This window comes from Enterobacter cloacae complex sp. SHL020 (assembly GCF_049236945.1).
Classification (GTDB): Bacteria; Pseudomonadota; Gammaproteobacteria; order Enterobacterales; family Enterobacteriaceae; genus Enterobacter; species Enterobacter dykesii.
On the sequence record NZ_JBMKJF010000006.1, the window covers coordinates 57,672 to 173,014 of the forward strand.

Sequence of the window (115,343 nt, forward strand, 5' to 3'; positions counted from 1 at the left end):
CGATCGGCCATCAATTCCCCGCGCCAGCCCGCCATCATCTCCGGCACGCCACTCTGCGGCTTCAGCTTCCAGTGCCAGTTCAGCAGCTGGTTAATCTGACGACGTGAGGCGAGCAGTTCCGCGCTCAGCTTGCTTTCGGTTGCAACTGCCTGCACCAGCGCTTTGATGTCCTTAAACGCTTTGCGATAGCCCGGCATATCCATCAGGTTCAGCAGCGGTTCCGGCAGCGCGTCTTCCGGCAGCTCCTGCGCTTTTGCGACCAGCGTCAGCAGGGTTTTGCCGTGGAAGCGTATCTCGCTGCCCGACAGCCCAATGCTGTCCAGCTCGCCCAGGCTGCCCGGCATATAGCGCGCGACCGCCCAGAGATGTTCTTCGCGAACCACAAAGTTAACGGCCAGATCGCGCTCTCGCGCTTTACGCAAGCGCCAGTCTGCCAGCAGCTGCAGGCATGCCAGCTGACGCGTGCGCAGCTGCCAGGCGTTGCTGATATCGCGCCAGGCCTCTTTCGGGTCAACCACTTCCTGGCGACGCTGCTGGGTCATACGGCACTCGTCCAGCGCAGCAGCGAGCCAGCCGGAGGCTTCTGCCTCTTTCATCAGCTGTCCGGCAATCGGCAGCAGGTAAAACACGTCTGCCGCCGCATACTCCAGCTGACGCTCGGTAAGCGGGCGCGCCAGCCAGTCGGTACGGGATTCGCTTTTATCCAGCGTCAGGCCCGTATACTCCTCCACCATGGCAGCAAAGCCCCATGAGAGCGGACGATTGCTGAATGCCGCGAGGATCTGCGTGTCAATCAGCGGCTGGGGCATGATGCCAAAGGTGTTCAGAAAGACTTCCAGATCTTCACTGCCTGCGTGCAGGTATTTCGTCACGGCGGTATCAAGCAGCAGGTCACGCATCGGCGTCCAGTCGGTAATGCCGAGAGGGTCAATCAGCGACACGTGTTTACCGTCGTACATCTGAATCAAACCCAGCTGCGGATAATAGGTCCGGGTACGGACAAACTCGGTATCCAGGGCAATGGCAGGAAAGTCGCGCGTCACTTCGCACAGCGAAGCCAGCTCGTCGTTGGTCGTGATCATCTGGTAATTCAAAACGGGTTCTCTTTTGTTTGCGCCCATAAAAAACGCCGGCTTAACCGGCGTCTGGGCGATTAGCGTGAAGCTCAGGCCTTATTGTCTACTTTGCCACGGGCTTCGTCACGTAATTCTCGTCGTAATATCTTTCCGACGTTGGATTTCGGCAGCTCATCGCGGAATTCAACCAGCTTCGGCACCTTGTAGCCCGTCAGCTGACGACGGCAGAACGTTACCAGCGCCTCCTCCGTCAGGGAAGGATCTTTCTTGACCACAAATATCTTCACCGCTTCACCGCTGCTGCCGGAAGGGACGCCGACCGCCGCCACTTCGAGTACGCCGCTGTGCTGCATAACCACGTCTTCGATCTCATTCGGATAGACGTTGAAGCCGGAGACCAGGATCATGTCTTTCTTGCGATCGACGATGCGCAGGAAGCCTTCTTCATCCATTACCGCAATATCACCCGTGTGCAGCCAGCCGTCTTTGATGATTTCGTCGGTCGCGTCGGGACGCTGCCAGTAGCCCAGCATCACCTGCGGACCTTTGACGCAAAGCTCACCCGGCTCGCCCGGCGCGACTTCGTTATCGTTATCATCGACCAGTTTGGCCTCTGTAGAAGGAACCGGCAGACCGATGCTTCCGCTGTGATAGTCGATGTCATGCGGGTTGACGCTGACCAGCGGCGCGCATTCCGTCAGCCCATAGCCCTCCAGCAGATACTGGCCGGTGAGCTTCACCCAGCGCTCGGCGACCGCCTGCTGAACCGGCATGCCGCCGCCCGCAGAGAGATGCAGCGTGGAGAAATCCAGCTGCTGGAACTCTTTGTTATTAAGCAGCGCGTTAAACAGGGTGTTCACCCCCGTCATGGCGGTGAACGGATATTTCGCCAGCTCTTTCACCAGGCCAGGGATATCGCGCGGGTTGGTGATGAGGATGTTCTGACCACCCAGTTCAATAAACAGCAGGCAGTTCATGGTCAGCGCAAAGATGTGATACAGCGGAAGCGCGGTGATCACCACCTCTTTGCCCGGATGCAGCAGCGGCCCGTAGGTGGCGTTCACCTGTTCAAGGTTTGCCAGCATATTGCGGTGGGTAAGCATGGCCCCTTTGGCGACGCCGGTAGTCCCGCCGGTGTATTGCAGAAACGCAAGATCTTCCGCGACCACTTCGGGTTTCACATACTGCATACGGTAGCCCGCATGCAGCGCGCGGCGGAAGGAGATGGCGTCCGGCAGGTGGTATTTTGGCACCAGGCGCTTGACGTATTTGACGACAAAGTTAACCAGCGTGCCTTTAGCGGTAGAGAGCTGATCCCCCATGCGCGTCAGGATGACGTGTTTAACCTGGGTTTTGTCGACCACTTTTTCCAGCGTATGGGCGAAGTTGGACACAATGACAATCGCGGCCGCACCGCTGTCGTTCAGCTGATGCTCCAGCTCGCGCGGGGTATACAAGGGGTTAACGTTGACGACAATCATCCCGGCTCGCAGGATACCGAACAACGCCACCGGGTATTGCAGCAGGTTCGGCATCATCAGCGCGACGCGGTCCCCTTTTTGCAGCCCCAGCCCTTCCTGCAGATACGCCGCAAACGCGCGGCTACGCTCCTCAAGCTTACGGAACGTCATCACCTCGCCCATATTCACGAATGCGGGCTGGTCCGCGTAGCGCCTTACCGAGTGTTCAAATAATTCCACCAGGGATTGATAACGGTCAGGATTGATCTCAGCAGGAACATCTGCGGGATAACGGTTAAGCCAAACCTTCTTCAATGCATCACCTCTGAAATGAGTGTTCGTCGTCATCACAACCCCGATAATAAACAGTTTGTTAACATTATATTAACTCAGCGTACCAGTTTATTAATTGTTCAGATTTAAGGTTGCGAAGCGCGTCACTCTTTTTTTTCGTTTTATCCGTAAAAAAACAGAGACAGCGGCTGAGGCGCTGTCTCTTTTCTAACAATAACAGTAAGTTACTCAGTAACGATCGTCTGAACCTGTGCTGGTCCCGGGTTATACCAGCCCCAGCCCGGGTAGCCGTAACGATAAGGATGTGGACCCCACATCCACGGATCCATCGGCTGAGGCGGCATGACTACCTGCTGTGCCAGCCGCCAGCGTTTATACCCGTTGACCTGCATGGTCATAAATTTATACGGCGTGCTGCCGATTTTGCCCTGCACGGCGCCGGTAATCGGCCCGACGACGGTCACCAGCTGTCCGCGAAAATCGACCGGATCGAGGAACCCGCTGACGTCCGCGTAGATACGTCCGCGAGAGGCCTCGCCCAGTACCGGCCGCGCGCCGCTGTCCAGCGGAACGGTGGCGATCTCAAGACGGGTTTTCCCCTGCTGGTTTTGTACGTCGATGACCTTACCGCCAAAGCGCGCTTCCTGACCGACGTACAGTTCAGGGGCATTCATCACCCGAACCAGATCCTGCTGTGGCGTCGGGCTGCTGCCCTTAATCGCATCAGGAACGGAAACGCATCCGCTCAGTGCTATGGCTACTGCGCCTGCCATAATAAGGCGTACTACTTTAGTCTGAACCGCCATGATGCGACTCCTTTTTCTCAGTTCCTGTTACTGAGATTCACTCGCGGCCCGGAAGTTTCTTCCACGCGACGGTGTTTCGCAAATAAACCGGCTCCGCCTGTTCCACGGCCACGGTTTTTCCTGCTGCGAGCAGCTGGCAGGCAATCGGAAGCATATCTTCCGCAGCCGGCAGCAGCATGTTGCCGTCCACCAGCGTCACGCCGGTGTCGTTCGCCATGTCAGGCCACGCCGGCCAGCCGGTGCCGACGGTTGCCCACTCGCCGGAGAGCTGTTGCAGCCGCTCAGTGACCGCTTCCGGCTTGAGCACGGCTTCCGTCTCTTCGCCGTGCCACACGCCCTGCTCGTCGCGGGTGTATTCGGCCCAGTAAACTTCCCCCATGCGGGCATCAATCGCGGCCAGCACGCGCGTTGCCCCGGTCATGCGCCATGCGCCCTGGGCCATGGTGGCGAGGGTAGAGACGCCGATCATCGGCAGTTCGGCGCCTAGCGCCAGCCCCTGCGCAATGCCAATCCCGATGCGTACGCCCGTAAAGCTGCCGGGGCCGCGGCCAAAGGCCAGCGCGTCGAGGTCGGTTAAGGAGGTGTTGCCCTGGGTTAAAATGGCTTTTACCAGGGGCAGAATGCGTTGGGTGTGTTCCCGGGGGCACTCTTCGAAATGGGCAGAAACAGCACCGTCGTTCAACAGAGCGACAGAGCAAGCCTCTGTCGCGGTATCAATAGCCAGAATTCGCATCAGTCGTCGCGCTCTCGCAAGGGTCAGTCACAAAATGGCGCGCATCTTAGCACACTCCGGGGTAAATTACTCCGCCGTTGGATTTGCCAGGAAACGCACCGCGCGTTTTATGTCCCGCGTCCGCGGCGCGGGCGGCAGGCTTGCAAGGAAGGTGGCGCCGTAAGGGCGCATCACTAGCCGGTTATCGCAAATGACCAGCACCCCGCGATCGGTAACGTCGCGGATCAATCGCCCTACCCCCTGCTTGAGGGTAATCACCGCGTCCGGCAGTTGTACCTCGTCAAATGGATCGCCCCCGCGCAGACGGCAGTCTTCCATGCGCGCCTTGAGCAGCGGATCGTCTGGAGAGGTAAACGGCAGCTTATCAATAATTACCAGCGAGAGCGTATCGCCGCGCACGTCCACCCCTTCCCAGAAGCTGCTGGTTGCGACCAGAAGGGCATTCCCGGCGCTGACAAACTGCTGTAACAGCTGGCCTTTGCTGGTTTCCCCCTGCAGGAGCACCGGCAGCGTCATGGTGGCGCGGAACTGCTCGGCGAGATCACGCATCATGGCGTGAGAGGTGCAGAGCATAAAGCAGCGGCCGTTGTTGGCCTCGATCATCGGTTTTAACATCGCGGCCAGGTGGCGCGCCGCACCCGGCTGGTTCGGCAGCGGCAGATTACGGGGAACGCAGAGCAGCGCCTGTTTTTCGTAATCGAACGGGCTCGGCAGGAGCAGGGATTCCGCCTCCTCAATGCCAAGACGTTCCGTGAAGTGATGCAGATCGTCATTCACCGACAGGGTTGCCGAGGTGAAGATCCAGCTTCCCGGTTTTTGCGCCATCACCTCTTTAAATTTATCCGCCACCGTCAGCGGCGTGAGCGCCAGCGTGAAATGCCGGGAGGTGCACTCATACCAGTAGCTGAACCCCGGCTGGTTAATCTCTTTCAGCCGTTTGAGCCGCCCGCGATAAAGCGTGGCGCGTTCGAAGGCCGCATCCAGCAGCGCGGAGCGGCCGAGGGACAGTTTTGCCACGTCGTAGCAGAGTTCGAGGGCATCATCGAGCAGCAGCAGCGCGCGCTGGATGTTTTTGTCCGCCAGCAGCTCGCGCAGGTTACCGCGATAGCCCGGCTCGCCGAGCTGTAAGCGGAAATCCTGCGCGCTTTGGGCCAGACGGTCGGCGCACTTCTGCAGCTGCTGGGTATCTTTGAGTTCGGTCCGGTAAGCAATGGTGAAATCTTTCGCCAGATCCTGAAGCTGGCGGCTGGAAAGCGACTGGCCGAAATACTGGCTGGCGATATCCGGCAGCTGGTGGGCTTCGTCGAAGATCATCACGTCCGCCTCCGGGATCAGCTCGCCGAAACCGCTGTCCTTGACGACCATATCCGCGAGGAAAAGATGGTGGTTCACCACCACCACATCCGCGTCCATCGCCGTTTTGCGCGCTTTCACCACAAAGCAGTCTTTATACAGCGGGCAGTCGCTGCCGAGGCAGTTATCGTTGGTGCTGGTCACCAGCGGCCAGGCCGGGGAATCTTCCGGCACGCTCGCGCAGGTGCTGATATCACCCTCTTCAGTCTGGTTCGCCCAGGCGCGAAGGATAATAACGTCGCTGAGGGTTTGCACCGGCAGGTCGCCGCCCGCCAGCGCCTGCTGCTCAAGACGTTCCAGGCAGAGATAGTTAGAGCGCCCCTTCAGCAGGGCCAGACGCCCCTTGTATTTCAGCGCTTTCGCCACCGTGGGCAAATCGCGGCTGTAGAGCTGATCCTGCAGCGCCTTCGATCCGGTGGAAATAATCACCTTCTTCTTCGCGCGCAGCGCCGGAGCAAGGTAAGCATACGTTTTACCCGTGCCGGTTCCGGCTTCGACCACCAGCGGCTGAGCCTTATCAATGGCGCGTGCAACGGCGTGCGCCATCTGGCGCTGAGGCTCACGGGGCTTGAAGCCGGGAATAGCCTGCGCTAATTGACCTTCAGGGGAAAAATCGTCTGCCACGGTGCTCTCTCACTGTATTTTTGCACAGGGATTATGTCAGCCCATCCTCTCCTGTGCCACCCCAAATAGTGACGACACGAGAACAATATGGCAGTCTTGCCGCCTGACGACGAAAAATAACGAGGAAACGTTTATGACAATTGTGCGCATTGATGCCGAAGCCCGCTGGTCTGATGTGGTGATCCATAACCAGACGCTCTATTACACCGGCGTACCGACTAACCTGGACGCGGATGCGTTCGAGCAGACGGCTAACACCCTGGCGCAGATTGACGCGGTGCTGGAAAAACAGGGCTGCGACAAATCCCGCATTCTGGATGCGACGATTTTCCTGGCAAACAAAGAGGATTTCGCGGCGATGAACAAAGCCTGGGATGCATGGGTAGTGGCGGGTCACGCGCCTGTACGCTGTACCGTACAGGCCACGCTGATGAAACCGGAATATAAGGTAGAGATTAAGATTATCGCGGCGGTTTAAGCCCGATTACTCTTCTGGATCTTCATCTTCGAAACGCGCCACGATCCGCTCGCCGGAATGACTGGCGCGAATCTCCTCTGCGACAACGGTAATCGCCTGTCCGCTGCTCATCCCCTGGGACATCAGTTCCTGAATTCGCTCAACCGCTTTCTGCTGCTGTTCATGGCTCAGAGAAGGTAAACCTGCAAACATCGTCAACTCCTGCTAAATTATTCGCGCTAATTATTTCACGCTGCCCGGTAGTATGCCACACATGAACATGCGCTTCCCCACTGTTATTACCTTGCCCTGGCGTGCAGACGCCGCTGAATTCTGGTTTGCCCGCCTGAGCCATCTTCCGTTTGCGATGCTGCTGCATTCCGGCCATGCGGACCACCCCTACAGCCGCTTCGACATTCTGGTGGCCGATCCGCTGAAGACGCTGACAACCGATGATCTGTCACTGACGGACGATCCGCTGTTGCAGCTGCAGCAGGCCATTAACGCGCTGGGCTTATCTGCCTCGCCGAACCCGGATCTCCCTTTTCAGGGGGGCGCGCTGGGCCTGTTTGGTTACGATTTGGGTCGCCGTTTCGAAACGCTGCCGGAGCATGCGCAGGCTGATATTTCCCTGCCAGACATGGCCGTGGGGCTGTATGACTGGGCGTTAATAGTCGATCACCACAAAAAAACGGTTTCCCTGCTGAGCCATCATGACGTACAGGCGCGTCGGGCCTGGCTGGAGGCGCAACAGCCTGCACCGGCACAGACGTTTACGTTGACCTCAGGCTGGCGTTCAAATATGAGCGCAGCGGAGTATGCCGAAAAATTCGCCCGCGTTCAGGCGTATCTGCAAAGCGGTGACTGCTATCAGGTTAACCTCGCCCAGCGTTTCCAGGCAACGTATCAGGGAGACGAGTGGCAGGCATTTACCCGCCTTAACGCCAGCAATAAGGCACCGTTCAGCGCATTTGTCCGTCTGGAACAGGGGGCCATACTCAGCCTGTCACCCGAGCGCTTTATTCATCTTGCCGAGGGCACGATTCAAACCCGACCGATTAAAGGCACGTTACCGCGTCTTGCGGATCCCGATGCCGATCGCCAGCAGGCGGAAAAGCTTGCCGCCTCGCCGAAAGACCGCGCCGAGAACCTGATGATTGTCGACCTGATGCGTAACGATATTGGCCGCGTCGCTGAACCGGGCAGCGTGCGCGTGCCGGAGCTGTTTGTCGTTGAGCCGTTCCCGGCGGTGCATCATCTGGTCAGCACCATTACCGCGCGGCTGCCTGATTCGCGCACCGCCTGCGATCTGCTCCGCGCCGCGTTTCCGGGGGGCTCCATCACCGGCGCGCCGAAGGTACGAGCGATGGAGATCATTGATGAGCTGGAGCCGCATCGCCGCAACGCCTGGTGCGGCAGCATCGGCTATATCAGCCTGTGCGGCACCATGGATACCAGCATTACCATTCGCACGCTGACGGCCTGCGACGGAAACCTTTACTGTTCGGCCGGGGGCGGCATTGTTGCCGACAGCCAGGTCGATGGGGAATATCAGGAAACCTTTGATAAAGTTGACCGTATCCTGAAACAACTGGAGTAATCACGGGTGGAAACAGAGAACCTGACGCTGGACGACTTTTTATCTCGTTTTCAGCTATTACGACCGCAGGTTAACCGCGAGGCGCTCAATCAGAGACAGGCGGCCGTGCTGATCCCGGTCGTGCGTCGCGCGCAGCCGGGCCTGCTGCTCACCCAGCGTTCTCCCCATTTACGTAAGCACGCGGGTCAGGTCGCCTTTCCGGGTGGCGCGGTAGACAGCTCCGACGCCTCGCTGATTGCCGCCGCGCTGCGGGAAGCGCAGGAAGAGGTTGCCATTCCACCGGAGGCGGTGGAAGTTATCGGCGTGCTGCCGCCCGTCGACAGCGTTACCGGTTTTCAGGTCACGCCGGTGGTGGGCATTATCCCGCCGGGCCTGCAGTATCACGCCAGCGTCGATGAAGTCTCTGCGGTGTTTGAAATGCCGCTTGATGAAGCCCTTCGACTGAGTCGTTACCACCCGCTGGATATTCAGCGTCGTGGGCATGACCATCGGGTCTGGTTGTCCTGGTATCAGCATTATTTTGTCTGGGGCATGACGGCGGGCATCATTCGTGAACTGGCGCTGCAAATCGGCCTGAAACCTTGACTATACTTTACATTCCATCCTTTTTCGCAGGTTTGCGATCCGCGTCGCGCTATTAGCAAAACCCATCGTTAACCATTAGTTTAATTCATGTGAATAGTTAAGCCGTGGTCGGTGTTCCCTCTTACACTATGCGCAGTTATAACATCGTTACTGGAACCCCGGTAACCCTGTCAGGAGTGTGAAAGTGATTAGTATATTCGACATGTTCAAAGTGGGAATTGGCCCTTCGTCTTCCCATACTGTTGGCCCAATGAAGGCCGGTAAACAGTTCGTCGATGATCTGGTCGAAAAAGGATTACTGGAAAGCGTTACCCGTGTCGCCGTGGATGTTTACGGCTCGCTGTCATTAACGGGTAAAGGCCACCACACCGATATCGCCATTATTATGGGTCTGGCAGGCAATATGCCGGATACCGTTGATATTGATGCCATCCCGGCATTCATCCGCGACGTGGAAGCACGCGGCCGCCTGCTGCTGGCAAACGGCCAGCAGGAAGTCGATTTCCCGCAGGATGACGGCATGCGTTTCCGTAGCGACAACCTGCCGCTGCATGAAAACGGCATGACCATTCACGCCTGGAGCGGTGAAAAAGAGATCTACAGCAAAACGTACTACTCCATCGGCGGTGGCTTCATCGTGGATGAAGAGCATTTTGGCAAAGACAGCGTCGGCGACGTCAGCGTCCCGTACCCGTTCAAATCGGCTACCGAAATGCTGGGCTACTGCAAAGAGACCGGTCTTTCACTGTCCGGCATGGTGATGCAGAACGAACTGGCCCTGCACAGCAAAAAAGAGATTGAAGACTATTTTGCGAACGTCTGGCAAACCATGCGCGCCTGTATCGACCGCGGGATGAACACCGAAGGCGTTCTGCCGGGTCCACTGCGCGTACCGCGTCGTGCCTCTGCCCTGCGCCGTATGCTGGTGACTACCGATAAATTCTCCAACGACCCGATGAACGTGGTCGACTGGGTAAACATGTTTGCCCTGGCGGTTAACGAAGAGAACGCCGCCGGTGGACGCGTCGTGACGGCGCCAACCAACGGTGCCTGCGGTATCGTTCCGGCCGTGCTGGCGTATTACGATCACTTTATTGAGCCCGTGACGCCGGACATCTACATCCGCTATTTCCTGGCGGCAGGTGCCATCGGTGCGCTGTACAAAATGAACGCCTCCATCTCCGGTGCGGAAGTGGGCTGTCAGGGTGAAGTCGGCGTTGCCTGCTCCATGGCGGCGGCCGGTCTGGCAGAGCTGCTGGGCGCAAGCCCTGAGCAGGTCTGCGTGGCGGCCGAAATCGGTATGGAACATAACCTCGGTCTGACCTGTGATCCGGTCGCGGGCCAGGTGCAGGTGCCGTGCATCGAGCGTAACGCGATTGCCTCCGTGAAAGCGATCAACGCCTCACGTATGGCGATGCGCCGCACCAGCGAACCTCGCGTATCGCTCGATAAGGTGATTGAAACCATGTACGAAACCGGCAAGGACATGAACGCGAAATACCGCGAGACGTCCCGCGGTGGCCTGGCCATTAAGGTGCAGTGCGACTAATACTGCCTTTCGCCCATCTGCAACGGATGGGCGAATTTCCCTCTTCTTTCTCGTCTCCTTCAGCTTTCCCCACTACACTTTGACTGTTGCGTCCGGCTTTTGTGGCTGGTGGCTTATCAGGCGACCGTTCATGCAAACTGCACAAACGATCATTAAAAACTATCGCCGAAAACGCGTTATCGTCTGTGTCACGGTTGCGTTCCTCACGCTCATCCTGACGTTAGGCATTCGCTTTATTTCACAGCGCAATGTTAACCAACAGCGGATCCTCGATTTTACCAGCCACACCGTCCGCGCCCTTGATAACATACTGCTTTCTCTGGAGAACCGCCGCAGCGTGCTGCAGCCCCTGGTGGGACAGCCCTGCCCCCAGGCGCACCTGGCGCTGCGAAAGCAGGCCGCCATTTTGCAGACGGTACGCTCCATCGCCCTGATTAACGAGGGTGTCCTGTACTGCTCGAGTATTTTCGGAAGCCGCGAAGTGCCCGTTCGCGACTTCCTGAAAGAATTACCCGCCAGCACGGCAAAGCTGATTTTATCGAGCGATCAGTGGCTGCTTAAGGGTAACCCGATATTGATCCAATGGTATCCCGTCTCTCAGGACGGTGAAGCAGGCATTATCGAGATCATCAATATCGATCTGATCGCCAAAATGATCCTCGAGCCCCAGCGCCCGCTCATCAATGACGTGGCGCTGACCGTAGGCGATCGCTTTCTGCGCTATGGACAACGCGTCAGCGACAGCCTGACGTTTGATGAGGAAGGCTCGCTTTTCCGGCAGTCATCAACCCGAAATCCTTTCACCATTACGGTCAGCGGGCCAGGCCCTGGAGAATTAGCCTTAAAAAGCCTGCCAGCCCAGCTGCCTCTCGGGCTGATGCTCAGCCTGCTGCTTGGCTATCTCGCGTGGCTGGCAACGGCAAACCGGATGAGCTTTACGCGGGAGATCGATATGGGCATTGCGGGGCGGGAATTCGAGCTTTTCTGCCAGCCGCTGGTGAATGCCCGTACCCAGGCGTGCACCGGTGTGGAGATCCTGCTGCGCTGGAATAACCCCCGTCAGGGTTGGATCACCCCGGAGGTGTTTATCCCTCTGGCAGAAGAACATAACCAGATTGTCCCCCTGACCCGCTATGTCATCGCCGAAACGGTGCGCCAGATAGGCTACTTCCCTTCCAGCGCCGGTTTTCACATCGGTATTAACGTCGCCGCCAGCCATTTCCGTCACGCGGCATTGATACAGGACCTGAACCGCCTCTGGTTCAGCGCCGGTCCGCGCCAGCAGCTGGTGATTGAACTCACGGAACGGGATGCGCTGCTGGATGCGGATTATCGCATCGTGCGCGAACTGCATCGCAAAGGGGTGAAGCTCGCCATCGACGATTTTGGTACCGGGAACAGCTCCCTCTCCTGGCTTGAAAAGCTTCACCCGGACGTGCTGAAAATCGACCAGTCGTTTACCACCGCCATCGGTACCGACGCCGTGAACTCGACGGTGACGGATATGATTATTGCGCTGGGACAGCGGCTGAATATCGAACTGGTTGCTGAAGGGGTCGAGACAGAGGAGCAGGCGCGCTATTTGCGCCGCCATGGCGTACCTGTTCTGCAGGGGTTTTTCTATGCGCGGCCCATGCCGCTACGGGATTTTCCGAAGTGGCTGGCGGGAAGCGCGTCCCCGCCAGCGCATCATAACGGGCACATCGTGCCCTTAATGCCGCTGCGCTAAGCCGGCTTACTCATCTTCGTCGTGGGCAGATTGTTCTTTAACAATGCGAACCATATCAACGCGATAGTCGTTGGCTTCAACGATCGTAATGTGCAACGGCGCCAGCTCGATCACATCTCCGACGCGTGGGATTTGCCCATTAACGGCGATAACCAGACCGGCAACGGTCGCGATGTCTTCTTCATCGTTGATCACGTTTTCCAGCCCCAGCGTGTGCGAGAGCGCGTGCAGGTCGGTGGTACCTTTAACCAGCCAGCCTTCACCGTCGGCAACGATCTCTGGCGTTTCGTCTTCATCCGGGAATTCACCGGCAATCGCTTCCAGCACGTCCAGCGGCGTGACCAGCCCCTGCACCACGCCAAACTCGTTGGTGACGATAACAAAGCTACCGCGCGCGCGGCGCAGCACCCCGAGCAGGTTGATCGGATCCAGCGTTTCCGGCACGACAATCGCAGGCGACGCCGCAGCAACGGCTTCCACGTTGACGCCCTCTTCCAGGGCCACCAGCATCTCTTTCGCCCGCACGACGCCTATGATCTCATCCAGCTCTCCGCGACACACCGGGAACAGGCTGTGCGGAGAAGAGAGCAGCTGCTGGCGAATTTCATCGACGCTCAGGTTTGCATCAACCCAGCTGATCTCCCCGCGCGGCGTCATGATACCGCGCAGCGAACGGGAGGCCAGGGAGAGCACGCCGTTAATCATGTAGCGCTCTTGTTCCACAAACGCCCCTTCCGGGACCGGAACCGGGTTATGGTTTTCGGAATCAGACTGGACGTTCACCTGACGACGACCACCCATCAGGCGCAGAATCGCGTCTGCGGTACGGGCGCGCAGCGGCTGATTCGACTGCTGCTTAATAAAGTTACGGCGCGCAATCTGGTTGAACAGCTCGATCAGAATCGAGAAGCCAATCGCGGCGTACAGGTAGCCTTTCGGAATATGGAAGCCAAAACCTTCCGCCACCAGGCTCAGACCAATCATCAGCAGGAAGCTCAGACACAGCACGACCACCGTTGGATGCTGGTTAACGAAGCGCGTCAGCGGCTTCGAGGCCAGCAGCATGACCGCCATCGCAATGACGACAGCCGCCATCATTACCGGCAGATGATTCACCATGCCGACCGCCGTGATCACCGCATCCAGCGAAAAGACCGCATCAAGCACCACAATCTGCAGCACCACCACCCAGAAGCTGGCATAGCCTTTACCATGTCCATCATCGTGCTGACGGTTTTCCAGCCGCTCGTGTAGCTCTGTCGTCGCTTTGAAAAGCAGGAATATCCCCCCGATCAGCATGATTAAATCACGCCCGGAGAAGGTGTAATCCATGACGGAGAACAGCGGTTTGGTCAGCGTGACCATCCAGGAGATGACGGAGAGCAGCCCCAGTCGCATAACCAGCGCCAGCGAGAGACCAATCAGACGCGCTTTATCACGCTGTTTTGGCGGCAGTTTGTCCGCAAGAATGGCGATAAACACCAGGTTATCAATGCCGAGAACAATCTCCAGCACCACCAGCGTGAGCAATCCCACCCAGATTGACGGGTCCATTAAGAATTCCATGACAAGCTCCTGCTAAAGGAATGACGAAACGGTGCCCCACTCAACGTGGGTAAAACAGAGGTAGATAGAGTCGATACGTGGCGAGGATCGCCGGTGAATAAGGCGCGAAATGGCCTGGCAGATGACTGACGTCGGTGACGGTCCATATAGTGGGCTGTAGCCCTATACTCCTGAACAATTAAACGGAGGCTAAACATATCAGAGACAATGTGTTTTTAGCAAAGATTTACGTTCCTTTGCAAAGTTCTGTAACACAGCGGCTTTACGCTACGGATAAATCTGTAACGCGTGGCTAAATTACGGATCTTCATCACATAAATTATTTTTTCACTATCTAAAATAATTCGCGGAAGTCTTAGTTTTTTTGAACTCTAACCCTTATCTGAATCGATTCGGTTCGCCAATACGATTCTCAGTACGACTGCCTGGCAGACGTATTAATGATAATAAAAGGAGGTAGCAAGTGACCATTGCTATTGTCATAGGCACACATGGTTGGGCTGCTGAGCAGCTACTCAAAACGGCAGAGATGCTGTTGGGCGAGCAGGAAAACGTCGGCTGGATCGATTTCGTTCCCGGTGAAAACGCCGAGACGCTGATAGAGAAGTACAACGCTCAACTCGCGAAGCTGGATACCAGCAAAGGCGTGCTGTTTCTCGTTGATACATGGGGCGGCAGCCCGTTCAATGCCGCCAGCCGCATTGTCGTCGATAAAGAGCACTATGAAGTTGTCGCCGGGGTTAATATTCCCATGCTGGTGGAAACCTTCATGGCGCGCGACGACAATCCGGCGTTCGATGAGCTGGTGGCGCTGGCCGTTGAAACCGGTCGCGAAGGGGTAAAAGCCCTGAAGGCGCAGCCGGTTGAAAAACCTGCCCCTGCGCCTGCAGCGGCACCAAAAGCGGCAGCACCGGCAAAACCGATGGGTCCGAACGATTACATGGTCATCGGCCTGGCGCGTATTGATGACCGCTTAATCCACGGCCAGGTCGCCACGCGCTGGACCAAAGAGACCAACGTTCGACGCATTATCGTGGTCAGCGACGAAGTTGCCGCCGATACCGTTCGTAAAACCCTTCTGACTCAGGTTGCTCCTCCTGGCGTTACCGCGCACGTGGTGGACGTCGCCAAGATGATCCGCGTTTACAACAACCCGAAATACGCGGGTGAACGCGTGATGCTCCTGTTCACTAACCCGACAGACGTTGAGCGCATTGTTGAAGGCGGCGTGAAAATCACCTCCGTGAACATTGGTGGTATGGCCTTCCGTCAGGGCAAAACGCAGGTCAACAACGCCATTTCAGTCGATGCGAAAGATATCGAAGCATTCAACAAGCTGAATGCACGCGGTATTGAGCTGGAAGCCCGTAAGGTTTCTACGGATCAAAAACTGAAAATGATGGATTTGATCGGCAAAGTTGGGAAATAAGCCCGCGCCGGTTCTCATATAAAGTTTATGTAATAGGAGAAGTGCAATGGAGATTACCACTCTTCAGATTGTGCTGGTGTTCGTCGTCGCATGTATTGCGGGTATGGAATCCGTACTTGATGAATTTCAGTTCCACCGCCCTCTGGTGGCCTGTACGCTGATTGGGGCCGTTCTGGGTGACATGAAAACCGGTATCATCATCGGTGGTACCTTGGAAATGATCGCCCTGGGCTGGATGAACATCGGCGCGGCGGTTGCGCCCGATGCGGCGCTGGCCTCTATCATTTCGACCGTTCTGGTTATTGCCGGCCACCAGAGTATTGGTGCCGGTATCGCCCTGGCGATCCCGCTGGCTGCAGCAGGCCAGGTTCTGACCATCATCGTTCGTACTATCACCGTTGCCTTCCAGCACGCGGCGGATAAGGCGGCCGAAAACGGCAACCTCACGGCACTGTCGTGGATCCACGTTTCATCCCTGTTCCTGCAGGCGATGCGTATAGCAATCCCGGCTGTTATCGTGGCGATCTCTGTTGGTACCAGTGAAGTGCAGAGCATGCTGAACGCCATTCCAGAAGTGGTCACCGGCGGTCTGAACATCGCGGGCGGCATGATCGTGGTCGTCGGTTATGCGATGGTCATCAACATGATGCGCGCAGGCTACCTGATGCCGTTCTTCTACCTCGGCTTCGTGACCGCGGCCTTCACCAACTTCAACCTGGTAGCACTGGGTGTGATTGGTGCGGTAATGGCGATTCTTTACATCCAGCTCAGCCCGAAATATAACCGCGTCGCGGGTGCCCCAGCGCAGGCTGCTGGTAACAACGATCTCGATAACGAACTGGACTAACAGGTGAGCGAAATGGTTGATATGACAAAAACTACCACCGAGAAAAAACTCACTCCGGGTGATATTCGTGGCGTGTTCATCCGTTCTAACCTGTTTCAGGGTTCATGGAACTTCGAACGTATGCAGGCCCTGGGCTTCTGCTTCTCCATGGTACCGGCAATCAAACGCCTGTACCCGGAAAACAATGAAGCGCGCCGTCAGGCGATCAAGCGTCACCTGGAATTCTTTAACACCCATCCTTACGTAGCGGCTCCGGTTCTGGGCGTAACGCTGGCGATGGAAGAACAGCGTGCGAACGGCGCAGAGATTGACGACGGTGCCATCAACGGTATCAAAGTCGGCCTGATGGGTCCGCTGGCCGGTGTCGGTGACCCTATCTTCTGGGGTACCGTTCGTCCGGTCTTCGCGGCGCTGGGTGCCGGTATCGCGATGAGCGGCAGCCTGCTTGGCCCGCTGCTGTTCTTCATCCTGTTCAACGCCGTGCGCCTGCTGACCCGTTACTACGGTGTGGCCTACGGCTACCGTAAAGGTGTGGACATCGTTAAGGATATGGGCGGCGGCTTCCTGCAGAAACTGACTGAGGGGGCGTCAATCCTCGGCCTGTTTGTCATGGGGGCGCTGGTTAACAAGTGGACGCACGTGAACATCCCGCTGGTGGTCTCGACCATCACCGGTCAGGATGGTCAGACCCGCGTCACCACCGTGCAGACGATTCTGGACCAGCTGATGCCGGGCCTGGTACCGCTGCTGTTGACTTTCGCCTGCATGTGGCTGCTGCGTAAGAAAGTGAACCCGCTGTGGATTATCGTTGGCTTCTTCGTCATCGGTATCGCGGGCTACGCTGTCGGCCTGCTGGGTCTGTAAGTTTCAATGCTATAGACCGGGGGCTTGCCCCCGGTTTTTTTATCTGGAGGATGAATGACTGTCACGGACATCGTACTGGTTTTATTTATTGCTGCCCTTCTGGCTTACGCGATCTATGACGAATTCATCATGCCCCGCCGTCACGGCGAGACGCAGCTCTCCCTTCCCCTTCTGCGACGCGGGCGCGTGGATGCGTTTATCTTCGCGGGTCTCATCGTTATTCTTATTTACAATAACGTCATCAGTCATGGTGCAATATTAACCACATGGTTATTATGTGCGCTGGCATTAATGGCGGTTTATCTGTTCTGGATCCGCACGCCGAAAATCATTTTTAAATCCCGCGGATTTTTCTTCGCCAATGTGTGGATAGAATATAACCGTATTAAAGAGATGAATTTATCCGAAGACGGTGTGCTGGTGATGCAATTAGAACAACGCCGCCTGCTTATTCGGGTGAAGAATATTGACGACCTGGAAAAGATCTACAATTTACTCGTTAAAACTCAATGAGTTAAATATATAGCAATGGCTATATTCTGTGTTTATCTTGCGCAAGAAATATAGCCAAAGCTATATCCATTTCGTTAATTTATTCTCTATTTGTTAACGATGCTTTCACGCTTAAAGACAAATGAAAATCGTTATCAATAAGCATTTTAAATAATGCCTCTTCGTTGTTGTTTTATATTCTCAAAATATGTTAAGGTTGCGCCCGTCGTTGGGGAGTAGCCGATTTCCTGTTCTCAGGAAATGTACGTGTCAACATACTCGTTGAAAAACGTGGCGCGTACGGTTCGCTGACAGCACATCTTATGTGCGGCGCGATCAGGCGAGACCATAGATACATCAACTGCTGTTTACTGGGGGCAGTGATGTGTCATATGGATATCCCCGGTCTGGACGCTGTTATGAATATCTCCGCTACGATCCTCCTCGCTTTTGGCATGTCCATGGACGCATTTGCTGCTTCCATCGGAAAAGGCGCCACGCTCCACAAACCTAAGTTCTCAGAAGCCCTGCGTACCGGCCTCATTTTTGGTGCTATCGAAACGCTTACGCCGCTTATCGGCTGGGGATTTGGCATGCTCGCCAGCCAGTTCGTACTGGAGTGGAACCACTGGATTGCCTTCGTACTGCTGGTGTTTCTCGGTAGCCGAATGGTGATTGAAGGTTTCCGCGGCGGTGATGATGAAGAAGAGGAGCCGCAGCACCGCCACGGATTCTGGCTGCTGGTCACCACGGCGATTGCCACCAGCCTTGATGCGATGGCCGTCGGTGTCGGTCTGGCATTCCTGCAGGTCAATATTATCGCCACCGCGCTGGCCATCGGCTGCGCAACGCTGATTATGTCCACGCTGGGCATGATGGTCGGACGGTTTATCGGCCCGCTGCTGGGTAAACGCGCCGAGATCCTGGGGGGAATTGTGCTGATTGGCATTGGCGCCCAGATCCTCTGGGCACATTTCGCCGGTTAATCTTCGCGCTGCCAGACGTGGATACTGAAATCCGTCTGGCAGTTAAATGTAGAGTGTGTAGCTAGCGCTTCCCATACTTCTGGTTTTGCCCGCCATGCGAACGGCGTCATCTGCAGCAGCGCGGTGGCCTCTTCGCCTTTCAGCGTCATATCATACGCCACGGTTTGCTCCTGCTTAAGGGTAAAACCGGGCAGCTGTTCAGAATGAGGTGCATGCAGACGCACTTCGTCGTAGATCAGCCCTTTCAGTTCCATCAGATGACGCGGGCCCGGCGTAACGGTGACTACCCATCCGCCCGGTTTCACCACGCGAGCCAGCTCTTCCGCCTTGCAGGGCGCGTAAATGCGGATAACCGCATCCATGCTGGCATCGTCAAACGGCAGCCGGTGGCTGGATGCCACACAGAACGTCACGTCAGCGTAACGCTTTGCCGCCGCGCGAATGGCCGCTTTCGACACGTCCAGACCGAATGTCTGTGCGCCCTTCCCACGAGCAACCTCTGCAAACCGTGCGGTGTAGTACCCTTCTCCGCAGCCGATATCGAGCATGGCGGTGGCTGAACCCGCCAGAATGTCATTCAGCAACTGCGCGACGGTCTCCCGCAGCGGCAAATAGTGCCCGGCATCCAGAAACGCACGACGCGCCTGCATCATCTCTGCACTGTCGCCTGGATCGCGGGAGCGCTTATGCTGCACGGGCAGAAGATTCACGTAGCCTTCTTTTGCCACATCAAACTGATGCCCCTTCGGACAGGTATAGCTTTTATCTGAATGCGTCAGGGGGGCGTGGCAAAGGGGACAGCTGAAGGACATGGTGACTCCGGAGCATAATCAAAGGGCGAAGTGTACCGCTATTCGCCCTGGTTATAAACGCCCGGTTAACGCATAACGATAAGGTGATCGGAGCCCGCCGGTAACCCGTCAGGTTTCACATTCTCCAGACGCAGCACGTTTCCCATAATCTCACTGAAGACAGGCGCGGAAACGGCCCCGCCGTAGTAGGCCCCATTTTGCGGATCGTTAATGACCACCACCAGGGCAAAGCGCGGATCGCTGGCGGGCGCAACGCCGGCCGTATAGGCAACGTATTTATCGACGTACTTCCCGCTGTCGTCAATTTTCTTCGCCGTACCGGTTTTCACCGCCACCCGGTAATCGCGAACGGCGGCCTTAACGCCCCCGCCGCCGGGTAGCGCAACGCTCTCCATCATGTGCTCCACCTCGTGCGCAATCTCTTCCGGCATGGCGCGGCGCCCGATAACGGGTGGATCGATACGCGTAATCGAGAGAGGTCGCTCAAGCCCGAAGCCGCCAATCGTGGCGTAGACGTGCGCCAGCTGGAGCGGCGTCACCATCAGCCCGTAGCCGAAGGCAAAGGTCGCACGATCGAGCTGGCTCCAGTATTTACGATTTGGTAACAGCCCCGCACTCTCGCCCGTTAAGCCAAGCCCCGTATTCGTGCCAAACCCAAAGTTTCGATAGGTATCAATAAGATGCTGGACAGGCATTGCCAGTGAGAGTCGGGACACGCCGGTGTCGCTCGATTTTTGCAGGATCCCGGTCATCGTCAGTTCAGGATAATAGCCCACGTCGCGGATACGATGCCCGTCAAGGGTATACGGGTGCGTGTCAATCACGCTGTCCGGCTGGACCAGCCCCTGCTGCAGTGCCGTCATCAGCACCAGCGGCTTGACCGTCGAACCGGGCTCGAACGTATCGCTGATGGCGCGATTGCGGAAGTCGTTTATCGTCGCGCCTTCCCGATTATTTGGATTGAAATCCGGATAGCTCGCCATGGCGAGTATTTCCCCGGTTGGGATATTAATTAATACCGATGCCCCAGACTCGGCCTTGTTCCAGACCACGGCGTTATCGAGCGCATCTTCGGTGATGGTTTGCAACCGCTCGTCAATACTTAACTGGATGTTATGCGCCGGTGCAGGCGCCACTTCCGTCAGGTTTTCAACCACGCGACCGTAGCGGTCTTCCCTTACCTGCCGCACGCCCGGCTTACCGGTCAGCTGAGCGTTAAAGCTTTTTTCCACGCCTTCAATGCCCTGCCCGTCAATATTGGTGAAGCCAATCAGGTTCGCTGCCACATGGCCAGCAGGATAAAAACGGCGGGATTCATCGCGTAAATTAATGCCGGGCAGATTCAGCTTATCGATCCACTTCGCCTGTGCGGGATCGACCTGACGGGCAAGATAAATAAAACGCCCATGCGGGTTGGCGTTGATTCGCGCCGAAAGTGAGCCCAGGGAAAGATGCAGCGCATTTGCCAGCGCCTGCCAGCGTTCGTCAATGCCAACGCCCCCTTTTGCAAGCACCGTTTTAGGATCGGCCCAGACGGCCCGGACGGGCACGCTCACCGCCAGGGGGCGACCTTCGCGATCCATTATCATGCCGCGCGGCGCATCAATCGCCAGCTGGCGGAGGGAGCGCATATCTTCCTGCTTCACGAGACTGTCAGGCTTGATGATTTGCAGCCAGGCAACGCGGCCCAGCAAAAAAGCCAGACTACAAAAAATAGCTAAACAGAGCAGCACAAAACGCGCCGGCGTGAAATTGCCAGCGGTCGTTATCAATTTCTTCTTCACCTGAACCCCAGGACTGTTAAACAACGCCCTGATTTAACGGGAAAATATGGGTTTAAGGTGGCAAAACAGTGCTACTAACCTCGCAGCTTTGCAACAAGTTACTAACAAGACCGCGAATGGTAATATTTTGAAAGATAAAGGACATAAAAAAGCCCCGCGTTATGCGAGGCTTTATGTCTGAGATTGAAGTGCCAGGCGCTTCAGTCAGCAGCGGTTCGATCAGATAGCAGTTACGTTAACTGCAGCTGGGCCTTTCTGGCCGTCCTGAATTTCGAACTCAACGTTCTGGCCTTCAGCCAGAGTTTTGAAGCCGTTACCCTGGATTGCAGAGAAGTGTACGAACACGTCTTTGCTGCCATCAGCAGGAGTAATGAAACCAAAACCTTTAGACTCGTTGAACCACTTAACTTGACCTTTAATCTTTGCCATTTTGCAAAATTCCTTAGAGTGTTTTCTTAGCCCGCAGGCATTAACTGAGATAAAACTGAGACATTACTGCATGAGGCACTAATATAAGGTTCGGCAGAGAAGCGGTATTCAACGACAACGTGTTTACTCAGGACTTCTTTACTGAAAATGCCACACATAAACAGAACTGTACCTCGTTTGACCCAAAACGTGTTATCACACACTATGTTTAATATGGCAAGCCATTTTTAAACATGTCTCGATCCGCCGCACAAATTCGAACAGTGCCTGTCAGGTTTTGCACAATTATGCGCATCACTTACAGACAGCTCTGCTGCGTAACAAAGACCCAGCGTTGCTTTCACAAGCGCTGTAATCTAAGACTTTTTTAACATAGCTCAATCATTACGAAGCGTCCAGCAACCGGGAAAAGAAATCTTACGTCCTGATTGGGTTAGAACAATTTGTGAAAACTTATGCTTAAATCATTGTAACGCGACCAAATTGTTTCAGAGAAAAAACACTGTTAATAACCCGCCGCGAACTGTATTAAAATGCACCAACTAATAAACAGTGTTATGCACCAAAATAATGAAATTTTTATGACTCTGCATCAAAAGAAGGCAAGCAAAACGTTTCGATAAAAATAAAACATTCCTTCACGGGTTTACAAACAGAATATATGCACTACTTTATCGCTTCGTTTATAAGGATAAATATTCACCAACTTTCAGTATCCTGAAAGAATGATTAACTGGTGCTAAATTATCTAGCGCTTCAGTTAACTCTCGCACAGGTTCATCGAGGGCTTCATCTGCCAGTTCAAACACGCCCCAGTGAATGGGAAACGCCAGAGGACAGCCCAGCTGCTGCCACAATGCCACCGCAGATTGCGGATCCATATGATGGACAGCCATGAACCATCGAGGGGCATAGGCACCAATCGGTAACGCGGCAGCATCGATATGGCCCAGGCGTTCAGGTATCAGCAGCAGCTCAGGCGAATACCCCGTATCTCCGCTGAACCAGAAACGATGATGTCGACCTTCCATAACCCAGCCGCACCATAATGAGCGATTGCGGTTCCATGGCGTGCGCATACTCCAGTGCTGTGCCGGTACGGCAGTCAGCGTCATCCCCTGCCAGGTAAAGCTCTGCCACCAGTCGAGCTCAACCACGCGTTTAGCCCCCCGGCGGCGAAACCAGTCGGCCAGGCCCAGCGGAACAAAAAAACTGACATCGGGAAAGCGTTTGAGAATACGGCGAATGGTCGCATCATCAAGATGATCGTAATGATTATGGGAGATGACGACCGCATCAAGCTGATTGAGTTGATCGACCGACAGCGCGGGAGGCGTTTTGCGCTGTGGTCCCAGGAAAGGAAGTGGAGAAGCGCGCCGTGAAAAAACCGGATCGGTAAGGATGATATTGCCGTCCAGCTGCAGCATTACGCTCGCGTGTCCCAGCCACCACACCCCATCTTCATGAGGTTGCGTAAGCTCAACCGGTTGCCACCACTGTTGGATAAAGTCTTCATAACCCAGCGCGGGTGGCTTCGGTAAACCGGCCTCTTTACGCGCTTTGCGCCAACGGTCAAGGTCGCCGGGTTGATGTCCGACAGGATCGGTATTACGAAAACCGTTCGGGGTGTGATGTTTCAGGGAGGGGTCATACCAGGGATTTTTCCAGACCACAGCCACCTCCCGGACAAAAGATTAACGCTCAGCCACCAGGCGGATAAAGTCGTCTTCGTCTTTGTTATCTTCAGCGACCGCGTCTTTCGGCGCGTCTTTCTCTTCCGGTTCGTTAGCCTCACACAGACGGCGTAGCAGCGCATTCTGACGTTTTTGCTGATCGAGCAGCGCTTCCAGTAGTTCAATCTGCTCGTTAGTACGGGAGCTGGCGCGGTTCACAAAAAACCAAATGACCAGGCCCACAAGCAGAACAACCAAAGAAATCATCAGGGATGCCATATTCAGCAGCCCTGAATTCAGTAACTCACCCATTTCACCACCTCAATAAAAACGTCTATTTTACCACTGGCGCGAAGGAAGGAAATCACCTTGAGAAAAAATGCGTATTACCACGGAATAAACTTATTGATTGCGCAAACGCCGCTAAAAAACTGTACATCCTGATCGCACATCACATTGATCGTCTGCGTCCATAACACCACGCATGCTATCAGCACGATAATCAGAATTACCCAGCGTATTTTTTTCACTCCAGACTCCGTCTAAAAACCTGATGTAACAAGGTTATCATGCTTATCTTAAACAGGGACTAACTGTACCGCCATCGCGCTTTTTTCAGAATCCTGCACTTGTTTCATGGTGTAAACCGTTTACGCTAGCATTATGATAACAACGACAAAAGAGGTTAATGATGCGCTTCATCATTCGAACAATTATTGCTCTGGCCATCGTCTGGATTGGCCTTCTGCTCACGGGTTACGGTGTGCTAGTGGGAAGCACCGAAAACGCAGCCGGGTTAGGGATTCAATGTAAATATTTAACGGCACAGGGCGTCAGCACTGCGCAATATCTGCATACTGACAGCGGGATCGTTGGCTTGACCAACTGTCCGGTTCTGCGAAAGACATCCGTCGTGATTGATAATGGCTAATCGGCCGGTGACATGGCTGATATAAAAAACGCCGCAAGAGATGCGGCGTTTTTTTATGCGAGCAGAGATTAAAACGGGTAGTCGTGATAGCCCATTTGTTCAGAAATCTTACGTGCGGCAGTGTGCAGAATAGCCACATACTCATGCAGGCGCTCTTCGGAGAAGCGTAAGGTTGGGAAGGAGATACTTAAGCCCGCGATCACCACCCCAAAACGGTCAAACACCGGAACGCCGATGCAACGCAGCCCCTCCTCCTGCTCTTCGTTATCTTCGCCATACCCCTGCTCGCGTACGCGATCGAGCACCGTTAACAGCGCGTCCGTGCTGGTAATGGTTCGTGAAGTACTTTGCTTGTATTCCACGCCTTCGAGGATCTGCTTCACTTCCTCACGATCGCGCCACGCCAGCAGAACTTTACCAATGGCGGTACTGTACAGCGGGTTGCGGCGACCAATGCGCGAATACATGCGCAGATTGTACATGGAGTCGATTTTATGGATGTAAACAATGCTGTCTTCATCGAGCGCACCGAGATGGATGGTCTCTTTAGTCAGGCGAGAAATTTCTCGCATCTGAATATCAGCGCTGCGGATCAGGTCAACATTCTGCAGCGCACGGGCACCCAGCTCGAACAGTTTCAGCGTCAGAGAATATTTTTCAGACTCGCCTTCCTGGGCAACGTAGCCCAGCGACTTCATGGTTTGCAAAAAGCGATATACGGTGCTTTTAGACATCATGACGCGCTGCGACAACTCTGTAATACCTATTTCACGCTCTTCCCCCAGCGCCTGTAAGATGCCAAACACCTTCAGCACGGAAGAAACAGAATCTGGCTGTTTATCCAAATCCGCAATAGCCATTTACCACCTCATAGAGAGTGTTTTATAAAAATCAGAACCGGTTTTTATTATAAGTTCCCGTCATGTCACCTGCAATCAATCCGCGTTTACTTCGTTACAAATCTGCGACATATCGCGGCTGTAACAATGCTAAAATAGTTATCCTGAGAATAATTTCACGCTGAGCTTTTTTAATCCTAATGGAAAAAACCCTTTCCGATGGCCTGCCATTACCCCAGCGGTACGGCGCTATAGCGACCATCATTATCGGTATCTCAATGGCCGTCCTTGACGGCGCAATCGCGAACGTTGCCCTGCCAACCATCGCCAGCGACCTGCATGCCTCTCCCGCCAGTTCGATATGGATCGTCAACGCCTATCAGATTGCGATTGTGGTTTCCCTGCTCTCGTTCTCTTTCCTGGGCGATATGTTCGGTTACCGTCGGGTCTATCAGTGCGGTCTGGTGGTTTTCACCTTCACGTCGTTGTTATGCGCCCTTTCAGATTCACTGCATACCCTGACGCTTGCCCGCATTGCGCAGGGGTTTGGCGGCGCGGCGCTGATGAGCGTAAACACGGCGTTGATCCGCTTAATTTATCCGCAGCGTCATCTGGGGCGCGGAATGGGGATAAACTCGTTTATTGTCGCCGTCTCTTCCGCCGCCGGGCCTACCATTGCGGCGGCGATCCTTTCCGTTGCGTCATGGCAATGGCTGTTCGCCATCAACGTGCCGCTGGGTATCGTCGCTATATTCTTTGCCCTGCGCTTTCTTCCTGCTAACGGTCCCAAAAGCACCATGCCGCGCTTCGATGTGGCGAGTGCGGTGATGAATGCCCTGACCTTTGGCCTGCTGATTACGGCGCTGAGCGGCTTTGCGCAGGGACAGTCTCTGATGCTTACCGGCGCGGAGCTCATCGCCCTGCTGGCGATCGGCTTCTTCTTTGTTCGCCGCCAGCTCACTCTCCCCGTGCCTTTACTGCCAGTCGATCTGCTGCGTATTCCCCTCTTTTCCCTCTCCATTTGCACGTCTGTCTGCTCGTTTTGCGCCCAGATGCTGGCCCTGGTTTCTCTGCCCTTCTTTCTGCAGAGCGTGGTAGGCCGTTCAGAAGTGGAAACCGGCCTGCTGTTAACCCCCTGGCCGCTGGCGACAATGGTGATGGCTCCGCTGGCAGGTTACTTAATTGAACGCGTCCATGCAGGTTTACTGGGAGCATTGGGGCTGGCGGTGATGGCGACAGGCCTTTTCGCGCTTGCTCTGCTACCGTCATCGCCAACGGATCTGGACATCATCTGGCGCATGATCCTGTGCGGCGCGGGGTTTGGCCTGTTCCAGTCTCCTAACAATCACACCATTATCACCTCCGCCCCGCGCCATCGCAGCGGAGGTGCCAGCGGCATGCTGGGGACCGCACGCCTTCTGGGACAAAGCAGCGGCGCAGCGCTGGTCGCCCTGATGTTTAACCTTGCCGGACAAAACGGCAACCATGTTGCGCTTCTCACCGCAGGTGCCCTTGCTTCCCTCGCGGCGGTCATCAGCGGCCTGCGGGTGACCCAGCCCAGGGTTCAGGCATAAAAAAAGCCGGGCGGAGTATTCTCCTGCCCGGCTTATTAGGGTTCTTAGCGTTACTTCAGGTATTCCCCACTGCGCAGCGCTTCGATACGTTTATCCAGCGGCGGGTGAGACATAAACAGCTCGCTCAACGATTTGGATTTACCGTTAATGCAGAAGGCCATCATGCTGTTCGCTTCCTGCGGCTCGTAGCTGGTTTTCAGACGCTGCAGCGCGGCAATCATCTTCTCACGACCAACCAGCTTCGCCGAGCCGGCATCCGCGTGGAATTCACGGTGACGGGAGAACCACATGGTGATGATGCTGGCCAGAATACCGAATACCAGCTCCAGAACCATCGACACGGCAAAGTAAATCAGCGGGTTGCCATTGCTCTCTTCGCCTTCGTCACGGTTGCCACCCATAAAGCCTGCCGCGATCTGCGCCAAAATACGGGAGATGAAGATCACGAAGGTGTTCACCACGCCCTGAATCAAGGTCATGGTCACCATGTCACCGTTTGCGATATGGCTGATTTCGTGGGCAATAACCGCTTCGGCCTCGTCACGGCTCATGTTCTGCAGCAAACCTGTACTGACGGCAACCAGTGACGCATCGCGACGGGCGCCCGTGGCGAAAGCGTTGATGTCCGGGGCATGATAAATCGCCACCTGCGGCATGGCGATCCCGGCCTGTCGGGATTGCTGAGCCACCGTATTCATCAGCCACTGTTCCATATCGTTACGCGGTTGTTCAATAACCTCACCACCCACCGATTTCAGTGCCATCCACTTCGACATCAGCAGGGAGATGAACGAGCCACCAAAACCAAACAGCAGCGCCATAATCAACAGACCCTGAACGCTGCTCGACTGAATTCCTGTCAGGCTTAGCACGAGCCCGAAAACCACCATAACCGCCAGGTTGGTGAGCAGGAAGAGCGCGATTCGCATCATAATTTTCTTTTTACCTCAGTTTAACAAAACGCACTATGCGATTACCCACATCGTATGGGTATTGCGGCTATTTTCAAGCATCCGGCGGGCGTAAGTCACCAGAAAGACACAACTTTACACAATTGGAAATCTGGCTGACGGAAGGATGCAGAACAAAAAGAAACAGGCACAATTTCTTGTGCCTGTTGGGAGGTTATTTTGCCGGAGCGGGCTGTACGGCAGGTTTCTCTTTTTCCTGATTCGCCAGGTCGAGAGCGATATGCACCGTCTCGTCCAGATACGGATCCGGCTCCTGGTAATCTTTTGGCAGATCGTCCAGTTTCTTAAGCAGAGGCTTACCTTCGCGCTTGAAGCGATCGTTGATACGCGCCAGGCGGGTTGCATCGTCTTCGTTGTTCTCTTTCTCACGCTGAGCGTAGTTAAGAGAAACGATATTCCGCTTATCTTTCAGGGCATTGAACCGTGCAATGTCCTTCATGATGTACTGGAACTCCGGATCTTTCGCGATACGGTCGTTATGCGCTTTCAGCAGTTCAGGGCCAAATTGCGTCATATCACCCGCTTTCACGTAGGTCGCGGCATTGATGCTGTCCCACGGCAAGGCGTTATCTTCAAACTTCTCGCCGGTTTCGGTCTCTTCCGTGCCTGTCGGCATCATGATGTCCGGCGTTACGCCCTTACGCTGCGTACTGCCGCCGTTCACGCGGTAGAATTTCTGAATGGTGTACTGAACCGAGCCCAGCGCAGGCCATTCCGGACGCAGCATCTGATCGTAAATACGATTCAGAGAGCGATACTGCTGAACGGTACCTTTCCCGAAGGTTGGCTCACCGACGATCAGCGCGCGGCCATAGTCCTGCATTGCAGCGGCAAAGATTTCAGACGCGGAAGCACTGAAGCGGTCAACCAGGACCACCAGCGGGCCTTTGTAGTAGACCACACCGTCGTTGTCGGCATCTTCACGCACTTTACCGTTGTTATCGCGCACCTGAACCACCGGGCCAGATGGAATGAACAGACCGGAGAGTGAAACCGCTTCCGTCAGCGCCCCGCCGCCGTTACTGCGCAGGTCGATGATAATGCTGCTGACGTTCTGCTTTTCAAGCTTCTGCAGCTGAACCTTCACATCGTCAGTCAGCCCCACGTAGAAGCCAGGAATATCCAGAACACCCACCTTCTCTTTACCCACGGTTTTCACCGACATTTTCACCGCGCGGTCTTCCAGACGGATACGCTCGCGGGTCAGGGTAACGATACGGGTTTTGGTGCCTTTACCGGCAGGCAGAATTTCCAGACGAACCTTGCTGCCTTTCGGACCTTTGATCAGCGCGACCACGTCATCGAGACGCCAGCCGATCACGTCGACCATGTTCTGGCCTGTTTGTCCTACACCCACAATGCGATCGCCTACGCTAATCGCTTTGCTTTTGGATGCCGGGCCACCCGCGACCATGGAATTGATCACCGTGTAATCATCGTCCATCTGCAGCACCGCGCCGATACCTTCCAGAGACAGGCTCATCTCGGTATTGAACTGTTCGGTGTTGCGTGGAGAGAGATAGTTGGTGTGCGGATCGATTTCGTGCGCAAAGGCGGTCATCGCGAGTGAGAAAACATCCTCACTGTTGGTCTGCGCCAGACGACGAATGGCAAATTTGTAACGACGCGTCAGCGTGTCACGGATCTCTTTTTCGTCTTTGCCCGTCAGCTTAAGGCTCAGTTCGTCGTATTTAACTTTACCGTCCCACAGCGCGTTCAACTCGGCTTCATCTTTCGGCCAGGGTGCTTTACTGCGATCCAGATTAAAGGTGTCAGTACCGGTGAAGTCCATCGGACGTTCCAGCACTTTCAGCGCGTACTGATAGCGTTCAAAGCGGCGCTTTTGCGACAGGTTGTAGAGATCGTAGAACAGATCCAGCTTGCCTGAACGCAACTCGTCACCCACCTCGGATTTGCGCTTAGCGAACTGCTCGACATCGCTGGCGAGCAAAACGTTATGGCTGTAATCCAGCAAGTTCAGATAGCGGTCAAAGATTTTGGCCGAAAAGGCCTGATCGAGATCGAACTGACGATAGTGCGAGCGGGTAAAACGTGAGGTCACGCGCTCGCTCACCGTCGCGTGCTGCGTCTCTTCCTTGAGCACCGGAATTTGATCAACACGCGTGATATCGTCCACTGCAAAAGCGTGACCTGTTATAGCAAACAGGCCCGCCAGCGCGGTGAGCTTAAAAAAAGTGTTCATGCCAGGCTTGGCCTCCGTTTCAGAACAACAAGTGTTCTGCGCGTACAATCATTGACATACCAGAAGTCAGCTGTACACGAACGCCATCTTTGGTGATTTCCAGTACGGTGGCGTCCATAGCATTGTTACCCGCTTTAACCTTCAGTGCCTGACCTACGCTCAGGGCGTTAATGTCAGAAACCGGCGTATGGCGCGGCTCTTCACGAGGGGCACGCGGGGCTTTTGCTGCTGGTTTGTCTGCACGCGGTTTGCGATCGTTATTATCGTGACGACGCGGCGCAGGGCGTGGTTTACGCTCACGACGAGGCGCTTCTTCCTGGCCGTTTGCCGCTGCGGCTTCGCGTTTTTTCGCCTGCTGTTCTGCACGTTGTGCCTGAACGCGTGCTTTGGCTTCTTCAAGCTGCTTACGCGCGTGCTCAACGTGCTGCTCGTCAAGCTCACCACACGGGTTGCCGTCGAGATCCACGCGGGTCGCGCCAGGTTTGATACCGTACAGGTAACGCCAGCTCGAAGTATAAAGACGTAAGGCGGAACGCAGCTGAGTTTTGCTGAGGTTCATTTCCCCTTCAACACGCGCCACCAGATCCTGAAAAATACCGACTTTCAGGGGACGAGCTTCACCTTCCGCGCTGAAGCACTGCGGGAAACGCTCGGCCAGAAATGCGATAACTTCTTTACTGCTATTCAACTTAGGTTGATTTTCCATGAAATTTCCTGATTACAACGGACGTTGCCAACAAGCGCAGGCATGAACAGGCGTCATTATAATGACGCTATCAGTAAATGCTACGTTATCCGTTGATTATCCTGCGACGCTCGCAAAGAATTTTTGATAATCGGTTGCAGCGAGTACGTTTTCCAGATTGGCCACCAGCTCGCGCAGCCCCTGTTCGTCCTCGGTTGTAAAGCGACTGAAGACCGTGCTGTCGATATCCAGAACGCCAATAATCTGATTTTTGACCACCAGCGGCAGAACGATTTCAGAATTACTGGCGGCATCACAGGCAATGTGTCCGTCAAACGCATGAACGTCTTCCACACGCTGGACCTGATTTTCGGCCACCGCCGTGCCGCATACGCCACGCCCTACCGGAATACGCACACAGGCCAGTTTGCCCTGGAACGGGCCGAGCACCAGCGTGTCACCTTCAAGGAGGTAAAAGCCTGCCCAGTTCACGTCAGAGAGACGTTCAAACAGCAATGCGCTAGTATTTGCCAGAGTGGCTAAGAAGCTGGTCTCACCCGCCATCAATGCCTTAAAATCGCGGTTAAGATCCGCGTAGAATTCTGTTTTGTTCATTATTCAATCACTTAGTTGTCTTACAAATTTACCGCATAGCCTATTAAAATAAGCATTAAATGCGCTCATGCTCAAGATGAATCCGTTCATGAGTTATTATAACTTTCAACAATACTTATTTGTGCGCAGCTGATGGCCTTAAAAACAACCAAAATTACGCCGACAAGAAAGATAACTGTCCATACGGTAAGCGAAGCTTTGCCACGTGCACATTATCAGCGTTGCCCCCAGTGCGATACGCTTTTTATGTTGCCGAAGATGAAATCGCACCAAAGTGCCTTTTGTCCGCGCTGCGACGCCAAAATTCGCGATGGCCGTGACTGGTCGTTGACCCGCCTCGCCGCTATGGCCGTCACCATGCTGCTGCTGATGCCCTTCGCCTGGAGCGAACCGCTGCTGAAGCTCTACCTGCTTGGCGTACGTATTGACGCCAACGTGCTGCAGGGGATCTGGCAGATGACCCGTCAGGGGGATCCCATCACCGCTGCCATGGTGCTGTTCTGTACCGTTGGCGCGCCGCTGGTGCTGGTCGCCGCCATTGCCTATCTGTGGTTTGGCAATATTCTCGGCATGAACCTTCGTCCGGTGCTGCTGATGCTGGATAAGCTCAAAGAGTGGGTAATGCTGGATATTTATCTGGTGGGCGTGGGCGTTGCGTCAATAAAGGTGCAGGACTACGCCTTTTTGCAGCCCGGCATCGGACTCTTTGCTTTCATCAGCCTGGTGTTGCTGAGCATACTGACGCTTATCCACCTGAACGTTGAACAGCTCTGGGAGCGATTTTACCCTCAGCGCCCCGCCACGCGTCCTGATGAAAATCTGCGCGTCTGTCTGGGATGTCACTATACCGGCTTGCCCGACGCGCGTGGGCGCTGCCCGCGGTGCCACATTCCGTTGAGACTGCGGCGCAACAACAGCCTGCAAAAATGCTGGGCCGCGCTGATCGCTTCTCTGGTGTTTCTGATCCCAGCCAATATGCTGCCGATTTCCATCATTTACGTGAATGGCGGGCGTCAGGAGGATACCATCCTCTCCGGGATTATCTCCCTTGCGCACAGCAACGTCGGGGTGGCGGCGATCGTCTTTATTGCCAGTATCCTGGTTCCCTTTACCAAAGTGGTGGTGATGTTTACCCTGCTCATCAGCATTCACTTTAAGTGTGAACAAGGCTTACGGACCCGCATTCTGCTGCTGCGGTTCGTCACCTGGATTGGCCGCTGGTCAATGTTAGATCTGTTCGTGATTTCGCTGATGATGTCGCTCATCAATCGCGACCAGCTACTTGCTTTTACAATGGGACCCGCGGCTTTTTATTTCGGCTCTGCGGTGATATTGACTATTCTTGCTGTGGAATGGCTGGATAGCCGCTTACTTTGGGATGCACATGAGTCAGGAAACCCCCGCTTCGCCGACTGAAGCGAGAATTAAAACAAAACGCCGCATTTCGCCATTCTGGTTGCTGCCCGTCATCGCCCTGATGATTGCAGGCTGGCTGATCTGGACGAGCTATGAAGATCGCGGGAGTACCGTCACCATTGATTTCCAGACCGCCGACGGCATCGTCGCCGGGCGAACGCCCGTTCGCTTCCAGGGGGTTGAAGTGGGTACGGTTCAGGACATCTCCCTTGGAAAAGGGCTGAACAAGATTCAGGTGCGGGTCAGTATTAAATCTGACATGCAGGATGCCCTGCGCAGCGAAACGCAGTTCTGGCTGGTCACGCCAAAAGCGTCTCTGGCCGGCGTGTCAGGGCTGGATGCGCTCGTGGGCGGTAACTATATTGGCATGATGCCGGGTAAAGGAGAGCCGCAGGATCACTTTGTCGCCCTGGATACACAGCCCAAGTACCGCCTCAACAACGGCGATTTAATGATCCATCTGCAGGCGCCGGATCTCGGTTCTCTGAACAGTGGCTCACTGGTCTATTTCCGCAAAATCCCGGTTGGCCGCGTGTATGATTACGCGATCAACCCGAATAAACAGGGCGTCACCATCGACGTGCTGATCGAGCGTCGCTTCACCAATCTGGTGAAAAAAGGCAGCCGCTTCTGGAACGTCTCCGGCGTGGATGCGGACGTCAGCCTGAGCGGTGCGAAAGTGAAGCTGGAAAGTCTGGCCGCGCTGGTGAATGGTGCCATTGCCTTTGACTCCCCGGAAAACTCAAGCCCTGCCACCGCGGATGACTCATTTGGATTGTACGCTGACCTGGCGCACAGCCAGCGCGGCGTGATCGTCAAACTCGCCCTGCCCGATGCTAAGGGGCTAAAAGCGGGTTCAACGCCGCTGATGTATCAGGGGCTGCAGGTTGGTCAGCTCACCAAAATGACGCTCAACCCGGGCGGCTCGGTCACCGGCGAAATGACGGTCGATCCGAGCGTGGTCGATCTCCTGCGCGAGAAAACGCGTATCGAAATGCGCAGTCCAAAGCTCTCCCTGAACGATGCCAGCCTCAGCACGCTGTTGACCGGCAATACGTTTGAGCTCATCCCCGGCGAAGGTGAACCCAGCAATAGCTTCGTGATTGCCCCGGCGGATAAATCCCTGCTGCAAAAGCCGGGCGTAGTGACCGTCACGCTGAATGCGCCAGAAAGTTACGGAATCGAAGCCGGTCAGCCGTTAATTTTACACGGCGTGCAGGTCGGCCAGGTGCTGGAGCGTAAGCTCTCCGCGAATGGCGTGACCTTCTCGGTCGCCATCGATCCGCAGTACAGCGACCTGGTGCACGGTGACAGCAAATTCGTGGTGAACAGTCGCGTCGATGTGAAGGTGGGACTGGATGGCGTGGAGTTCCTCGGCGCCAGCGCCAGCGAATGGGTTAACGGCGGTATCCGCATTCTGCCCGGCGATAAAGGCCCCGTTCGCGACAGCTATCCGCTGTATGCCAACCTGGAGAAAGCGGTTGAAAACAGCCTGAGCGATCTCCCTACCACCACGCTGACATTAAGCGCCGAGACGCTGCCGGACGTACAGGCAGGATCCGTGGTGCTGTATCGCAAGTTTGAAGTCGGGGAAGTGATCACCGTTCGCCCGCGTGCGGACGCGTTTGATATCGAACTGCATATCAAGCCGGAGTACCGCAAGCTGCTGACGCCAAACAGCGTCTTCTGGGCCGAAGGCGGCGCGAAAGTTCAGCTTAACGGTAACGGCCTGACCGTGCAGGCCTCCCCGCTGTCACGCGCCCTGCGCGGGGCGATAAGCTTCGATAACCTCAGCGGCGCGGGTGCGAATCTGCGCAAAGGCGATAAGCGTATTCTCTTCCCGTCCGAAACCGCCGCACGCGCCGTGGGTGGACAGATTACCCTGCACGCGTTTGATGCCGGCAAGCTGGCGGAAGGCATGCCAATTCGCTATCTGGGCATTGATATCGGACAGATCCAGAAACTGACGCTGATCACCTCGCGCAACGAGGTGCAGGCCACCGCCGTGCTGTACCCGGAATATGTGCAGACCTTCGCCCGCACGGGTTCGCGCTTCTCGGTGGTCACGCCGCAGATCTCGGCCGCGGGCGTTGAGCATCTCGACACCATTTTGCAGCCTTACATCAACGTGGAGCCGGGCCAGGGCAATGCCCGTCGTGATTTCGAGCTGCAGGAAGCCACGATCACCGACTCGCGCTACCTTGGCGGCCTGAGCATCGTGGTGGAAGTGCCGGAAGCCGGCTCGCTGAGCATCGGCACCCCGGTACTGTTCCGCGGCATTGAGGTGGGTACGGTCACGGGCCTGACGCTCGGTACGCTCTCCGACCGCGTGATGGTGGCTTTACGCATCAGCGAGCGTTACCAGCACCTGGTCCGTAATAACTCGGTATTCTGGCTGGCATCCGGCTATTCGCTGGACTTTGGCCTGACGGGTGGCGTGGTGAAAACCGGCACCTTTAACCAGTTCATTCGCGGCGGTATCGCGTTTGCCACGCCGCCGGGCACGCCGCTGGCGCCGAAAGCGCAGCCGGGTAAACACTTCCTGCTGCTCGAAAGCGAACCGAAAGAGTGGCGCGAATGGGGAACCGCCCTGCCGCGTTAATCTGCAAGGCTCCGGTGTCAACGCACCGGAGCCTTTATGTTACACTGCGCACCTGAACTTTTCCCTGTGGTGTGCCCGTGGCTCAAAACTCCGTATTTCTTCCTGAACAATTCCTGGCGCAGATGCGCGAGGCGCTTCCTTCTCACCTGTCATTAGATGATTTTATCGCCGCCTGCCAGCGTCCGTTACGCCGAAGTATTCGCGTCAACACGCTGAAAATCAGCGTCGAGGATTTTCTGGCGCTGGTCTCGCCGTACGGCTGGCAGCTTACGCCGGTACCGTGGTGCGCTGAGGGGTTCTGGATCGAACGCGATGACGAAGCCTCCCTACCGCTGGGCAGTACGGCTGAGCATCTTAGCGGCCTGTTCTATATTCAGGAAGCCAGCTCGATGCTGCCGGTGGCCGCCCTGTTCGCCGATGGCAATGCGCCTGAGCGCGTGATGGATGTTGCCGCGGCGCCCGGCTCAAAAACCACGCAAATTGCCGCCCGGATGGGTAACCACGGGGCGATCCTCGCCAACGAGTTTTCCGCCAGCCGCGTGAAGGTGTTGCATGCCAACATCAGCCGCTGCGGTATTCATAATGTTGCCCTGACGCACTTCGACGGACGCGTGTTTGGCGCCGCCTTGCCGGAAGCTTTTGATGCGATTCTGCTGGATGCCCCCTGCTCCGGCGAAGGGGTGGTACGTAAAGATCCCGATGCTTTGAAAAACTGGTCAGTGGAAAGCAACCTTGAGATCGCCGCCACGCAGCGAGAGCTGATCGAGAGCGCATTTCACGCGTTGCGCCCTGGCGGCACGCTGGTCTATTCAACGTGCACCTTAAACCGCGATGAAAACGAAGACATCTGCCTGTGGCTGAAAGCGAACTACCCGGAGGCAGTTGAGTTCCTGCCGCTTAACGATCTGTTTGCCTCAGCACAGGAGGCGGTCACCCCGGAGGGTTTCCTCCACGTGTTCCCGCAGATTTACGACTGCGAAGGGTTCTTTGTGGCGCGCTTGCGTAAAACGCAGGCGGTGGCTCCCCTGCCCGCGCCTAAATTCAAGGTCGGCAACTTCCCGTTTGCCCCCCTTAAAGGTCGCGATGCAGCACAGCTTGAAGCCGCCGCTAAAAAGGTTGGGCTGGTATGGGATGAGAGCCTGCATCTCTGGATGCGTGATAAAGAGATATGGCTGTTCCCGGCACAGATCGAGCCGCTCATCGGAAAGGTCCGTTTTTCGCGAATCGGGATCCGCCTGGCGGAAGTGCATAACAAAGGCTATCGCTGGCAGCATGAGGCCGTAATCGCCCTTGCCGGATGCGAGAATAACTTTGCCCTGACGCATCAGGAAGCAGAGGAGTGGTACCGTGGCCGCGATGTCTATCCGGACAGCACGCCATCTGACGATGAAGTGATAGTGACGTATCAGGGATATCCGCTGGGGCTGGCAAAAAAGGTCGGCTCAAGGCTGAAAAACAGCTATCCGCGCGAGCTGGTTCGGGACGGTCGGCTGTTTACCGGTAACGATCGCACGGATTGATAAAAAGCGCATTTTTTTACTGGCGATTTTGCTCTCCTTGTCTACGATCAAAAATGGGTGATCGCACTGGTCATACCAGATTTTGACAACCGACCCGGAGAGCACTATGACGAAAACCAACGTGCGTATTGGCGCTTTTGAGATCGACGACGCAGAGCTGCGCGGCGAAGCACAAGGCGATCGAACGTTAAGTATTCCCTGCAAATCCGACCCGGATTTGTGCATGCAGCTCGATGCATGGGATGCAGACACCAGCGTCCCGGCAATACTTGATGGCGAACATTCTGTCCTTTACCGCGAGCATTACGATAGTAAAACCGATGCCTGGGTCATGCGTCTTGCCTGACCTAAAGAGAACCCGCCCGAAGGCGGGTTATTTATTACTGCAGCTGCGCCAGCGTGAAGTAACCGTCGAAAACAGCCCCCGTATCAATGTAGTGAAGATTATTAAAATCGTATCTTCTGTCGAGGGGCGTATGCCCAAACCAGAAATGATCCGCGCCGCTGATGCCCTCTCCTTTGCCCACCATAAATTCCATCAGCCTGTCGCGGTTCCATAAGACGCGCTGGGCGCTAACCGGTTTTTGCCACCGGTATTCCGCGGCCGGATAATCAGCATGGGCAATCACATTCAGACCGTTCGCACAGGTTATCTCGATGATATGCGGTAAATCGCGACAGGCATCGAGCAACGACATGGCAAGCTGTTGCTGGTCGCGTTCAAGATGCGAAAACCACATTCCGCCATTCATCGTCCAGAGAGAAAAATCGTTATTATCCAGACTGTCGAGAGCCATTTGCTCATGGTTTCCCCGCACGGCACGAAACCATTTTTCATGAATTAACTGCAGGCATTTAACGCTATCAGGGCCACGATCGATCACATCCCCGACCGAAATAAGTAAATCCTCATACGGGTTAAAGTGACGGCGTTTAAGCTCATCCATAAGCCACTGGTAACAACCGTGTATATCGCTGACAACCCAGACGTGACGCCACATCCCACCTTCAATTCGTTGATACATAGAACCTCCTTTAAACAGTATAGCCGCCGCAGAAAAGGCGACAGACAGGCGCGGTCGTCACGAAGTGAAACAAACGGTAAACCAAACAGAAATAAAGATCCTCGCGCTATTAATCCCTTTTTATTGGCTCTTTAGAATAAGGGTATAAAAAAAGAGGGGTCATCACGTGTCTAATACGCACCTGCATAACGATGTTTTTTATCCGCATCGCACAAATATTATTTCCGAGCTGGTGAACGGCAAACGCGTGCCGGGGCCGATCTGGCGCAAACGCGAATATCGCCTGAAGTTCCTTTTACGCTCGCTTCTGTTCTGGTCTTCCACCCATCGCATGCTGGAAGCCCTTTCGGGGCGCGACGATTTTGACAGACTGCTGGCCTCTCAAATTACGTTGCCCAGCAAGACCCACCGACAGTATCTGATGCGCGGCCTGACGGCTAACGATCGCGCCGACGCTATCGTCAACCATTACTCCTGGGTTGATAGCCTGAAAGAGAGCGGTCTCGCTCAGGCCCTGAGCAGCCCACAGGAGCAAGCCGTTGTGCAGTTCCATGCCAAAGACGGTGTAACCTATACGGTCAATGCATCCTCTGCCGGGAAAGCCGAGCGCGAAGGCGAAAGCACGCTGTGGCTACGCGACAACGAGGATACGCTGCTGGCGAGTCTGACCTTTAGCGTCGCGCGCAGTAACGGTCAGCAAGTCATAGTCATCGGCGGGCTTCAGGGGCCCCGTCGCAGCGTATCGCGAGACGTCATTAAGCAGGCCACCCGCGCCTGTCACGGCCTGTTCCCTAAGCGCGTATTGATGGAAGTTCTTTTTCAGCTGGCTGCACAGTCATCTGTCCGGGCGATTTTTGCCGTCAGCGACGAGGGGCACGTTTTCCGCGCCTTGCGATATCGCCTGAGCAAAGGCCGCCATTTCCACGCCAGCTACGATGAATTTTGGGCATCACTGGACGGTAAAAAGCTTTCGGCCTTCTGCTGGCAGTTGCCGCTGCAAATGGAGCGTAAATCGCTTGAAGAGATTGCCAGTAAAAAACGTGCCGAATACCGCCGTCGCTTTGAGCTGCTCGATGAAATAGAGGCATCCGTTAAGTCCCATTTTTAAGCCTGGCTGGCGCCTTCGCCCACTGCATAGCGGATGCATTCTGTTTAAAAGAGGAATGATAAAGCAGTGCACTCTTGCGCAGGGCAAGTGCGCTCAGTTAGCATTGCGCGAAATGATACCGGCGAATGCGTTGGGAAAAGCGCAATGTGGGCGCAAAAAATGAGGGACTTCGGTAATGATCTATGACTGCTTCTTATATTACGATGAAGATATGCTTCTCGAAATCAGGCTGAACACGCTCGCGGACGTTGTCGATCGCTTCGTTATCGTTGAGTCAACGCATACCTTTACCGGTAAAAAGAGGCAGCTGCATTTTGACATTAATAAATACAGTCAGTTTAAAGATAAAATTATCTACGTTGTGCATGATAAAGAACCGATTACGAAAGCTGCTGAAGAATCTCATCCGGCCCGAGAAGTGATTCCGGGTCTGCCAGAGGGTATGGTGGTGGATGCGTGGGCAAATGAAGCCGCGCAGAGGAATGCCATCATGCAGGGTTTGACGCATGCCAACGATGATGATTTGATTTTAGTTTCCGATGTCGATGAGATATTTTCTCCCCAGGTGGTAGCATCGATAAATCCCAAAAAGCTCTGCACCACTATTTATCAGAATTTCTATAATTATCAGTTCAACCTGCAGGTTTTTAATACTGACAACACGCCAAGAAAATGCAAATTACCGCGAGCCACACAATATAAAAATCTCGTTAGTTTCTTTGGCGGCGAACCTGAATCATTCAGGAATCTTAAACGCACCCGAAGCGTTAAAAACTGGTCCTGGCTAAAGTGGAACTGGTTCAAGATTAACAACAGCATCATTGAAAATGGTGGCTGGCATTTCTCTTGGGTAATGACACCCGAGCGCATCTCAGAAAAAATGTCGACCATATCCCATACTGAATACGATCTACCTGAGTTTAACAACCCGGAACACATCATGAAGGTCATTAAAAACGCGGAAGATATCTGGGGGCGCGACAGGACGTTAATCAAGCAAGAGCTAACGGTTGAAAACTTTCCGGAGTACATTGTCCGCCATAAAGACAAATTCAGCGCGTTCATTATTTAACTTACGAGTTGCCCTTTCGCACCGCAGAGGGCGTTTGCTCAGCGGTCACTCTGCCACAAAATTTTAACAAAGATCCCAAAAAACCCTGGACGCACGCGGTCCTGAGTATGTTATGGTTTAGACAGGATATGGAAAGTTCGAGAAAGTTTCGGGTGATTTCGAGTCAACACCGAACAATGCTTTGAAAAACATACAGATAAAAAGAGACCGAATACGATTCCTGTATTCGGTCCAGGGAAATGGCTCTTGGGAGAGAGCCGTGCGCTAAAAGTTGGCATTAATGCAGGCTAAGTCGCCTTGCCTTTTAAGAATAGATGACGGCGCCAGGTTTTCCAGTCCGCAGCTAAAGCGGTCGGAAAAAAAGCGCCAGAGCATCATTAAAAGTGAAAAACCGCAGTGCTTTCGCAAGCATCTGCGGTTTTTTATTGGAAACCCGAACGTTAGCAGAGCTTGTCGGCGCGCTCAATAAACGGTGCCAGACTCATTTTTTGTCCCGGATGCGACGGGTCATCGATTTGAATAATGCTAATCGGCTGGCCGCTGCTCTTGCCGCTGGCTACCTGCTGCTCTGCGGTATCATTCAGCGGGTATTGCACCAGCGTGCTCGGGTTGATGGCATACAGCGCATGACCAGGACGGCAGGTCAGCATCACCTCTTCGCGATTGAACGCCCATTTGTCCTTACCCACTTCAAAACGACTCACGGTGATAACCTGCGGTGCGGCAAGCGCGCTCCCCGTACAGGCCAGCAATAAGAGAGAAAGTACTGTCTTTTTCATATGATATTTAACCTTGTCAGAAGGGTTCCCAGGTGGCAAACAGACTGACCGTTGCCAGCACCAGCGCTCCCAGCACCACTTCTGCCTGTGTCATCCTGATAAAAATCTGTTGTGCTCGCCCGGTCTCCGGACGAAACCGTGGCACCAGAAAATACCGATTTGCCAGCGCAATTACCACCATCAATGCCACCAGCGCACATTTGAACAACAAAAACTGCACGTAGCCAGCCTGCCAGGGAATATCGAGGCCCAGTATCATGAGTGCATTTATCACCCCGGAGAGCAGCACGCCCGCAACGGCGTAATGCCCCACGCGCGAGAAACGCATCATGGTAAAGATGGCGGCATTCTGCCAGCGCCCTTTCGCCAGGCGCATGCAGAACAGCAGAGGCAGTAACCCGCCGAGCCAGGTGGCGGCGCAGATCAGATGAATAGCATAATTAAGACGCTGCAACGCCCCCGTCGGACCGTCGTTCATCGCCGCGTGCCCTACCCCAGCCAGCAGGATAAGCTGTCCCATTGCGAGCAGCAGCAGCCGCGAACCTTTCAGCGGTGCGAGCCATGCTGCGCCGACCGTGATCGCAGCGAGTATAATTTGCCACAGCCAGACGCCGCCAAACTGTGTCCCCATCAGGCTGTGCCAGACTTGCGGGTTTACCGCATCTCCCCAGCCATTAGCCATCAATCCGCCCTGCAGCATAAACATCAGGACCGCTGCCGCAAGGCTCACTATGGCCGCCACTTTCTGCTGCGACTGGAATCGCCGGGACATCAGACGGTGGAGAGAGGAAGGCGCAAACCAGACGCTGTAAAGCGCATTGCCAAACACCAGCATCAGCGCCCCGAAATGGATAAAGCGCAACCCGATAAAACACAGCGCCAGCATGCTATTTCACGCTAAAGTGATAGCTGCCTTTGGTTTTATGCCCGTCTACGGAGACGACATGCCAGTCTACCTGGTACGTCCCTGACGTCAGCGTTTGTTCCAGCGGAACTGTGAGTTGCGCCTTGTTCTTTTCGTCGCGCGTGGCGGTTCCCGTTTTGATGACCTGCTTTTGTGCATCCGTCACCACCACACCGCTAAATCCCGGTTCGATGCCTTCTGAAAAATTCAGCGTAAGTGCCTGCGGAGCGCTCACCACGCTGTCCGCTGCCGGGCTCTGCTGTTTAAGATGTGCATGTGCCAGCACGGAGGGCGCCATCATTATCGAGGCTACGAAAACCAGTGCGCATACCGCGCGGGAGGTGGAGAAACCCATCGCAATCATTCCTTTTTGTTATGTCTGTATGCTAAAGAATAACGCTGTATAATAAACGAGTCGAGGATCATCCTGCCTCCGCTTGTCATCGTCGTGCAATCGCGGTAACGTTGCCGCCGCAGAAAAAGGAGAAGGTAATGAAGATCAATCTGGCCGCCCTTCCGCAGGACGAGATGGATAAAGTGAATGTCGATCTCGCTGCCGCTGGCGTCGCGTTCAAAGAGCGTTACAACATGCCCGTCGTGGCTGAAGTCGTGGAACGGGAACAGCCCGCCCATCTGCGCGACTGGTTTCGCGAAAGACTCATCGCCCACCGCCTTGCCTCGGTCAACCTCTCCCGTTTACCGTACGAGCCTAAAGTTAAATAAGCTTAACGAGTCGTTACACTTCCTTACGCTGAATCTGGCAGGATAAGAAAACCCTGATTATTTTAGGTGTATTCTTAAATCTCTGCGACTCAGTGTATAAGGAAGTCACGATGTCACATTGGAATATAGCGGCAGCCCAGTATGGCGGGCTGCATCAGACTGTGAATGACCATGTTAAGCACCACCTGCGCTTCATCGCCGAAGCAGCACGGCAGCGGTGTGATCTGCTGGTTTTCCCTGAACTCTCATTAACGGGCTCTGGCGCGCCGACGTTACCTCCCCCGCCCGATGACGCGCAGCTGGAGCCGCTGCTTAATGCAGCACATTTTTACCAGATTACCGTTATTGCAGGACTCCCCCTGGAGCAGAATGGCCAGCGCCAGAAAGGCCTTGTGCTGTTTTCGCCTGCTCGCCATCGCATTTTGCGCTATCCGCAAGGGCGCGGAGCCAGCCTGGTGCCGGGGGACAAGCACCTTAGCATCCTTGATGCACATCCCGATTCTCCCAATCTCGATCCCAGAGCAACGCTTGTTACCAGCTGCCAGTCGGTGGGGGATAATCGCTGGCGGCAGTCCATCAGTAACCTGCAGCGCTTCGCGCATAAATATGCCATTGCGGTGCTGATGGCGAACGCCTGCGGCGGCAGCGCGCTGTGGGATGAAAAAGGCCAGCTGATCGTGCGCGCGGATAAGGGCGAGCTTCTGGTGACCGGCACGCTCGGCGGAGAGGGTTGGCAAGGCGATATCATTCCTTTAGGCTAGGCGTTTTAAGCTCAGGAGTTTTCAATGCTGCGCGTCATCGATACCGAAACTTGCGATCTTCAGGGCGGAATAGTTGAAGTGGCCTCTGTCGACGTGGTTGATGGTAAAATCGTCAACCCCATGAGCCATCTGGTGCGTCCCGATCGTCCCATCAGCCCTCAGGCGATGGCTATCCATCGCATTACCGAATCGATGGTGGCGGATAAGCCGTGGATCGAAGAGATCATTCCCCACTACTACGGTAGTCCGTGGTACGTCGCGCACAACGCCAGCTTTGACCGCCGGGTGTTGCCTGAAATGCCGGGGGAATGGATTTGCACCATGAAGCTGGCGCGTCGTCTCTGGCCGGGGATTAAATACAGCAACATGGCGCTGTACAAGTCCCGCAAGCTCAGCGTCCGTACCCCTGAGGGGCTTCACCATCACCGCGCGCTGTATGACTGCTATATCACCGCCGCGCTGCTGATTGATATTATGAATATCTCTGGCTGGACACCGGATGATATGGCGACGATCACCGGACGTCCCGCGCTGCTGACCACGTTTACGTTTGGTAAATATCGCGGAAAGCCGGTGTCCGAGGTGGCGGATAAAGATCCGGGCTATTTGCGCTGGCTGTATAACAACCTCGACAGAATGAGCCCGGAGCTGCGCTTAACGCTGAAACATTATCTGGGCGATGCTTAACGCTCTGCACGGCCTGGCAGCGTTTCCTGCGCCAGGCCTATTAAAAAGGCATATTCCAGGGCAACGCCTTCGTACGATTTAAATCGGCCCGATTTACCCCCGTGTCCGGAATCCATGTCGGTACACAGCAGCAGCAGGTTGTCATCGGTTTTCAGCTCTCGCAGTTTCGCTACCCATTTTGCCGGCTCCCAGTATTGCACCTGAGAATCATGCAAACCGGTGGTGACCAGCATATGCGGGTAGGCTTGCGCCTCCACGTTATCGTACGGGCTGTACTCTTTCATATAGCGGTAGTACATCTCATCCTGCGGATTTCCCCACTCCTCAAACTCCCCGGTGGTAAGGGGAATGGATTCATCGAGCATAGTCGTGACCACATCGACAAACGGTACCTGCGCGACAATCCCCTTAAAGCGATCGGGACGCTGGTTGATGACCGCCCCCATCAGCATGCCGCCCGCGCTGCCCCCCATGCCAAAGCAGAGCTGCGGATCGCCATAGCCCTGCTCAATCAGCGCATCGCAGACGTCGAGGTAATCATTGAAGGTGTTTTTCTTTTTCAGGAATTTCCCGTCTTCATACCAGTGCTGGCCCAGCTCACCGCCGCCGCGAATGTGGGCGATGGCGAAAACAAAGCCGCGATCGAGCAGGCTTAACCGACTGCTGCTGAAATCGGCATCCATGCTTGAGCCATACGAGCCATAGCCGTACACCAGGATCGGGTTTTTGCCTTTCTGGAAATGGCCTTTGTGATAGACCAGCGAGACCGGGACCTCAACGCCATCGCGGGCGATAACCCACAGGTGCTCGCTGCGGTAGTTTTCAGACTCAAACCCTTTGACCTCGGTCTGTTTAATCACCTGCCGCTGCCCGGTATCCATATCCAGCTCAAACAGGGTGTCCGGCGTGGTCATGGAGGAGTAGCCGTAGCGCAACCGCGACGATTCAGGTTCAGGGTTGAAACCAATCCACGTCACGTAGGCCGGGTCATCGAATGCAATCCCCACCACTTCCCGGGTTTTTCGGTTGATTTGCCGGATACTGGTCAGCCCGCGCTGACGCTCTTCCACCACCAGCCAGTCGGTAAACAGGGTGAACCCTTCCAGCATCACCTGATCCCGCGCGGGGATAAGCACCTCCCACTTGCGCTCATCGCGCACTTTGGTTTTATAGAGACCAAAGTTTTTGCCCTCGCGATTGGAGCGCAAATAAAAGCTGTGCTGGAAGTGATCCAGGCTGTACTCGTGATCCTTGCGGCGCGGCAGGAAACAGAGCGGCTGGGCGTCCGGCAGTTCGGCATCCAGCAGCAGAACTTCCGACGTCGTCGCGCTGGCAAGGAAGATAATCACATAGTGGCGTGAGGAAGTTTTATGCAGGCTGACATAAAACGTTTCGTCTTTCTCTTCGTAAACCAGCTCGTCGTCAGCGGAGTCCGTTCCCACGGTATGTCGCCACACCTGGTAAGGGAGCAGCGTTGACGCGTGCTTTTTTACGTAGTAAACCGTTTCCGAATCATTCGCCCAGACAAAATCCGGGGAGACGTTTTCCAGCATTTCCGGATACCAGTTGCCGGTGTCCAGATTGCGAAACCGCAGGCCGTACTGGCGACGGGAGAGGTAATCCTCCGCCAGTGCCATTACCGCGTTGTCAGGCGAAATGGACATGCCGCCAAGGGTATAAAACTCGCTGTGGGCGGCGCGTTGGTTGGCATCCAGCAGAATATCCCACGCATCCCATTCGGCGCTTAACACCGACTGACGCTGGTAGATGGGATACTCATTGCCGGGCTCGTAAATATGGCGATAGCGATAGCCATTTTTGGTCCAGGGCGCGGAGATATCGCGCTGGGGAATACGCTGCACCATTTCATTCAGCAGCTGGTCCTGAAGCGTCTGCTGGCTGGACATGACCTTGCGGCCATAGTCGTTTTCCTCGTGCAGGTAGTCGAGTACTTCTGGCCGGGAGCGAGAATCGTCCCGTAGCCAGTAATAGTTGTCTATACGCGTATCGCCATGCGTGGTGATCGCATAAGGTATACGTCGGGCTTTCGGTGGCATGTCGTCATTCTTTTTCGTTTTACACCCTATAAGGTTGGCAAAACCCACGCATGATGCAAGCGAAACCGGGTCGCAACGGCGAGAACTATCCCTGTAACGCCTGTTTTTGCTCCCGGATGTCCCGCTCAATGCCTTCACGCACGTCCTGAGGGATCTTTAACGCATCGCCCAGGGCGTTAAGGTAGCTCCGCTCCATAAAGTGATCGATATCGATGGCGACACAGCTGAGGAAATAGAGTTCAAGCGCCTCTTCCTCATTTTTCACGCTTTGCGCCAGACGCTGCGGCTCCAGAGGCTGCTCGATGGCCTGCGCCACCAGCGTTCTGCCCTTCTCTTCAACGCCGGCCTCGCGCAGCTGCTGCTCGATCGCCGCTCGCTCTTTATCGTCAATATGCCCGTCACTTTTCGCGGCAAAGACCAGCGCAAGAATGAGCCGCTCGGTACGCAGATCCAGCGGCGAGGTGTGCTCGCCGTAATGCGGTTCATCGCTGTGCGCGGTCCTAACCCTGTCCTTGTATTTATTCCACAGCACGGTGCCCGCGATGGCGCCCCCACCGGCCAGCAGTGCGCCTGTCCCGTACTTTGCCAGCAGCTTGCGCGAGGATTTATTCGCGACCAGCAGGCCTGCCAGCCCGCCGAGCGCCCCGGGTACCAGCAGTTTGCTGAGGTCCCGTTCGCCAGACGATGTTTTCTGCCCTAACAGGGATTGCAATTGATTTAACCAGCCAGACATGGTTTCCCTCACTTAACGGTGAACATATTCCACAGCGTAAGCGAGCGGGCGTCAGGAAATGTCTGGACGGGCTAAAGAAGCGCAAATTTCTTCTCCCTTCACCTGGCCATGTACAAGACAGACGCAAACGTTTTCGTTTATACTGCGCGCAACTTTTTCAGGGGGATTGTTATGATTCGTTTAGGAACTGCGCTGCGACCTGCGGCGACGCGAGTGATGCTGTTGGGATCGGGCGAGCTGGGAAAAGAGGTCGCCATCGAGTGCCAGCGTTTAGGTGTGGAAGTCATTGCCGTAGACCGTTACGCCGACGCACCCGCCATGCACGTCGCCCATCGTTCTTATGTGATTAACATGCTGGATGGCGATGCCCTTCGCGAGCTGATTACGCGCGAAAAACCTGATTTTGTCGTGCCGGAAATTGAAGCTATTGCCACCGATACGCTGATCGCCCTGGAGCAGGAAGGCCAGCGCGTGGTGCCCTGCGCGAAAGCCGCAAAGCTGACCATGAACCGCGAAGGCATTCGTCGCCTGGCGGCGGAAGAGCTGGAATTGCCCACCTCGAGCTACCGTTTTGCTGGCGATAAGGCCGCGTTCCTGCAGGCCGTCGAGGAGATTGGCTACCCGTGCATCGTTAAGCCGGTGATGAGTTCCTCCGGTAAAGGGCAGAGCTTCATTCGCGACAGCGGCGCGCTCGACAAGGCATGGGATTACGCCCAGCAGGGCGGCCGTGCCGGAGAAGGTCGCGTGATTGTCGAAGGGGTGGTGAAGTTTGATTTCGAAATCACCCTGCTGACCGTCAGCGCCGTTGACGGCGTCCATTTCTGCGACCCGATTGGCCACCGTCAGGAAGATGGCGATTACCGCGAATCCTGGCAGCCGCAGCAGATGAGCGCCCTGGCGCTGGAGCGTGCTCAGGAGATCGCCCGTAAAACCGTCCTGGCGCTGGGCGGCTATGGCCTGTTCGGCGTGGAGCTGTTTGTGTGCGGTGATGAGGTGATTTTTAGCGAAGTCTCCCCTCGCCCGCATGACACCGGCATGGTCACGCTGATTTCGCAGGATCTCTCCGAGTTCGCCCTGCACGTGCGCGCCTTCCTCGGCCTGCCCGTCGGCGGTATTCGTCAGTATGGCCCGGCCGCTTCGGCGGTGATCCTGCCGCAGTTAACCAGCCAGAACGTTACGTTTGATAACGTCGACGGGGCGGTGGGTGCCGGGTTGCAGGTACGTTTGTTCGGCAAGCCGGAGATCGACGGAACCCGCCGTCTTGGCGTGGCATTAGCCACGGGGGATAACGTTGACGACGCCGTGGCAAGAGCGAAAGCGGCCGCTGCGAGCGTCAAGGTTGCAGGATAAAAAAACGGGCCGTAAGGCCCGTTTTTTTATCCTGCGATTAACTTACTGCTTCGCGCCTTCAACCGCTTCACGAGCCAGTTTGGTGATGCGATCCCAGTCGCCCGCTTCCAGCGCATCCGCCGGAACCAGCCATGAACCGCCGATGCACAGCACGCTTTTCAGCGCCAGGTAGTCACGGTAGTTGGCAGGAGAGATGCCGCCCGTCGGGCAGAAGCGTACCTGAGAGAAGGGACCCGCAATCGCCTGCAGCGCTTTGGTGCCGCCGTTCGCTTCAGCCGGGAAGAATTTGAACTCTTTCAGACCGTAGTCCATGCCCAGCATCAGTTCAGAGACGGTGCTGATGCCCGGGATCAGCGGAATAGTGCCTTCGGTGGCAGCTTTCAGCAGCTGCTCGGTCAGGCCCGGGCTGATGGCAAACTGTGCGCCCGCTTCGGTCACTTCAGCCAGCTGTTTTGCGTTCGTTACGGTACCCGCACCGATGATGGCGTCCGGCACTTCTTTCGCGATAGCGCGGATAGCATCCATCGCGCAGGCGGTGCGCAGGGTGACTTCCAGAACGCGAACGCCGCCCGCTACCAGCGCTTTCGCCATCGGTACAGCGTGCTCCAGCTTGTTTACCACGATAACCGGCACGACAGGGCCAGTGGTCAGGATTGCTTCTGCACTTGTTTTCCAGTTTTTCATCAGAGTTTTCTCTCGCCAGATCGTTAAAATCAAGTCGTCTTAAAACGTAATACAGGTTGCGCCCTGCTCCGCACCGGAGAGTTTCTCACGCAGCGCGCTGAACATTTCGCGTCCGGTCCCCACGCGCGATGCGCTCAGGTCAGGAATGTGGGGCTGACGTGCCGCCAGCTCGGATTCATCCACCAGCAGGGTTAACTCGCCCGTCTGGCCGTTCACGCGGATCATGTCACCGTCGCGTACTTTCGCCAGCAAACCGCCGTCGTAGGCTTCAGGCGTCACGTGGATGGCTGAAGGCACTTTACCGGATGCCCCGGAGAGGCGTCCATCGGTGACTAACGCAATTTTGAAACGGCGGTCCAATAATACACCAAGTGGTGGCATAAGTTTATGTAATTCTGGCATCCCGTTAGCTTTAGGCCCCTGGTGACGCACCACCACCACGCAGTCTTTATCAAGAAGACCGGCGTCAAAGGCAGGTAATACGTCATGCTGGCTTTCAAACACCACCGCCGGCGCTTCGATAACCTGGTTCTCTTCCGGTACGGCAGAGGTCTTCATTACCGCGCGGCCGAGGTTGCCGCTCAGCACTTTGGTGCCGCCGTGAGGAGAGAACGGTTTGTCGATGGTGGCAATCACCTGCGCATCAAGGGACGCGCTCGCCCCTTCACGCCAGTCCAGCTCGCCGTTGTTCAGCCACGGCTCCTGGGTGTAGCGCTGCAGGCCAAAGCCCGCCACGGTATTCACGTCTTCATGCAGCAGTCCGCCTTTCAGCAGCTCGCGCATCAGCAGCGGTACGCCGCCTGCGGCCTGGAAGTGGTTAATATCCGCCGGACCGTTCGGGTACAGGCGCGCCATCAGCGGCACCACGGAAGAGATCTCGGAGAAGTCATCCCAGTTAATCAGAATGCCCGCCGCACGCGCCATGGCAACCAGATGCATGGTGTGGTTGGTTGACCCCCCGGTTGCCAGCAGCGCGACAATCCCGTTAACAATGACTTTTTCGTCAACCATTTTACCCATCGGCATCCATTCATTGCCGTTGCCGGTCAGACGCGTGACCTGACGGGCCGCGGCCTCGGTCAGCGCCTTGCGCAGCGGCGCGTCCGGCTGGATAAAGGACGAGCCCGGAAGCTGCATCCCCATAAACTCCACTACCATCTGGTTAGTGTTAGCCGTACCGTAGAACGTACAGGTCCCCGGCGCATGATAGGACGCGGCTTCCGCCTCCAGCAGCGCCTGACGGTCTGCTTTCCCTTCCGCATACAGCTGGCGAATACGCACTTTTTCTTTGTTCGGCAGACCGCTCGCCATTGGGCCGGACGGGACGAAGATCGCAGGCAGATGCCCAAACGACAGCGCCGCCATCACCAGGCCCGGGACAATCTTGTCGCACACGCCGAGGTACAGCGCGCCATCAAACATATTGTGTGACAGGCCCACCGCGGCAGACATCGCAATCACTTCGCGGCTCAGCAGGGACAGCTCCATGCCGTCCTGCCCCTGCGTCACGCCGTCACACATGGCAGGTACGCCGCCCGCCACCTGGCCCACCGCATTCACGCTGTGCAGCGCGTTACGGATGATAGTGGGATAGACCTCATACGGCTGGTGCGCGGAAAGCATATCGTTATAGGAGGTAATGATGGCGATATTGTTACGCAACATGCTTTTCAGCGACGCTTTATCATCAGGCTGGCAGGCGGCGAAGCCGTGCGCCAGGTTCCCGCAGGCCAGCTGAGATCGGTGGACGGTGCTGCTCTTTGCCTGTTCAATCCGGGCGAGGTAGGCCGAACGGGTCTCTTTCGAGCGCTCGATAATGCGCTGTGTTACGCGTAACAATGTCGGATTCATAAAAGCTCCTCTAAATTATCTGTCCGGCTCGGGAGTTTACAAAGTCGTTGGCAGTTGTTAACAACGCTGAAACGCTTGCTGTCCGGAGCTCAGGGGCAAAATCACTTCCGGCAGTGTAATAAAAAAAGCTCCGCGGGTGAATCCACGCGGAGCTTAAAAGTTGAAAATTGTGCCACTAGCTGTGTTAGATCATGTTACCGGTAAAATAACACTTTCGAGCTAGAGGATTATCTTACTCAAACTCGTTCCAGGAGCGGCCATCGCGGGTGATCATCGCCACCGACGCGACAGGTCCCCAGGTCCCCGCCTGATACGGTTTTGGCGCATCCTGATCGGCAGCCCAGGCTTCGGTGATGGAGTCGACCCATTTCCACGCCTCTTCCACCTCATCGCGGCGCACGAACAGCGCCTGGATACCGCGCATGGTTTCCAGCAGCAGACGCTCGTAAGCATCGGCCAGGTGCGTCTGGTTGAAGGTTTCGGAGTAGCTCAGATCCAGCTTGGTGGTCTGCAGGTTGTGTTTATGATCCAGCCCCGGCACTTTGTTCAGGATCTGGATATCCACCCCTTCGTCCGGCTGCAGACGAATGGTCAGTTTGTTCTGCGGCAGTTCCTGCCAGGACTCTTTGAACAGGTTCAGTTCCGGGTTTTTGAAGTAAACAACCACTTCGGAACATTTGGCCGGCAGACGTTTACCGGTGCGCAGGTAGAACGGAACGCCCGCCCAACGCCAGTCGTCGATATCCACGCGGATCGCCACGAACGTCTCGGTGTTGCTGGACTTGTTCGCGCCCTCTTCTTCCAGGTAGCCAGGCACTTTTTTGCCTTGCGCAAACCCGGCGGTGTACTGGCCGCGGACGGTCTTCTCACGCACGTTGGAGCGGTCAATGCGGCGCAGTGACTTCAGCACTTTCACTTTTGCGTCACGGATGCTGTCAGCCGTCAGGTCAGACGGTGGAGACATGGCAATCATGCACAGAATTTGCAGCAGGTGGTTCTGGATCATGTCGCGCATCTGACCGGCCTGGTCAAAGTAACCCCAGCGACCTTCAATCCCCACCTCTTCCGCCACGGTGATTTCCACGTGGTCGATAGTGCGGTTGTCCCAGTTATTCACAAACAGGGAGTTAGCGAAACGCAGCGCCAGCAGGTTCAGAACCGTCTCTTTACCGAGATAGTGGTCGATACGGTAGACCTGGCACTCTTCAAAGAACTCGCCCACCTGGTCGTTGATTTCACGCGAGGTTGCCAGCGACGTCCCCAGCGGCTTCTCCATCACGACGCGCGCCGGTTTGGCGTTCAGTTTGGCTTCGCCCAGACCTTTGCAGATGGCGCCGAAGGTGCTTGGCGGCATGGCGAAATAGTTAATGGTGACACGGTTTTTCTGATCCAGCATCGCGCCTAAGCGGGTAAACGCGCTGACGTCATTGACGTCCAGGTTGCAGAAATCGAGGCGTCCACTCAGGGTATCCCACAAACTTTCATCAATTTTTTCTTTCATGAAAGTTTCGAGCGCCTCGCGGACGACTTTGGTATAAGCGTCCTTGTCCCAGTCAGCGCGCCCGACACCCAGGATACGGGTATCCGGATGAATTTGGCCCGCTTTCTCCAGTTGATACAGGGAAGGCAGCAATTTTCGGCGTGCAAGATCGCCTTTCGCGCCGAAAATGACCAGGTCACATGCCTGGGCTGTTTGCGTTACCGCCATGTCATTCTCCTCAGTTGGATCACCTGGTACTTCTGCCAGGTATCGTTGTAATTTTATTACAATGCACTGTACTGCTTTTACGTCATTCCCGAAACCATTAGCGCTTATCGTCGCGTGCGATACCACGATTTTTCACCATCTGGATGATTACGACGGCGTAATGACGCAACAACCGTCGTTTCTTTGCGCAACAGGGTCGCAGCAAAACCCGACACCGATCAAGTAATGAAAAAAAACAACAACATTATCTTGTCGATTGTTACCCTTAATGGAAGCCACAAGGGTAATATCGGCTAAATCGAATCACGATTTCATCAATTTATGAAATCGTTTACACCCATGAGCGTCCTGTTAACATGAACATGCTGGAAAAAATCCAGTTTCAACTGGAACACCTTAGCAAATCCGAGCGAAAAGTCGCCGAGGTCATTCTCGCCTCACCCGCTCAGGCGATTCATTCAAGCATCGCCGCTCTGGCACAGGAAGCGGGTGTTAGCGAACCGACGGTCAATCGCTTTTGCCGCAGCCTCGAAACGCGCGGCTTTCCTGATTTTAAACTGCATCTGGCACAAAGTCTGGCTAACGGCACCCCATATGTTAATCGTAATGTGGATGAAGACGACAGCGTTGATGCCTATACCGCGAAAATTTTTGAATCGGCTATGGCTTCGCTTGACCACGTGCGCCAGTCTCTGGACATGAGTTCCGTGAATCGCGCGGTGGATTTGCTCACCCAGGCCAAGCGAATTGCGTTCTTTGGGCTCGGGTCGTCGGCGGCCGTGGCGCATGACGCCATGAACAAATTTTTCCGCTTTAACGTCCCGGTTATTTATTCCGATGACATTGTGCTGCAACGCATGAGCTGTATGAATTGCAGTGAAGATGACGTCGTGGTACTGATTTCGCATACCGGCCGCACCAAGAGTCAGGTAGAGCTGGCGCAGCTGGCCCGTGAAAACGATGCCATGGTGATTGCCCTCACCACGGCGGGCACGCCGCTGGCCCGTGAGGCGACGCTGGCGATCACCCTCGACGTGCCGGAAGACACCGACATTTATATGCCGATGGTTTCCCGTCTGGCGCAGCTCACCGTGATTGACGTGCTGGCAACCGGTTTTACCTTACGCCGGGGCGCAAAATTCCGGGATAACTTGAAGCGGGTCAAGGAAGCGCTGAAGGAATCGCGTTTTGATAAAGAATTGCTTATAAAGAGCGATGTTCCCTGATAGTTGATAACGAAGACGTAACCAATAATTACGATGTAACGATTTACGGCATTCGGTCCACTCTCCGCTGCCTTGCAGCAGATGAAGGCCGATTCAATGTTCACGCAACACCAAAGTTGTTTCAGTCAACGGAGTATTACATGTCCAGAAGGCTTCGCAGAACCAAGATCGTAACCACCTTAGGCCCGGCCACCGATCGCGATAATAATCTTGAGAAAATTATCGCCGCCGGCGCCAACGTGGTGCGCATGAACTTCTCTCACGGTACGCCAGAAGACCATAAGTTACGTGCCGATAAAGTGCGTGAAATCGCAGCCAAACTGGGCCGCCACGTTGCTATCCTCGGCGATTTGCAAGGTCCAAAAATCCGCGTATCAACCTTTAAAGAGGGTAAAGTTTTCCTCAATATCGGCGACAAATTCCTGCTTGATGCCAACCTGGGCAAAGGCGAAGGCGATAAAGAGAAAGTCGGTATCGACTATAAAGGCCTGCCGGCTGACGTGGTGCCAGGCGATATCCTGCTGCTCGACGACGGTCGCGTACAGCTGAAGGTGCTGGAAGTTCAGGGCATGAAAGTGTTCACCGAAGTCACCGTGGGCGGCCCGCTCTCCAACAATAAAGGCATCAACAAACTGGGTGGCGGCCTCTCTGCTGAAGCGCTTACCGATAAAGACAAAGCGGACATCGTGACGGCTGCGCTGATCGGCGTTGACTACCTGGCCGTATCCTTCCCGCGCTGCGGCGAAGATCTGAACTATGCGCGTCGCCTGGCACGGGATGCAGGCTGCGATGCTAAAATCGTCGCGAAAGTTGAACGCGCCGAAGCCGTTTGCGATCAGGATGCCATGGACGACGTGATCCTCGCCTCTGACGTGGTGATGGTTGCGCGCGGTGACCTGGGCGTGGAAATCGGCGATCCTGAGCTGGTCGGTATCCAGAAAGCTCTCATTCGTCGCGCACGTCAGCTGAACCGCGCGGTGATCACCGCCACGCAGATGATGGAATCGATGATCACCAACCCAATGCCAACCCGTGCAGAAGTTATGGACGTGGCTAACGCCGTGCTGGACGGTACCGATGCGGTGATGCTCTCTGCGGAAACCGCTGCGGGCCAGTATCCGGCAGAAACCGTGGCCGCCATGGCGCGCGTCTGCCTGGGCGCTGAAAAGATCCCAAGCATCAACGTCTCTAAACACCGTCTGGACGTGCAGTTCGACAACGTGGAAGAAGCGATTGCGATGTCTGCGATGTACGCGGCAAACCACCTGAAGGGCGTTACCGCAATCATCACCATGACCGAATCTGGCCGCACCGCGCTGATGACCTCTCGTATCAGCTCTGGCCTGCCGATCTTCGCCATGTCCCGTCACGAACGCACCCTGAACCTGACGGCGCTGTACCGCGGCGTGACGCCGGTTCACTTCGACAGCACCAGTGACGGCGTAGCTGCGGCACACGATGCCGTAAACCTACTGCGCGACAAAGGCTATCTGGTGTCCGGTGATATTGTCATTGTGACCCAGGGCGACGTGATGAGCACCATCGGCTCAACAAACACCACGCGCGTCATGACCGTCGAGTAATAACGCCTATGTTAAAAAGCCCTCTCCAGATGGAGAGGGCTTTTTTTATTTCTTCGGATAAAGCTCTTTGCGTTTATAGGGCTCTGTTTCACCTGGCTTACGCGTTTTCAGCAGCTTCAGGATCCACGTGTACTGTTCGGCATGCGGCCCCACCAGGATTTCCACCTCTTCGTTCATTCGACGCGCGATCGTGTGGTCGTCCGCGGTCAGCAGATCGTCCATCGGCGGACGAACCTCAATACTCAGGCGATGCGTTTTACCGTCATAGACCGGGAACAGCGGGATCACGCGGGCACGACAGACTTTCATCAGGCGACCGATCGCGGGGAGCGTTGCTTTGTAGGTCGCAAAGAAATCGACAAACTCGCTGTGCTCGGGGCCGTGGTCCTGATCCGGCAGATAATAGCCCCAGTACCCCTGACGCACCGACTGAATGAAGGGCTTAATGCCATCGTTGCGCGCGTGCAAACGTCCGCCAAAACGACGACGCACCGTATTCCAGACAAAATCGTAGATTTTATTTCCCTGGTTATGGAACATCGCCGCCATTTTCTGGCCCTGAGACGCCATCAGCATCGCCGGAATATCAACGCCCCAGCCGTGGGGGACAAGGAAAATGACTTTCTCGTCATTGCGGCGCATCTCCTCGATGATGTCCAGCCCTTTCCAGTCAACGCGATCGACGATTTTATCCGGCCCTTTCAGCGCCAGTTCAGCCATCATCGCCATGGCCTGCGGCGCGGTGGTGTACATCTCATCAATGATTGCCTCGCGCTCGGCGTCGCTTTTCTCAGGAAAACAGTAGTAAAGGTTGATCTGCGCGCGACGGCGGGCGCTCTTGCCTAAACGCCCGGCCAGACGGCCAATTTTCCCCAAAACGGGATCGCGAACGGAAGCAGGCAGTAACGCCATCCCCGCAAAGGCGTAGACACCAAGCCAGGCGCCCCAGTTGCGCGGATGGCGGAAGGATTTTTCAAACTCAGGAATGTATTCAATATTGTTTTTTTTGGTTTCCATGCTGGATCCAGGGTCTGATGACGCAAAATTTTATTCAGATAGTGTAGCGAGGCAGTCGTCCACGCACAAAAGAAAAAGCCGGCGTCAGTGTGCGCCGGCTTTTTTAACAAAAACAGAGGGCTTAGTTTAAGCTCAGCTGCGGCATCACCTCTTTCACCTGCGCCAGATAATCAGTACGATCTTTACCTGTCAGGCCTTCGGTACGCGGCAGTTTCGCCGTCAGCGGGTTCACTGCCTGTTGGTTGATCCACACTTCATAGTGCAGGTGCGGGCCGGTAGAGCGTCCGGTATTGCCGGAGATCGCGATACGGTCACCACGCTTCACCTTCTGGCCCGGTTTGACCAGCAGCTTTCGCAGGTGCATGTAGCGGGTCGTATAAGTACGACCATGACGTACCGCAACATAATATCCGGCGGCACCGCTACGCTTGGCCACCACCACTTCACCATCCCCTACCGCCAGTACCGGCGTGCCCTGCGGCATGGCGAAGTCAACGCCACGGTGCGGCGCGACGCGCCCGGTTACCGGGTTCAGACGACGCGGGTTAAAGTTCGAGGAGACGCGGAACTGTTTTGCCGTCGGGAAGCGCAGGAAGCCTTTCGCAAGGCCCGTACCGCTGCGGTCGTAGAACTTACCGTCTTCGGCACGAATCGCGTAGTAATCTTTGCCTTCGGAGCGCAGACGTACGCCCAGCAGCTGGCTTTGCTCGCGCTTGCCGTCCAGCATTTCGCGGGACATCAGGACGGAGAACTCATCGCCCTTCTTCAGTTTGCGGAAATCCATCTGCCACTGCATGGCTTTGATCACCGAGCTGATTTCAGCGCTGGTCAGGCCCGCATCGCGCGCGCTGGAGACAAAGCTCGCGCCCACGGTGCCTTTCAGAACGCTGTTAACCCAGTCACCCTTCTGCAGTTCGCTGGTCATCTTGAAACCGTTTGCAGTGCGATCGTAGGTGCGGGTTTCGCGGCGGGACATTTCCCAGGTCAGACGCTGGAGATCGCCATCCGCCGTTAGTGTCCAGGAGAGCTGTTGTCCGATTTTCAGGTTACGAAGATCTTTATCCGCAGCCGCCAGCTGGCTGATATTACCCATGTCGATGCCGTACTGGTTCAGCACGCTGCTCAGCGTGTCCCCGGTAGAGACAACATATTCGTGGATACCCGCTTCGTTCTCGGTTTTATCGTCCAGCTCATCCTGCGGGATGGCTTCATCTTCCTGAGCCGCCTGGTCAATAGGCTCACTGGCTTCAGGCAGCAAAGAACGGATTTCGCTCTTTTCAAGCTCAATGGTTTTGATGATAGGGGCAGAACTCGGGTGGTAAACATAGGGCCGCCAGACGGCGACCGCTAAGGTGAGAACTGTAAGCGACCCCAGCATAACGCGGTGGGGTCGAGGCAGATTGTTAAATGCCAGGGCGACAGAGCGGGCTATCTGTTGCACGTATTCACTTCCTCGTTATTCTCCTTTCAGGCAGCTCGCATACTGGTTCGCCAGTTGGCTGAGGAACTGCGAATAGCTCGCTTTGCTCAACTGGATATTCGTACCTAGCGGGTCAAGGGTTCCCATGCGCACGGATGTTCCCCTGGCCACGGCTTCTACGACCGCTGGCCTGAACTGTGGCTCAGCAAAAACGCATGTCGCTTTTTGCTCAACCAACTGTGTTCTGATTTCATGTAAACGCTGCGCACCAGGCTGAATTTCAGGGTTGACGGTGAAGTGGCCCAGCGGGGTCAAACCGTAATGTTTTTCGTAATAGCCGTAGGCGTCATGAAAAACGAAATACCCTTTTCCTTTCAACGGTGCGAGCTCATTACCTACCTGCTTATCGGTTGCGGCTAATTGTGCCTCAAAATCCTTCAGGTTGGCGTCTAGTTTGGCTCGACTTTGCGGCATAAGTTCCACTAATTTGTCATGGATTGCAACCGCTGAAAGCCGCGCTATCTCTGGGGATAACCAAAGATGCATGTTGTACTCGCCGTGATGGTGATCTTCATCACCTTTTTCACCGTCTGCGGCATGATGGTCATGTTCGTCGCCGTCGTCATCCGCCCCTTTCATGAGTAACGGTTTCACGCCGGGGAGGTCGGCAATCGCGACCTGTTTTTCACCCGCCACCTGTTTTGCTGACTTCTGCATGAACGCTTCCATTTCAGGACCAATCCAGACAACTAAGTCCGCGTTTTGTAAGCGTTTTACATCTGACGGGCGCAAGGAATAGTCATGCTCAGAAGCACCATCAGGGAGCAGAACCTGGGTCTCCGTTACGCCGTCGGCAATGGCGGACGCGATGAATCCAAGTGGCTTAAGCGAAGCGACAACCGCAGCGTTAACATCTTGTGCGGTTGTCCCCCAAAGGGCAGCAGATAATGCTGCGAAAAGAAGCGTATTTTTATGTAACATAATGCGACTAATCATCGTAGTGAATGCGTGGAATGTGATATTATAACATTCGTTGACTTCTTCAAGCTTAAAATGACATGACGACATTGGTTTCTCTTGAAAATATTTCGGTCTCATTTGGCCAGCGCCGCGTCCTCTCTGACGTGTCGCTCGATCTGAAGCCCGGCAAAATTCTGACGCTGCTCGGCCCCAATGGCGCAGGCAAATCCACCCTGGTGCGCGTGGTGCTGGGTCTGGTCGCACCCGATGAAGGCGTGATTAAGCGCGAGGAAAAATTGCGTATTGGCTATGTGCCGCAAAAACTACACCTCGACGCCACGCTGCCGCTGACGGTCAGCCGTTTCCTGCGTCTGCGCCCCGGCACTCGTAAAGCCGATATTGTTCCGGCGCTGAAACGCGTGCAGGCGGGCCATCTTGTCGATGCGCCGCTGCAAAAACTGTCCGGCGGTGAAACTCAGCGTGTTTTACTTGCCCGCGCGCTGCTGAGCAGCCCGCAGCTGCTGGTGCTGGATGAACCGACTCAGGGTGTGGATGTGAATGGTCAGGTTGCGCTTTATGATTTGATCGACCAGCTGCGCCGGGAGCTTGATTGCGCCGTGCTGATGGTGTCTCACGATCTCCATCTGGTGATGGCAAAAACCGACGAAGTGCTGTGTCTCAACCATCATATCTGCTGCTCCGGTACGCCTGAAGTGGTGTCAATGCACCCGGAGTTTATCTCCATGTTCGGCCCACGCGGCGCTGAACAGCTGGGTATTTACCGCCATCATCATAATCATCGCCATGATTTGCAGGGACGAATCGTACTGCGTCGGGGAAATGGACACTCATGATTGAACTGTTACTGCCCGGCTGGCTGGCCGGGATTATGCTTGCCTGCGCCGCGGGCCCGCTCGGCTCGTTTGTTGTCTGGCGCAGAATGTCCTATTTTGGCGATACCCTGGCGCACGCGTCCCTGCTGGGCGTTGCCTTTGGTCTGCTGCTGGATGTAAACCCCTTCTACGCGGTGATAGTGGTCACACTGCTGCTGGCGGCCGGTCTGGTCTGGCTGGAGAAGCGCCCTCACCTCGCTATTGATACGCTGCTTGGTATTATGGCGCACAGTGCCCTGTCGCTGGGCCTGGTGGTGGTCAGCCTGATGGCGAACATCCGCGTGGATCTGATGGCCTACCTCTTCGGTGACCTGCTGGCCGTGACGCCGGAGGATCTCATCGCTATCGCCACTGGCGTGGTGGTGGTACTCGCTATTCTGCTCTGGCAGTGGCGGAATTTACTGGCAATGACCGTCAGTCCGGATCTGGCGTTTGTCGACGGCGTGAAGCTGCAGCGCGTTAAGCTGCTGCTGATGCTGGTGACAGCGCTAACGATTGGTGTCGCAATGAAGTTTGTCGGCGCGCTGATTATTACGTCGCTGCTGATCATCCCTGCGGCTACGGCGCGTCGTTTTGCCCGTACGCCGGAGCAGATGGCCGGCGTGGCCGTGATTATCGGGATGATTGCGGTAACGGGGGGATTAACCTTCTCGGCGTTCTACGACACGCCTGCGGGGCCGTCTGTGGTGCTTAGTGCAGCGGTGCTGTTTATCCTCAGTATGATGAAGAAGACAGCGCATTAACTTGGAGGGCGCTGATGCCCTCACCCTGCCCCTCTCCCATCGGGAGAGGGAATTAAGGATTACGGCATCGCGGGCGGCGTAATGCCGAAATGATTCCACGCCCGCACCGTTGCCATACGTCCACGCGGGGTGCGCTGCAGGAAACCCTGCTGGATCAGATACGGCTCCAGCACATCTTCAATCGTCTCACGCTCTTCTCCGATTGCCGCCGCCAGGTTATCCAGCCCGACCGGGCCACCAAAGAACTTATCCAGCACCGCCAGCAGCAGTTTACGGTCCATATAGTCAAAGCCTTCGGCATCGACGTTAAGCATATCCAGCGCCTGGGCAGCGATCTCGGCGGAAATCGAGCCATCGTGCTTCACCTCGGCAAAGTCACGCACGCGACGCAGCAGGCGGTTGGCGATACGCGGCGTACCGCGGGAACGCTTCGCCACTTCAAACGCGCCCTCTTCGCTCATTTCGAGCCCCATATAGCGGGCGCTACGGCCAACGATGTGCTGGAGGTCCGCCACCTGGTAAAACTCAAGACGCTGCACGATGCCGAAACGATCGCGCAGCGGAGAGGTCAACGACCCGGCGCGGGTGGTGGCGCCAATCAGGGTAAACGGCGGCAGATCGATTTTGATGGAGCGCGCGGCCGGGCCTTCACCGATCATGATATCCAGCTGGTAATCTTCCATCGCCGGATAGAGCACTTCCTCCACCACCGGTGACAGGCGGTGGATCTCATCGATAAACAGCACGTCATGCGGTTCGAGGTTGGTCAGCATCGCCGCGAGATCGCCCGCCTTCTCCAGCACGGGGCCGGATGTGGTGCGCAGGTTGACGCCCATTTCATTGGCGACGATATTCGCCAGCGTGGTTTTGCCTAAACCGGGAGGGCCAAAAATCAGCAGGTGATCGAGCGCATCGCCGCGCAGCTTTGCCGCCTGGATGAAAATCTCCATCTGGGAACGAACCTGCGGCTGGCCGATATACTCATCAAGCAGTTTTGGGCGGATCGCGCGATCCACCACGTCATCTGCCTGAATAGTGCCTGCCGACACCAGGCGGTCTGCTTCAATCATCCTTTACCTCACAATGCAGCGCGCAGCGCTTCACGAATCAGGGTTTCACTGCTGGCGTCCGGTTTGGCAATTTTGCTCACCATGCGGCTGGCCTCCTGAGGTTTATAGCCCAGCGCCACCAGCGCGGCAACCGCTTCCTGCTCGGCGTCATCATCCGTCGCAGGGCCGCCAGGAGAGGTCAGTACCAAATCAGCTGCCGGAGTGAACAGATCGCCATGCAGACCTTTAAAGCGGTCTTTCATCTCGACAATCAGACGCTCGGCGGTTTTCTTACCGATGCCCGGGAGCTTAATCAGTGCCGCCGGATCTTCGCGCTCAACGGCATTCACAAACTGTGGTGCCGACATGCCGGACAAAATCGCCAGCGCCAGCTTCGGCCCAACGCCGTTGGTTTTAATCAGCTCGCGGAACAGGATCCGTTCCTGCTTGTTATTGAAGCCGTACAGCAGCTGGGCATCTTCACGCACCACAAACTGGGTAAAGACAATCGCCTCTTTGCCCGCGTCCGGCAGCTCGTAGAAGCAGGTCATCGGCATATGGACTTCATAGCCCACGCCACCCACTTCCAGCAGCACTAACGGGGGTTGTTTTTCAATGATGATGCCTCTGAGTCTGCCTATCACGTGACGCTCCTGCGTTCTGGGAGAAATTAACTGCCGACATAATAAAAAAAGGCTGGATGTTTATCCAGCCTGATTTCTGATTATCGTAACCTGCCTCGCGCCAGATTGAGCCGCGACTCGCTCATTTGCATCGCATTCTGGCTGACGTGACAGTGGGTAATCGCAATCGCCAGCGCATCCGCGGCGTCGGCCTGCGGGTTCGCGGGAAGCTTCAGCAAGGTACGCACCATATGCTGCACCTGGCTTTTTTCCGCGCTACCAATGCCCACCACCGTCTGCTTAACCTGACGCGCCGCGTATTCGAATACCGGCAAATCCTGGTTCACGGCAGCGACGATGGCGACCCCGCGCGCCTGACCGAGCTTTAGCGCCGAATCGGCGTTTTTCGCCATAAAGACCTGCTCGATGGCGAAGTAGTCCGGCTGAAACTGGGTGATGATCTCCGACACGCCCGCATAAATGAGCTTCAGGCGCGAAGGAAGATCGTCCACTTTGGTGCGAATACAGCCGCTGCCCAGGTAGGTTAGCTGGCGTCCCACCTGACGGATAACGCCATAACCGGTGACGCGTGAGCCTGGGTCAATCCCGAGAATAATCGACATCACGCGTCTCCTGTAACGGATTTATACGCTCTCATCAGAGAGTCGCTGCAACCTCATCAGAGATTTCACCGTTGTGGTACACTTCCTGCACGTCGTCGCAGTCTTCGAGCATGTCGATCAGACGCAGCAGTTTCGGTGCCGTTTCCGCATCCATGTCCGCTTTGGTGGACGGGATCATGGACACTTCAGCGTTGTCCGCTTTCAGGCCAGCCGCTTCCAGCGCATCGCGCACGGCACCCATCTCTTCCCACGCGGTATAAACGTCGATAGCGCCGTCATCGAAGGTCACTACGTCTTCCGCACCGGCTTCCAGCGCCGCTTCCATGATCGCATCTTCGTCGCCTTTCTCGAAGGAGATGACGCCTTTTTTGCTGAACAGGTAAGCCACGGAACCGTCGGTGCCCAGGTTGCCACCGGTTTTAGTGAACGCGTGGCGCACTTCCGCAACGGTACGGTTACGATTGTCGGACAGACACTCAACCATCACCGCAGTACCGCCAGGGCCGTAACCTTCATAAATGATGGTTTCCATGTTCGCGTCTTCATCACCGCCCACGCCACGTGCGATAGCACGGTTCAGGGTGTCACGCGTCATGTTGTTTGACAGCGCTTTATCTACCGCCGCGCGCAGACGCGGGTTAGAAGCCGGGTCGCCGCCGCCCAGACGCGCTGCTGTCACCAGCTCGCGAATGATTTTGGTAAAGATCTTACCGCGCTTGGCATCCTGTGCCGCTTTGCGGTGTTTGGTGTTGGCCCACTTACTATGACCTGCCATAAAAAGTTCTCCAAAAATCGCGCCTTCTCAGGCTGCGTTAATTACAAATTCTTCAATCGCCTGCCGGTTGCTCCACGACTTGGTCAGTGCGGCGGCGTCCGCCGCATTCACCCAGCGGTAGGTAAGGTGTTCGGTAAACACGATCTCCCGTTCATGGGGGAGCGCGAGACAGAACCACGACTCCGTATTGCGCTCGGTACCCGGCGCGTAGCGATGACGTAAATGGCTAAAAATTTCAAACTCCACCGTGCGCTGGCAGTCCTTCAGGGTCAGTTGCTCGCGGGCAACGTCAATGGTGACCTCTTCCTTTACTTCGCGCGCGGCGGCCTGCAACGCGGTTTCCCCCTCTTCCAGACTGCCTGTTACCGACTGCCAGAAATCAGGGTCATCGCGCCGCTGCAACATCAGCACCCGCTTCGTGTCTTCTGCATAAATGACCACCAGGACCGAAACGGGAAGCTTATATGCCATATCAGTTTTTCTCTTCCTTCTTCACCACTTCAATGCCCAGCTCGGCCAGAGAGGCCGGGTTGGCAAAGCTTGGCGCTTCGGTCATCAGACACGCTGCGGCAGTGGTTTTCGGGAAGGCAATAACATCACGAATGTTATCGGTGCCGGTCAGCAGCATGGTCAGACGGTCAAGACCGAAGGCCAGGCCCGCGTGCGGCGGCGTACCGTATTTCAGGGCGTCCAGCAGGAAGCCAAACTTCTCGCGCTGCTCCTGCTCGTTGATGCCCAGAATGCCGAACACGGTCTGCTGCATTTCGCCGCTGTGAATACGCACGGAACCACCGCCCACTTCGTAGCCGTTGATAACCATGTCATAAGCGTTCGCGACCGCATCTTCCGGTGCCGCTTTCAGCTCTGCTGCCGTCATGTCTTTTGGCGAGGTGAACGGGTGGTGCATTGCGGTCAGGCCGCCTTCACCGTCGTCTTCAAACATTGGGAAGTCGATAACCCACAGCGGCGCCCATTTGTTTTCGTCGGTCAGGCTCAGGTCTTTGCCGAGCTTCAGACGCAGCGCGCCCATCGCATCCGCCACGACTTTCTTGTTGTCTGCGCCGAAGAAGATCATGTCGCCGTCCTGCGCGCCGGTGCGCTCAAGGATCGCTTCCACGATGTCCGCGTTCAGGAATTTCGCTACCGGGCTGGTGATGCCTTCCAGACCTTTCGCGCGCTCGGTCACTTTAATATAGGCCAGACCTTTCGCGCCGTAGATCTTGATGAAGTTGCCGTAGTCGTCGATCTGCTTGCGGCTCAGGGCAGCACCACCCGGTACACGCAGCGCTGCTACGCGGCCTTTAGGATCGTTAGCCGGGCCAGCGAATACGGCAAACTCAACGCCTTTCACCAGGTCTGCTACGTCCACCAGCTCCATCGGGTTACGCAGGTCTGGTTTGTCAGAGCCGTAACGACGCTCGGCTTCAGCGAAGGTCATGATAGGGAAATCGCCCAGCTCAACGCCTTTCACGTCGTTCCATAGGCTACGCACCAGAGCTTCCATCACTTCACGCACCTGCTCGGCGGTCATGAAGGAGGTTTCCACGTCGATTTGGGTAAATTCTGGCTGGCGGTCAGCGCGCAGGTCTTCGTCGCGGAAGCATTTAACGATCTGATAGTAGCGATCGAAGCCGGACATCATCAGCAGTTGTTTGAACAGCTGTGGAGACTGCGGCAGCGCGTAGAATTTGCCTTTATGAACGCGGGATGGGACCAGGTAATCGCGCGCGCCTTCCGGCGTGGCTTTGGTCAGCATCGGGGTTTCGATGTCGAGGAAACCGTGGTCATCCATAAAGCGACGCACCAGGCTGGTGATTTTCGCACGGGTTTTCAGGCGCTGGGCCATTTCCGGACGACGCAGATCCAGGTAGCGGTATTTCAGACGCGCTTCTTCAGTGTTGACGTGGTTGGAGTCCAGCGGCAGCGCTTCTGCACGGTTGATGATCACCAGATCGGACGCCAGCACTTCGATGGCACCCGTCGCCATGTCGGCGTTGACGTTTTTCTCGTCACGCGCGCGCACTGTGCCGGTAACCTGAATGCAGAACTCATTACGCAGCTCAGAGGCCAGCTTCAACGCATCTGCGCGATCCGGATCGAAGAACACCTGAACGATACCTTCGCGGTCGCGCATATCGATGAAGATAAGGCTACCAAGATCACGACGACGATTGACCCAACCACACAGGGTTACCTGCTGTCCGACGTGGGACTGACGCAGCTGCCCGCAATATTCTGTACGCATGAGATATCCCTTAATTAGCCGCAGGCTAAATGTCGCCTGGTATGCAGGCTACTATGTCGCAGCTTTCTGTATGTCACAACTGGATGAAAAAAGGCGGCTATTATACTGGAAATTCCGCCGGACGATAAGAGCGAACCACGGCCAGGCGGTCGTTTGCTGCACTCTTATTGCGCATTCTCACAAAAATTAACAAAATTATCCGCCCAGGAACAGGCCATCACGTCGTATGGTGTCTGGAAGTGATTCATTTAACGGGAGTAACGATGTTAACACTTGATGCCAGTAAAACCGCACTTGTTGTGATTGATTTACAGGAAGGCATTCTGCCCTTCGCCGGTGGCCCGCATACTGCGGATGATGTGGTCAACCGCGCTGCTCGCCTGGCGGAAACATGTCGTGCCAGCGGTGCGCCTGTTGTCATGGTGCGAGTCGGCTGGTCCGCTGATTACGCCGAAGCGTTAAAACAGCCCGTTGATGCCCAGGTTCCTGCACGCGCCCTGCCGGAAAACTGGTGGACGTACCCGGCCGCACTCGGCAAACGCGACAGCGATATTGAAGTGACCAAACGCCAGTGGGGCGCTTTTTACGGTACCGATCTCGAGCTGCAGCTCCGCCGTCGCGGCATCGATACCATCATCCTGTGCGGCATATCCACTAATATCGGCGTGGAGTCTACCGCCCGCAACGCGTGGGAGCTGGGCTTTAACCTGGTGATCGCCGAAGATGCCTGCAGCGCGGCTTCCGCGGAACAGCATCAGGGCAGCATGACCCATATCTTCCCGCGCATCGGCCGCGTGCGCAGCACGGATGAGATTGTCAGCGCGCTATGATGTACGTGGGCCTGCCCCAGTGGTCGCACCCGAAATGGGTGCGCCTTGGCATCACCAGCCTTGAGGAGTATGCCCGGCACTTCAACTGTGTCGAGGGTAACACCACCCTGTATGCGCTCCCCAAAGCCGAGATTGTTACGCGCTGGCGGGAACAAACGACCGATGACTTCCGCTTCTGCTTTAAGTTTCCGGCCACCATTTCCCACCAGGCCGCGCTGCGCAACTGCGGGGATTTAACCGAAGAGTTTTTTACGCGCATGTCGCCGCTGGCGAACCGCATCGGTCAGTACTGGATCCAGCTACCCGCCACGTTTGGCCCACATGATTTGCCTGCGCTCTGGCAGTTCCTGGATGCCCTGCCCCGCGAATTCACCTACGGCGTTGAAGTCAGGCATCCTGAATTTTTTGCCAAGGGCGAAGCAGAAAAAGCGCTCAATCGCGGCCTGCTTGAGCGTTCCGTTAACCGGGTGATCCTCGATAGCCGACCGGTGCACAGCGCTGTCCCCCATAGCGAAGCCATCGTTGAAGCTCAGCGTAAAAAGCCGAAAGTGCCGGTCCACGCCATCGTGACCGCGCATAACCCAATGATCAGGTATATCGGCAGCGATAACATGCAGCAAAATCAGGCGATGTTCGCCGTCTGGCTGCAAACGTTAGCGAAGTGGGAACACACCACCACGCCGTATCTCTTTTTACATACGCCGGATATCGCCCAGGCGCCCGAACTGGTCGATGCTCTGTGGCAGGCCTTGCAGGCTGCGGTGCCGTCCGTGGGCAGCGCCCCTTCCATCCCACAACAATCTTCTCTTTTCTGATATCACCCCCTATCATAGTGAAGTGCCATCTGCCAAAAACAGGGAGTTTGTATGGTCAGCGCGCTGTATGCGGTGTTAGGTGCATTACTGCTGATTAAGTTTTCATTTGATGTTGTGCGCCTCAGAACGCTGTACCGCGTCTCTTACGGTGACGGCGGATTTTCCGAGCTACAAAGCGCTATCCGCATTCATGGCAACGCGGTCGAATACATCCCCGCAGCCTTAATCCTGCTGCTGTTTATGGAGATGAATGGCGCAGAAACCTGGATGGTGCATATCTGTGGCCTGCTTCTTATTGCTGGCCGCCTGATGCACTATTACGGTTTTCACCACCGCTTAATCCGCTGGCGTCGTTCCGGCATGAGTGCCACCTGGTGTTCGCTTTTGCTGATGGTGCTGGCTAACCTGTGGTATATGCCGTGGGAGTTGGTTTTCTCCCTCCATTAGCGCACAATACGCCACTTTATTTTTCCCGGATTTTTACGTTATGTCAGATCGCGACACGCTTTTTTCCGCGCCTATCGCCAGCCTGGGCGACTGGACCTTCGATGAACGGGTAGCCGAAGTCTTCCCGGATATGATCCAGCGCTCTGTTCCCGGTTATTCCAATATTATCTCTATGATCGGCATGCTGGCTGAGCGCTTCGTTCAACCCGGTACGCAGGTCTATGACCTGGGCTGCTCGCTCGGCGCGGCAACGCTGTCGGTTCGTCGTAACGTTCACCACGAAGGCTGCCGAATCATCGCCGTCGATAACTCCCCAGCCATGGTTGAGCGCTGCCGTCGCCATATTGACGCGTACAAAGCCCCTGTTCCGGTAGACGTGGTGGAAGGCGATATCCGCGAGATTGAGATCAATAACGCGTCGATGGTGGTCCTGAATTTCACCCTGCAGTTCCTGGTGCCTGATGACCGCCAGCTGCTGCTGGACAAAATTTATCAGGGGTTGAATCCCGGCGGCGCGCTGGTGCTCTCGGAGAAATTCAGCTTCGAAGATGCCGAGGTTGGCGAACTGCTGTTCAATATGCACCACGATTTCAAACGGGCGAATGGCTATAGCGAGCTGGAGATCAGCCAGAAGCGCAGCATGCTCGAAAACGTGATGCTGACGGATTCCGTAGAAACCCACAAAGCGCGTCTGAGCAAAGCCGGGTTTGAGCACAGCGAACTGTGGTTCCAGTGCTTTAACTTTGGCTCTCTGGTGGCGCTGAAAGCGGGAGAGTCCGCATGATCGAATTCAGCAACTTCTATCAGCTGATTGCCAAAAACCAGCTCTCCCACTGGCTGGAAACCTTGCCCGCGCAGATTGCCGCCTGGCAGCGCGATCAGCAGCACGGCCTGTTAAAGCAGTGGTCAAACGCGGTGGAGTATCTGCCCGAACTGACCCCGCATCGTCTGGATCTTCTGCACAGCGTCACCGCCGAGAGCGAAGAGCCGCTCCCGGCCGGGCAGATCAACCGCATCGAAACGCTGATGCGTAACCTGATGCCGTGGCGCAAAGGGCCGTTTTCACTTTACGGCGTGAACATCAATACCGAATGGCGCTCGGACTGGAAATGGGATCGCGTTCTGCCCCACCTTTCCGACCTGACGGGACGTACCATTCTGGATGTCGGCTGCGGCAGCGGTTACCACATGTGGCGCATGATTGGCGCGGGCGCGCATCTGGCGGTCGGTATTGACCCGATGCAGCTGTTCCTGTGCCAGTTTGAAGCGGTGCGCAAGCTGCTGGGTAACGACCAGCGCGCGCACCTGCTGCCGCTGGGCATTGAACAGCTCCCTGCCCTTAAAGCCTTTGATACCGTCTTCTCCATGGGCGTGCTGTATCACCGTCGTTCTCCGCTTGAACACCTGTGGCAACTGAAGGATCAGCTGGTCAGCGGGGGCGAGCTGGTGCTGGAAACGCTGGTGATTGAAGGCGATGAAAATGCCGTTCTGGTGCCGGGCGATCGCTACGCGCAGATGCGCAACGTTTACTTCATCCCTTCCGCGCTGGCGCTGAAGAACTGGCTGGAGAAGTGCGGGTTTGCGGATGTGCGGATTGCCGACGTCAGTGTGACGTCTATCGAAGAACAGCGCCGCACCGACTGGATGATCACCGAATCGCTGGAGCAGTTCCTCGACCCGGCCGACCACAGCAAAACCATCGAAGGCTATCCGGCTCCGATGCGTGCGGTGTTGATTGCGACTAAGCCGTAGCCTTTTAGCCGGGTGGCGGCTACGCCTTACCCGGCCTACTCGTAGCACGTTTTCTCCAAAATAGTTCAAGTTGCAGCAAGGCGGCAACGCAGCGAATCCCCGGGAGCTTACATCAGTAAGTGACCGGGGTGAGCGAGGCGGCCAACGCAGCTGCGGCTTGAAATATGAAGGAGAAAAAAAGGCCCCTGTGTAATTGGCAGGGGCCTGGTACAAGCAAGCATCATATTGGGCGACATGATGCGCGGTAAAAATCGGTACGTTGCTACACGTGATGGCGCTCAATCAGCGACTTCATTTCCGCAACCGACTCTCCCTCTACGCCATAGCGTGAATACTCATCCGCTTCAGCATCCGTCGACATTGACAATCCTGTATTGCGATAACGCATGGGTGAAGGTATCCATTTCCCCGCGGAGCTGTGCAGCTCTTCTACCCCGGCGTTTAAAAACCGTTCCAGATTGCTGGCGCGGACTCCCGCACCCGCCATTATTATTGGAACACCGGAATGTGCTTTTAGTTCCGTAATTAATTGCAGTCCTTTTTCAGCGGACGCCTGCTGACCGGATGTCAGGATGCGCGCCACGCCAAGTTCTCCAAGCGTTTCAAAGGCCTGAAGCGGATCTTTACACATATCAAATGCGCGATGAAAAGTGACGGCCAGCCCCTGCGCGGCGCTCATAATCTGACGCATACGCGGTATATCAATGTTGCCGTCTTCATCCAGCAGGCCAGTCACCAGGCCTGGAAAACCCAGGTCCCGAACGAGCGCGATATCATCAAGCATGGCACTGAACTCGCCCGCCGTGTAACAAAAATCACCGCCGCGCGGACGAATAATCGGGTGAACGGGAATGGTGACGGCCTGACGGGCAGACTTCAACACGCCGTATGACGGCGTCAGCCCGCCCTCTTTGGGTGCCGCACACAGTTCAATGCGGTCAGCCCCGTGCTTTTGCGCGGTCACGGCACACTCCACGCTGTAACAACAAATCTCCAGCAGCGCCATTTAATCCTCCTGAAATTCCACTAAACGAAACATCATGACACGCCGTCCGTTTTCAGTCCCGGCGTGAACTCACATCTCTTACGCTTCGCTGGCAACGATCTGCTCAATGGTCCACGGATGAAACTTCACCGTGACCTGTCCGTCAGTGACGGCCAGCGTCGGATTAGGTAACCGCTCGCGCTCGCCTTTGGGTGAACTCGTCTTCACAAAAATTCCCGGCTGGCTTAAGCCTTCGTCAGAAAGGAGGGCCAGCGCGCGCGCGTTTAACGTCTCCGGCTCACCCGGCAGGACAATTTCGATATGTTCCCAGCCTTCGTGCGGATAGCGTTTCTCTCCCGGCCACGGCAGTTCAACCACGGTGAATTGCCAGTGCGCCACGTTGACCGGCTGATGCAGTTTGAACAGGCAAATAGGGCGACCGTTAATGATGTTCTCGGACAGCAACTCGCCGCACCGTTCGAACCCGCGACGCCAGCGCTCGGCGGTGGCATTCTGATGACAGCGCAAAGAGATGTGATCGGCCTCAAGCGGCGCGATATCCAGACCGAGACGGGTGGCAAGTTCTGTGAACGCCTGGGTAAAGCGCGGTAAATCTGCGGAAATATCATGCAGTTCGTCAATGGATTGCCAGTTCGCCATAAGTCACTCTCTTTTCATGTCGCAAAGCCGCTAATTTACTCTGTTGCCCTGTTTTGACCAACCGCAGAATCCGGCTTTTTGCGACTGCATGATTATGCACACCTTCACCGCCTGGATTCTGAGCAATCTTCAGGCCCCGCAATGCTGACGCCAGAGGGCATTTGCAGTATACTCCCGCCCTAAATTCTTTAACTGGCGCGGGCGGTTGTAAGCCCGCATCAAAAACGTAAGGTATCCAGGTGAATATTCAGGCTCTTCTCTCCGAAAAAGTCAGTCAGGCACTGATTGCCGCAGGCGCGCCTGCGGATTGCGAACCGCAGGTTCGTCAGTCAGCAAAAGTACAGTTTGGCGACTATCAGGCTAATGGCGTGATGGCAGTGGCTAAAAAACTGGGCATGCCGCCGCGACAGCTCGCTGAGCAGGTACTGACGCATCTGGATCTTTCCGGCATTGCCAGCAAAACCGAAATCGCCGGCCCGGGCTTCATCAATATTTTCCTGGAACCTGCGTTCCTGGCAAGCCACGTTGACGCAGCGCTGAAATCTGACCGTCTGGGTGTTTCCCAGCCGGAGGCGCAGACCGTCGTGATCGACTACTCTGCCCCGAACGTGGCGAAAGAGATGCACGTTGGCCACCTGCGTTCCACTATCATCGGTGATGCCGCGGTGCGCACGCTCGAGTTCCTAGGTCACAAGGTGATCCGCGCGAACCACGTGGGCGACTGGGGTACCCAGTTCGGCATGCTGATTGCTTACCTGGAAAAACAGCAGCAGGAAAACGCGGGTGAAATGGCGCTGGCGGACCTGGAAGGGTTCTACCGCGAAGCCAAAAAACACTACGACGAAGACGAAGCCTTTGCCGAGCGCGCGCGCAGCTACGTGGTTAAACTGCAGGGCGGCGACCAATACTTCCTCGAGATGTGGCGCAAGCTGGTTGATATAACCATGTCTCAGAACCAGCTGACCTATAACCGTCTGAACGTTACACTGACCCGTGACGACGTGATGGGTGAAAGCCTCTATAACCCAATGCTGCCTGGCATTGTGGCTGACCTGAAAGCGAAAAACCTGGCGGTAGAGAGCGAAGGCGCAACGGTGGTGTTCCTTGATGAGTACAAAAACAAGGAAGGCGAACCGATGGGCGTGATCATCCAGAAAAAGGATGGCGGCTATCTCTACACCACGACAGACATCGCCTGCGCGAAATACCGTTACGAAACGCTGCATGCCGACCGCGTGCTGTACTACATCGACTCCCGTCAGCACCAGCACCTGATGCAGGCGTGGACCATCGTGCGTAAAGCCGGTTACGTGCCGGATTGCGTTCCGCTGGAACACCACATGTTCGGCATGATGCTGGGTAAAGACGGCAAACCGTTCAAAACCCGTGCGGGCGGAACCGTGAAGCTGTCCGACCTGCTGGACGAAGCGCTGGAGCGCGCCCGCCGTCTGGTGGCCGAGAAGAACCCGGACATGCCTGCCGACGAGCTGGAAAAACTGGCCAACGCCGTGGGTATCGGTGCGGTGAAATACGCGGATCTCTCCAAGAACCGTACCACCGACTATATCTTCGACTGGGATAACATGCTGGCGTTTGAAGGCAACACGGCGCCTTACATGCAGTATGCCTACACCCGCGTGCTCTCGGTGTTCCGTAAGGCGAACATTGATGAAAACGTACTGGCGAATGCGACAGTGACCATCACGGAAGATCGTGAAGCACAGCTGGCGGCGCGCCTGCTGCAGTTTGAAGAGACGCTGACGGTTGTCGCGCGTGACGGCACGCCGCACGTAATGTGTGCTTACCTGTACGATCTGGCGGGTCTGTTCTCCGGCTTCTACGAACACTGCCCTATTCTGTCTGCGGAAAACGAATCGGTCCGCAACAGCCGCCTGAAGCTGGCGCAGCTCACGGCGAAGACCCTGAAGCTGGGTCTGGATACCCTGGGTATCGAAACCGTAGAACGCATGTAATACAAAAAACCCGGCAAGCGCCGGGTTTTTTCTTATCAGAAATACTTCCGTAAATATTCCGTCAAACAGAGAATCGCCATCGCCTGTCCGTACGGCATAGACGTCAGCGGGATCTGGCGATAAAACTCAAGATCGCTGCTCATGCCCGTGCCGAACGACGTTTGCAACAGCTCGCCTTCCGGCGAAATATTTTTGACGATACCGCGAATCGCTTTTTCTGCCACTTCGGCATACTCCGCGCCAACGTAGCGCTTGCGCACGGCTTTCAGAATGCCGTAGGCAAACCCTGCCGTGGCGGACGCCTCAAGATAAGAATGTGGATCGTCGAGCAGCGTATGCCATAGCCCGCTGTCGTCCTGATATTTCGCCAGCGCGGCAATCTGCGCATTCAATACCTGCACCAGGTAGCGGCGCACCGCGTTGCTTTCCGGCAGATCCACCAGCTCAAGGAAGTCCGGGATGACGATGGTGAGCCAGCTGTTGCCGCGCGCCCAGCGGGCACGGGCAAAGTTATGATTACCGTCATAGCTCCAGCCGTGGAACCACAGCCCGGTCTCCCGGTCCATCAGGTTCTGCACGTGCAGCAGGAACTGATAGACCGCCTCTTCAACGTACTCCGGCTTATTGAGCAGCTTGCCGATTTTCGCCAGCGGCAGCACCGTCATCATCAGCGTGTCATCCCACATCTGTTGATGGTTTTCTTCCGCCAGGGTGATGTGCTGCATCCCGCCGTGTTCCGTGCGCGGCATCTCGGCCATCGCCCATTCCGCCCAGCTTTCCAGCCACGGCAGCCAGGCCTGATTTTTGGTCTCTTCGTAGCGATATGCCAGCGTAAGGAACGGCGACATGGTATTCACGTTTTTGGTGGTCGCGCCTTCCGCAAAGCGGTCGGCAAACCAGCTGTCGATAATCTCTCGCATACCTTCATCGCCGGTCTGGCAGTAATACTGCCAGATACCGTACAGGCCAACGCCGTGCGTCCACTCCCATCCGGCCCAGCCTTTGGTGTCGATCACGCGCCCGTCGTCCAGCCGCAGCAAAAATTCACCCGTTTTGTCGTGGATATTGACCAGGCTATGCGTCACCTTTTGAATCAGTGATTTCAGCTCGTCCCGGGCGATAAAGCGCTCTGGCTGACGCAGTAACGGGCTATGTTTGACAGGCCAAACTTTCATCATCTTAACCTCTGTTGTATGTCGAATTCAGTACCGCGCGATCCTTCAGCGAAGGTGCCGCTGGCTTGTTGCGATTCAGATAGCCGATGTTGTTATTGCCCCACAGTGACTCATAGGGCATACCGGCCAGCATCTCGACGGTGGCGCGGGCGTGTGGCGTCGCTGACTGAGGCATCGCATGACCACACTCACGCATTTTCGCGGTCTCCTCGCGCAGCGTGCTGTGGGTCTGCAAATTGAGCCTGAAGCGCAGGGAAACGAGGAAGCCGCAGAACAGCACCAGGATGGTGCCCACGCTCAGGATCGTCAAAATGGTGTGGCTCACTTCCGCAGGCTGCACTTTCTGACCGCTGACAAAGCCGGACATCTGCATCACAATGCCCACCAGCATCACCGCACCGGCCTGTGACGCCTTACGGGTCAGGGTCATGATGCCCGCGAAGATCCCTTCGCGGCGCTGGCCGGTGATCGCTTCATCCACGTCAGCAATGTAGGTGTAGGTGTTCCATGGCACGTAGTTGATCCCGCCGCGCCCCAGCCCAGCCACCGCAGAGATCAGCAACAGCAGAGCGTAAACGTCGCTCAGGCCCGCGTAATAGAGCACGGCGTAGGAAATTGACGCCAGGCCAAACAGCACCACCACCATGCGGTAGGACGGCGCAGGCCCGAAGCGGATACACAGCGGGATCATGGCGATAACCGCAAGGAACTGGAAGATGGCCATCGTGCCCAGCAGACTGGACGCCACTGACGCTTCCTGCATCAGCACGAACACCACGTAGTAGGTGAATACCGCGTTAAACACGTCCTGCGCGATATAGCCGCCGAGGTACATGCCCAGATGCTGACGGAAAATCTTGATGCGCAGCGTGGAGCTGAGCTCAACGATCAGGCGGTTGAGGCTTTGCCCTATCGTCAGCTTCTTCTTCTCTTCTTCAGCACGCAGCGCCGCTTCAGACCACTCTTCGCGCGGACGTTCCCAGGTGAAGCACCAGACGAAGGTCAGCATCAGCGCGCAGAGCACAGAGAAAACCAGGCTTGCATAGAAGAAGGAAACCGCGTTGTCTTTCCCGAACCAGGTCAACAGGATCCCCGGCAGGAAGGAAGCCAGAATGGCGGACATCTGGGCCATAGCGATACGCGCCCCGGAGAACTTGGTTTTCTGTTTAAAGTCATCGGTCATTTCCGGCACCAGCGTTTCGTACGGCACCAGAATCATGGTGTAGACAATATCAAACAGCAGATAGGTCAGCAGGTAGTACCCGAAGCTCATGTCCCCAACCCACATCAGCGAGTAGCTGAACACGCACGGGATCCCCAGCAGGATAAAGAACTTACGACGGCCAAAGCGCTTGCCGAGCCAGGTCGTACCAAAGTTATCGGTTAAAAAGCCCATCAACGGGCTAACGACGGCATCCAGCACCCTTGCCGCGGCAAAGATGAACGTTGCTTCGATCGGTGAAAGCCCGCAGAAGGTGGTATAAAAATATAAAAGCCAGGCCGCCGTCAGGGCGGTGGTACCCGCCCCGAGAAAATCGCCTGACCCGTAAGCAAGATAATTCGCGAGTCCAATTTTACGTGTTTTCATTGCCGTCAACCCTAATCAGTTTCAGGAGACTCCCTGCAAGCACGCTTCGTCCGGGAGCTTTTATACGGCTACAGTAAATGCATCGACCTGTTGATACCTTTCTGTTTCTGCCACTCCTGAGAGGGTGCATGGCAAAAATACAAAGAGTAGGGTCACGCGCGTCACTGATTTATAAAACAGCGTTTCTATTTGATCAAAAGGAGAGATCAGTTTTGAGAGCCAGCCATCAGAATGGCCTGATGGCTGGTGAAAAGGCAGGGTGTTAGCGATAGTTCACGATGACGGAATTACTCTGGACTTTCAGCGCCGGGATTAAGCGCCCCCCGCCCGGCACTTCCCAGATGAAACGCAAAGGTTCAATGGCCGGTACGCCGTTGAACGCCTGCGTCGTGCCATTTTCACCGTCGATTTCCGTACAGCGTGTCTGAGAGCAGAGGCGCACTCGCAGCCCTGCGGGGGTTGGGCCAATCAGCCGGTAATTCCAGACCACAAGGCCCATCAGACCGGAAACCTCTTCAGCAGGCGCCAGCGGGTTAGATGACATGGCAACACCCCGGTTGCTGAGGGTCACTCCCATGCTGCTTGCCTGCCACGTGCCCTCCCCGGCAGCCTGCGCCACCAAAGGGAAAAGCAAAATCCAGATCCATTTACCCATTATTTTCCTCCAATCGTCGCGGTCATGCGGATATGACGGTTATCCGACAGCTCCAGATTCGACAGCACGACCAGCTGGTTCAGGCTGCGACGCAGGAAGCGCGACAGCAGCGGACGCAGCGCATGGTTAACCAGCAGCACCGGCGGCGCGCCCAGCATCTCCTGACGCGTCAGCGCCTCCTGCGTTTGCGCCAGCAGACGATCCGCCAGGCCCGGCTCCAGGCCGCCCCCGCCCTGCAGGGCCTGCAGCAGCAGGCGTTCAAGCGGCGTATCGAGGCCAATGACCTGCACCTCTCCGGTTCCCGGGAACCACTGCTGGGTGATCGCACGACCCAGCGCCACGCGTACCACCGCCGTCAGCTCGTGCGGATCGCTTTGTATCGGCGCATGCTCGGCAAGGGTTTCGAGAATGGTGCGCATATCGCGGATCGGCACTTTCTCTTCGAGCAGGTTTTGCAGCACCTTGTGCAGCGTGGTTAAGGTCAGCACGCCCGGGACCAGGTCTTCCGTCAGCTTCGGCATCTCCTGCGTGACGCGGTCAAGCAGCTGCTGCGCTTCCTGACGGCCAAACAGCTCTGCCGAGAATTGTCCAATCAGGTGATTAAGATGGGTTGCCACCACGGTACTGGCTTCGACAACCGTATAGCCCTGGATTTGCGCCTGCTCTTTCAGCGCACTTTCAATCCAGATAGCGGCCAGGCCAAAGGCCGGATCGATGGTTTGCTCACCCGGCAGGGTGCCTGCAGCGGTACCCGGGTTAATCGCCAGCCAGCGGCCCGGATAGGCATCGCCGCTGCCAATTTCAACGCCTTTCATCAGGATGCGATAGCGCGCGGGCGGCAGGTCCATATTGTCGCGGATGTGTACAACCGGCGGCAGGAAGCCCATATCCTGCGCGAATTTTTTACGGATACTGCGGATACGGCCAAGCAGCTCGCCATCCTGCTGGAAATCGACCATCGGGATCAGGCGATAGCCCACTTCCATTCCCAGGGAATCTTCCAACTGAACGTCGTTCCAGGTCGCTTCGACGGCCTGGGTATTCTCCGGCATTTTTACCTGAACAGGTTCCGCTGCCGGTTTGATTTCACGGCCACGCATCCACCAGGCAAGCCCCAGCAGACCCGCCGTAAACAGCAGGAAGACGAGGTTTGGCATACCCGGCACCAGACCGAGCAAACCCAGAACCGCAGCGGCCAGCAGCATCACGCGCGGGTTGCTGAAGAGCTGGCCCACCATCTGCTCGCCAACGTCCTGGTCGGTACTCACGCGGGTCACAATCACACCCGCCGCCGTGGAGATAACCAGCGCCGGGATCTGCGCGACCAGGCCGTCACCAATGGTCAGCAGCGTATAGCTTTCCGCCGCGTGGCCCATGTCCATCCCGTGCTGCAATACCCCCACCAGCAGACCGCCGACCACGTTAATCACCATGATCAGAATGCCCGCGATGGCGTCACCGCGCACAAACTTACTTGCACCGTCCATGGAGCCGTAGAAGTCCGCCTCTTGCGTCACTTCCGAACGGCGTTTTTTGGCTTCATCTTCGGCGATAAGGCCGGCGTTCAGGTCGGCGTCGATCGCCATCTGTTTGCCCGGCATCCCGTCCAGCACAAAACGCGCGCCCACTTCCGCGATACGCCCTGCACCTTTGGTGATAACCATAAAGTTGATGATAACGAGGATAACGAACACCACGATACCGATAGCGAAATTGCCGCCCACCAGGAAGTGGCCGAACGCCTCCACCACTTTACCTGCCGCTGCCGCACCGGTGTGACCTTCCATCAGGATGATACGCGTGGACGCGACGTTCAGCGCCAGTCGCAGCAGGGTGGTAAACAGCAGAATGGTCGGAAAAGCGGCAAACTCCAGGGTACGCTGGGTGAACATCGCCACCAGCAGCACCATAATGGACAGCGCGATATTGAAAGTGAAAAGCAGATCGAGGATGAATGCCGGGAGCGGCAGTACCATCATCGACAGAATTAGCAGGATCAGAATCGGTCCGGCAAGGATCTGCCATTGGGTCGATTTCAGGTTGCCGGGCAGGCGCAACATTGCCACCAGATTAGCCATCAGTGTCCTTCTCGTTCATAAAATCCAGCGCGGCAGGCACCGGAAGGTTCTCAGGTTTCACAGGCCGCTGACCGCCAGCCAGACGCCAGCGCTTCAACTGCCACACCCAGGCCAGCACTTCCGCCACCGCGGCGTAGAGTTGTCCCGGGATCTGTTGTCCAATGTCCGCATGGCGGTACAGGGCACGCGCCAGCGGAGGGGCTTCCAGGATAGGCACGCGGTGTTCTGTGCCGATTTCCCGGATGCGCAGTGCGATCAGTCCGGCCCCTTTCGCGACGACCTTCGGCGCGCTCATTTTGTTTTCGTCATAGCGCAGCGCAACGGAATAGTGTGTCGGGTTGGTGACGATGACGTCGGCCTTCGGTACATCTTCCATCATGCGGCGACGGGCGGCGGCACGCTGCATCTGGCGGATGCGCCCTTTTACGTGCGGGTCACCTTCCATCTGCTTATATTCGTCACGGATATCCTGACGCGACATACGCAGCTTTTTGAAGTGGGTATAAAGCTGGAAGATCACGTCAAAACCCACCATCGGGATAATGCTGAGCACCACCAGCAGCGCGCAGAGCCCAACCAGATTCAGCGCGTTGCTCATCGCGGTGAGAGGCGATTCGCTGATAAGACGCATCATTTCCGGCCAGTGGTACCAGAGGTAAAACCCCGCAGAACTGCCCATCAGCACCGATTTGAGAACGGCTTTGAGCAGCTCAGCCCCGGTCTGCGCAGAGAACATTTTCGCAATACCCGACAGCGGGTTCAGTTTGGAAAATTTCGGCTGCAGCGATTTGGCACTGAAAACCAGACCGCCGAGCATCACCGGAGAGACCAGCGCGACCAGCACGACCCCGGTAATCAGGGGCAACAGTGCGACCATGGCCCCTTTAATAAGCTGAATAATCTGGCTGAGGATCAGATTCTGATCGTTGACCATGCTGTGGTCAAAACGTAAGCCGGTGGACAACATTCCCGCCAGCTTGCGGGCGAGCGACTCCCCGCCCCACCAGATAATGCACACCCCTACGATAAGGATCAGCAGGGAGGTTAATTCTCGGGATCGGGGGATCTGCCCTTCCTCACGCGCCTTTTCTAGTCGGTGGGGTGTGGGGGCTTCCGTTTTGTCGTCGTTCTCTTCTGCCACAGTGCATGCTCAGCCCATTACGTCACGGGTATCATGCCAGCACGGCCTTTCATCAATGGGCTGATAAACCCCTATAACCGGGTCTTTTTATCCAGTTTAAGACCACCCTCTGCAATTCGGGTGAGTGAAAAGAGGGCAAGAAATGTTCGAACGAACATTCTCCAACTTTTGCGATGTGTTTCATATTACAAAATGAATTAAACGCAGTTTTAAAGAACATTTACTCTAAAATATCCCGAAAGAAAATTAACATAACCATCGACTTTAACCTCCCGGCATTGCAGGAATGATATAACTATGTAAATTCAATAATCCAGAACCATTGAAATTATATAAACCATCACCCCACAAAATCCAAAAATGGATAAATCTGTATAACATTAACCCTGAGACTCTCTTACCCGCAGAAAATTAAATGCTATAATTTCACGCGATATAATTTACTTTTCACCTGAAGGCAAAATGCATGCCAGGCATTTCTTTTTTACGTAAAGGAAAAATTAAGATGAATTTCAAAAAGAATATTATTGCGGGCCTAGCCCTTGCAACACTGTCGATGAATGGTTTCGCCGCAGAAATGAATGCCGGCACTATTCACTTCACGGGTGAAATTATCGAATCAAGCTGCACTATTCAGGGTGATAATGATACGGACAGTACTGTCCCGCTGGGTACCTATCCAATATCATTGTTTACTGCTGTTGGGACGGAAAGTGCACTTATGCCATTCTCCATCACGCTTGCCAACTGCCCGTTGCAAAGCGATGGTCTTCCGGCTGTCCAGCTGACTTTTAACGGCCCAACAACCCTGACCGGGGCCAAAACGCTGCTGGACGTCAGTAAAATTACCACCACGGGCGATACCGCGGCCACCGGTATCGGTGTTGCCGTCAGCCTCGCGGGTAAAGATGATAAGCTCATCACGATGGACGGCGCCGAAGGGCAGGTCTATATCGAACTGGCGTCAAAACCCGAAGATACGATTAAAGCTGATTTTAATGCCCGCTATAAATCATTTGCAGCTGCGGTTACGGCCGGTCCGGCAGACGCTGATATGACAGTAAATATTCTTTACCGTTAATAAAAGCATTACTGACATTCATAATATAAATAGATTTAGGCCTCATGACGTTTAAGGAGTCATGATCTGATATTAGTCCGAATCCGTATTCGGACTAATATCATTTCGCCTCACCCTCCTTTATTAAAGGTTTCACTATGCGCATATCACTCCATGTCTTATTATGTATTCCTGTCATCGCAAGCACTTTTTGTCACGCAGCAGGTATTCAGATAGGTCGCACACGCATAATCTACGATGCCGCGAAAAAGGAAGTTGCCCTGCCCTTACAAAATAATGATAAAGAGCTTCCATGGTTAATACAGTCATGGACGGATACGGGTGATGGTAAAACGCACGGACCGTTTATCGTGACACCGCCTCTCTTTCGACTCGATCCGCAAAAAGAGCAAAGCCTGCGCATTACCTGGAACGGGACAGCCTTAGCAGGGGATAAAGAGTCGCTGTTCTATATGAACGTGCGAACCGTCCCTGCCACGGCTACGGATGAGGATGACAAAAACGTCCTGCGGTTAATCTATAAAACGCGTCTGAAACTGTTCTGGCGTCCTGTCGGACTGAGCGGTACGCCCTCTGAATCCTGCAAAAACCTGCGATTTGCTCGTCATGGTCAGCAACTCACCGTCATCAACGCAGGGGCGTTCTACAGCGTCTTTGATTCACTTGCGCTGGGTGCGCACAAAGTGGAAAAAGCCGACATGGTTGCCCCTAAATCCCGCGCTGACATTCCTCTCCCTGACAATGCTCAGGGTACGAGCGTCACCTGGCGCTGCATTACCGATTACGGCAATGCTTCCGAAAAATATACCTCCCCCCTGACGCAGGATTAAAAGACCGCGATGATGACAGGACGTAATGAGTTGTCGTACGAGCGGCTCTTTAGACTGAATCCGCTTCTTCGCTGCCTTGGCGGTGTCTTGCTCATCGCGAGCTTCTCGACGCTGGCCCGTGAGTATCGTTTCTCTCCCTCATCGCTTGAAGGAGACATGCTGGCCCAGCAGGATATCAACCTTTCACTCTTTTCAAAGTCGAATGCTCAGCTACCCGGCACCTATTCTTCACGAGTGCAGGTGAATGAGCGCCGCTTGAGCACCACCAATATCGTTTACGTCAGCTCCCCGGAAGGGTCACTGATACCTCAGCTCACACCGGATATGCTGCGGGCATGGGGGATTGCTATCGATCGGTATCCCGCCTTGCTTGCGTTACCCGCCAATAAGGCTTTGCCTGAAGATATCAGCAACTATATCCCTCTGGCCTCCGCGCGGCTTGAGTTTTCAACCATGACATTAGCGTTGAGTATTCCTCAGGCCGCGTTAAGTGGTACCAGTCGCGATTACATCGATCCTTCGCGCTGGGACGACGGTGTCCCCGTGTTGTTCAGTGACTACGCTTTCTCAGGATCAAAAAATAAGGAGAGCGGTGACAAAAGCGCCACCAGTCAGTATCTGAATTTGCGCACAGGCGCCAACCTGGGAGGCTGGCGAGTGCGCAACTATTCAACGTGGAGCAATTCTGACAGTGAAAACCTGTGGGAAAACATCAATACCTTCCTGCAGCATGACGTTGACGCCCTCAAGGCGCAGTTCACGGCCGGGGAAAGCAACACGCGGGGCGAGGTATTTGATAGCTTACAGTACCGGGGCGTCAACCTTGCGTCGGATGAAGAGATGCTTCCCTATAGCCAACGCGGCTATGCCCCTGTCATACGCGGCATCGCCAGTTCAAACGCTGAAGTCTCGGTGCGCCAGAACGGCTATCTCATCTATCAGCAAAACGTCGCGCCGGGTGAGTTCGAGATCAACGATCTCTACTCCACGACCAACAGCGGCGATCTGGACGTTACGGTGAAAGAGGCTGACGGCACCGAGCATCACTTTACGCAGCCCTACTCCAGTATCGCAGTTATGCTGCGGCCTGGGCGTATGAAGTACGAAATGACGGTAGGCCGTTATCGTGCTGAAAGCGGGAGCGATCAAAAGGAACCCGACTTTTTCCAGGGAAGCATGATTTACGGTTTAAATAACCTTTTCACCTGGTTTGGAGGGCTGACGCTCTCGAAAGACTATAACGCAGCCAATACCGGTGCCGGTATGGCGCTCGGGCCGCTGGGCTCGCTGTCCGCTGACGTTACCCTGGCCGACACCCGCCTGGACGATAACAGCCAGCATACCGGCCAGTCATGGCGTTTGCTTTATACCGGTAAACTGGATTCGACCGATACCAACTTCAGCCTCGGCAGCTACCGATACACCAGCCGCGGATATTACAGCTTTGTCGACGCCAACCAAATGCGTGACGGCCACGAAGACGATCTGCTGTTTCGTTACAATAAACGCAACCGCATTCAGGCCAGCATTAGCCAAACCGTTGCTGGGGCGAGTCTGTATCTTAACGGTTATCAGCAGGACTATTGGGGCACCACTAAAAAAGAGCGCAGCCTGTCGTTTGGATTTAATACCGTTGTTGCCGGCACGAGTTATCACATGGCCTATACGTACAGCAAAACCAACGACGAAGAGTCTGACAGGATGGTCTCTTTGGGATTTAGCATTCCTCTCGCCAGATGGCTGCCACGCGCCTGGAGTAGCTATAACATCAGCAATACTAAAAATGGCTATACGCGGCAAAACGTGGGCCTCAGCGGCACGCTGCTGGACGACGAGCGTTTGAGCTACTCGTTGCAGCAGAGCCATTCCAACCACGACGGGGAGGATATCAGCAGCGTCTATGGCAGCTACCGTTCGCAATACGCCAACCTGACCGCCGGATATTACGCCTCCACTGATGACTCTCAGCAGCTTAATTACGGCATTAGCGGCGGTATTGTTGCCCATCCTGAGGGAGTCACGCTGGCTCAGCCTCTGGGCAGCCAGTTTGCTATCGTCAACGCCAACGACGCGTCCGGTGTCCGTTTTCTGAACCAGCGTGGTATTCAGACCGACTGGCAGGGTAATGCAGTCATTCCATCGCTCACTCCGTACCAGGAGAACAATATTCGTATTGATACCTCGAGCCTGCCGGAAAATGTAGACACCAGCGATACCGCCATCACCGTCATTCCTTCGCGCAACGCGGCGGTGTTGGCCAGATTTGACGCTCACACAGGCTATCGGATGTTGGTCACCCTGAAGCGTCCAAACGGCCTCCCCGTTCCCTTCGGCGCCATCGCGACCAGTAGCGCCCCGGTGATAAGCGGCATTGTCGATGATACCGGTACCGTCTATCTGGCAGGCCTTGGTGATACCGCACAGCTCACCGTGAAATGGGGCAACGGCAAGGGCCAACAGTGCCGCGCCAGCATTACGCAACAGTCAGCCAACCAAACCGAAAGCCCTAACGGTATTCGCTCGGTTAGCGAGCTTTGTCAGCAGGAATAAGCACATGAGAACTATACTCAAGAAACAGGCCGTCTGGGCTTCATTGGCCACGGCACTGAGCCTGACCGCAACCTGCCCGTGCAGGGGTGCGGTGACTTTACTTCATAACTGCTTCGGTGCACCGCAAGCCTACACCACGTCGTTCGATCATGAGTTTTCGTCCAGCGAAAATATCGCCAATCATGACTATGATGTGCCTAATCATCTGGTCGGCAATGGCCCGGTGATAGTGGCCAACTGCGACTGTCCCGGAAATATGTTTTCGTCGAGCATGGTCTATGAAAAAACGTTTGCCGGGAGTCCGCTGAGTCCGGGAACAAACGGATACGGCTATTTGACCGAAAAGATTGATGCCGATATCACCGCCTACGCGGATGCAATCAACTCTCCGGACGGCACTTCATTGACCCCGATAGCTATCAATGAATACCCGACGTCCAGAAGTAATATGCGTAACACGACCGAGAATGCACTCGCCAAAACGGAGGGAGATGCCAACGTTTGCAGTAGTGGCACCCAGCCGAGTAATGCCGCGACAGTAAAGCGTAATTTCCGTTGGAACGTCGTTGCGATCCTGCTTCACATTAAAAAACCCATCCTGGGTGAAGAGGTGATCCCTTCGACGATCGTCGCGCAAAACTATTCCTGTCTTTATTTCGGCTCGGGGGGAAACTGCGATCCTGGGCAGGCAGACCAGGTCTCTGATATCTGGTTTGGCGGCACGCTATCTGCGCCGCTAAGCTGCATCATCAACGCCGGCAGCACCATTGAGGTGGAGTTTGGCGGCATTGTCAGCAAGCAATTCGTCATCAAGGGGCAACCGCCAAAACGTTATGCCCTCAAAAACGTTGATATTGCCTATCACTGTGATGATAACGCAGTGGGAAACACGGACCGGATAAAGCTTACGCTCACAGCAGATCAGGGCGTGGTGGACAGCAGTACGCCGTACATTGCGAAACTTCTGGACAGGGACGATCTCGGGGTGCGTTTATATGATGAAAACAGTCAGAACGTTGCGCTGGACGGTACCTATGAGTTTCCGGTGACGATGGACGAGCAGGGAAACGGTGTGGTCAAAATTCAGGCTGCGCCGGTCGGCACAACGAATGCCCCCCCGGCCCCGGGCCGCTTTGAAGGTAACGTGACGGTGAAGATGGACCTTCGATAATTGAATTACCCTCAGGTTGACGCCGCAGCCTGAGGGTAATCAGAACAATCAGAAGCCGAGGCTGTCCAGCAGATCGTCGACCTGATCCTGGCTTGCCACAACGCCCGCCTTGCTGGCGTCGAGCTGTGGACCATTGAGCAGGCTTTCGTTCTCGCGTTTTGGACGGGCTGCCGGTTCCGGAATGTTCTCCAGCAGAACCATCAGCAGCTGACGCTCAATCTCCTGGATAACATCCATCATGCGCTTGATCACCTGACCAGTCAGGTCCTGGAAATCCTGCGCCATCATGATGTCCAGCAGCTGGGCGTTGGTGAAGCTGGTGTGGCCCGGCACATCCCCCAGGTACTGACGGGTATCCGTCACCAGCTCGCGGGCATCCGCCAGCTCGATAGGATTTTCAAACCACTCGTCCCAGCGTTTGCTCAGCGCTTTCGCCCCCTTTTCCATCGCATCCTGGTGCGGCTGTGACGCTTCAACGCTGTTCAGCGCACGCTCCGCGGCCTGGGCGGTCATCTGCACGACATAGTCCAGACGATCGCGGGCATCAGGAATCGCTTCCGCGGCTTCGGCAATGGCCTGATCCAGCCCCAGCTCGCGCAGGCTGTCACGCAGCATGCGCGTCAGGCTGCCGATGCGGACGATGATATCGCTCGGCGAGTGTTCTTCAACGGGTTTCATAGCAGGTTGCAACATTTCCATCACCTCACATGCCGAGTTTCTCGAAGATCTTACCGAGCTTCTCTTCCAGGGTTGCCGCGGTGAATGGCTTCACCACGTAGCCGCTTGCGCCAGCCTGTGCAGCGGCGATGATGTTCTCTTTTTTCGCTTCTGCGGTAACCATCAGAACCGGCATAGACGCCATTCCGGCATCGGCACGAATGGTTTTCAGCAGTTCCAGACCGTCCATGTTAGGCATGTTCCAGTCGGAGATAACAAAACCAAACCCGCCAGCCTGCAGTTTGTTCAGCGCATCTACGCCGTCTTCTGCTTCTTCAACGTTGTTGAAGCCCAGCTCTTTCAGCAGGTTGCGCACGATACGACGCATGGTGGAAAAGTCATCCACAACCAAAAACTTAAGCTCTTTATCCGCCATAAAATAATACTCCTGAGTCAAATACGTATTGCCTGTCCGGCACTGATTTTCGCCAGCATCTGCTGGCTTACCTGGCTAAGATCGACCACTTCGCTCACGCCACCCATATTGATGGCCTCGCGCGGCATGCCGAACACCACACAACTTGCTTCATTCTGCGCAATCGTCCAGGCGCCAGCCTGGTGCATTGCAAGCATTCCGGCGGCACCATCGTTGCCCATCCCCGTCAGGATCACCCCAACGGCGTTGCGCCCCGCATGTTTCGCCACCGAATGAAACAGCACATCCACCGACGGACGGTGCCGGTTGACCGGCGGTCCGTCATGAATTTTGATTTGATAGTTAGCACCGCTGCGCGCCAGCTCCATATGCTTGTCGCCCGGGGCGATATAGGCATGCCCCGGGAGCACGCGCTCGCCGTCTTCCGCCTCTTTCACGCTGATCTGGCACAGCTTGTTCAGGCGTTCGGCGAACGAACGGGTAAAGCCTGGCGGCATATGCTGCGTGATCAGAATACCCGGACTTGAAAGCGGCAATGGCTGGAGTACATGACGAATTGCCTCTGTTCCTCCGGTTGACGCCCCAATGACCAGCAGTTTTTCCGAGCTGAGTAAGGGACCGGCCTTCAGGGTCGCAGGCGCAGCCATCGGCGTGTGGGCAGCAAGCTTCGCACGCGACGCGGTGCGGATCTTCTCGGCGATCATTTCGCTGTACGCCAGCATCCCTTCGCGAATGCCGAGCTGCGGTTTGGTGACAAAATCCACCGCCCCCAGCTCCAGCGCGCGCAGGGTAATTTCCGATCCTTTTCCGGTCAGGGAGGAGACCATTACCACCGGCATAGGCCGAAGCCGCATTAATTTTTCGAGGAAATCTATGCCATCCATGCGCGGCATCTCGACATCCAGCGTTAGCACGTCGGGGTTATATTTTTTAATTAAATCTCGCGCTACCAGAGGATCGGGCGCAGTGGCCACCATCTCCATGTCGCTGTGGCTATTGATAATTTCAGTCATGATCTGACGCATCAGCGCTGAATCATCGACAGACAACACCCTGATTTTACTCATGCTTTTTCCTTACTCAGCGCATACACCGTTTGCCCACGCAGGCTAAACTCACGCGCGAGGTTGCTGAAGTTTTCCGAGTGCCCGGCAAACAGTAAACCGTCAGGCTTGAGCAACGGAACAAACCGACGCAGAATGTCCTGTTGCGTCGTTTTATCAAAATAGATCATGACGTTACGGCAAAAAATGGCATCGAACGGCCCCGGCACGTTGTACTGCTTATCCAGCAGGTTAACGGGCGCGAATTCGACGCAGTTCGCCAGCTCCTGGCGTACGCGTACCAGGCCTTCATGCGGGCCCGTGCCGCGCATGAAATAACGCTGCAGCTGCTGCGGCGACAGCGTTTTCAGTTCATCCTGGCGATAAACGCCGTTGCGCGCCTTCTCCAGCACCTCGGTATCGATATCGCTGGCGTAGACCTTCCAGCGTCCGGGCGCCATTCCCAGCGTGTCAGCAAGGGTGATCGCCAGCGAGTACGGCTCTTCACCCGTCGAGGCGGCCGCACTCCATACGCGATACTCCCCGGTGCGACGGCGGGCGTGCTCGGCCAGAACCGGGAAGTGGTGAGCTTCACGGAAAAACGCCGTCAGGTTGGTGGTTAACGAGTTAATAAAAGCCTGCCACTCTGCGCTGTTCTGGTTCGCCTCGAGCATGCTCAGATAGCGGCCAAAATCATCCAGCCCCAGCGTACGCAAGCGCCGCACCAGACGGTTGTAGACCATGTCCCGCTTATGATCCGCAAGCACGATCCCCGCACGCTGGTAGATTAACTGACATATCCGACGAAAATGCGCGTCGGACAGCGCGAGGCGCTGTGTCATCTGCAACAATAATGACGTTTGCCCAGGGGGCATTGGTGATGTCATAGCGCCTTCTTAATTACATTCAGGATACAACTGGCACGGCCTGCGACCGCCCGACTTCTGTTACTGCTTCAACGTGCTCTTTCACATTAAATACCGCGACCAGTCCGGTCAGACGATCCGCCTGGCTGGCCAGCTGATCGGTTGCCGCTGCCGCTTCCTCTACTAACGAGGCGTTCTGTTGCGTCACCTGATCCATCTGGCTGACGGCCTGGGCAACCTGCTCAATGCCGCGGCGCTGTTCGTCCGACGCCGAGGCAATCTCGCCCATGATGTCGTTGACCCGCGTCACGGAGGTGACGATTTCGTGCATGGTTTTCGCCGCCGTATCCACAAGCGTTGAGCCCTGCTGAACGCGCGAAACCGACTCTTCGATCAGGACCTTAATTTCTTTCGCCGCGTTGGCGCTGCGGCTCGCCAGGTTACGCACTTCCCCCGCCACCACCGCAAATCCGCGCCCCTGCTCCCCGGCACGCGCCGCTTCCACGGCAGCATTCAGCGCCAGAATGTTGGTCTGGAACGCGATACCGTCAATCACGCTGATGATGTCACCAATTTTCTGCGAGCTGGTGGCAATCTCCTGCATGGTGCTGGCAACATGGGACGCCTGGTCGCCGCCTTTCTTTGCCGTCATCGCCGCCTGTTTTGACAGGTCAGACGCCTGACGCGCGTTATCGGCGTTCTGACCTACCGTCGCGGTCAGTTGCTCCATGCTGGCCGCCGTCTGCGCCAGCGAGGCCGCCTGCTGCTCGGTGCGGGACGAGAGATCGTTATTGCCCGCCGCAATCTCTGAGATCCCGGTGTGCATGGCATAGCTGCCCTGCCGCACGTCGCTCACCGTTTCCCGCAGCGATCCCTGCATCGCCTTCAGGCTGGCAAAGATCGCCGAAATTTCATTCTTGCCGAACACCGCCACCGGACGCGCCAGGTCCCCTTTCGCAATACTGTCGAAGTGGCTGCTGATAATCGCCAGCGGCTGCACGATCATTCTGCGCGACCAGAGCAGCGCCCCGCCGGTCAGCAGCCCTGCCAGAATCACCACCACCGCAAAGATGACGCCCGACATGTGATAGCTTTGACGGCTCTGGTCACCGGCACGCTGAACAGACTGGTTAATATCCTGCTGCCACGCGTTAAAGCTGCCGTCAAACGCCGCCTGAGACGCCTGAACCGGTGCGGTCATAAAGTCCGAAAGCTGGTTGTTCTCAAGCCACGTCGCCTGGTGGTCCAGATCGCTATACCACTGTTCAAAGTTCGTCTTCATGGCGGCCTTCAGCGCTTTCTCTTTCTCGCTGTCGGCGGCTTGCGCCGTAAAGGCTTTAAACTGTGCGTCAGCCTGCTTCAGGCTGTCGCGCGCGGTCGCCATCAGCGCTTTAATGTCATCCGGCGGATAACTCAGCGCGGTTAAGGTTCCCGCCTTGTTCAGCGCAGTGCTTGCCTGCAACAGCACGGCACGCGTTTGTGCCAGTGCGGAGCGCTGCTGATTACTCGCCTCAACTTCCTGCAAATTCTGATAGCCATCGCGAAACGCCCAAAAAGACAACCCGTTACTGCCAACCTGCAACACACCGCAAAGGATCAGAATCAAAAACAGTGTGGTCGAGATACGAATACGATTTAACATCCACGCTCCCATCAAGCGGCAAGCAGCCGCGGTTTAATTGTCAGTCAAAATGTTTCCCAGTTTTCATCTTGTCCGGTCGTCGCGGTGCGCGTACGGTTTGCAGCCGATTCAGCGGCTGGCGCGCGATACGTCGCCTGCGGGGTGACCGAGTTTCCAGCGAGTGAAGCGAGACGAAACGCCGAGACGGCCATCTTCAGACGGCTCGCCTGGTCTTCCAGAGCAGCGGCCGCCGCAGCGGACTCCTGCACCAGCGCGGCGTTTTGCTGTGTCACGCGATCCATTTCCGATACCGCCAGGGCAACCTGGTCGATACCACGACTCTGCTCATCGGACGCAGAGGCGATTTCACCCATGATGTCCGTCACGCGGGTAACGGCATTCACGATGTCATTCATGGTCTCCCCGGCGCTTTCCACCAGCACGGAGCCGGTATCCACGCGGGAGACGGAATCTTCAATCAGGGACTTGATCTCTTTTGCTGCGTTGGCGCTGCGGCTGGCCAGGTTGCGTACTTCCCCGGCCACCACGGCAAACCCGCGCCCCTGTTCGCCCGCGCGCGCCGCTTCCACGGCGGCGTTCAGCGCCAGAATGTTGGTCTGGAAGGCAATGCCGTCGATGACGCTGATGATGTCGGCGATTTTCTTCGAGCTGTCTGCGATTTCGTGCATGGTTTTCACCACGCCATCCACCACGCGTCCGCCGCGCTGCGCCGTCTCGGAGGCGCTTTCTGCCAGCTGAGACGCCTGGCGGGCGTTATCGGCGTTCTGCTTCACGGTCGCGGTGAGCTGCTCCATGCTGGCGGCCGTCTCTTCCAGGGCGGAAGCCTGCTGCTCGGTTCGGGATGAGAGATCGTTATTCCCCATCGCAATTTCGCTGGTGCCGGTATAGATAGCCTCCGACCCGTTGCGCACGTTGGCGACGGTTTCGATTAACGAACGCTGCATATGGTCAACGCTGTTTGCCAGCTCGGTGATCTCATTGCGCCCGGAGACGGTCAGCGTTTTGGTCAGGTCACCGCCGGCAATTTCACGAATATGGGCAATGACGTGGCCGAGAGGGTTCAGCAGGATATGGCGAATGCCGTACCAGACCGCAACCAGCACGATGACCAGCGCCAGCGCCATCACCGCCATCTGCCATTTCGCAAAGCGGTAGTCATTCTGGCTTTCCGTAAAGGCCGAGTGATAGAGATCGCCGCTGGCCTTCGCGTATTCCCCCAGCGCCGCGCCGAGTGCGTTTTGCATCCCCTGCGTCGGCTGCGCGAAATAGGCGTCCATATTGCCGCTCTCCAGGAACTGAATCAGCTCTGCCAGACCGGCATGGTAAGCGTTGTATTTTTCGTTAATGTTCTGGCTCACCTGCTCCATCGCAGGCTGTGGGGTAATCTTTTTAAAGGCGTCGTAATGTTTAGCGGCGTCAGCGAGGGTGGCACGGGCATTTTTCAACAGATCGGTTTTGGCGCTGCTCTGCTGATTGTTGGGGTCCATCATCATGCGCGCGGACGAGCGGCTCAGGTTGATACGCGTTTGCAGCATCAGATCCCACGTCGACGTGAGTTCACTCTGCTGCAGGCGGAGATCGTTCGAGGCCGCGAAGCTGTCCTGGTTCTGTTTTAATGACGAGAAAAAAAGCCCGCCGGAGATGAGCTGAAGAAGTGCGAAAATGACCAGCACCATCATGAGCATTGTGACAACGCGGATACGGTTCAACATACAACACCTTCTCATAGATTTATTAACGGTGTTATCGGCACAGCCCAGAGGAACTTTACATTTGCGAAAGGGAAAAGCGCGGGGTTAAAACGCCACGTCGACAATCAGCGTGTCGGTGTAGGTTCCGGCGGGCGGCGTGGCCTGATTGGTCAGGACCTTCGCCGTGTAGTTGTAGGTGCGCAGTAAACCGTCGGTACTGACCTGGGACGATACCGCGCTGGACCAGCGCTCGCTGCCGCTGCCGCCCCAGCGGTTACCGGTGGCTTCCTTATAGATGTCGTAGCTCATGGCGTTGCTGCCGCTCACCATCCGCCGCACGTTGTTCAGCGCGTTGGCGCCGTTATTAATGCCGATGGTATACGAACTTCCTTTGGTACAGGTGACGGCAATCGCCTGCGAGACGGTGGGGAAACTTTGCACCAGCGGTGCGCTGTTGAAGTTCACATCTGGCGTGGTCATGGCGCTGCAGTCGTTGGTGACGGTCATATCCAGCAGGATGGAGGTTGTCGCGGTTCCCGTCTGATTGATTGTGCAAATGCCAAGCGCGCCCACGGAGCAGACGCTGTAGTTAATGCTGAAGGTTAACTGCACCTGATATGGCCCGGCAGTCACGTTTTGCCCGGCGACGGTGCGGAAATAGAGCGGAATGTTGTACTGCTTTGACCCCAGCAACCCCAGCAGGGTACTCCCGCTCCAGGTATACGATTTACTTATCTGTACCTCGCTGCTGCTTGCGCATCCCGATAACCCGCACAGCCGGGTGGGGATCACGTCGGTGATGGCCGCGTTATCCGTGCGTTTCATCGTGGCCCGGCTGCTGCCCGAAACCGATGCCGCGGTGTAGGTCAGCGTTACCGAGTCGCTGGTCAGCAGATTCAGTACGGCATCGCAGGCCACCACCAGCGTGCCGGTGGTTTGAACTTCCCCGCTTCCGCTAAGCGCGAACGAGGTGACGCTGCCAAACGACGCATTAACCGTACTGACGGTACACGCCGCCCAGCCGCCGCCGGAGAACAGCAGCAGGATGAATAGCAGCAGGCGCGTCATGGCTCCTCCCGGCAAACCAGCGGCCCGTAGGTTTTCAGCTTGTGCTCCGGATTGGCCCCCACGGTCAGGGTAGTCTTGCAGCGCCTCCCGTCAGGTGCGATCACCTCCAGCGGGTTCACGTCGCTGAGATTTTCCAGCCAGGCGATGCCGTCATACCCCACCACCGCATTGCTGCGCGAGGCGCGTCGAACCTGACTTCCCACCGGCAACGCCTTCCCGTTCGTATCATGCAGAATAACGCTTGCCACCCGCTCCTGCTCCATCGGGAAATCGACCAGATAGCCGCTGTGACGGCGGATTGCGATCCGCCGCTCGGTCTCTTTCAGACGGGTATCCGCGGGCAGATTCAGGGTATCAATCCGGTAGCTGGCCGGGTAATACGCCGACACCCCGCTCACCAGCAGGTAGCCGTTGTTATTGGTTTTACCGACGGGCTGGTTCTCATAGCTGACGGGCACGTCCGGGTGGCCGTCGGTGCTGATGACCACAAACGCATCGTTAATCTTATTCGCCGCAAACAGCTCGCCGTCCATCAGCACAATGGCACCCATCGCCTCGCCCCACCAGGTCATGGTATCCCTTTCGCCATAGCCGCCACCCTGCAGCTCGATATTGTTATTGCGCCAGCCCAGCGTACCCTGTTGATAATCACTGGATCTTGACTGGTTGGCCCAGGCCATGTTCCAGCTGAACCCACCGTCAGAAGGCATGGAGTGGTTGTAGTTAATGCGCTGGGTACTGCCGGCATCCGGGGTGTTTTCAAAGGTGACGGCAGCGCTGTCGCGCGCCCCCAGCGGCACCTGCAGCGACAGCGCGACCGTCCAGTCTCCCCGCTGCCGATCCCGGCTACCGGCCAGGTAAATACTGCTCGCCCCCCACAGGTTGCGGCTCCAGGAGAGATTGAGCAGCTCGGTTTTTTGGCTGTCAAAACTCTCCACCCCGATCCAGGCCGCCCCGATGTTGCCGTACCGTCCCAGATTGAAGGTCAGCGAATACTGGTCCGTATTACGGCTGAAGCTAGCGATGGGTTTATCGTTCTCGTCATACACCGTCGGCTGGTCGTAGAGGGCCAGATTGCCAAAGCCGCGATCGCGACGGGTGTGCTGGGTGGCGACGCTAAACTCGCTGGTACTGTACTGGTAACCCCAGTTGATTTGCCCGCCCGCATCCCCGCGCATGCGGCTCTGCGAGTAAGCGGTATTCACCACGCCAAACTGGCCGAGTTTTATCACCGTCCCCGCACCGCCCAGCGCCAGCTCCTGCGCCCCTTCCGCGTGGCCCTCCAGCGTTAGCCAGTCCGTTATCCCGTAGCGATACGAGCCGCTGCCTGCCGCCGAGCCATAGTCAAAATTCTTGATACCGTAATTACGCCGCAGGCTGCCGAGCGTCACGGCACCGTCGCTAAGCCCTTGCTTAAGCAGGTCGCTGGTGACGTAAAACGGGAGCGTGGTGCTCACCTGGCGCCCCAGCGCATCCGTTGTGACCAGTACCGCATCCCCGGCGCCGTTGATATAGGGCAGATTAGTCAGGGTGAAGGGGCCCGGCTGAAGCTGGGTCGAACCGGAGCGATAGCCGTTGATAAAAAGATCGACCGAAGTGGGTACCGCGGCTTCCCCCGCGAACTCGGGCAGCGGCCATGTCACCAGGTCAGGACGCAGGGAGAAATCCCGCCCGACGCTTATCCCCCCCATCCGCACGCTGGAGCTCCAGCTCAGCGCATCGCTGATCACGTCCCCGGCGCTCCAGCTCATCGCGTCATCTTCGTTGGTGAACAGCAGGGTCGTGTCATAGCGGACATACCCTTCCTGCTGTCCGTCGTTACCGGTGAAATTTTCCCGCGCGTAACCGGTCGAGGAAAACGAGCCGTTCTCGTTGAAGTAGCGGAACTCATGCCAGATCGACGCCTGACCGCCGATATGTTCCGTGTGGTTGGTGTAGAGATCGTAATTCAGCAGCGCCCCGCGCCCATAGTGCGGTTTGGCCTGCGCCGCTTGCGCGCTGAAAGGCGTCACGCGGGCCGTCACCCAGTCGCGGGGAACGCTCAACAGCAGGCGCTGCGCGGCGCTGTCGTACTCCACCCTAACCTGAGCAAGCGAGGAGAGATTCACCTCTCCGGTGGGAACGTGCGCCGGGGGCAGCCCCGCGCGCAGCAAATCGGCGCTGGAGATAAAGAAAGCGCCTTTACGCTGCGTCACGGGCACGACCAGGCCGGTATCGTAGTGATTGACTACGATGGCCAGCTGGAAAACCGCTTCATCATTTACCGCCTGCGCCTGGGGAGGCGGCGGTAAACTGTCGTCGCCGGGCTCGGCCAGGCTCGCGGAGCTGACGCATAGCAGTAACATCATCGCCGGCTTCAGTTGACGGGCGTCGACTGCCATTGTTCGTCCCTGGCATTAATCTGCGCGCTCATCCGCTCTGGCTGACGAACGCCAGCGGGTATAGGCCAGCTGCGGGTGCTGCCCGGCAGAACGTAACCCAGCAATCCTTCCGCCACCGTACGTTTCTGACCTCCCTGCTCCAGCGCCACCTGGCTCAGCCTGACGTGGACATCCCCCCGATTTTTGACCTCCAGCGCAGGCTTACCCTCCGCCTGCGTCACCCGCCAGCTCAGGTTTTGGGTCTCCGCCAGCGCGTGATGCTCGCCCTCTTTGATGGTCGGGATCCCCTGTCCATATACGAACAGAGGGATGGAGTAACGCATCTGCAATTTCAGGCCGATGGCGGGTTCGGCTTTGGCATCTGGCTGGGGGATTTCATCGACGATAATGCGATAGGCCTGTTCAACCCCTGCGGGAACCGAAGCCTGTTTGATAAGGCGAATAAGCTGCTTGCTGCCTGTGCCAATCGTCACGATGGGCGGGCTGGCAACCACGTCCTGCTGCGCGGTATAGCGCTCGTGTCCGTCCTCCTGCTTCCAGCGCACGATGCGAACCTGCATCGTCGTGGCGCTGTTTCCCTGGTTCTGGATCCACAGTTCCGTGGCTTTGGCGTCTGCAGCAAGCCAGGGATCGATCGGCCAGAGCAGGATGGTGGCCGCCGCCTGCGCCTGGCCAGCACCCGCCATTCCCAACGCGCCCGCCAGACAAACCGGTCTGAAAAATGGCTTCATCAACACTCTCCCTTTATTACCATGACAAGGTCACGGTGAGCTGATCGGAATAGGTTCCCGCCGGGCTAAACCCGGTCAGTAGCGCCACGCCAAAAAGCGGCAGCGCGATGTTATTGCTGTTGGTATAGGTCACCGCTATCGCCTGGTTGACGCCAATTTCGCTGTTCGCGGCCAGCGAGCTGCTGCTGTAGAGCCGGTATGGCACCACGTCGGCGCCGTTAGCGCGCTTCATGCGGCGAACGGATGAATAATTTTGACCGCCATTAATGCTCATGCTCAGCGCCACGCCTGGCGTACAGGCAATAGACAACGCCCCGTTTGGCACAAAGCTGGTGCTCACCGGCGCGCTCTCGACGCCGTTATGGCTGCCAAAATCCAGCGTACCGAGAAGCCCTCCGCTACCGGTGGCCACCGCGCATCCCGGTACAATCGTCGCGCTGACCTTAAACGACTGGGATGTCACCGCACCCGCCGTGGGCATCATGAGCAATCCGACGATCAGCGCGAAAAAAGGCTGCACGCGTCCCTCTGCGCGTTTGCGCAGACCTGTGAGAGATGCCGTCATGGCGGTTCGGGACTAGTAGGTAACGCTGACGTTAATCGTGTCGGTGTAGGTTCCCGGAACGACCGTCACGCTGTTACCGCCGCCGGTAATCCGCCCGTAGAGGGTGTAACTGTCCACCCCTCCGGCCGTGGACGCGATCGGCAGCGCCGCGTTATTGGCAATCACGGTGTTAAACCCGCTGTCGCTGTACAGGCTGTAAGCCACGCCCTGTGCCGCGTTGGCCGTATTCACCAGATAGCGTTCTGGCGTGCCCGGCGAACCGACAACGGAGCCGGGCGCGGTGGAGTGGGTATTACCGGTGATCGCGACCGTATAGCTGGCGGTCGTACATTGAATGGTGAAGGTGTTTCCGCCGCTGGCGCCGCTCAGCTGCGTCGTAAGCGTGGAGAAGGTAGCCGGATGGGTACCGAAATCGAGCGTACCGAAGTTGATGCCACTTTGCGCGGGCGATCCGTTTATCAGACACCCGTTTGTCAGCGTCAGCGTCGCGCCTATAGTGCCGCTGCTGGTGACGGCCAGCGCCTGATGGGCCATTGTCGCAGTCAGTAAGGTGCCTGCGCCGATCAAAAGGAGTTTTCTTTTCATTTACCACCCTCCAGAAGACGTCTCCGTTCCCTTGCCACATTTTATTTTTGTCGTTCAAGATGTTAGCCCCGCTTAACGTTCCTCAGAGGGGGTTACTGAGAATTTAGTTTACGGATATCGCTTCGACCACCTGCCCCTTAACGCATAAGGCATATGTCTTATTGACTAAATTTTATTATAAATAACAGTAAGTTAAATAAATTCAGGCAGCGTTTTTTTTATATCCGGGGAGAATATATCCATTAAAGTGTGACGACGATCACAATATATCGTCAGCGTATTAACAACAAAATTAATAAAACTTAAAAAGGAGTTGTATCCCCCTACACTTTGCGTCAATTTATGTGCCGAATAATTTCCCGCATCGTAATAAAAAATTTATATGTATCGATGCGGGCTACATCTGAAGCGCATAGAGGGTCTTTTTTCGTGGCAAGTGCAAACAAACTCACACTCTTCATCGTGATATTCATGCTGGCGGGTATTCTTTCAGGGGCAGCAATTCATGAGTATGCATCTGCGGATGCCATCAAAGCCTGGTCGGATAATATTACCCTTCTGACCGATATTTTCCTCCGTCTGATCAAAATGGTCATTGCACCGTTGGTCTTCAGCACGCTCACCGTCGGCATTATGAAGCTGGGCGAAACCTCCACCATTGGCCGCGTTGGCGGCAAAGCGATGGTGTGGTTTATCAGCTCATCCGTGCTCTCTATTCTGGTTGGCCTGTTCATCGTCACGCTGGAGCATCCGGGAAGCGGTCTGAACCTGACGGTTCCGACAGAAGCAGTGGATACCGGCCTGGCCGTTGGCGGCATGACGCTGAAAGCGTTCCTGTCACACACCATTCCGACCAGTATCGCGGGGGCGATGTCGAACAATGAGATCCTGCAGATTGTGGTGTTCTCAATGTTCTTCGGCATCGGCGGCGCGTCGCTGGGGCAGAAATTCAACGCGCCGCTGGTGGCCGCGCTGGATGTGGTTTCCCACATTATGCTGAAGGTCACAGGTTACGTGATGTACGTTGCACCGCTGGCCATTTTCGCGGCGATTTCCTCCGTTATTGCCACGCAGGGTCTGGGCATTCTGCTGAACTACGCCTCCTTTATTGGCGGTTACTATGTTGCCATTCTTCTCACCTGCATGGTGCTGCTGGCCGTGGGTTACATGGTGCTGAAAAAAGAGGTGTTTCGCCTGGTCAGCATGCTGAAAGATCCGGTTCTGGTGGCGTTTACCACCAGCAGCTCTGAAGCCGCCTACCCGAAAACGCTGGAGCAGCTGGAGCGTTTTGGCTGCTCGCGCAACATCGCCTCTTTCGTTCTGCCGATTGGCTACTCCTTCAACCTGGTGGGTTCGATGGTGTACTGCTCATTCGCCTCAATGTTTATCGCTCAGGCGTACAATATTCATCTGAGCTTCTCGGAGGTGACGGTGCTGATGCTGACCCTGATGCTGGCGTCGAAAGGGATTGCGGGCGTACCGCGTTCTTCACTGGTGGTGCTGGCAGCAACCATTCCGAGCTTTAACATTCCGGTGGCGGGGATTCTGCTGCTGATGGGGATCGACCACTTCCTGGATATGGGCCGTTCCGCAATCAACGTGCTGGGGAATGGGATCGCAACCGCAATGCTGTCGCAGAATGAAGGCGCGCGGGAAGCTGAAGCGGAGCTGGTAAAGCAGGAAGCGTAAGGTGAAAAAAAGGGTGAGGCCTGATGCCCTCACCCCTTCCCTCTCCCACAAGGAGAGGGAGCAAACACAAAAAACGGCAACCTCGGTTGCCGTTTTGCATTTACTTACGCTACGTGACTCGCGGCGATATCCAGCAGTGCCATCTCATCGCTGTTCAGCAGCTTCTCAATGTTCACCAGAATCAGCATACGCTCGCCGAGCGCGCCCAGTCCGGTCAGATATTCGGTCGACAGCGTGACCGCAAACTCCGGTGCAGGACGAATTTGGTCAGAAGTCAGGGAAAGCACATCAGATACGCCATCCACCACGATACCTACCACGCGCTGCCCCAGATTCAGAACGATCACCACGGTGTTGTCGTCGTAGTCAACGTCGCCCTGGCTGAACTTCACGCGCAGGTCCACGATTGGCACAATGACGCCACGCAGGTTGGTGACACCTTTAATAAATGCAGGCGTGTTAGCGATGCGGGTAACCTGGTCGTAACCACGAATTTCCTGCACTTTCAGGATATCGATGCCGTACTCCTCATCGCCTAAAGTGAATACCAGGAATTCCTGCCCTGATGGCTCGCCCGCCAGTTTCGTTACATTACTCATACCGGTCATGTTATTACCTTCTACTTAATCAGGCGGCTGTGTACGCCACACGTTGTTCACGATTTAATCCCTGAAGCGCCGACACATCGACGATCAGCGCCACGCTACCATCACCCAGAATGGTGGCGGCAGAAATACCCGGCACTTTGCGGTAGTTGCTTTCGAGGTTCTTCACTACCACCTGGTGCTGGCCAATCAGCTGATCGACCAGCAGCGCGTAGCGACGGCCCGCGCTTTGCAGGATCACAACGATGCCCTGCGTGGCCTCTGTCTTCGCCCCGTCCACTTCGAACACTTTCCACAGCTCCACCAGCGGCAGGTACTCACCGCGCACTTCGAGCACGCGCTCGCCGCCCGCCAGCGGATGCAGATCTTCTTCACGCGGCTGCAGGGATTCCATTACGGCGTTTAGCGGCAGGATAAAGACTTCGTCCGCCACTTTGACTGACATGCCGTCGAGGATCGCCAGCGTCAGCGGCAGCAGGATGCGAATGGTGGTGCCGGAACCCTGTTTAGACTGGATCTCAACGTGGCCGCCCATCTCCTGGATGTTACGTTTCACCACGTCCATGCCTACGCCGCGCCCGGACACGTCGGTCACCTGCTCCGCGGTAGAGAAGCCCGGCGCGAAGATCAGCATGCCCACTTCTTCGTCGGTCATGTTGTCATTGACCGCCATCCCCTGCGAAATCGCTTTTGCCAGGATGCGCTCGCGGTTAAGCCCCGCGCCGTCATCGGTCACTTCGATGCAGATGTTCCCGCCCTGGTGTTCCGCAGAGAGGATCAGGTTACCGACCGGGGATTTTCCGGCGGCAATGCGGTTTTCCGGCAGTTCGATACCGTGGTCGAGGCTGTTACGCACCAGGTGCGTTAACGGGTCGATAATGCGCTCGATCAGGCTCTTATCCAGTTCGGTTGAGCTGCCCATCAGGGTCAGTTCAATCTGTTTATTCAGCTTGCTGGCAAGGTCGCGAACCAGACGCGGGAAGCGGCTGAAGACATATTCCATCGGCATCATACGGATGGACATCACCGATTCCTGCAGGTCGCGGGCGTTACGCTGCAGCTGACCCATGCTGGTGATCAGATCGCCGTGCGTGACCGGGTCCAGTTCGTTAGAACGCTGGGCCAGCATCGACTGGGTGATCACCAGTTCGCCCACCAGGTTAATCAGCTGGTCGACCTTCTCAACGGCAACGCGGATGCTGGTTGACTCGCTGGAGCGCGCGGCAGGTTTCTCCCCACGTCCAGGTGCCGCGGCCTCTTTTGGCACCGCCTTGAGCGCCGGAGCCGCAGAGGCCACAGCCGGTGCGGCGGCCTGAGCGACAACGGCCACCTCTTGCGCAGCGGCAGGGGCGTCAACCTCAGCCGTTTCGGTTTCGAAGGCGATCTGGTCAGCTTCAATCACAAAGCACAGTACCGCCACGATATCGTCCTGGCCAATACCGTCATCAAGCGTCGCGGCAAGGCTGTCTTTGCCTTTGACCACGTTGCTTAATTTCGCCAGGTTACCCAGCTCTTCTTCCAGCAGGTTAACTTCGTTCTCTTTGAGGCGTGACAGCACAACGCGCAGTTTGCCCGCTTGTGCAGCGGCTGGCGCGGCCTCGTCGGCAGCAACCGCATCGACAACGCTCAGTTTCGCCGCAGGGACAACGGCTGCAGCGACCTCACCTTTTGCTTCCAGGGCGAGCTGGCGCAGCGCATTGCAGATGTATTCAAAGCTGGCGGCATCAGGCTCTGCCGAACTTTTATAGGCGTCGAGCTGTTCCTGCATAATATCTTTGGTTTCCAAAAACAGGTTGATAATGTCGGTATTGAGCTGCATCTCACCGCGTCGTGCTTCATCGAGCAGGTTTTCCATTAAATGGGTTGTTTCCTGCAGGATGGTAAATCCAAACGTTCCGGCTCCGCCTTTAATAGAGTGCGCCGCACGGAAGATGGCATTGAGCTGCTCGGAGTCCGGTGCTTCGGGCACCAAATCGAGCAAGTGTTGCTCCATATCGGCCAACAATTCGTCGGCTTCATCAAAGAATGTCTGGTAAAAATCGCTAATATCCATGCTCACGCTATCACCTCGGATTGGCTGGTGGCGATGTTGGAACGGCAGCCGAAGGAACGGCCCCAGGCTGTTTTAAATCGTCCAGTGACTCATTCTGACTTTCGGCGTTTTCATGCAGGATGGCCTGCTCCGCCTGCTGGTTCAGCACTAAAAGACTGATACGACGGTTGATGGCATCATCCGGCCCGCGGTCGGAAACGCGCATGGTTGCGGCCATGCCGACTACGCGCAGTACCTTGCCATCATCAAGCCCACCTGCCACCAGCTCGCGACGCGAGGCGTTGGCACGATCGGCAGAAAGCTCCCAGTTGCTGTATCCCTTCTCCCCACTGGCGTACGGGAAATCATCCGTGTGTCCTGACAGGCTGATTCGGTTAGGAATGCCGTTCAGCACCGGAGCAATGGCACGCAGAATGTCGCGCATGTACGGTTCGACTTCCGCACTCCCGGTTTTAAACATTGGGCGGTTCTGGCTGTCGATAATCTGAATACGCAGCCCTTCCTGCACCAGGTCGATCTTCAGATGCGGGCGCAGCGCGCGCAGCTTCGGATCCGCCTCAATCAGCTGATCGAGATCGCCACGCAATTTCTTCAGACGCGCCTGCTCCATCTTTCTTTTCAGCTCGTCGATGTTCGGCTCTTTTTTCACCTCACCCTTCTGCTGGGTGTAATCATCGCCGCCGCCCGGGATCGGGCTGTCGCTGTTAGAGATACGCGGCCCACCGGCCACCGCCGTTGCCAGCGGCGTGCGGAAATATTCGGCAATCTGGATCAGTTCTTTTGGGCTGGAGATGGAGATCAGCCACATCACCAGAAAGAACGCCATCATTGCGGTCATAAAGTCGGCGTACGCAATTTTCCACGAGCCGTGTGCACCATGCCCGCCGCCCTTGTGCTTGCGTTTTTTTACGATGACGATCGGATGGGACTGGTTTTTCATGCGTCCTCAGTTGTCGTCTGTTGGTTTGGGTTTTTCACCGCACGCACGTGTTCTTCAAGCTCGATAAACGACGGACGCTCGCTGGAGTAAAGCGTTTTACGGCCAAACTCAACCGCGATCGGTGGCGCGTAACCGTTGAGATTAGAGAGCAGCGTGATCTTCACGCACTGCATCATTTTGGTGGTTTCCGCGCTCTTCTGGCGCAGAACGCTCGCCAGCGGAGAGATAAAGCCGTACGCCAGCAAAATACCGAGAAAAGTTCCCACCATCGCGTGGGCAATCAGCGCGCCCAGCTCGGCTGCCGGGCGGTCTGCCGAGGCCAGGGCGTGAACCACGCCCATCACCGCGGCAACGATACCGAATGCCGGAAGCGAGTCGCCGACCAGCGCCAGGCTGTTGGCCGGCACTTCAGATTCGCTTTCGTGGGTTTCGATCTCTTCGTCCATCAGCGCTTCGATTTCGAAGGTATTCATGTTGCCGCTGATGATCAGTCGCAGATAGTCGACGATGAAATCCAGCATCATGGCATCAGCAAGAATACGCGGATAGCTGGCAAAAATTTCGCTCTCTTTCGGGTTTTCAATATCCCGTTCAAGCGAGAACATGCCCTGCTGACGCGACTTCGCCATCAGGCGATAGAGCAGTGCCAGCAGATCCATATACATGCTTTTGGTGTATTTCGAGCGACGGAACAGCAACGGAATCGCTTTCAGCGTGCCCTTGATCGATTTACCGTTGTTGCCAACGATAAAAGCCCCTACCCCTGCGCCGCCGATGATAATAAGTTCAGCCGGTTGATAGAGTGCTCCAAGGTGCCCGCCGGTCATCATGTAACCGCCGAAAACTGTACCGAGAACTACCAGGTAACCTAATAAGATAAGCACGACATCATCCTTCCGCTAGTGACTATGGCAAGGACGTCCAGCTCGCAGCGTTTACCGTTTGCGGGGTAAAAAAAAGCAGCGGTAATTGCTTACCGCTGCTGGAATTTTTCCCACACGTTCGGGTTAAACAGCTTGTTCGATCTGTTCATCCAGCAGTTGTGGAATAATATCGGCAGCATCCCGGGAAAGTTTACGTCTTTTTACTGCGCGGGATGGAGGCTGACATAAACTACAGGCGAAGCTGCCTGCAGGTTGATGAGCATGGGTAATAAAATTGCCGTCGCAGCAGTTGCAGCGCGACAGTTCAAGCATTCCGCTCTCAACAAAACGCACCAGCGTCCATGCGCGGGTCAGCGCCAGCAGAGGGCCTTCTTCCTGCTGTGGGCATTGTTCAAGGTAAAGTTTGTACGCTTTGATCACGGCGTCAACGCCGCTACACAAACCGGTTTTGAGAAGATACTGCCAGGCATTACAGAACATGGAAGCATGAATATTCTGCTCCCACGTCATAAACCAGTCGGTAGAAAACGGCAGCATGCCTTTCGGCGGGGGACTACCACGTAACTCTTTGTACAGTTTGATGAGACGACCACGGCTCAGTTGAGTCTCGCTTTCCAGCATTTGTAAACGAGCACCCAGTGTAATCAGCTCCATGGCCAACTGTATGTCACGCGCTTCCTGAACAATGCTTTTCTCGCTCATTGCTAGGCCCTTTTCTTACGGGCTACGTCATCAGGCTGGCTGATTTCGTTAAGCAAGCGAGTGGAAAGAAGAATACCGGTATGGATCTGTTGAAGATCGTCCACACGGGATTCCTGCGTCAGACGCGTTATTGTCTGTGAATCATCGAAACGGAACTGGCAAACCAGTTGATTCGTTTCAGCCAGTTTAACCATCTGCGGGAGAGTTAAGCCACCCAGCATGGTTGCCATTTCTTCGTTAATACCCAGACGAAACATCGCGGACGCCTTGTCCTGACTAATCAAACGCTGCGCGAGCAGTAAATACGACAAATTGATGTCATAGATATGTTTTAGCAACTCGGATGTATGCATTGTTCCCATCCCGAATAACCAACTATTATTTTTATGCGGAAAGACCGCACCCCGTGATGTCGCCGGGAAATCACCCGGTATAAAAAAGAAAAGGCTAAATGCATAGTTGAATTTAGGTTTGTATTCACTGAAACCGTAAGAGAGAAACCGCGAATGCGTCTCTTACATGATTTATCATTTCTTACAAATAACTAAGATTTTTCCTAATTCGACGCAAACTCTACTCGTCAGTTTTGACACATACAATCCAGCCACCCTCAAATTTAAAAAAAATGTGATCCACGTCACACAATTTAAGTGAATATGACCCATAAATCCATCAGTATGACTTGTAATTTGTTCAATATTTAGCCAATCGGTACTGTTTTGTATTCTTAATTGACGAATACTCATGCAGAAGGGTGATCCGAACTGGCATGCAACGTGCTTTTCCTGCGGTAAGCGCCGCGCGGAAACATTTACATCAGGCCCCTTTCCTGGAAACATTTTTCTTACCGTGAAAAAACATATAGTTATGCAGGCAGTACAAAAAAGATGTTTCATAACGTGATCATTCGAAATGAGTTTGTAACGGATCAAAACGATTTAACAGTCAAAGCGTGGAATTGTGTGATTTACGTTAAGTTGTTAATTTTTTTCATTTAGGCGTGTTTTCCAGTTATTCTTCTTATAAGAATAATTAATGAATAATTATGATAAGCTTCACACTAATGTCGTAATCTGCTCTTGCAGAACCGAAGATTTCGCGGTAAAGGTGGTTAAACGCTGTCTTTCAGACATCTAAGGAGTGCGCCATGAGTTACTCCCATCTTCTTGTTTCCGTTGCAGTTTCCCCCGAAAGCCATCAACTCGTCGCCCGGGCAGTTTCCATTGCCAGACCTCACAATGCACGCATCAGCCTCATTACGCTCGCCGCAGAGCCAGAGATGTATAATCAGCTGGCCGCCCCCATGCTGGAGGATATTCGTGAGGTTCTTCAGGAAGAGACGCAGCAATTTCTGCGAGAATTAGTGGAAAAGGCACAATATCCTGTTTATGAAACCGTTATTGCGACCGGGGAACTCAACGCCCATATTCTCGATATGTGTCGCAGACAAAATATTGATTTAGTGATTTGCGGGAACCATAACCACAGCTTTTTATCGCGCGCAGCCTGTGCGGCGAAATCTATTGTTGCGTCGAGCCAGGTTGATGTGCTGTTAGTACCGCTTGGGGGGCATTAACCCCCCAGCAGAAAATCAGGCGAGTTTAGGGAAGGTCGCGATCTTTTTTTGCAGATTGCCCTCATGACTTTGCGGAACGATATCCCGGAGATCCTGAATAAAACGCGCCTGCCAGTGGTTAATATCGTTCTTCCGGATCGTCTCCATCATGTCAGCATGGCGGGAAATACGTTCCGTGAGCGGCATTGTCAGGGCACGATTCAGCGCGTTCGCCACGTCGTCCCTGTCATAAGGGTTAACGATGAGCGCCGACGTGAGCTCATTTGCGGCTCCGGCAAACTGGGAAAGCACCAGCACACCCGGGTCGGCAGGATCCTGAGCCGCCACATACTCTTTCGCCACCAGGTTCATCCCGTCGCGCAGCGGCGTGACCAGGCCAACGTCCGCATAGCGGAAAACCTTCATCAGGATCTTACGGTCAAAGTGCTGATTCAGGTAAAACAGCGGCGTCCAGCCCAGCTGGCCATAGCGGCCATTAATGCGCCCTGCTTCTGTCTCCAGCTGATGACGAATATCCTGATAAGCCTGAACCTCGCCGCGCGACGTCGGCGCGATCTGGGTATAGCGAATTTTCCCGTGATGCTGCGGGTATTTATCCAGAAGCGTTTCATACGCGAGGAAGCGTTCCGGCAGCCCTTTGGAATAATCAAGACGTTCTACCGAGAAGATATTTTTCACGTGCTTGAGTTCATTCTTAAGCTGCGCCAGCTTCGGCGGCAGCGGGCCGGAAGCCTGCTCCGCGATTTCGTCTGGTTCAATCCCTATAGGATAGACCTCGGTGTGGAAAGTTTTCCCCCACGCCGTATGGGTTTTCCCGCCTTTGGTCACCAGACGCGCTTTACCTGACACGGAGTCAAGGAACGCGAGGCGGTCATTTTCAGTCTGGAAGCCGAGCAAATCGTAATCGCACAGCGCCTCCAGCAGCTCTTCATGCGGCGGTAGCGCGGTAAAAATTTCCGGCGTCGGGAACGGGATATGCAGGAAGAAACCAATGCGGTTATTCACCCCCCTCTTTCGCAGCTCTCTCGCGAAGGGTAACAGGTGATAATCGTGGATCCATAAAATATCGTCTTCTTCTATTAATGGCAGCAGTTTATCCGCCAGCAGCGCATTCACGCGCGAGTAGCCTTCGAAGGATTCACGCTGGAATTTTACCAGGTCAAGACGATAGTGAAACGCAGGCCACAGGACGGCATTTGAGAACTGCGAGTAATATTCGTCATAGTCTTTCTCTTTCAACGCAAATGAAGCCCACGTAATGTTTCCGCGCGTTACCTTTTTCAGCGGTTTCTCTTCTTCACTGATTTCTCCACTCCAGCCAAACCACAGCCCGCCAGCGGCTTTTAAGGCACCTAACACCCCTACCGCCAGGCCACCTGCACTGGCTTTTTTATCGTCAGGCGGTGCGATTCGGTTAGAGACGACGACTAAGCGACCCATAATGGTTTCCCCCTTTGCTTTGCGCTATTTGTTGTTGTTGCTGGTTAGCGATGTCAGATATCCACTGCCAGACGCTGGCGACATCCGCCAGTCGCCATTCGGCAACCGTGTCACCAGGCCCCACCTTGACGGCGATCCCTCCGGCCTGATTCACCACGCGAAACCCGGCCTCGTCGGTCAGGTCATCCCCAAGGAAAACGGGCGTTCGCCCTTTAAAAGGCGGCGACGCCATAAACGCGGCGATGGCCGCGCCTTTATTAATCCCTTTCGGTTTTAACTCCACTACGCATTTGCCGGGCTGCAACGCCAGCTGTGGATGGGCATCTGCAACCTTCTGAGCAAGCGCAAGCACGGCCTCCTCATGCTGCGGCGCCTGACGATAATGCAGGGCAAAGGCCATGCCTTTGGCTTCCAGCTCGGTGCCGGGCAGTTCGGCCAGCGCTGCAGAGAGCTGCTTATGCAGCGTTTGCGTGAGTGCGTCGGGGAGTGAAACGATATGCGTGTGATCATGGATGTCGCGGCGCTCCGCTCCGTGTACACCGGCCAGCGGAAAGTGGTAAGGACTGGCGAGCGTATCCAGCTCGGCCATTGAGCGCCCTGATATCAATGCCAGTGCTCCCTCATTCATGAGCGAGAGCTGATGCAAATCCTGTAACACCGCATCCGGAACAGACACCTGGTCAGGGTGCGGTTTTATCCCGGCGAGCGTGCCGTCGAGATCGAAAAAGAAAGCATAGTGTCCGGGCAGTACAGGCGGTGCGGTTAACATGTCAGCCACCCTTTTCCTCCTTACGGTTTACGAGAGGTAAACGCCTTTACCTCTTTCATAGCCATGTAAGTATAGACAGTGTGACGTCGCTCGCCATTTGACAACCGCCCCGCCAGTTTTACTGGCGGGGCGGTTAAGGGGTCAACTATGGTTATAAGTTGAGCAATAAAAGACGGGGAAAAGGGTTACACGGTACGCTTCGCTTTTTGCTTGTAACGGTCGAAAATCACCGCTGCCAGCAGGATCAGGCCACGAACCACGTACTGCGAGAACGGCGAAATATTCAGCAGGTTCATGGCGTTCTCCACCGTCCCTAAAATCAGGATACCGGCCACCACATATGAGATTTTTCCGATGCCGCCCTTGAGGGAAACGCCCCCTAAAACGCAGGCCGAAATGACGATCAGCTCGTAACCAATAGAGGTCATCGGCTGGCCGCTGGTCATACGCGAAGCCAGAATGATCCCCGCGGCGGCAGAAACCAGCCCTGAGAGCACGAAGATAATAATCTTGGTGCGCACCACCGGCACCCCGGCCAGACGGGCGGCCTCCTCGTTACCGCCAATCGCCAGCGTATTGCGGCCAAAGGTGGTCCGGTTGAGCAGGAAGCCGAACAGGATCAGGCAGGCCACGGTCAGCCAGATTGGCGCAGGCAGACCCAGCCAGTTGGCGTAACCCAGGGTAAAGAAGCGCTCGTCTTCAATCCCCACCGCTTTACCGTCGGAGATGATATAGGCCAGCCCGCGGACAATTTGCATTGTCGCAAGCGTGGTGATCAGGGCATTAATCTTCAGGCGTGCGATAACAAAACCGTTCACCAGACCGCTGATGACGCCGAGTAGCAGACCAGCCAGAACGCCAATCCACAGGCTCTCGGTCATGTTGATCACCACTGCCGTCGTGACGCCCGCACAGGCAATAACCGACGCCACCGACAGGTCAAAATCGCCGGAGGCCAGGCAGAACAGCATCCCGCAGGCCACCATCCCGGACATGGAAATGGCCAGCCCCAGCCCTTTCATATTAATAAAGGTGGCAAAATTAGGGACAAAGATCGCGCAGGCGAGGAACAGCGCGGCAAAGACCACCAGCATGCCGTACTGATCCCAGATACGCCCAAAACTCAGCGCCGACTTCGACTTCGGCGCTCCGGATGTAGTAACAGAGGACATCATTAACTCCTTACTCAGGCGACAGCCTGGCTGACTTTAGGCATGGCGAGGTTCAACGCCTGTTGTTCATTCGCCTGTTCATGAAGTAATTCACCGGCAATTTCGCCTTCACGCATCACCACAATGCGGTCGGCCACGCCAAGCACCTCCGGCAGATCGCTGGAGGCGAAGAGCACCGCCACGCCGCGTTTTGCCAGCTCATAGATCACGTTATAAATTTCGTGTTTTGCCCCCACATCGATACCGCGCGTCGGCTCGTCCAGCAAAATGACCTTCATGTCTTCCGACAGCCAGCGGCCTAAAATCGCCTTCTGCTGGTTTCCGCCTGACAGATTCATGATCAGCTGTTCCGGACCCGGCGTTTTGATGTTAAGCGAGCGAATATGGTGGTCGGCATTGCTCGACTCCCAGCCATCGTTTATCAGGCAGCCTGCGCGAATAAACTTGCGGCGAGCGGAAATATTGATGTTGTCGCGAACCGAATGCACCGGAATAATCCCCTCGGCTTTACGGTCTTCCGGGCAGAGCATCATGCCCGCCCTGATCGCATGGGCCGGTTTCTGGATATCGACCCGTTCACCGTCAATAGAAACCTGCCCTTCGGTAATGCGGGTACCGCCGAACAGGCCTTTCATTAATTCACTGCGCCCCGCCCCCACCAGACCAAACAGCCCGACAATTTCGCCGCTGCGAACGGATAACGAAATCGGCGTGCGCACGCCCGGCGCTTTGACGCTGTCCAGACGCAGGCGTTCAGGGCCGTACTGGCGCGGCTGCCAGTGATAAATATCCCCCAGCTCGCGTCCGACCATCGCCTGAACAAGCTGGTCGTGGTTAACCTGCTGCATGTCGGAAAAGGTGCGCACATAGCGCCCATCTTTAAAGACGGTGATAGCGTCACTCAGGGCAAATATCTCTTCCATGCGGTGCGAGACATACAAAATCGTACGGCCTTCCTGACGCAATTCGCGGATCACGCGGAACAGATTTTCAATTTCACGCGCAGAGAGCGAACTGGTGGGCTCATCGAAGGCGATAATTCTGGCGTTACGCGCCAGCGCCTTGGCAATTTCAACCATCTGCCACTGGCCGATGGAGAGATATTTCAGCGGCGTCTGGGGATCGACGTCCAGACCCAGGTGTTTAAGCTGCAGCCCCGCTTCATAATTAAGTAGCGAACGATTTACCACGCCGCCTTTGTGCGGAAGCTGACCTAAATAGATGTTTTCCGCCACGGTCATCTCGGGAATGAGGTGCAGCTCCTGATAGATGATCGCCACCCCGGCATTGAGCGCCGCCATGGTATCGGCAAACGCCACCTCTTCGCCGCGAATGGCCAGCGTGCCGGTCGTTGGCGCGTAGTTGCCGCTGAGGATCTTCAACAGCGTGGATTTCCCCGCGCCGTTTTCCCCCATCAGGGCGTGGACCTGGCCGGCATAGCAGTCGAAGCTGATATCGGTCAGCGCGTTAACACCGGGGAAAGTTTTCCCGATGCCGCGAAAAGAGAGATACGGATCAGACTGTCGCATAACGTCTCCGTGATTCCTGTAGTGTGTACGTCTGGCCCCTCACGATGCATGAGGGGCACAATCACAGCGTATTACTTACCGCCCAGCCCTTTTTTCGCCAGCTCCTCTTTGAAGTTGTCGCGGGTAATCAGCACCACATCGGTCACTTCGGTAAATTTCGGCGGTTCGGCCCCTTTGGTTACCCAGTTGTAGAGCATCTCACTGGATTTGTAGCCGTGAACGTCCGGGCTCGGCAGCAGAGAACCGTAGAAGCCGGTAGCCTGCGCTTTGGACAGCTCGCTGACGGCGTCAACGCCGTTGATGCCAATCCCGATCACGTCAGGCGCTTTGAAGCCCTGGCCTTCCGTCGCGCGCACCCCGCCCAGCACGGTGTTGTCGTTCATGCCGACCACCAGCCAGTGTTTGACCTCCGGATGCTGGACCAGCATAGAGTTCGCGGCGTCGAAAGCGCCCGGGATATCGTTGGATTTGGTTGGGACTTTATAGATCTGTTTTTCCGGGAAACCGGCCGCTTTCAGCGCATCCATTGAACCGGTAGTACGACGACGGGCGGTGTCCAGCTCGTCAGCCGTGATAGCCATAACCGCGGTCTCTTTGACATCCCAGCCGCGCTTTTGCATCTCTTTATAGAGTTCCTGACCCTGGCGCTCGCCGATTTTGGTCGCCGCCATCATGACCAGCGGGACGGTGTCCATCGGCTTGCCTTTGGCGTTAACGAACTGATCGTCAACCGCGATGACCTTCATGTCGTAACCGCGCGCTTTCGCCGCGATTGCCGATCCCAGCTTTGGATCCGGGGTACAGATAACGAAACCTTTTGCACCGCTGGCCGCCAGGCTGTCGATGGCGTTCAGGGTTTTTTCGCCGTCAGGCACGGCGATTTTAATGACTTCAAAACCTAAATCTTTCCCGGCTTTATCTGCGAATTTCCACTCAGTCTGGAACCAGGGCTCTTCGGGCTGTTTTACCAAAAAACCGAGTTTTAAATTCTCAGCGATAGCGGATTGTGACATAACGGCAGCCAGACCGATGGCCGCCAGCGCTTTAGTAAATTTGTGCATGGTAAACTCCAGCTTTAGCATTCTTTTCTGTAGGGAATAAGTGCGTGCTTCTTATTTAATCGGACTTAAAACAAGGCATTAGCGCTTACCTCGTCATAAGCGTTATTGCTGGTGATAGTTTTAGCGGGAAATTAATCATCCATAAGAGAGCCCCATCACACCGCAGAATTACAGTAATTGCGTACATAAATTCAGCGAAAAATGACATAAAAAAGGCAGGATTTGTCAGACAAATAGAAGGGGGTTAAGCAGAATTATCCATAAGATTAGCCAAGATATCCCTGATGCCCCTCAGCGGGCAAAACGGCACCTGCCGTTAAACGGGTTAAACATGTTTTTCATCACGAATGTACAATGCACCTGAAAAACGTTATTCCGCAGAGTTTGATTTAGCGCAATTTTATTGACACATCATATATTCGAAACGATTAAACCGTATTTCTGTTTTTCACGGAGTAATATTCCAACTTAATATTCCCGAAAGAGTAACAGTGCACTCTAACGGCAAAAAGCCTTAATTATTAGCGATTTAAATAAAATCTCATTCATGGCGAGCTAATTTTATTTCTGTACTATATTAAACTTTGTAATGTATGGTAAACACAGCCTAATTAAGAGTTTTCTTAGACCAAAGACAAGGGTATGCTTATTTATATCGAACACAGGAAGTGAATTTCGGTCGACTTCGCTCACGGCAGAATGTCTATATCTGCTTTTATCTTCGTATTTGCCTGGCGCTCAGGTTAAGCAACGGACATCACGTCCCACAGTCAATAAGGATATGAGTATGGCTACCCAAACGATGATGCAAAAACTTAACGCGCAGATGAACCTTGAGTTCTACGCCTCGAATCTGCACCTTCACTTAAGTGCGTGGTGTGCCGAGAATAGCCTTACGGGGTCTGCCACCTTCTTTCGCTCGCAGGCGCAAAGTAACGTCACCCATATGATGCGTGTCTTTAACTTTCTGAAAGCCGCAGGGGCAAATCCCGTCGTGAAAGCACTTGATGGGATCAACGAAAACTACTCTTGCCTGGAAGAACTGTTCCAGAAAACGCTTGAAGAGTACGAGCAACGCTGCAGCACGCTCAGCAAACTGGCCGATGAAGCCAAAGCGCAGCAGGACATTACGACGCTCAGATTCTTACGCGATATGGACAAAGAGCAGCAGCAGGATGGCATGCTGCTGAAGACGCTGGCGGATGAGATCCATAATGCGCAGCAGGCGGGTTTATGTCCTGAGCAAACCGACCGTCATCTGCTCGACATTGTGACGGTGCAGCAACACTGAGTTTTTTAATCTGCTCCAACCGGGCTGAAGGTTTCCCAAGAATTTATTAACCTGAAGCGATGAATTTTGTTTCAGGCAAGTGAATAACTGACAGCGATGTCCTGGTCCGGCTGTAAATCGCCGAAGCGTTTCCGTAAGGCCGGGGCGAGGTGCAGGGATGCGCCGAGAGGGTGTGGCCTGCAGGGATGCAGGCTCATGCCCGACCCGATAGCCTGAAGGAATAAGCTGAGGGCACCGCGAAGCGGCGATTTACCGCCGGGAGCCCGGGTCGCCAGGGCGGCGGCGATTGAGCCGCCCTGGCACGTTCACCGGTCATGTCGTTAAAGAGTAGCAAGGAACATGAAGTGAACGGAATGACCACCACAGCCGTATGTTCCCCCTCACCCCAGCCCTCTCCCTCAAGGGAGAGGGAGTCGTCCGTGCAGGCATTGTTTTGTGGGGATCCCTCCTCCCACCTGAGGCAGGATTCCTTTTCCCATCTCCAACCATCTGCTTTTGCTGACATTTAACAAATCTGATCTGGCTCCCAATGATTAACCACACAACGTGTGATGATTTATTTAGTTACATAATCATTGACGAGGGAGCATCATGATCACCATTGAGTTTGTTGTCATTCTCCTCTGCCTGCTGACGGGTACGCGTTTCGGCGGTATGGGGCTTGGGTTAATCAGCGGTATTGGTCTTTTTATTTTATGTTTTGTCTTTGGTCTGCAACCGGGTAAACCGCCGGTTGACGTTATGCTGACCATCCTTGCGGTGATTGGTTGTGCGGCTACGCTGCAGACTGCGGGCGGCCTCAACGTCATGATGCAGTTTGCTGAACGTCTGCTGCGCAAACACCCGCAGCACATCACCCTGCTCGCCCCTTTCACCACATGGATGCTGACCTTTCTGTGCGGCACCGGACATGTGGTCTACACCATGTTCCCCATCATTGCGGATATCGCCCTGAAAAAAGGGATCCGCCCGGAGCGCCCCATGGCCGTGGCATCGGTGGCATCACAGATGGCGATTACGGCATCCCCCGTTTCCGTTGCCGTTGTGTCGCTGGTGTCTATCCTGGCGGCCCAGCATGGGATCGGCCACGCGTGGGGGATCCTGGAAATTCTCGCCGTGTCGGTTCCCGCTTCGCTTTTCGGCGTAGCCATTGCGGCCCTGTGGAGCTTACGCCGTGGGAAAGATTTGGCGGACGACATTGAGTTTCAGGAAAAGCTGAAAGATCCTAAGCAGCGCGAGTTTATCTATGGCGGAACGGAGACGCTAATGAATCAGCGTTTCCCTAAACAGGCCTACTGGTCCACGTGGATTTTCTTTGCCGGCATTGCCGTGGTCGTTCTGCTGGGCGCCTTCCCTGAGCTGCGCCCCGCCTTTGAGCTAAAAGGCAAAATGACGGCGCTGTCGATGAACCTTGTCATCCAGATGATGATGTTAATTGCAGGCGCCGTGATGCTGATGGCCTGTAAGGTCAACGCGTCGGCTATTTCCAACGGCGCGGTGTTCAAGGCTGGTATGGTCGCGATCTTCTCAGTATTTGGCGTGGCGTGGATGAGCGATACCTTTTTCCAGGCGCATCTCGACGAATTAAAGCTGGCGCTGGAAGGCGTGGTGAAGAGCCACCCGTGGACGTATGCCATTGTGCTGTTTCTGGTGTCAAAACTGGTGAACAGTCAGGCGGCGGCGCTGACGGCCGTTGCGCCTATGGGCCTCATGCTCGGCATCGACCCGAAAATGCTGATCGCCTTTTTCCCGGCGTCATACGGCTATTTTGTCCTGCCGACCTACCCCAGCGATTTGGCCTGCATCGGCTTTGACCGATCAGGCACGACCCGCATCGGCAAATTTATCATCAACCACAGCTTCATTTTGCCAGGGCTGATTGGGGTAAGCTGCGCGTGCGCGGCGAGCTACCTGCTGGTCCAGACGTTCTTCTGACCGCATAAAAGGGCGACATGTCCCGTCGCCCCTTTCCCTGCTTCAGTGGGACTCACCCTGCGGCGTAAATCGTAGTTCAATTAGCGCGATGGCTTTCTGGATCGCACGAAGCGTAACCGGGTCAGCGGCAGCAGGATGGCTGGCGAAATCGATGTTTTTCAGCTGCGTAGACATCTTCTCGCGCACTTCAACCGGCGCAATCACGTCCAGAACATCAAGAATTTGTTTGATAACCAGCTGGCAGGCGACAACGTCAGAGACCAGTTCCTGATCGGCGCTCAGGTTTTGTGACATGGGGTTTTCTCCTTATTTAAAGGCCGCCATAGTAGCAAAACACGCCCCCTGACATCTTCCCTTCATCGCCTGCAGGTACAAAAAAAACCCGCCGAAGCAGGTTTTTTTATCAGAACATGGCGCCTGGCGGCACGTCTTTGAACGTGCGGCAGTAATTGGCCCACATGCTTTTCAGGATTTTGCGCAGTTTCACGATGATGCTCCATTAACTTGTTATACAACTTTATTGTCAACGTGCTTATAATATGACCATCATCACAAAAATCAATCATTTTGTGATACTCATCACATTTTTATAAGGGATTGGCCTGATAGCACTCTCCTCTGACCCGTTGCGAAGAGTGAGGGCAGATTGTCCGGCTATTCCAGGCATTGCAGCGGGCATCTGCGGGTACGATAACGTATTTCCATCCACTCAGAGCGAACCATGAAAAGAGTCATTGTAGCCGGCACACTCCTGCTGCTCGCGGGATGCAGTATTAACCGCCAGGCTGAAGTCAGCAGCCTCGACGCGCCGAACGGCATCGTCCGCCTCGATTACGGCCAGGCAGCGCTGCAAAATGCGTATTCCGATGAGTATGTGAATAACGGCACGGCGGCAAAAGCGTGTCAGAGCATGGGGTATGCCACCGCTTCAGCCTATGGTCAGCCCATCAAAACCTGCACCCTGACGAGCGGCTCTTTGTGTCTCAACGAGAGCGTGACTATCCAGTATAAATGTATGGGTTACGCCGTTAACCCTAAGTCAAATAATCCCTGGTATTAATCAACGCTGCCAGCGTTTGCTGGCAGTTTATTTCATTACGAACAAAAATAATTCTCATTAATAAATTATAAAAATCGCCAATGCGTTTTATTCCCATTCGTATTTTAAATAAGTAAAATAAAAATTTACGTTTTGCAT

The 115,343-nt window shown here is 55.6% G+C and carries 109 protein-coding genes, 1 pseudogene and 1 riboswitch (1 of these 111 only partly in view); of the genes and pseudogenes, 41 read left to right on the forward strand and 69 right to left on the reverse strand.

What is annotated here, in order from left to right; genetic code table 11:
- From rnd to ACOTZB_RS15485, 5 genes are all read right to left on the reverse strand, one after another.
- On the reverse strand, window positions 1-1,094 hold the 5' portion of the coding sequence (gene rnd / locus ACOTZB_RS15465; RefSeq protein WP_421627693.1) for a ribonuclease D. 34 nt of this gene lie to the left of the window's left edge; 1,094 of the gene's 1,128 nt are visible here — the first part of the coding sequence; its start codon is at window positions 1,092-1,094; the stop codon falls past the left edge of the window.
- A gap of 71 nt (window positions 1,095-1,165) precedes the next feature.
- Window positions 1,166-2,851, reverse strand: a complete 1,686-nt coding sequence (gene fadD / locus ACOTZB_RS15470) for a long-chain-fatty-acid--CoA ligase FadD (RefSeq protein ID WP_074173022.1) — start codon at window positions 2,849-2,851, stop codon at window positions 1,166-1,168.
- Between the two features lie 203 nt (window positions 2,852-3,054).
- Entirely contained in the window at window positions 3,055-3,636 is a 582-nt protein-coding gene (locus tag ACOTZB_RS15475; protein WP_047173205.1) for a Slp family lipoprotein, read from the reverse strand.
- A 37-nt stretch (window positions 3,637-3,673) separates the two neighbouring features.
- Window positions 3,674-4,369 (reverse strand): tRNA (adenosine(37)-N6)-threonylcarbamoyltransferase complex dimerization subunit type 1 TsaB, encoded by a 696-nt coding sequence (gene tsaB / locus ACOTZB_RS15480; RefSeq protein WP_214576438.1) that lies wholly within the window; start codon window positions 4,367-4,369, stop codon window positions 3,674-3,676.
- A gap of 66 nt (window positions 4,370-4,435) precedes the next feature.
- On the reverse strand, window positions 4,436-6,346 hold the full coding sequence (locus ACOTZB_RS15485; protein ID WP_109845086.1) for an ATP-dependent DNA helicase: 1,911 nt from the start codon (window positions 6,344-6,346) through the stop codon (window positions 4,436-4,438).
- 133 nt (window positions 6,347-6,479) lie between these two features.
- On the opposite strand from ACOTZB_RS15485, the gene ACOTZB_RS15490 reads away from it, so the two are divergent.
- Window positions 6,480-6,824, forward strand: coding sequence for a RidA family protein (locus ACOTZB_RS15490; RefSeq protein ID WP_421627695.1), 345 nt, complete (start codon window positions 6,480-6,482; stop codon window positions 6,822-6,824).
- A gap of 6 nt (window positions 6,825-6,830) precedes the next feature.
- Here ACOTZB_RS15490 and ACOTZB_RS15495 read toward each other — a convergent pair whose 3' ends face one another.
- Window positions 6,831-7,016: a YoaH family protein gene (locus tag ACOTZB_RS15495; protein WP_048979887.1), complete on the reverse strand. Its 186-nt coding sequence runs from the start codon at window positions 7,014-7,016 to the stop codon at window positions 6,831-6,833.
- Between the two features lie 61 nt (window positions 7,017-7,077).
- On the opposite strand from ACOTZB_RS15495, the gene pabB reads away from it, so the two are divergent.
- From pabB to ACOTZB_RS15515, 4 genes are all read left to right on the forward strand, one after another.
- Window positions 7,078-8,403 (forward strand): aminodeoxychorismate synthase component 1, encoded by a 1,326-nt coding sequence (gene pabB / locus ACOTZB_RS15500; RefSeq protein ID WP_421627697.1) that lies wholly within the window; start codon window positions 7,078-7,080, stop codon window positions 8,401-8,403.
- A 6-nt stretch (window positions 8,404-8,409) separates the two neighbouring features.
- Entirely contained in the window at window positions 8,410-8,988 is a 579-nt protein-coding gene (locus ACOTZB_RS15505; RefSeq protein WP_421627698.1) for a CoA pyrophosphatase, read from the forward strand.
- Window positions 8,989-9,172: 184 nt separating this feature from the next.
- A complete protein-coding gene (sdaA, locus tag ACOTZB_RS15510) occupies window positions 9,173-10,537 on the forward strand; it encodes an L-serine ammonia-lyase (protein WP_126330113.1) in 1,365 nt (454 codons plus the stop codon).
- Window positions 10,538-10,667: 130 nt separating this feature from the next.
- Window positions 10,668-12,266: an EAL domain-containing protein gene (locus tag ACOTZB_RS15515; RefSeq protein ID WP_421627700.1), complete on the forward strand. Its 1,599-nt coding sequence runs from the start codon at window positions 10,668-10,670 to the stop codon at window positions 12,264-12,266.
- Between the two features lie 6 nt (window positions 12,267-12,272).
- Here ACOTZB_RS15515 and yoaE read toward each other — a convergent pair whose 3' ends face one another.
- Together yoaE and ACOTZB_RS15525 are read right to left on the reverse strand one after the other, a co-directional pair.
- Window positions 12,273-13,832, reverse strand: coding sequence for a CNNM family cation transport protein YoaE (gene yoaE, locus ACOTZB_RS15520; protein WP_059446854.1), 1,560 nt, complete (start codon window positions 13,830-13,832; stop codon window positions 12,273-12,275).
- Window positions 13,820-14,029: a protein YoaL gene (locus ACOTZB_RS15525; RefSeq protein ID WP_072015543.1), complete on the reverse strand. Its 210-nt coding sequence runs from the start codon at window positions 14,027-14,029 to the stop codon at window positions 13,820-13,822. Before ACOTZB_RS15525 ends, yoaE begins: the two co-directional genes overlap by 13 nt.
- 266 nt (window positions 14,030-14,295) lie before the next feature.
- Between ACOTZB_RS15525 and manX the strand changes: the two genes are divergently transcribed.
- From manX to mntP, 5 genes are all read left to right on the forward strand, one after another.
- Window positions 14,296-15,261, forward strand: coding sequence for a PTS mannose transporter subunit IIAB (gene manX, locus ACOTZB_RS15530; protein ID WP_032658500.1), 966 nt, complete (start codon window positions 14,296-14,298; stop codon window positions 15,259-15,261).
- A gap of 46 nt (window positions 15,262-15,307) precedes the next feature.
- On the forward strand, window positions 15,308-16,108 hold the full coding sequence (gene manY / locus ACOTZB_RS15535) for a PTS mannose transporter subunit IIC (protein WP_008500490.1): 801 nt from the start codon (window positions 15,308-15,310) through the stop codon (window positions 16,106-16,108).
- 12 nt (window positions 16,109-16,120) lie between these two features.
- Complete coding sequence (locus tag ACOTZB_RS15540) at window positions 16,121-16,972, forward strand: PTS mannose transporter subunit IID (protein ID WP_006810994.1); 852 nt, start codon at window positions 16,121-16,123, stop codon at window positions 16,970-16,972.
- Window positions 16,973-17,026: 54 nt separating this feature from the next.
- Complete coding sequence (locus tag ACOTZB_RS15545) at window positions 17,027-17,485, forward strand: DUF986 family protein (RefSeq protein WP_421627702.1); 459 nt, start codon at window positions 17,027-17,029, stop codon at window positions 17,483-17,485.
- A 198-nt stretch (window positions 17,486-17,683) separates the two neighbouring features.
- Window positions 17,684-17,812: riboswitch (yybP-ykoY riboswitch) on the forward strand.
- 71 nt (window positions 17,813-17,883) lie between these two features.
- Window positions 17,884-18,450: a manganese efflux pump MntP gene (gene mntP, locus ACOTZB_RS15550; protein WP_421627704.1), complete on the forward strand. Its 567-nt coding sequence runs from the start codon at window positions 17,884-17,886 to the stop codon at window positions 18,448-18,450.
- On the opposite strand, the gene rlmA is transcribed toward mntP, so the two are convergent.
- From rlmA to mgrB, 7 genes and pseudogenes are all read right to left on the reverse strand, one after another.
- Window positions 18,447-19,262, reverse strand: a complete 816-nt coding sequence (gene rlmA, locus ACOTZB_RS15555; protein ID WP_421627706.1) for a 23S rRNA (guanine(745)-N(1))-methyltransferase — start codon at window positions 19,260-19,262, stop codon at window positions 18,447-18,449. The two genes, mntP and rlmA, sit on opposite strands and share 4 nt — an antisense overlap.
- A 65-nt stretch (window positions 19,263-19,327) precedes the next feature.
- Window positions 19,328-21,046, reverse strand: a complete 1,719-nt coding sequence (ftsI, locus tag ACOTZB_RS15560) for a peptidoglycan glycosyltransferase FtsI (RefSeq protein ID WP_421627708.1) — start codon at window positions 21,044-21,046, stop codon at window positions 19,328-19,330.
- A gap of 219 nt (window positions 21,047-21,265) precedes the next feature.
- On the reverse strand, window positions 21,266-21,475 hold the full coding sequence (gene cspE, locus ACOTZB_RS15565) for a transcription antiterminator/RNA stability regulator CspE (protein WP_001062678.1): 210 nt from the start codon (window positions 21,473-21,475) through the stop codon (window positions 21,266-21,268).
- A 13-nt stretch (window positions 21,476-21,488) separates the two neighbouring features.
- A pseudogene (locus tag ACOTZB_RS15570) lies at window positions 21,489-21,633 on the reverse strand (DUF2627 domain-containing protein).
- A 525-nt stretch (window positions 21,634-22,158) separates the two neighbouring features.
- Entirely contained in the window at window positions 22,159-23,148 is a 990-nt protein-coding gene (locus ACOTZB_RS15575; protein WP_421627709.1) for an MBL fold metallo-hydrolase, read from the reverse strand.
- 21 nt (window positions 23,149-23,169) lie between these two features.
- Window positions 23,170-23,460: a YebO family protein gene (locus tag ACOTZB_RS15580; protein WP_008500484.1), complete on the reverse strand. Its 291-nt coding sequence runs from the start codon at window positions 23,458-23,460 to the stop codon at window positions 23,170-23,172.
- A 74-nt stretch (window positions 23,461-23,534) separates the two neighbouring features.
- A complete protein-coding gene (mgrB, locus tag ACOTZB_RS15585) occupies window positions 23,535-23,678 on the reverse strand; it encodes a PhoP/PhoQ regulator MgrB (protein ID WP_006175995.1) in 144 nt (47 codons plus the stop codon).
- Window positions 23,679-23,839: 161 nt separating this feature from the next.
- Between mgrB and ACOTZB_RS15590 the strand changes: the two genes are divergently transcribed.
- Window positions 23,840-24,079, forward strand: a complete 240-nt coding sequence (locus tag ACOTZB_RS15590; RefSeq protein ID WP_023312207.1) for a YobH family protein — start codon at window positions 23,840-23,842, stop codon at window positions 24,077-24,079.
- A gap of 68 nt (window positions 24,080-24,147) precedes the next feature.
- Here ACOTZB_RS15590 and kdgR read toward each other — a convergent pair whose 3' ends face one another.
- A complete protein-coding gene (kdgR, locus tag ACOTZB_RS15595; RefSeq protein WP_023312208.1) occupies window positions 24,148-24,939 on the reverse strand; it encodes a DNA-binding transcriptional regulator KdgR in 792 nt (263 codons plus the stop codon).
- A gap of 179 nt (window positions 24,940-25,118) precedes the next feature.
- On the opposite strand from kdgR, the gene ACOTZB_RS15600 reads away from it, so the two are divergent.
- The gene (locus ACOTZB_RS15600) at window positions 25,119-26,492 is read left to right on the forward strand and encodes an MFS transporter (protein ID WP_023312209.1); all 1,374 of its coding nucleotides are present in this window, start codon (window positions 25,119-25,121) and stop codon (window positions 26,490-26,492) included.
- Between the two features lie 50 nt (window positions 26,493-26,542).
- Here ACOTZB_RS15600 and htpX read toward each other — a convergent pair whose 3' ends face one another.
- The 4 genes from htpX to ACOTZB_RS15620 form a co-directional block, all read right to left on the reverse strand.
- Complete coding sequence (htpX, locus tag ACOTZB_RS15605; RefSeq protein WP_014884290.1) at window positions 26,543-27,424, reverse strand: protease HtpX; 882 nt, start codon at window positions 27,422-27,424, stop codon at window positions 26,543-26,545.
- 193 nt (window positions 27,425-27,617) lie between these two features.
- Entirely contained in the window at window positions 27,618-29,666 is a 2,049-nt protein-coding gene (gene prc, locus ACOTZB_RS15610; protein ID WP_029741991.1) for a carboxy terminal-processing peptidase, read from the reverse strand.
- A 19-nt stretch (window positions 29,667-29,685) separates the two neighbouring features.
- On the reverse strand, window positions 29,686-30,372 hold the full coding sequence (gene proQ, locus ACOTZB_RS15615; RefSeq protein ID WP_014884292.1) for an RNA chaperone ProQ: 687 nt from the start codon (window positions 30,370-30,372) through the stop codon (window positions 29,686-29,688).
- 96 nt (window positions 30,373-30,468) lie between these two features.
- The gene (locus ACOTZB_RS15620) at window positions 30,469-30,966 is read right to left on the reverse strand and encodes a GAF domain-containing protein (RefSeq protein ID WP_047652307.1); all 498 of its coding nucleotides are present in this window, start codon (window positions 30,964-30,966) and stop codon (window positions 30,469-30,471) included.
- A 132-nt stretch (window positions 30,967-31,098) separates the two neighbouring features.
- Between ACOTZB_RS15620 and yebS the strand changes: the two genes are divergently transcribed.
- The 4 genes from yebS to ACOTZB_RS15640 all read left to right on the forward strand — a co-directional run bounded on the left by yebS (window position 31,099) and on the right by ACOTZB_RS15640 (window position 36,850).
- Entirely contained in the window at window positions 31,099-32,382 is a 1,284-nt protein-coding gene (gene yebS / locus ACOTZB_RS15625) for a membrane integrity lipid transport subunit YebS (RefSeq protein WP_023312213.1), read from the forward strand.
- Entirely contained in the window at window positions 32,351-34,984 is a 2,634-nt protein-coding gene (locus ACOTZB_RS15630) for a PqiB family protein (RefSeq protein WP_047652308.1), read from the forward strand. Before yebS ends, ACOTZB_RS15630 begins: the two co-directional genes overlap by 32 nt.
- 77 nt (window positions 34,985-35,061) lie before the next feature.
- On the forward strand, window positions 35,062-36,504 hold the full coding sequence (gene rsmF / locus ACOTZB_RS15635; protein ID WP_421627712.1) for a 16S rRNA (cytosine(1407)-C(5))-methyltransferase RsmF: 1,443 nt from the start codon (window positions 35,062-35,064) through the stop codon (window positions 36,502-36,504).
- A gap of 106 nt (window positions 36,505-36,610) precedes the next feature.
- Complete coding sequence (locus ACOTZB_RS15640) at window positions 36,611-36,850, forward strand: YebV family protein (protein ID WP_262770487.1); 240 nt, start codon at window positions 36,611-36,613, stop codon at window positions 36,848-36,850.
- Between the two features lie 34 nt (window positions 36,851-36,884).
- On the opposite strand, the gene pphA is transcribed toward ACOTZB_RS15640, so the two are convergent.
- Window positions 36,885-37,529 (reverse strand): protein-serine/threonine phosphatase, encoded by a 645-nt coding sequence (pphA, locus tag ACOTZB_RS15645; protein ID WP_421627713.1) that lies wholly within the window; start codon window positions 37,527-37,529, stop codon window positions 36,885-36,887.
- A gap of 166 nt (window positions 37,530-37,695) precedes the next feature.
- Here pphA and ACOTZB_RS15650 point away from each other — a divergent pair, with 166 nt between their 5' ends.
- On the forward strand, window positions 37,696-38,637 hold the full coding sequence (locus ACOTZB_RS15650) for a VirK/YbjX family protein (protein ID WP_421627714.1): 942 nt from the start codon (window positions 37,696-37,698) through the stop codon (window positions 38,635-38,637).
- A 175-nt stretch (window positions 38,638-38,812) separates the two neighbouring features.
- Window positions 38,813-39,709, forward strand: a complete 897-nt coding sequence (locus ACOTZB_RS15655; RefSeq protein WP_126330129.1) for a benzoate transporter — start codon at window positions 38,813-38,815, stop codon at window positions 39,707-39,709.
- Between the two features lie 440 nt (window positions 39,710-40,149).
- Here the strand turns inward: ACOTZB_RS15655 and ACOTZB_RS15660 are convergent, their stop codons facing one another.
- From ACOTZB_RS15660 to yobA, 3 genes are read right to left on the reverse strand one after another with little or no spacing between them, the layout of a single operon-like run.
- Window positions 40,150-40,488 (reverse strand): YebY family protein, encoded by a 339-nt coding sequence (locus ACOTZB_RS15660; RefSeq protein WP_039263646.1) that lies wholly within the window; start codon window positions 40,486-40,488, stop codon window positions 40,150-40,152.
- 16 nt (window positions 40,489-40,504) lie between these two features.
- Window positions 40,505-41,374: a copper homeostasis membrane protein CopD gene (gene copD / locus ACOTZB_RS15665; protein WP_421627715.1), complete on the reverse strand. Its 870-nt coding sequence runs from the start codon at window positions 41,372-41,374 to the stop codon at window positions 40,505-40,507.
- Between the two features lies 1 nt (window position 41,375).
- On the reverse strand, window positions 41,376-41,747 hold the full coding sequence (gene yobA / locus ACOTZB_RS15670) for a CopC domain-containing protein YobA (protein ID WP_421627716.1): 372 nt from the start codon (window positions 41,745-41,747) through the stop codon (window positions 41,376-41,378).
- A 137-nt stretch (window positions 41,748-41,884) separates the two neighbouring features.
- Between yobA and ACOTZB_RS15675 the strand changes: the two genes are divergently transcribed.
- The 3 genes from ACOTZB_RS15675 to exoX all read left to right on the forward strand — a co-directional run bounded on the left by ACOTZB_RS15675 (window position 41,885) and on the right by exoX (window position 43,563).
- Window positions 41,885-42,115, forward strand: a complete 231-nt coding sequence (locus ACOTZB_RS15675) for a DNA polymerase III subunit theta (RefSeq protein WP_008500465.1) — start codon at window positions 41,885-41,887, stop codon at window positions 42,113-42,115.
- 110 nt (window positions 42,116-42,225) lie between these two features.
- Entirely contained in the window at window positions 42,226-42,876 is a 651-nt protein-coding gene (locus tag ACOTZB_RS15680) for a nitrilase-related carbon-nitrogen hydrolase (RefSeq protein ID WP_421627717.1), read from the forward strand.
- Between the two features lie 24 nt (window positions 42,877-42,900).
- Window positions 42,901-43,563, forward strand: coding sequence for an exodeoxyribonuclease X (gene exoX, locus ACOTZB_RS15685; RefSeq protein ID WP_010432611.1), 663 nt, complete (start codon window positions 42,901-42,903; stop codon window positions 43,561-43,563).
- Here the strand turns inward: exoX and ptrB are convergent.
- Together ptrB and ACOTZB_RS15695 are read right to left on the reverse strand one after the other, a co-directional pair.
- Window positions 43,560-45,620 carry an oligopeptidase B gene (gene ptrB / locus ACOTZB_RS15690; protein ID WP_421627718.1) on the reverse strand — a complete coding sequence of 687 codons (2,061 nt, stop codon included), beginning with the start codon at window positions 45,618-45,620 and terminating at the stop codon, window positions 43,560-43,562. The genes exoX and ptrB overlap by 4 nt on opposite strands.
- 85 nt (window positions 45,621-45,705) lie before the next feature.
- Window positions 45,706-46,353: a tellurite resistance TerB family protein gene (locus ACOTZB_RS15695; RefSeq protein WP_421627720.1), complete on the reverse strand. Its 648-nt coding sequence runs from the start codon at window positions 46,351-46,353 to the stop codon at window positions 45,706-45,708.
- A 171-nt stretch (window positions 46,354-46,524) separates the two neighbouring features.
- Here ACOTZB_RS15695 and purT point away from each other — a divergent pair, with 171 nt between their 5' ends.
- Window positions 46,525-47,703 (forward strand): formate-dependent phosphoribosylglycinamide formyltransferase, encoded by a 1,179-nt coding sequence (gene purT, locus ACOTZB_RS15700; protein WP_421627722.1) that lies wholly within the window; start codon window positions 46,525-46,527, stop codon window positions 47,701-47,703.
- A gap of 42 nt (window positions 47,704-47,745) precedes the next feature.
- On the opposite strand, the gene kdgA is transcribed toward purT, so the two are convergent.
- From kdgA to zwf, 3 genes are all read right to left on the reverse strand, one after another.
- Entirely contained in the window at window positions 47,746-48,387 is a 642-nt protein-coding gene (kdgA, locus tag ACOTZB_RS15705; protein WP_257830056.1) for a bifunctional 4-hydroxy-2-oxoglutarate aldolase/2-dehydro-3-deoxy-phosphogluconate aldolase, read from the reverse strand.
- Window positions 48,388-48,426: 39 nt separating this feature from the next.
- Complete coding sequence (gene edd, locus ACOTZB_RS15710; RefSeq protein WP_126330147.1) at window positions 48,427-50,238, reverse strand: phosphogluconate dehydratase; 1,812 nt, start codon at window positions 50,236-50,238, stop codon at window positions 48,427-48,429.
- Between the two features lie 232 nt (window positions 50,239-50,470).
- On the reverse strand, window positions 50,471-51,946 hold the full coding sequence (gene zwf, locus ACOTZB_RS15715) for a glucose-6-phosphate dehydrogenase (protein ID WP_023312228.1): 1,476 nt from the start codon (window positions 51,944-51,946) through the stop codon (window positions 50,471-50,473).
- Between the two features lie 356 nt (window positions 51,947-52,302).
- On the opposite strand from zwf, the gene ACOTZB_RS15720 reads away from it, so the two are divergent.
- Together ACOTZB_RS15720 and pyk are read left to right on the forward strand one after the other, a co-directional pair.
- Window positions 52,303-53,172: a MurR/RpiR family transcriptional regulator gene (locus tag ACOTZB_RS15720; protein ID WP_023312229.1), complete on the forward strand. Its 870-nt coding sequence runs from the start codon at window positions 52,303-52,305 to the stop codon at window positions 53,170-53,172.
- A gap of 140 nt (window positions 53,173-53,312) precedes the next feature.
- Window positions 53,313-54,755, forward strand: a complete 1,443-nt coding sequence (gene pyk / locus ACOTZB_RS15725) for a pyruvate kinase (protein ID WP_039263653.1) — start codon at window positions 53,313-53,315, stop codon at window positions 54,753-54,755.
- A 45-nt stretch (window positions 54,756-54,800) separates the two neighbouring features.
- Here pyk and lpxM read toward each other — a convergent pair whose 3' ends face one another.
- The 3 genes from lpxM to znuA form a co-directional block, all read right to left on the reverse strand.
- Window positions 54,801-55,772 carry a lauroyl-Kdo(2)-lipid IV(A) myristoyltransferase gene (gene lpxM, locus ACOTZB_RS15730; protein ID WP_193806475.1) on the reverse strand — a complete coding sequence of 324 codons (972 nt, stop codon included), beginning with the start codon at window positions 55,770-55,772 and terminating at the stop codon, window positions 54,801-54,803.
- A 121-nt stretch (window positions 55,773-55,893) separates the two neighbouring features.
- Entirely contained in the window at window positions 55,894-57,213 is a 1,320-nt protein-coding gene (mepM, locus tag ACOTZB_RS15735) for a murein DD-endopeptidase MepM (protein ID WP_337279618.1), read from the reverse strand.
- 15 nt (window positions 57,214-57,228) lie between these two features.
- Window positions 57,229-58,173, reverse strand: coding sequence for a zinc ABC transporter substrate-binding protein ZnuA (znuA, locus tag ACOTZB_RS15740; RefSeq protein ID WP_126330301.1), 945 nt, complete (start codon window positions 58,171-58,173; stop codon window positions 57,229-57,231).
- 77 nt (window positions 58,174-58,250) lie between these two features.
- On the opposite strand from znuA, the gene znuC reads away from it, so the two are divergent.
- Complete coding sequence (gene znuC / locus ACOTZB_RS15745; RefSeq protein WP_193806473.1) at window positions 58,251-59,006, forward strand: zinc ABC transporter ATP-binding protein ZnuC; 756 nt, start codon at window positions 58,251-58,253, stop codon at window positions 59,004-59,006.
- Window positions 59,003-59,788, forward strand: a complete 786-nt coding sequence (gene znuB, locus ACOTZB_RS15750) for a zinc ABC transporter permease subunit ZnuB (protein WP_421627725.1) — start codon at window positions 59,003-59,005, stop codon at window positions 59,786-59,788. Before znuC ends, znuB begins: the two co-directional genes overlap by 4 nt.
- 59 nt (window positions 59,789-59,847) lie before the next feature.
- Here the strand turns inward: znuB and ruvB are convergent, their stop codons facing one another.
- The 6 genes from ruvB to aspS form a co-directional block, all read right to left on the reverse strand.
- Window positions 59,848-60,858, reverse strand: a complete 1,011-nt coding sequence (gene ruvB / locus ACOTZB_RS15755) for a Holliday junction branch migration DNA helicase RuvB (protein ID WP_023312235.1) — start codon at window positions 60,856-60,858, stop codon at window positions 59,848-59,850.
- An 8-nt stretch (window positions 60,859-60,866) separates the two neighbouring features.
- Complete coding sequence (gene ruvA / locus ACOTZB_RS15760) at window positions 60,867-61,481, reverse strand: Holliday junction branch migration protein RuvA (protein ID WP_045355971.1); 615 nt, start codon at window positions 61,479-61,481, stop codon at window positions 60,867-60,869.
- An 80-nt stretch (window positions 61,482-61,561) separates the two neighbouring features.
- A complete protein-coding gene (gene ruvC / locus ACOTZB_RS15765; protein WP_003859749.1) occupies window positions 61,562-62,083 on the reverse strand; it encodes a crossover junction endodeoxyribonuclease RuvC in 522 nt (173 codons plus the stop codon).
- Window positions 62,084-62,117: 34 nt separating this feature from the next.
- Window positions 62,118-62,858, reverse strand: coding sequence for a YebC/PmpR family DNA-binding transcriptional regulator (locus tag ACOTZB_RS15770; RefSeq protein ID WP_008500447.1), 741 nt, complete (start codon window positions 62,856-62,858; stop codon window positions 62,118-62,120).
- 27 nt (window positions 62,859-62,885) lie between these two features.
- On the reverse strand, window positions 62,886-63,329 hold the full coding sequence (gene nudB / locus ACOTZB_RS15775) for a dihydroneopterin triphosphate diphosphatase (protein WP_032658557.1): 444 nt from the start codon (window positions 63,327-63,329) through the stop codon (window positions 62,886-62,888).
- Between the two features lies 1 nt (window position 63,330).
- Window positions 63,331-65,103, reverse strand: coding sequence for an aspartate--tRNA ligase (gene aspS, locus ACOTZB_RS15780; protein WP_023312238.1), 1,773 nt, complete (start codon window positions 65,101-65,103; stop codon window positions 63,331-63,333).
- 263 nt (window positions 65,104-65,366) lie between these two features.
- Here aspS and ACOTZB_RS15785 point away from each other — a divergent pair, with 263 nt between their 5' ends.
- Genes ACOTZB_RS15785 through cmoB form a run of 5 tightly spaced genes read left to right on the forward strand, consistent with a single transcriptional unit; the run spans window position 65,367 to window position 68,947 of the window.
- On the forward strand, window positions 65,367-65,933 hold the full coding sequence (locus ACOTZB_RS15785) for a hydrolase (protein WP_047061094.1): 567 nt from the start codon (window positions 65,367-65,369) through the stop codon (window positions 65,931-65,933).
- The gene (locus ACOTZB_RS15790) at window positions 65,930-66,748 is read left to right on the forward strand and encodes a DUF72 domain-containing protein (RefSeq protein ID WP_193806463.1); all 819 of its coding nucleotides are present in this window, start codon (window positions 65,930-65,932) and stop codon (window positions 66,746-66,748) included. Before ACOTZB_RS15785 ends, ACOTZB_RS15790 begins: the two co-directional genes overlap by 4 nt.
- Before the next feature lie 51 nt (window positions 66,749-66,799).
- Window positions 66,800-67,195: an MAPEG family protein gene (locus ACOTZB_RS15795; RefSeq protein ID WP_021240443.1), complete on the forward strand. Its 396-nt coding sequence runs from the start codon at window positions 66,800-66,802 to the stop codon at window positions 67,193-67,195.
- A 40-nt stretch (window positions 67,196-67,235) separates the two neighbouring features.
- Window positions 67,236-67,979: a carboxy-S-adenosyl-L-methionine synthase CmoA gene (gene cmoA / locus ACOTZB_RS15800; RefSeq protein WP_193806461.1), complete on the forward strand. Its 744-nt coding sequence runs from the start codon at window positions 67,236-67,238 to the stop codon at window positions 67,977-67,979.
- Complete coding sequence (cmoB, locus tag ACOTZB_RS15805) at window positions 67,976-68,947, forward strand: tRNA 5-methoxyuridine(34)/uridine 5-oxyacetic acid(34) synthase CmoB (RefSeq protein ID WP_193806459.1); 972 nt, start codon at window positions 67,976-67,978, stop codon at window positions 68,945-68,947. The genes cmoA and cmoB overlap by 4 nt, the downstream gene beginning before the upstream one ends.
- Window positions 68,948-69,209: 262 nt before the next feature.
- Here the strand turns inward: cmoB and cutC are convergent, their stop codons facing one another.
- Complete coding sequence (cutC, locus tag ACOTZB_RS15810) at window positions 69,210-69,953, reverse strand: copper homeostasis protein CutC (RefSeq protein WP_045355966.1); 744 nt, start codon at window positions 69,951-69,953, stop codon at window positions 69,210-69,212.
- A 78-nt stretch (window positions 69,954-70,031) separates the two neighbouring features.
- Window positions 70,032-70,592, reverse strand: a complete 561-nt coding sequence (locus tag ACOTZB_RS15815) for a VOC family protein (RefSeq protein ID WP_047652331.1) — start codon at window positions 70,590-70,592, stop codon at window positions 70,032-70,034.
- A 239-nt stretch (window positions 70,593-70,831) separates the two neighbouring features.
- On the opposite strand from ACOTZB_RS15815, the gene argS reads away from it, so the two are divergent.
- On the forward strand, window positions 70,832-72,565 hold the full coding sequence (gene argS, locus ACOTZB_RS15820) for an arginine--tRNA ligase (protein ID WP_045404452.1): 1,734 nt from the start codon (window positions 70,832-70,834) through the stop codon (window positions 72,563-72,565).
- Between the two features lie 35 nt (window positions 72,566-72,600).
- Here the strand turns inward: argS and ACOTZB_RS15825 are convergent, their stop codons facing one another.
- The 5 genes from ACOTZB_RS15825 to flhB form a co-directional block, all read right to left on the reverse strand.
- Window positions 72,601-73,740 (reverse strand): glycoside hydrolase family 88/105 protein, encoded by a 1,140-nt coding sequence (locus ACOTZB_RS15825; protein ID WP_421627829.1) that lies wholly within the window; start codon window positions 73,738-73,740, stop codon window positions 72,601-72,603.
- Between the two features lie 4 nt (window positions 73,741-73,744).
- Window positions 73,745-75,328 carry an MFS transporter gene (locus ACOTZB_RS15830; RefSeq protein WP_421627727.1) on the reverse strand — a complete coding sequence of 528 codons (1,584 nt, stop codon included), beginning with the start codon at window positions 75,326-75,328 and terminating at the stop codon, window positions 73,745-73,747.
- Window positions 75,329-75,590: 262 nt separating this feature from the next.
- On the reverse strand, window positions 75,591-75,983 hold the full coding sequence (flhE, locus tag ACOTZB_RS15835) for a flagellar protein FlhE (RefSeq protein ID WP_047652334.1): 393 nt from the start codon (window positions 75,981-75,983) through the stop codon (window positions 75,591-75,593).
- Window positions 75,983-78,061, reverse strand: coding sequence for a flagellar biosynthesis protein FlhA (gene flhA / locus ACOTZB_RS15840; RefSeq protein WP_421627728.1), 2,079 nt, complete (start codon window positions 78,059-78,061; stop codon window positions 75,983-75,985). The genes flhE and flhA overlap by 1 nt, the downstream gene beginning before the upstream one ends.
- Window positions 78,054-79,202, reverse strand: a complete 1,149-nt coding sequence (gene flhB, locus ACOTZB_RS15845) for a flagellar biosynthesis protein FlhB (RefSeq protein WP_193806450.1) — start codon at window positions 79,200-79,202, stop codon at window positions 78,054-78,056. Before flhB ends, flhA begins: the two co-directional genes overlap by 8 nt.
- A 466-nt stretch (window positions 79,203-79,668) precedes the next feature.
- Between flhB and ACOTZB_RS15850 the strand changes: the two genes are divergently transcribed.
- The 4 genes from ACOTZB_RS15850 (at window position 79,669) to ACOTZB_RS15865 (ending at window position 84,834) form a co-directional block, all read left to right on the forward strand.
- The gene (locus ACOTZB_RS15850) at window positions 79,669-80,283 is read left to right on the forward strand and encodes a fimbrial protein (RefSeq protein WP_421627730.1); all 615 of its coding nucleotides are present in this window, start codon (window positions 79,669-79,671) and stop codon (window positions 80,281-80,283) included.
- Between the two features lie 137 nt (window positions 80,284-80,420).
- Entirely contained in the window at window positions 80,421-81,113 is a 693-nt protein-coding gene (locus ACOTZB_RS15855) for a molecular chaperone (protein ID WP_421627732.1), read from the forward strand.
- Between the two features lie 9 nt (window positions 81,114-81,122).
- The gene (locus tag ACOTZB_RS15860) at window positions 81,123-83,663 is read left to right on the forward strand and encodes a fimbria/pilus outer membrane usher protein (RefSeq protein WP_421627734.1); all 2,541 of its coding nucleotides are present in this window, start codon (window positions 81,123-81,125) and stop codon (window positions 83,661-83,663) included.
- A 4-nt stretch (window positions 83,664-83,667) separates the two neighbouring features.
- Window positions 83,668-84,834 carry a fimbrial protein gene (locus ACOTZB_RS15865; protein ID WP_421627735.1) on the forward strand — a complete coding sequence of 389 codons (1,167 nt, stop codon included), beginning with the start codon at window positions 83,668-83,670 and terminating at the stop codon, window positions 84,832-84,834.
- Window positions 84,835-84,882: 48 nt separating this feature from the next.
- Here ACOTZB_RS15865 and cheZ read toward each other — a convergent pair whose 3' ends face one another.
- From cheZ to ACOTZB_RS15920, 11 genes are all read right to left on the reverse strand, one after another.
- Window positions 84,883-85,527, reverse strand: coding sequence for a protein phosphatase CheZ (cheZ, locus tag ACOTZB_RS15870; RefSeq protein WP_023312251.1), 645 nt, complete (start codon window positions 85,525-85,527; stop codon window positions 84,883-84,885).
- Between the two features lie 10 nt (window positions 85,528-85,537).
- On the reverse strand, window positions 85,538-85,927 hold the full coding sequence (gene cheY / locus ACOTZB_RS15875) for a chemotaxis response regulator CheY (protein ID WP_008500431.1): 390 nt from the start codon (window positions 85,925-85,927) through the stop codon (window positions 85,538-85,540).
- A 17-nt stretch (window positions 85,928-85,944) separates the two neighbouring features.
- Window positions 85,945-86,994 carry a protein-glutamate methylesterase/protein-glutamine glutaminase gene (locus ACOTZB_RS15880; RefSeq protein ID WP_008500430.1) on the reverse strand — a complete coding sequence of 350 codons (1,050 nt, stop codon included), beginning with the start codon at window positions 86,992-86,994 and terminating at the stop codon, window positions 85,945-85,947.
- The gene (cheR, locus tag ACOTZB_RS15885; RefSeq protein WP_014884342.1) at window positions 86,991-87,857 is read right to left on the reverse strand and encodes a protein-glutamate O-methyltransferase CheR; all 867 of its coding nucleotides are present in this window, start codon (window positions 87,855-87,857) and stop codon (window positions 86,991-86,993) included. Before cheR ends, ACOTZB_RS15880 begins: the two co-directional genes overlap by 4 nt.
- Before the next feature lie 19 nt (window positions 87,858-87,876).
- On the reverse strand, window positions 87,877-89,478 hold the full coding sequence (gene tap, locus ACOTZB_RS15890; RefSeq protein ID WP_023312254.1) for a methyl-accepting chemotaxis protein IV: 1,602 nt from the start codon (window positions 89,476-89,478) through the stop codon (window positions 87,877-87,879).
- Between the two features lie 44 nt (window positions 89,479-89,522).
- A complete protein-coding gene (gene tar / locus ACOTZB_RS15895; protein ID WP_421627737.1) occupies window positions 89,523-91,190 on the reverse strand; it encodes a methyl-accepting chemotaxis protein II in 1,668 nt (555 codons plus the stop codon).
- Between the two features lie 84 nt (window positions 91,191-91,274).
- A complete protein-coding gene (locus tag ACOTZB_RS15900) occupies window positions 91,275-92,237 on the reverse strand; it encodes a spore coat U domain-containing protein (RefSeq protein ID WP_421627739.1) in 963 nt (320 codons plus the stop codon).
- Window positions 92,234-94,618, reverse strand: coding sequence for a fimbria/pilus outer membrane usher protein (locus ACOTZB_RS15905; RefSeq protein WP_421627740.1), 2,385 nt, complete (start codon window positions 94,616-94,618; stop codon window positions 92,234-92,236). The genes ACOTZB_RS15900 and ACOTZB_RS15905 overlap by 4 nt, the downstream gene beginning before the upstream one ends.
- A complete protein-coding gene (locus ACOTZB_RS15910; RefSeq protein WP_421627742.1) occupies window positions 94,594-95,349 on the reverse strand; it encodes a molecular chaperone in 756 nt (251 codons plus the stop codon). Before ACOTZB_RS15910 ends, ACOTZB_RS15905 begins: the two co-directional genes overlap by 25 nt.
- A gap of 16 nt (window positions 95,350-95,365) precedes the next feature.
- Window positions 95,366-95,914, reverse strand: a complete 549-nt coding sequence (locus ACOTZB_RS15915; protein WP_421627743.1) for a spore coat U domain-containing protein — start codon at window positions 95,912-95,914, stop codon at window positions 95,366-95,368.
- 12 nt (window positions 95,915-95,926) lie between these two features.
- A complete protein-coding gene (locus ACOTZB_RS15920) occupies window positions 95,927-96,499 on the reverse strand; it encodes a Csu type fimbrial protein (RefSeq protein ID WP_045404424.1) in 573 nt (190 codons plus the stop codon).
- A gap of 429 nt (window positions 96,500-96,928) precedes the next feature.
- Between ACOTZB_RS15920 and ACOTZB_RS15925 the strand changes: the two genes are divergently transcribed.
- On the forward strand, window positions 96,929-98,188 hold the full coding sequence (locus ACOTZB_RS15925) for a dicarboxylate/amino acid:cation symporter (RefSeq protein WP_045326773.1): 1,260 nt from the start codon (window positions 96,929-96,931) through the stop codon (window positions 98,186-98,188).
- Between the two features lie 104 nt (window positions 98,189-98,292).
- Here the strand turns inward: ACOTZB_RS15925 and cheW are convergent, their stop codons facing one another.
- The 6 genes from cheW to flhD all read right to left on the reverse strand — a co-directional run bounded on the left by cheW (window position 98,293) and on the right by flhD (window position 103,725).
- Window positions 98,293-98,796 (reverse strand): chemotaxis protein CheW, encoded by a 504-nt coding sequence (gene cheW / locus ACOTZB_RS15930; RefSeq protein WP_023312262.1) that lies wholly within the window; start codon window positions 98,794-98,796, stop codon window positions 98,293-98,295.
- A 19-nt stretch (window positions 98,797-98,815) separates the two neighbouring features.
- Window positions 98,816-100,852, reverse strand: a complete 2,037-nt coding sequence (gene cheA / locus ACOTZB_RS15935; protein WP_421627745.1) for a chemotaxis protein CheA — start codon at window positions 100,850-100,852, stop codon at window positions 98,816-98,818.
- A gap of 4 nt (window positions 100,853-100,856) precedes the next feature.
- Window positions 100,857-101,786 (reverse strand): flagellar motor protein MotB, encoded by a 930-nt coding sequence (gene motB, locus ACOTZB_RS15940; RefSeq protein ID WP_028018604.1) that lies wholly within the window; start codon window positions 101,784-101,786, stop codon window positions 100,857-100,859.
- A complete protein-coding gene (gene motA, locus ACOTZB_RS15945; RefSeq protein WP_008500417.1) occupies window positions 101,783-102,670 on the reverse strand; it encodes a flagellar motor stator protein MotA in 888 nt (295 codons plus the stop codon). The genes motB and motA overlap by 4 nt, the downstream gene beginning before the upstream one ends.
- A gap of 123 nt (window positions 102,671-102,793) precedes the next feature.
- Window positions 102,794-103,372 carry a flagellar transcriptional regulator FlhC gene (gene flhC, locus ACOTZB_RS15950; protein ID WP_013096051.1) on the reverse strand — a complete coding sequence of 193 codons (579 nt, stop codon included), beginning with the start codon at window positions 103,370-103,372 and terminating at the stop codon, window positions 102,794-102,796.
- Between the two features lie 2 nt (window positions 103,373-103,374).
- Entirely contained in the window at window positions 103,375-103,725 is a 351-nt protein-coding gene (gene flhD, locus ACOTZB_RS15955; protein ID WP_008500415.1) for a flagellar transcriptional regulator FlhD, read from the reverse strand.
- A 794-nt stretch (window positions 103,726-104,519) separates the two neighbouring features.
- Here flhD and uspC point away from each other — a divergent pair.
- Entirely contained in the window at window positions 104,520-104,948 is a 429-nt protein-coding gene (uspC, locus tag ACOTZB_RS15960) for a universal stress protein UspC (protein ID WP_033145878.1), read from the forward strand.
- Between the two features lie 15 nt (window positions 104,949-104,963).
- Here the strand turns inward: uspC and otsA are convergent, their stop codons facing one another.
- The 5 genes from otsA to araF form a co-directional block, all read right to left on the reverse strand.
- A complete protein-coding gene (otsA, locus tag ACOTZB_RS15965; protein ID WP_047652351.1) occupies window positions 104,964-106,388 on the reverse strand; it encodes an alpha,alpha-trehalose-phosphate synthase in 1,425 nt (474 codons plus the stop codon).
- Window positions 106,363-107,166, reverse strand: coding sequence for a trehalose-phosphatase (gene otsB / locus ACOTZB_RS15970; protein WP_421627747.1), 804 nt, complete (start codon window positions 107,164-107,166; stop codon window positions 106,363-106,365). Before otsB ends, otsA begins: the two co-directional genes overlap by 26 nt.
- 176 nt (window positions 107,167-107,342) lie before the next feature.
- Window positions 107,343-108,329 carry an L-arabinose ABC transporter permease AraH gene (araH, locus tag ACOTZB_RS15975; protein WP_023312268.1) on the reverse strand — a complete coding sequence of 329 codons (987 nt, stop codon included), beginning with the start codon at window positions 108,327-108,329 and terminating at the stop codon, window positions 107,343-107,345.
- A 14-nt stretch (window positions 108,330-108,343) separates the two neighbouring features.
- Window positions 108,344-109,858 (reverse strand): L-arabinose ABC transporter ATP-binding protein AraG, encoded by a 1,515-nt coding sequence (araG, locus tag ACOTZB_RS15980; RefSeq protein ID WP_421627749.1) that lies wholly within the window; start codon window positions 109,856-109,858, stop codon window positions 108,344-108,346.
- A 71-nt stretch (window positions 109,859-109,929) separates the two neighbouring features.
- A complete protein-coding gene (gene araF, locus ACOTZB_RS15985; protein ID WP_003859687.1) occupies window positions 109,930-110,919 on the reverse strand; it encodes an arabinose ABC transporter substrate-binding protein AraF in 990 nt (329 codons plus the stop codon).
- Window positions 110,920-111,706: 787 nt separating this feature from the next.
- Here araF and ACOTZB_RS15990 point away from each other — a divergent pair.
- Window positions 111,707-112,210 carry a non-heme ferritin-like protein gene (locus ACOTZB_RS15990; protein WP_193806426.1) on the forward strand — a complete coding sequence of 168 codons (504 nt, stop codon included), beginning with the start codon at window positions 111,707-111,709 and terminating at the stop codon, window positions 112,208-112,210.
- 591 nt (window positions 112,211-112,801) lie between these two features.
- Window positions 112,802-114,145 (forward strand): anaerobic C4-dicarboxylate transporter, encoded by a 1,344-nt coding sequence (locus tag ACOTZB_RS15995; RefSeq protein WP_047652356.1) that lies wholly within the window; start codon window positions 112,802-112,804, stop codon window positions 114,143-114,145.
- A 42-nt stretch (window positions 114,146-114,187) separates the two neighbouring features.
- Here ACOTZB_RS15995 and ACOTZB_RS16000 read toward each other — a convergent pair whose 3' ends face one another.
- Together ACOTZB_RS16000 and azuC are read right to left on the reverse strand one after the other, a co-directional pair.
- Window positions 114,188-114,439 (reverse strand): DUF2766 family protein, encoded by a 252-nt coding sequence (locus ACOTZB_RS16000; protein ID WP_008500405.1) that lies wholly within the window; start codon window positions 114,437-114,439, stop codon window positions 114,188-114,190.
- A 109-nt stretch (window positions 114,440-114,548) separates the two neighbouring features.
- Window positions 114,549-114,632: a stress response protein AzuC gene (azuC, locus tag ACOTZB_RS16005; RefSeq protein WP_014884364.1), complete on the reverse strand. Its 84-nt coding sequence runs from the start codon at window positions 114,630-114,632 to the stop codon at window positions 114,549-114,551.
- A 234-nt stretch (window positions 114,633-114,866) separates the two neighbouring features.
- Here azuC and yecR point away from each other — a divergent pair, with 234 nt between their 5' ends.
- Entirely contained in the window at window positions 114,867-115,205 is a 339-nt protein-coding gene (yecR, locus tag ACOTZB_RS16010; RefSeq protein WP_111964844.1) for a YecR family lipoprotein, read from the forward strand.
- Window positions 115,206-115,343 lie beyond the last annotated feature (138 nt).

Coding starts and splice junctions, on each gene's coding strand:
- ACOTZB_RS15475 (WP_047173205.1), bottom strand. CDS start 3,636: ATGGCGGTTCAGACTAAAGTAGTACGCCTTATTATGGCAGGCGCAGTA.
- tsaB (WP_214576438.1), bottom strand. CDS start 4,369: ATGCGAATTCTGGCTATTGATACCGCGACAGAGGCTTGCTCTGTCGCT.
- ACOTZB_RS15490 (WP_421627695.1), top strand. CDS start 6,480: ATGACAATTGTGCGCATTGATGCCGAAGCCCGCTGGTCTGATGTGGTG.
- ACOTZB_RS15495 (WP_048979887.1), bottom strand. CDS start 7,016: ATGTTTGCAGGTTTACCTTCTCTGAGCCATGAACAGCAGCAGAAAGCG.
- pabB (WP_421627697.1), top strand. CDS start 7,078: ATGAACATGCGCTTCCCCACTGTTATTACCTTGCCCTGGCGTGCAGAC.
- ACOTZB_RS15515 (WP_421627700.1), top strand. CDS start 10,668: ATGCAAACTGCACAAACGATCATTAAAAACTATCGCCGAAAACGCGTT.
- yoaE (WP_059446854.1), bottom strand. CDS start 13,832: ATGGAATTCTTAATGGACCCGTCAATCTGGGTGGGATTGCTCACGCTG.
- ACOTZB_RS15525 (WP_072015543.1), bottom strand. CDS start 14,029: ATGTTTAGCCTCCGTTTAATTGTTCAGGAGTATAGGGCTACAGCCCAC.
- manY (WP_008500490.1), top strand. CDS start 15,308: ATGGAGATTACCACTCTTCAGATTGTGCTGGTGTTCGTCGTCGCATGT.
- ACOTZB_RS15540 (WP_006810994.1), top strand. CDS start 16,121: ATGGTTGATATGACAAAAACTACCACCGAGAAAAAACTCACTCCGGGT.
- ACOTZB_RS15545 (WP_421627702.1), top strand. CDS start 17,027: ATGACTGTCACGGACATCGTACTGGTTTTATTTATTGCTGCCCTTCTG.
- mntP (WP_421627704.1), top strand. CDS start 17,884: ATGAATATCTCCGCTACGATCCTCCTCGCTTTTGGCATGTCCATGGAC.
- rlmA (WP_421627706.1), bottom strand. CDS start 19,262: ATGTCCTTCAGCTGTCCCCTTTGCCACGCCCCCCTGACGCATTCAGAT.
- cspE (WP_001062678.1), bottom strand. CDS start 21,475: ATGGCAAAGATTAAAGGTCAAGTTAAGTGGTTCAACGAGTCTAAAGGT.
- ACOTZB_RS15580 (WP_008500484.1), bottom strand. CDS start 23,460: ATGGGTGAGTTACTGAATTCAGGGCTGCTGAATATGGCATCCCTGATG.
- ACOTZB_RS15590 (WP_023312207.1), top strand. CDS start 23,840: ATGCGCTTCATCATTCGAACAATTATTGCTCTGGCCATCGTCTGGATT.
- kdgR (WP_023312208.1), bottom strand. CDS start 24,939: ATGGCTATTGCGGATTTGGATAAACAGCCAGATTCTGTTTCTTCCGTG.
- ACOTZB_RS15600 (WP_023312209.1), top strand. CDS start 25,119: ATGGAAAAAACCCTTTCCGATGGCCTGCCATTACCCCAGCGGTACGGC.
- htpX (WP_014884290.1), bottom strand. CDS start 27,424: ATGATGCGAATCGCGCTCTTCCTGCTCACCAACCTGGCGGTTATGGTG.
- prc (WP_029741991.1), bottom strand. CDS start 29,666: ATGAACACTTTTTTTAAGCTCACCGCGCTGGCGGGCCTGTTTGCTATA.
- proQ (WP_014884292.1), bottom strand. CDS start 30,372: ATGGAAAATCAACCTAAGTTGAATAGCAGTAAAGAAGTTATCGCATTT.
- ACOTZB_RS15620 (WP_047652307.1), bottom strand. CDS start 30,966: ATGAACAAAACAGAATTCTACGCGGATCTTAACCGCGATTTTAAGGCA.
- yebS (WP_023312213.1), top strand. CDS start 31,099: ATGGCCTTAAAAACAACCAAAATTACGCCGACAAGAAAGATAACTGTC.
- ACOTZB_RS15630 (WP_047652308.1), top strand. CDS start 32,351: ATGAGTCAGGAAACCCCCGCTTCGCCGACTGAAGCGAGAATTAAAACA.
- ACOTZB_RS15640 (WP_262770487.1), top strand. CDS start 36,611: ATGACGAAAACCAACGTGCGTATTGGCGCTTTTGAGATCGACGACGCA.
- pphA (WP_421627713.1), bottom strand. CDS start 37,529: ATGTATCAACGAATTGAAGGTGGGATGTGGCGTCACGTCTGGGTTGTC.
- ACOTZB_RS15655 (WP_126330129.1), top strand. CDS start 38,813: ATGATCTATGACTGCTTCTTATATTACGATGAAGATATGCTTCTCGAA.
- ACOTZB_RS15660 (WP_039263646.1), bottom strand. CDS start 40,488: ATGAAAAAGACAGTACTTTCTCTCTTATTGCTGGCCTGTACGGGGAGC.
- copD (WP_421627715.1), bottom strand. CDS start 41,374: ATGCTGGCGCTGTGTTTTATCGGGTTGCGCTTTATCCATTTCGGGGCG.
- yobA (WP_421627716.1), bottom strand. CDS start 41,747: ATGGGTTTCTCCACCTCCCGCGCGGTATGCGCACTGGTTTTCGTAGCC.
- ACOTZB_RS15675 (WP_008500465.1), top strand. CDS start 41,885: ATGAAGATCAATCTGGCCGCCCTTCCGCAGGACGAGATGGATAAAGTG.
- ACOTZB_RS15680 (WP_421627717.1), top strand. CDS start 42,226: ATGTCACATTGGAATATAGCGGCAGCCCAGTATGGCGGGCTGCATCAG.
- exoX (WP_010432611.1), top strand. CDS start 42,901: ATGCTGCGCGTCATCGATACCGAAACTTGCGATCTTCAGGGCGGAATA.
- ptrB (WP_421627718.1), bottom strand. CDS start 45,620: ATGCCACCGAAAGCCCGACGTATACCTTATGCGATCACCACGCATGGC.
- ACOTZB_RS15695 (WP_421627720.1), bottom strand. CDS start 46,353: ATGTCTGGCTGGTTAAATCAATTGCAATCCCTGTTAGGGCAGAAAACA.
- purT (WP_421627722.1), top strand. CDS start 46,525: ATGATTCGTTTAGGAACTGCGCTGCGACCTGCGGCGACGCGAGTGATG.
- kdgA (WP_257830056.1), bottom strand. CDS start 48,387: ATGAAAAACTGGAAAACAAGTGCAGAAGCAATCCTGACCACTGGCCCT.
- edd (WP_126330147.1), bottom strand. CDS start 50,238: ATGAATCCGACATTGTTACGCGTAACACAGCGCATTATCGAGCGCTCG.
- zwf (WP_023312228.1), bottom strand. CDS start 51,946: ATGGCGGTAACGCAAACAGCCCAGGCATGTGACCTGGTCATTTTCGGC.
- ACOTZB_RS15720 (WP_023312229.1), top strand. CDS start 52,303: ATGAACATGCTGGAAAAAATCCAGTTTCAACTGGAACACCTTAGCAAA.
- pyk (WP_039263653.1), top strand. CDS start 53,313: ATGTCCAGAAGGCTTCGCAGAACCAAGATCGTAACCACCTTAGGCCCG.
- lpxM (WP_193806475.1), bottom strand. CDS start 55,772: ATGGAAACCAAAAAAAACAATATTGAATACATTCCTGAGTTTGAAAAA.
- znuA (WP_126330301.1), bottom strand. CDS start 58,173: ATGTTACATAAAAATACGCTTCTTTTCGCAGCATTATCTGCTGCCCTT.
- znuC (WP_193806473.1), top strand. CDS start 58,251: ATGACGACATTGGTTTCTCTTGAAAATATTTCGGTCTCATTTGGCCAG.
- znuB (WP_421627725.1), top strand. CDS start 59,003: ATGATTGAACTGTTACTGCCCGGCTGGCTGGCCGGGATTATGCTTGCC.
- ruvB (WP_023312235.1), bottom strand. CDS start 60,858: ATGATTGAAGCAGACCGCCTGGTGTCGGCAGGCACTATTCAGGCAGAT.
- ruvC (WP_003859749.1), bottom strand. CDS start 62,083: ATGTCGATTATTCTCGGGATTGACCCAGGCTCACGCGTCACCGGTTAT.
- ACOTZB_RS15770 (WP_008500447.1), bottom strand. CDS start 62,858: ATGGCAGGTCATAGTAAGTGGGCCAACACCAAACACCGCAAAGCGGCA.
- nudB (WP_032658557.1), bottom strand. CDS start 63,329: ATGGCATATAAGCTTCCCGTTTCGGTCCTGGTGGTCATTTATGCAGAA.
- aspS (WP_023312238.1), bottom strand. CDS start 65,103: ATGCGTACAGAATATTGCGGGCAGCTGCGTCAGTCCCACGTCGGACAG.
- ACOTZB_RS15785 (WP_047061094.1), top strand. CDS start 65,367: ATGTTAACACTTGATGCCAGTAAAACCGCACTTGTTGTGATTGATTTA.
- ACOTZB_RS15790 (WP_193806463.1), top strand. CDS start 65,930: ATGATGTACGTGGGCCTGCCCCAGTGGTCGCACCCGAAATGGGTGCGC.
- ACOTZB_RS15795 (WP_021240443.1), top strand. CDS start 66,800: ATGGTCAGCGCGCTGTATGCGGTGTTAGGTGCATTACTGCTGATTAAG.
- cmoA (WP_193806461.1), top strand. CDS start 67,236: ATGTCAGATCGCGACACGCTTTTTTCCGCGCCTATCGCCAGCCTGGGC.
- cmoB (WP_193806459.1), top strand. CDS start 67,976: ATGATCGAATTCAGCAACTTCTATCAGCTGATTGCCAAAAACCAGCTC.
- cutC (WP_045355966.1), bottom strand. CDS start 69,953: ATGGCGCTGCTGGAGATTTGTTGTTACAGCGTGGAGTGTGCCGTGACC.
- ACOTZB_RS15815 (WP_047652331.1), bottom strand. CDS start 70,592: ATGGCGAACTGGCAATCCATTGACGAACTGCATGATATTTCCGCAGAT.
- ACOTZB_RS15825 (WP_421627829.1), bottom strand. CDS start 73,740: ATGAAAGTTTGGCCTGTCAAACATAGCCCGTTACTGCGTCAGCCAGAG.
- ACOTZB_RS15830 (WP_421627727.1), bottom strand. CDS start 75,328: ATGAAAACACGTAAAATTGGACTCGCGAATTATCTTGCTTACGGGTCA.
- flhE (WP_047652334.1), bottom strand. CDS start 75,983: ATGGGTAAATGGATCTGGATTTTGCTTTTCCCTTTGGTGGCGCAGGCT.
- flhA (WP_421627728.1), bottom strand. CDS start 78,061: ATGGCTAATCTGGTGGCAATGTTGCGCCTGCCCGGCAACCTGAAATCG.
- ACOTZB_RS15850 (WP_421627730.1), top strand. CDS start 79,669: ATGCCAGGCATTTCTTTTTTACGTAAAGGAAAAATTAAGATGAATTTC.
- ACOTZB_RS15855 (WP_421627732.1), top strand. CDS start 80,421: ATGCGCATATCACTCCATGTCTTATTATGTATTCCTGTCATCGCAAGC.
- ACOTZB_RS15860 (WP_421627734.1), top strand. CDS start 81,123: ATGATGACAGGACGTAATGAGTTGTCGTACGAGCGGCTCTTTAGACTG.
- ACOTZB_RS15865 (WP_421627735.1), top strand. CDS start 83,668: ATGAGAACTATACTCAAGAAACAGGCCGTCTGGGCTTCATTGGCCACG.
- cheZ (WP_023312251.1), bottom strand. CDS start 85,527: ATGTTGCAACCTGCTATGAAACCCGTTGAAGAACACTCGCCGAGCGAT.
- cheY (WP_008500431.1), bottom strand. CDS start 85,927: ATGGCGGATAAAGAGCTTAAGTTTTTGGTTGTGGATGACTTTTCCACC.
- ACOTZB_RS15880 (WP_008500430.1), bottom strand. CDS start 86,994: ATGAGTAAAATCAGGGTGTTGTCTGTCGATGATTCAGCGCTGATGCGT.
- cheR (WP_014884342.1), bottom strand. CDS start 87,857: ATGACATCACCAATGCCCCCTGGGCAAACGTCATTATTGTTGCAGATG.
- tap (WP_023312254.1), bottom strand. CDS start 89,478: ATGTTAAATCGTATTCGTATCTCGACCACACTGTTTTTGATTCTGATC.
- tar (WP_421627737.1), bottom strand. CDS start 91,190: ATGTTGAACCGTATCCGCGTTGTCACAATGCTCATGATGGTGCTGGTC.
- ACOTZB_RS15900 (WP_421627739.1), bottom strand. CDS start 92,237: ATGACGCGCCTGCTGCTATTCATCCTGCTGCTGTTCTCCGGCGGCGGC.
- ACOTZB_RS15905 (WP_421627740.1), bottom strand. CDS start 94,618: ATGGCAGTCGACGCCCGTCAACTGAAGCCGGCGATGATGTTACTGCTA.
- ACOTZB_RS15910 (WP_421627742.1), bottom strand. CDS start 95,349: ATGAAGCCATTTTTCAGACCGGTTTGTCTGGCGGGCGCGTTGGGAATG.
- ACOTZB_RS15915 (WP_421627743.1), bottom strand. CDS start 95,914: ATGACGGCATCTCTCACAGGTCTGCGCAAACGCGCAGAGGGACGCGTG.
- ACOTZB_RS15920 (WP_045404424.1), bottom strand. CDS start 96,499: ATGAAAAGAAAACTCCTTTTGATCGGCGCAGGCACCTTACTGACTGCG.
- cheW (WP_023312262.1), bottom strand. CDS start 98,796: ATGACCGGTATGAGTAATGTAACGAAACTGGCGGGCGAGCCATCAGGG.
- motB (WP_028018604.1), bottom strand. CDS start 101,786: ATGAAAAACCAGTCCCATCCGATCGTCATCGTAAAAAAACGCAAGCAC.
- flhC (WP_013096051.1), bottom strand. CDS start 103,372: ATGAGCGAGAAAAGCATTGTTCAGGAAGCGCGTGACATACAGTTGGCC.
- flhD (WP_008500415.1), bottom strand. CDS start 103,725: ATGCATACATCCGAGTTGCTAAAACATATCTATGACATCAATTTGTCG.
- uspC (WP_033145878.1), top strand. CDS start 104,520: ATGAGTTACTCCCATCTTCTTGTTTCCGTTGCAGTTTCCCCCGAAAGC.
- otsA (WP_047652351.1), bottom strand. CDS start 106,388: ATGGGTCGCTTAGTCGTCGTCTCTAACCGAATCGCACCGCCTGACGAT.
- araH (WP_023312268.1), bottom strand. CDS start 108,329: ATGTCCTCTGTTACTACATCCGGAGCGCCGAAGTCGAAGTCGGCGCTG.
- araG (WP_421627749.1), bottom strand. CDS start 109,858: ATGCGACAGTCTGATCCGTATCTCTCTTTTCGCGGCATCGGGAAAACT.
- araF (WP_003859687.1), bottom strand. CDS start 110,919: ATGCACAAATTTACTAAAGCGCTGGCGGCCATCGGTCTGGCTGCCGTT.
- ACOTZB_RS15990 (WP_193806426.1), top strand. CDS start 111,707: ATGGCTACCCAAACGATGATGCAAAAACTTAACGCGCAGATGAACCTT.
- ACOTZB_RS15995 (WP_047652356.1), top strand. CDS start 112,802: ATGATCACCATTGAGTTTGTTGTCATTCTCCTCTGCCTGCTGACGGGT.
- ACOTZB_RS16000 (WP_008500405.1), bottom strand. CDS start 114,439: ATGTCACAAAACCTGAGCGCCGATCAGGAACTGGTCTCTGACGTTGTC.
- yecR (WP_111964844.1), top strand. CDS start 114,867: ATGAAAAGAGTCATTGTAGCCGGCACACTCCTGCTGCTCGCGGGATGC.